The organism is Nocardioides glacieisoli (assembly GCF_004137245.1).
Classification (GTDB): domain Bacteria; phylum Actinomycetota; class Actinomycetes; order Propionibacteriales; family Nocardioidaceae; genus Nocardioides; species Nocardioides glacieisoli.
Genome location: NZ_SDWS01000001.1, coordinates 674,352 through 784,640, shown reverse-complemented (window position 1 = coordinate 784,640; position 110,289 = coordinate 674,352). Strand labels below are relative to the sequence as shown.

At 71.0% G+C, this 110,289-nt stretch carries 113 protein-coding genes, 1 tRNA gene and 1 riboswitch (2 of these 115 running past the window's edge); of the genes, 42 read left to right on the top strand and 72 right to left on the bottom strand.

Going from position 1 to position 110,289, the window contains the following annotated elements; translation table 11 throughout:
• The 5 genes from EUA06_RS03910 to EUA06_RS03890 form a co-directional block, all read right to left on the bottom strand.
• A protein-coding gene (locus tag EUA06_RS03910; protein WP_129473660.1) for a bifunctional 3,4-dihydroxy-2-butanone-4-phosphate synthase/GTP cyclohydrolase II crosses the window boundary here: on the bottom strand, positions 1 to 332 show its beginning. 901 nt of this gene lie to the left of the window's left edge; only the first 332 of its 1,233 coding nucleotides appear in the window; the start codon lies at positions 330 to 332; the stop codon falls past the left edge of the window.
• Positions 329 to 1,024, bottom strand: a complete 696-nt coding sequence (pnuC, locus tag EUA06_RS03905) for a nicotinamide riboside transporter PnuC (RefSeq protein WP_129473659.1) — start codon at positions 1,022 to 1,024, stop codon at positions 329 to 331. Before pnuC ends, EUA06_RS03910 begins: the two co-directional genes overlap by 4 nt.
• Positions 1,021 to 1,665 carry a riboflavin synthase gene (locus EUA06_RS03900; protein WP_129473658.1) on the bottom strand — a complete coding sequence of 215 codons (645 nt, stop codon included), beginning with the start codon at positions 1,663 to 1,665 and terminating at the stop codon, positions 1,021 to 1,023. The genes pnuC and EUA06_RS03900 overlap by 4 nt, the downstream gene beginning before the upstream one ends.
• Entirely contained in the window at positions 1,665 to 2,717 is a 1,053-nt protein-coding gene (gene ribD, locus EUA06_RS03895; RefSeq protein WP_242497945.1) for a bifunctional diaminohydroxyphosphoribosylaminopyrimidine deaminase/5-amino-6-(5-phosphoribosylamino)uracil reductase RibD, read from the bottom strand. The genes EUA06_RS03900 and ribD overlap by 1 nt, the downstream gene beginning before the upstream one ends.
• Before the next feature lie 82 nt (positions 2,718 to 2,799).
• Positions 2,800 to 2,929, bottom strand: a riboswitch (FMN riboswitch).
• An 88-nt stretch (positions 2,930 to 3,017) separates the two neighbouring features.
• Complete coding sequence (locus EUA06_RS03890) at positions 3,018 to 4,349, bottom strand: M20/M25/M40 family metallo-hydrolase (protein ID WP_207208181.1); 1,332 nt, start codon at positions 4,347 to 4,349, stop codon at positions 3,018 to 3,020.
• 81 nt (positions 4,350 to 4,430) lie between these two features.
• On the opposite strand from EUA06_RS03890, the gene EUA06_RS03885 reads away from it, so the two are divergent.
• Positions 4,431 to 4,516 (top strand) — tRNA-Leu (locus tag EUA06_RS03885).
• Between the two features lie 51 nt (positions 4,517 to 4,567).
• On the opposite strand, the gene EUA06_RS22885 is transcribed toward EUA06_RS03885, so the two are convergent.
• The 3 genes from EUA06_RS22885 to EUA06_RS03875 are packed head-to-tail and all read right to left on the bottom strand — an operon-like array spanning position 4,568 to position 7,106.
• Positions 4,568 to 4,693, bottom strand: a complete 126-nt coding sequence (locus EUA06_RS22885; protein ID WP_242497944.1) for a helix-turn-helix domain-containing protein — start codon at positions 4,691 to 4,693, stop codon at positions 4,568 to 4,570.
• Entirely contained in the window at positions 4,690 to 5,208 is a 519-nt protein-coding gene (locus EUA06_RS03880) for a response regulator (RefSeq protein ID WP_242497943.1), read from the bottom strand. Before EUA06_RS03880 ends, EUA06_RS22885 begins: the two co-directional genes overlap by 4 nt.
• The gene (locus EUA06_RS03875) at positions 5,196 to 7,106 is read right to left on the bottom strand and encodes an ATP-binding protein (protein WP_165354240.1); all 1,911 of its coding nucleotides are present in this window, start codon (positions 7,104 to 7,106) and stop codon (positions 5,196 to 5,198) included. Before EUA06_RS03875 ends, EUA06_RS03880 begins: the two co-directional genes overlap by 13 nt.
• Positions 7,107 to 7,223: 117 nt before the next feature.
• Between EUA06_RS03875 and EUA06_RS03870 the strand changes: the two genes are divergently transcribed.
• Positions 7,224 to 7,889: a hypothetical protein gene (locus EUA06_RS03870; protein ID WP_129473655.1), complete on the top strand. Its 666-nt coding sequence runs from the start codon at positions 7,224 to 7,226 to the stop codon at positions 7,887 to 7,889.
• 61 nt (positions 7,890 to 7,950) lie between these two features.
• On the opposite strand, the gene EUA06_RS03865 is transcribed toward EUA06_RS03870, so the two are convergent.
• Complete coding sequence (locus EUA06_RS03865) at positions 7,951 to 9,534, bottom strand: amino acid permease (protein ID WP_129473654.1); 1,584 nt, start codon at positions 9,532 to 9,534, stop codon at positions 7,951 to 7,953.
• Between the two features lie 146 nt (positions 9,535 to 9,680).
• Here EUA06_RS03865 and EUA06_RS03860 point away from each other — a divergent pair, with 146 nt between their 5' ends.
• From EUA06_RS03860 to EUA06_RS03840, 5 genes are read left to right on the top strand one after another with little or no spacing between them, the layout of a single operon-like run.
• Positions 9,681 to 10,415: a FadR/GntR family transcriptional regulator gene (locus EUA06_RS03860; protein WP_129473653.1), complete on the top strand. Its 735-nt coding sequence runs from the start codon at positions 9,681 to 9,683 to the stop codon at positions 10,413 to 10,415.
• Positions 10,416 to 10,471: 56 nt separating this feature from the next.
• Positions 10,472 to 11,839, top strand: a complete 1,368-nt coding sequence (locus EUA06_RS03855; RefSeq protein WP_277985648.1) for a glutamine synthetase family protein — start codon at positions 10,472 to 10,474, stop codon at positions 11,837 to 11,839.
• A gap of 12 nt (positions 11,840 to 11,851) precedes the next feature.
• Positions 11,852 to 13,204 carry an aldehyde dehydrogenase family protein gene (locus tag EUA06_RS03850; protein WP_129473652.1) on the top strand — a complete coding sequence of 451 codons (1,353 nt, stop codon included), beginning with the start codon at positions 11,852 to 11,854 and terminating at the stop codon, positions 13,202 to 13,204.
• A 31-nt stretch (positions 13,205 to 13,235) separates the two neighbouring features.
• Positions 13,236 to 14,015, top strand: coding sequence for a 3-oxoacyl-ACP reductase (locus EUA06_RS03845; protein WP_129473651.1), 780 nt, complete (start codon positions 13,236 to 13,238; stop codon positions 14,013 to 14,015).
• A 7-nt stretch (positions 14,016 to 14,022) separates the two neighbouring features.
• The gene (locus EUA06_RS03840) at positions 14,023 to 14,736 is read left to right on the top strand and encodes a gamma-glutamyl-gamma-aminobutyrate hydrolase family protein (protein ID WP_129473650.1); all 714 of its coding nucleotides are present in this window, start codon (positions 14,023 to 14,025) and stop codon (positions 14,734 to 14,736) included.
• Here EUA06_RS03840 and EUA06_RS03835 read toward each other — a convergent pair.
• From EUA06_RS03835 to EUA06_RS03825, 3 genes are all read right to left on the bottom strand, one after another.
• Positions 14,733 to 15,182 carry a VanZ family protein gene (locus EUA06_RS03835; RefSeq protein ID WP_165354239.1) on the bottom strand — a complete coding sequence of 150 codons (450 nt, stop codon included), beginning with the start codon at positions 15,180 to 15,182 and terminating at the stop codon, positions 14,733 to 14,735. The two genes, EUA06_RS03840 and EUA06_RS03835, sit on opposite strands and share 4 nt — an antisense overlap.
• 129 nt (positions 15,183 to 15,311) lie before the next feature.
• Positions 15,312 to 16,733, bottom strand: a complete 1,422-nt coding sequence (locus EUA06_RS03830) for an aminotransferase class I/II-fold pyridoxal phosphate-dependent enzyme (RefSeq protein ID WP_129473648.1) — start codon at positions 16,731 to 16,733, stop codon at positions 15,312 to 15,314.
• A gap of 41 nt (positions 16,734 to 16,774) precedes the next feature.
• On the bottom strand, positions 16,775 to 18,214 hold the full coding sequence (locus EUA06_RS03825) for a phospholipase D-like domain-containing protein (RefSeq protein WP_129473647.1): 1,440 nt from the start codon (positions 18,212 to 18,214) through the stop codon (positions 16,775 to 16,777).
• 149 nt (positions 18,215 to 18,363) lie between these two features.
• On the opposite strand from EUA06_RS03825, the gene EUA06_RS03820 reads away from it, so the two are divergent.
• From EUA06_RS03820 to EUA06_RS03805, 4 genes are all read left to right on the top strand, one after another.
• Positions 18,364 to 20,037, top strand: a complete 1,674-nt coding sequence (locus EUA06_RS03820; protein ID WP_129473646.1) for a bifunctional 3'-5' exonuclease/DNA polymerase — start codon at positions 18,364 to 18,366, stop codon at positions 20,035 to 20,037.
• Positions 20,038 to 20,110: 73 nt separating this feature from the next.
• Positions 20,111 to 21,805: a BCCT family transporter gene (locus tag EUA06_RS03815; RefSeq protein ID WP_129473645.1), complete on the top strand. Its 1,695-nt coding sequence runs from the start codon at positions 20,111 to 20,113 to the stop codon at positions 21,803 to 21,805.
• 10 nt (positions 21,806 to 21,815) lie between these two features.
• A complete protein-coding gene (locus EUA06_RS03810; RefSeq protein WP_129473644.1) occupies positions 21,816 to 22,397 on the top strand; it encodes a LysR family substrate-binding domain-containing protein in 582 nt (193 codons plus the stop codon).
• 48 nt (positions 22,398 to 22,445) lie between these two features.
• On the top strand, positions 22,446 to 23,507 hold the full coding sequence (locus tag EUA06_RS03805) for an NAD-dependent epimerase/dehydratase family protein (RefSeq protein WP_129473643.1): 1,062 nt from the start codon (positions 22,446 to 22,448) through the stop codon (positions 23,505 to 23,507).
• 41 nt (positions 23,508 to 23,548) lie between these two features.
• On the opposite strand, the gene EUA06_RS03800 is transcribed toward EUA06_RS03805, so the two are convergent.
• The 3 genes from EUA06_RS03800 to EUA06_RS03790 are packed head-to-tail and all read right to left on the bottom strand — an operon-like array spanning position 23,549 to position 27,144.
• Positions 23,549 to 24,223, bottom strand: coding sequence for a sulfotransferase (locus EUA06_RS03800; protein WP_129473642.1), 675 nt, complete (start codon positions 24,221 to 24,223; stop codon positions 23,549 to 23,551).
• A complete protein-coding gene (locus tag EUA06_RS03795) occupies positions 24,220 to 25,659 on the bottom strand; it encodes a GuaB1 family IMP dehydrogenase-related protein (protein ID WP_129473641.1) in 1,440 nt (479 codons plus the stop codon). Before EUA06_RS03795 ends, EUA06_RS03800 begins: the two co-directional genes overlap by 4 nt.
• 33 nt (positions 25,660 to 25,692) lie before the next feature.
• The gene (locus EUA06_RS03790) at positions 25,693 to 27,144 is read right to left on the bottom strand and encodes a pyridoxal phosphate-dependent decarboxylase family protein (protein WP_207208180.1); all 1,452 of its coding nucleotides are present in this window, start codon (positions 27,142 to 27,144) and stop codon (positions 25,693 to 25,695) included.
• A 96-nt stretch (positions 27,145 to 27,240) separates the two neighbouring features.
• Here EUA06_RS03790 and EUA06_RS03785 point away from each other — a divergent pair, with 96 nt between their 5' ends.
• A complete protein-coding gene (locus EUA06_RS03785; RefSeq protein ID WP_129473640.1) occupies positions 27,241 to 27,534 on the top strand; it encodes a YiaA/YiaB family inner membrane protein in 294 nt (97 codons plus the stop codon).
• Between the two features lie 74 nt (positions 27,535 to 27,608).
• Here the strand turns inward: EUA06_RS03785 and EUA06_RS03780 are convergent, their stop codons facing one another.
• Both EUA06_RS03780 and EUA06_RS03775 read right to left on the bottom strand, forming a co-directional pair.
• On the bottom strand, positions 27,609 to 28,826 hold the full coding sequence (locus EUA06_RS03780; RefSeq protein WP_129473639.1) for an acyl-CoA dehydrogenase family protein: 1,218 nt from the start codon (positions 28,824 to 28,826) through the stop codon (positions 27,609 to 27,611).
• A gap of 52 nt (positions 28,827 to 28,878) precedes the next feature.
• On the bottom strand, positions 28,879 to 30,240 hold the full coding sequence (locus EUA06_RS03775) for an acyl-CoA dehydrogenase family protein (protein ID WP_129473638.1): 1,362 nt from the start codon (positions 30,238 to 30,240) through the stop codon (positions 28,879 to 28,881).
• Positions 30,241 to 30,328: 88 nt separating this feature from the next.
• Between EUA06_RS03775 and def the strand changes: the two genes are divergently transcribed.
• From def to EUA06_RS03760, 3 genes are read left to right on the top strand one after another with little or no spacing between them, the layout of a single operon-like run.
• A complete protein-coding gene (gene def / locus EUA06_RS03770) occupies positions 30,329 to 30,925 on the top strand; it encodes a peptide deformylase (protein WP_129473637.1) in 597 nt (198 codons plus the stop codon).
• On the top strand, positions 30,922 to 31,731 hold the full coding sequence (locus tag EUA06_RS03765) for a TrmH family RNA methyltransferase (protein WP_129473636.1): 810 nt from the start codon (positions 30,922 to 30,924) through the stop codon (positions 31,729 to 31,731). The genes def and EUA06_RS03765 overlap by 4 nt, the downstream gene beginning before the upstream one ends.
• Positions 31,732 to 31,734: 3 nt before the next feature.
• The gene (locus tag EUA06_RS03760; RefSeq protein ID WP_129473635.1) at positions 31,735 to 32,352 is read left to right on the top strand and encodes a DedA family protein; all 618 of its coding nucleotides are present in this window, start codon (positions 31,735 to 31,737) and stop codon (positions 32,350 to 32,352) included.
• A gap of 7 nt (positions 32,353 to 32,359) precedes the next feature.
• Here the strand turns inward: EUA06_RS03760 and EUA06_RS03755 are convergent, their stop codons facing one another.
• Both EUA06_RS03755 and cobA read right to left on the bottom strand, forming a co-directional pair.
• Positions 32,360 to 33,181, bottom strand: a complete 822-nt coding sequence (locus EUA06_RS03755) for a TrmH family RNA methyltransferase (RefSeq protein ID WP_242497942.1) — start codon at positions 33,179 to 33,181, stop codon at positions 32,360 to 32,362.
• Entirely contained in the window at positions 33,174 to 34,397 is a 1,224-nt protein-coding gene (gene cobA / locus EUA06_RS03750) for a uroporphyrinogen-III C-methyltransferase (RefSeq protein WP_129473634.1), read from the bottom strand. The genes EUA06_RS03755 and cobA overlap by 8 nt, the downstream gene beginning before the upstream one ends.
• Positions 34,398 to 34,447: 50 nt before the next feature.
• Here cobA and EUA06_RS03745 point away from each other — a divergent pair, with 50 nt between their 5' ends.
• From EUA06_RS03745 to EUA06_RS03725, 5 genes are all read left to right on the top strand, one after another.
• The gene (locus tag EUA06_RS03745) at positions 34,448 to 34,969 is read left to right on the top strand and encodes a YbhB/YbcL family Raf kinase inhibitor-like protein (RefSeq protein WP_129473633.1); all 522 of its coding nucleotides are present in this window, start codon (positions 34,448 to 34,450) and stop codon (positions 34,967 to 34,969) included.
• Positions 34,970 to 35,196: 227 nt separating this feature from the next.
• The gene (locus tag EUA06_RS03740; RefSeq protein WP_129473632.1) at positions 35,197 to 35,775 is read left to right on the top strand and encodes a CAP domain-containing protein; all 579 of its coding nucleotides are present in this window, start codon (positions 35,197 to 35,199) and stop codon (positions 35,773 to 35,775) included.
• 100 nt (positions 35,776 to 35,875) lie between these two features.
• Positions 35,876 to 36,673 carry an ABC transporter permease gene (locus tag EUA06_RS03735; RefSeq protein WP_129473631.1) on the top strand — a complete coding sequence of 266 codons (798 nt, stop codon included), beginning with the start codon at positions 35,876 to 35,878 and terminating at the stop codon, positions 36,671 to 36,673.
• Complete coding sequence (locus tag EUA06_RS03730; RefSeq protein ID WP_129473630.1) at positions 36,666 to 37,478, top strand: ABC transporter permease; 813 nt, start codon at positions 36,666 to 36,668, stop codon at positions 37,476 to 37,478. Before EUA06_RS03735 ends, EUA06_RS03730 begins: the two co-directional genes overlap by 8 nt.
• A gap of 2 nt (positions 37,479 to 37,480) precedes the next feature.
• A complete protein-coding gene (locus EUA06_RS03725; RefSeq protein ID WP_129473629.1) occupies positions 37,481 to 38,458 on the top strand; it encodes an ABC transporter ATP-binding protein in 978 nt (325 codons plus the stop codon).
• Between the two features lie 416 nt (positions 38,459 to 38,874).
• Here EUA06_RS03725 and EUA06_RS22295 read toward each other — a convergent pair whose 3' ends face one another.
• Positions 38,875 to 39,036 (bottom strand): hypothetical protein, encoded by a 162-nt coding sequence (locus EUA06_RS22295; RefSeq protein ID WP_165354238.1) that lies wholly within the window; start codon positions 39,034 to 39,036, stop codon positions 38,875 to 38,877.
• Positions 39,037 to 39,113: 77 nt separating this feature from the next.
• Between EUA06_RS22295 and EUA06_RS03720 the strand changes: the two genes are divergently transcribed.
• Positions 39,114 to 39,362 carry a hypothetical protein gene (locus EUA06_RS03720; RefSeq protein WP_129473628.1) on the top strand — a complete coding sequence of 83 codons (249 nt, stop codon included), beginning with the start codon at positions 39,114 to 39,116 and terminating at the stop codon, positions 39,360 to 39,362.
• Here EUA06_RS03720 and EUA06_RS03715 read toward each other — a convergent pair.
• Complete coding sequence (locus EUA06_RS03715) at positions 39,355 to 40,503, bottom strand: PP2C family protein-serine/threonine phosphatase (protein WP_129473627.1); 1,149 nt, start codon at positions 40,501 to 40,503, stop codon at positions 39,355 to 39,357. The two genes, EUA06_RS03720 and EUA06_RS03715, sit on opposite strands and share 8 nt — an antisense overlap.
• Before the next feature lie 81 nt (positions 40,504 to 40,584).
• Here EUA06_RS03715 and EUA06_RS03710 point away from each other — a divergent pair, with 81 nt between their 5' ends.
• The 6 genes from EUA06_RS03710 (at position 40,585) to EUA06_RS03685 (ending at position 45,240) form a co-directional block, all read left to right on the top strand.
• Positions 40,585 to 41,568: an alpha/beta hydrolase gene (locus tag EUA06_RS03710; RefSeq protein WP_129473626.1), complete on the top strand. Its 984-nt coding sequence runs from the start codon at positions 40,585 to 40,587 to the stop codon at positions 41,566 to 41,568.
• A 198-nt stretch (positions 41,569 to 41,766) separates the two neighbouring features.
• Positions 41,767 to 42,837 (top strand): carboxypeptidase-like regulatory domain-containing protein, encoded by a 1,071-nt coding sequence (locus EUA06_RS03705; RefSeq protein ID WP_129473625.1) that lies wholly within the window; start codon positions 41,767 to 41,769, stop codon positions 42,835 to 42,837.
• Between the two features lie 76 nt (positions 42,838 to 42,913).
• Positions 42,914 to 43,726, top strand: coding sequence for a DNA/RNA non-specific endonuclease (locus tag EUA06_RS03700; RefSeq protein WP_129473624.1), 813 nt, complete (start codon positions 42,914 to 42,916; stop codon positions 43,724 to 43,726).
• A 106-nt stretch (positions 43,727 to 43,832) separates the two neighbouring features.
• On the top strand, positions 43,833 to 44,141 hold the full coding sequence (locus tag EUA06_RS03695) for a hypothetical protein (protein WP_129473623.1): 309 nt from the start codon (positions 43,833 to 43,835) through the stop codon (positions 44,139 to 44,141).
• A 17-nt stretch (positions 44,142 to 44,158) separates the two neighbouring features.
• Positions 44,159 to 44,596 (top strand): hypothetical protein, encoded by a 438-nt coding sequence (locus EUA06_RS03690; RefSeq protein WP_129473622.1) that lies wholly within the window; start codon positions 44,159 to 44,161, stop codon positions 44,594 to 44,596.
• 119 nt (positions 44,597 to 44,715) lie between these two features.
• On the top strand, positions 44,716 to 45,240 hold the full coding sequence (locus EUA06_RS03685) for a hypothetical protein (RefSeq protein WP_129473621.1): 525 nt from the start codon (positions 44,716 to 44,718) through the stop codon (positions 45,238 to 45,240).
• 265 nt (positions 45,241 to 45,505) lie between these two features.
• Here EUA06_RS03685 and EUA06_RS03680 read toward each other — a convergent pair whose 3' ends face one another.
• The 6 genes from EUA06_RS03680 to EUA06_RS03655 all read right to left on the bottom strand — a co-directional run bounded on the left by EUA06_RS03680 (position 45,506) and on the right by EUA06_RS03655 (position 51,486).
• Positions 45,506 to 46,963, bottom strand: a complete 1,458-nt coding sequence (locus EUA06_RS03680; protein ID WP_129473620.1) for an HNH endonuclease signature motif containing protein — start codon at positions 46,961 to 46,963, stop codon at positions 45,506 to 45,508.
• Between the two features lie 46 nt (positions 46,964 to 47,009).
• Positions 47,010 to 48,056, bottom strand: coding sequence for an IS30 family transposase (locus tag EUA06_RS03675; protein WP_129473619.1), 1,047 nt, complete (start codon positions 48,054 to 48,056; stop codon positions 47,010 to 47,012).
• A gap of 191 nt (positions 48,057 to 48,247) precedes the next feature.
• On the bottom strand, positions 48,248 to 49,009 hold the full coding sequence (locus EUA06_RS03670) for a sulfite exporter TauE/SafE family protein (RefSeq protein WP_129473618.1): 762 nt from the start codon (positions 49,007 to 49,009) through the stop codon (positions 48,248 to 48,250).
• A complete protein-coding gene (locus EUA06_RS03665; RefSeq protein ID WP_129473617.1) occupies positions 49,006 to 50,145 on the bottom strand; it encodes an SPFH domain-containing protein in 1,140 nt (379 codons plus the stop codon). Before EUA06_RS03665 ends, EUA06_RS03670 begins: the two co-directional genes overlap by 4 nt.
• Positions 50,146 to 50,180: 35 nt before the next feature.
• Positions 50,181 to 50,642, bottom strand: a complete 462-nt coding sequence (locus EUA06_RS03660; RefSeq protein ID WP_129473616.1) for an NfeD family protein — start codon at positions 50,640 to 50,642, stop codon at positions 50,181 to 50,183.
• Between the two features lie 40 nt (positions 50,643 to 50,682).
• Positions 50,683 to 51,486: an ABC transporter ATP-binding protein gene (locus EUA06_RS03655; protein ID WP_129473615.1), complete on the bottom strand. Its 804-nt coding sequence runs from the start codon at positions 51,484 to 51,486 to the stop codon at positions 50,683 to 50,685.
• Between the two features lie 79 nt (positions 51,487 to 51,565).
• On the opposite strand from EUA06_RS03655, the gene EUA06_RS03650 reads away from it, so the two are divergent.
• On the top strand, positions 51,566 to 52,264 hold the full coding sequence (locus EUA06_RS03650; protein WP_129473614.1) for a hypothetical protein: 699 nt from the start codon (positions 51,566 to 51,568) through the stop codon (positions 52,262 to 52,264).
• 11 nt (positions 52,265 to 52,275) lie between these two features.
• Here EUA06_RS03650 and EUA06_RS03645 read toward each other — a convergent pair whose 3' ends face one another.
• Positions 52,276 to 52,632 (bottom strand): VOC family protein, encoded by a 357-nt coding sequence (locus EUA06_RS03645; RefSeq protein ID WP_129473613.1) that lies wholly within the window; start codon positions 52,630 to 52,632, stop codon positions 52,276 to 52,278.
• Between the two features lie 116 nt (positions 52,633 to 52,748).
• Entirely contained in the window at positions 52,749 to 53,186 is a 438-nt protein-coding gene (locus EUA06_RS03640; RefSeq protein ID WP_129473612.1) for a DUF805 domain-containing protein, read from the bottom strand.
• Positions 53,187 to 53,347: 161 nt separating this feature from the next.
• Between EUA06_RS03640 and serB the strand changes: the two genes are divergently transcribed.
• Positions 53,348 to 54,577, top strand: a complete 1,230-nt coding sequence (gene serB / locus EUA06_RS03635; RefSeq protein ID WP_129473611.1) for a phosphoserine phosphatase SerB — start codon at positions 53,348 to 53,350, stop codon at positions 54,575 to 54,577.
• Here the strand turns inward: serB and EUA06_RS03630 are convergent.
• The gene (locus EUA06_RS03630) at positions 54,549 to 55,325 is read right to left on the bottom strand and encodes a putative protein N(5)-glutamine methyltransferase (RefSeq protein ID WP_129473610.1); all 777 of its coding nucleotides are present in this window, start codon (positions 55,323 to 55,325) and stop codon (positions 54,549 to 54,551) included. The genes serB and EUA06_RS03630 overlap by 29 nt on opposite strands.
• The gene (locus EUA06_RS03625) at positions 55,322 to 55,867 is read right to left on the bottom strand and encodes a SixA phosphatase family protein (protein WP_129473609.1); all 546 of its coding nucleotides are present in this window, start codon (positions 55,865 to 55,867) and stop codon (positions 55,322 to 55,324) included. Before EUA06_RS03625 ends, EUA06_RS03630 begins: the two co-directional genes overlap by 4 nt.
• A gap of 33 nt (positions 55,868 to 55,900) precedes the next feature.
• On the opposite strand from EUA06_RS03625, the gene EUA06_RS03620 reads away from it, so the two are divergent.
• Genes EUA06_RS03620 through EUA06_RS03610 form a run of 3 tightly spaced genes read left to right on the top strand, consistent with a single transcriptional unit; the run spans position 55,901 to position 60,023 of the window.
• Entirely contained in the window at positions 55,901 to 56,887 is a 987-nt protein-coding gene (locus tag EUA06_RS03620) for a cyanophycinase (RefSeq protein WP_129473608.1), read from the top strand.
• On the top strand, positions 56,884 to 59,661 hold the full coding sequence (cphA, locus tag EUA06_RS03615; protein ID WP_129473607.1) for a cyanophycin synthetase: 2,778 nt from the start codon (positions 56,884 to 56,886) through the stop codon (positions 59,659 to 59,661). Before EUA06_RS03620 ends, cphA begins: the two co-directional genes overlap by 4 nt.
• The gene (locus EUA06_RS03610) at positions 59,658 to 60,023 is read left to right on the top strand and encodes a cupin domain-containing protein (protein ID WP_129473606.1); all 366 of its coding nucleotides are present in this window, start codon (positions 59,658 to 59,660) and stop codon (positions 60,021 to 60,023) included. The genes cphA and EUA06_RS03610 overlap by 4 nt, the downstream gene beginning before the upstream one ends.
• A gap of 17 nt (positions 60,024 to 60,040) precedes the next feature.
• Here the strand turns inward: EUA06_RS03610 and EUA06_RS03605 are convergent, their stop codons facing one another.
• The 4 genes from EUA06_RS03605 to EUA06_RS03590 all read right to left on the bottom strand — a co-directional run bounded on the left by EUA06_RS03605 (position 60,041) and on the right by EUA06_RS03590 (position 63,580).
• The gene (locus EUA06_RS03605; protein WP_242497941.1) at positions 60,041 to 61,732 is read right to left on the bottom strand and encodes a Mur ligase family protein; all 1,692 of its coding nucleotides are present in this window, start codon (positions 61,730 to 61,732) and stop codon (positions 60,041 to 60,043) included.
• A gap of 31 nt (positions 61,733 to 61,763) precedes the next feature.
• Positions 61,764 to 62,534, bottom strand: coding sequence for an enoyl-ACP reductase FabI (gene fabI, locus EUA06_RS03600; protein WP_129473605.1), 771 nt, complete (start codon positions 62,532 to 62,534; stop codon positions 61,764 to 61,766).
• A 38-nt stretch (positions 62,535 to 62,572) separates the two neighbouring features.
• Entirely contained in the window at positions 62,573 to 63,301 is a 729-nt protein-coding gene (gene fabG, locus EUA06_RS03595) for a 3-oxoacyl-[acyl-carrier-protein] reductase (RefSeq protein ID WP_422879743.1), read from the bottom strand.
• A 66-nt stretch (positions 63,302 to 63,367) separates the two neighbouring features.
• Positions 63,368 to 63,580: a dodecin gene (locus EUA06_RS03590; protein WP_129473603.1), complete on the bottom strand. Its 213-nt coding sequence runs from the start codon at positions 63,578 to 63,580 to the stop codon at positions 63,368 to 63,370.
• Positions 63,581 to 63,665: 85 nt separating this feature from the next.
• On the opposite strand from EUA06_RS03590, the gene EUA06_RS03585 reads away from it, so the two are divergent.
• Together EUA06_RS03585 and EUA06_RS03580 are read left to right on the top strand one after the other, a co-directional pair.
• Positions 63,666 to 63,956 carry a DUF3099 domain-containing protein gene (locus tag EUA06_RS03585; RefSeq protein ID WP_129473602.1) on the top strand — a complete coding sequence of 97 codons (291 nt, stop codon included), beginning with the start codon at positions 63,666 to 63,668 and terminating at the stop codon, positions 63,954 to 63,956.
• A gap of 205 nt (positions 63,957 to 64,161) precedes the next feature.
• A complete protein-coding gene (locus EUA06_RS03580) occupies positions 64,162 to 64,365 on the top strand; it encodes an acetone carboxylase (protein ID WP_129473601.1) in 204 nt (67 codons plus the stop codon).
• 3 nt (positions 64,366 to 64,368) lie between these two features.
• On the opposite strand, the gene EUA06_RS03575 is transcribed toward EUA06_RS03580, so the two are convergent.
• Positions 64,369 to 64,800, bottom strand: a complete 432-nt coding sequence (locus EUA06_RS03575; RefSeq protein WP_129473600.1) for a hypothetical protein — start codon at positions 64,798 to 64,800, stop codon at positions 64,369 to 64,371.
• Positions 64,797 to 65,786, bottom strand: a complete 990-nt coding sequence (gene moaA, locus EUA06_RS03570) for a GTP 3',8-cyclase MoaA (RefSeq protein ID WP_129473599.1) — start codon at positions 65,784 to 65,786, stop codon at positions 64,797 to 64,799. Before moaA ends, EUA06_RS03575 begins: the two co-directional genes overlap by 4 nt.
• Positions 65,787 to 65,846: 60 nt before the next feature.
• Between moaA and EUA06_RS03565 the strand changes: the two genes are divergently transcribed.
• Positions 65,847 to 66,740: an SURF1 family cytochrome oxidase biogenesis protein gene (locus tag EUA06_RS03565; protein WP_129473598.1), complete on the top strand. Its 894-nt coding sequence runs from the start codon at positions 65,847 to 65,849 to the stop codon at positions 66,738 to 66,740.
• Here the strand turns inward: EUA06_RS03565 and EUA06_RS03560 are convergent.
• The 13 genes from EUA06_RS03560 to EUA06_RS03500 form a co-directional block, all read right to left on the bottom strand.
• Positions 66,684 to 67,454 (bottom strand): SDR family oxidoreductase, encoded by a 771-nt coding sequence (locus EUA06_RS03560; protein WP_129473597.1) that lies wholly within the window; start codon positions 67,452 to 67,454, stop codon positions 66,684 to 66,686. The genes EUA06_RS03565 and EUA06_RS03560 overlap by 57 nt on opposite strands.
• A 31-nt stretch (positions 67,455 to 67,485) precedes the next feature.
• On the bottom strand, positions 67,486 to 68,346 hold the full coding sequence (locus EUA06_RS03555; protein WP_129473596.1) for a spermidine synthase: 861 nt from the start codon (positions 68,344 to 68,346) through the stop codon (positions 67,486 to 67,488).
• A 47-nt stretch (positions 68,347 to 68,393) separates the two neighbouring features.
• Positions 68,394 to 70,037: a periplasmic substrate-binding domain-containing protein gene (locus tag EUA06_RS03550; protein ID WP_129473595.1), complete on the bottom strand. Its 1,644-nt coding sequence runs from the start codon at positions 70,035 to 70,037 to the stop codon at positions 68,394 to 68,396.
• 83 nt (positions 70,038 to 70,120) lie between these two features.
• On the bottom strand, positions 70,121 to 70,453 hold the full coding sequence (locus tag EUA06_RS03545) for a hypothetical protein (RefSeq protein ID WP_129473594.1): 333 nt from the start codon (positions 70,451 to 70,453) through the stop codon (positions 70,121 to 70,123).
• Between the two features lie 3 nt (positions 70,454 to 70,456).
• Positions 70,457 to 71,290, bottom strand: a complete 834-nt coding sequence (locus EUA06_RS03540; RefSeq protein WP_129473593.1) for a hypothetical protein — start codon at positions 71,288 to 71,290, stop codon at positions 70,457 to 70,459.
• Positions 71,291 to 71,362: 72 nt separating this feature from the next.
• Positions 71,363 to 71,983 (bottom strand): protein TPRXL, encoded by a 621-nt coding sequence (locus EUA06_RS03535; RefSeq protein WP_129473592.1) that lies wholly within the window; start codon positions 71,981 to 71,983, stop codon positions 71,363 to 71,365.
• Entirely contained in the window at positions 71,980 to 72,642 is a 663-nt protein-coding gene (locus EUA06_RS03530) for a hypothetical protein (RefSeq protein WP_129473591.1), read from the bottom strand. The genes EUA06_RS03535 and EUA06_RS03530 overlap by 4 nt, the downstream gene beginning before the upstream one ends.
• Positions 72,642 to 73,889, bottom strand: a complete 1,248-nt coding sequence (locus EUA06_RS03525) for a hypothetical protein (RefSeq protein ID WP_129473590.1) — start codon at positions 73,887 to 73,889, stop codon at positions 72,642 to 72,644. Before EUA06_RS03525 ends, EUA06_RS03530 begins: the two co-directional genes overlap by 1 nt.
• Positions 73,890 to 73,999: 110 nt before the next feature.
• Entirely contained in the window at positions 74,000 to 74,296 is a 297-nt protein-coding gene (locus tag EUA06_RS03520) for a flagellar protein FlgN (protein WP_129473589.1), read from the bottom strand.
• Between the two features lie 70 nt (positions 74,297 to 74,366).
• Positions 74,367 to 74,654, bottom strand: coding sequence for a WXG100 family type VII secretion target (locus EUA06_RS03515; protein WP_207208178.1), 288 nt, complete (start codon positions 74,652 to 74,654; stop codon positions 74,367 to 74,369).
• 85 nt (positions 74,655 to 74,739) lie between these two features.
• Complete coding sequence (locus EUA06_RS03510) at positions 74,740 to 79,236, bottom strand: FtsK/SpoIIIE domain-containing protein (RefSeq protein ID WP_129473588.1); 4,497 nt, start codon at positions 79,234 to 79,236, stop codon at positions 74,740 to 74,742.
• A gap of 48 nt (positions 79,237 to 79,284) precedes the next feature.
• Positions 79,285 to 80,625, bottom strand: a complete 1,341-nt coding sequence (locus EUA06_RS03505) for an RDD family protein (RefSeq protein ID WP_129473587.1) — start codon at positions 80,623 to 80,625, stop codon at positions 79,285 to 79,287.
• A gap of 63 nt (positions 80,626 to 80,688) precedes the next feature.
• Positions 80,689 to 82,563 (bottom strand): ABC transporter ATP-binding protein, encoded by a 1,875-nt coding sequence (locus EUA06_RS03500; RefSeq protein WP_129473586.1) that lies wholly within the window; start codon positions 82,561 to 82,563, stop codon positions 80,689 to 80,691.
• A gap of 152 nt (positions 82,564 to 82,715) precedes the next feature.
• Between EUA06_RS03500 and EUA06_RS03495 the strand changes: the two genes are divergently transcribed.
• Together EUA06_RS03495 and EUA06_RS03490 are read left to right on the top strand one after the other, a co-directional pair.
• Positions 82,716 to 83,219, top strand: coding sequence for an RNA polymerase sigma factor (locus tag EUA06_RS03495; RefSeq protein ID WP_129473585.1), 504 nt, complete (start codon positions 82,716 to 82,718; stop codon positions 83,217 to 83,219).
• Positions 83,206 to 83,862 carry a hypothetical protein gene (locus tag EUA06_RS03490; RefSeq protein WP_129473584.1) on the top strand — a complete coding sequence of 219 codons (657 nt, stop codon included), beginning with the start codon at positions 83,206 to 83,208 and terminating at the stop codon, positions 83,860 to 83,862. Before EUA06_RS03495 ends, EUA06_RS03490 begins: the two co-directional genes overlap by 14 nt.
• Before the next feature lie 4 nt (positions 83,863 to 83,866).
• Here the strand turns inward: EUA06_RS03490 and EUA06_RS03485 are convergent, their stop codons facing one another.
• From EUA06_RS03485 to EUA06_RS03475, 3 genes are all read right to left on the bottom strand, one after another.
• Positions 83,867 to 84,883: a TolB family protein gene (locus EUA06_RS03485; RefSeq protein ID WP_129473583.1), complete on the bottom strand. Its 1,017-nt coding sequence runs from the start codon at positions 84,881 to 84,883 to the stop codon at positions 83,867 to 83,869.
• A gap of 65 nt (positions 84,884 to 84,948) precedes the next feature.
• Positions 84,949 to 85,731: an enoyl-CoA hydratase/isomerase family protein gene (locus tag EUA06_RS03480; protein WP_129473582.1), complete on the bottom strand. Its 783-nt coding sequence runs from the start codon at positions 85,729 to 85,731 to the stop codon at positions 84,949 to 84,951.
• Between the two features lie 28 nt (positions 85,732 to 85,759).
• Positions 85,760 to 87,358, bottom strand: coding sequence for an ABC-F family ATP-binding cassette domain-containing protein (locus EUA06_RS03475; protein WP_129473581.1), 1,599 nt, complete (start codon positions 87,356 to 87,358; stop codon positions 85,760 to 85,762).
• A gap of 119 nt (positions 87,359 to 87,477) precedes the next feature.
• On the opposite strand from EUA06_RS03475, the gene ypfJ reads away from it, so the two are divergent.
• The gene (gene ypfJ, locus EUA06_RS03470; protein ID WP_129473580.1) at positions 87,478 to 88,401 is read left to right on the top strand and encodes a KPN_02809 family neutral zinc metallopeptidase; all 924 of its coding nucleotides are present in this window, start codon (positions 87,478 to 87,480) and stop codon (positions 88,399 to 88,401) included.
• Positions 88,402 to 88,411: 10 nt separating this feature from the next.
• Here ypfJ and EUA06_RS03465 read toward each other — a convergent pair whose 3' ends face one another.
• The 10 genes from EUA06_RS03465 to EUA06_RS03420 form a co-directional block, all read right to left on the bottom strand.
• On the bottom strand, positions 88,412 to 89,338 hold the full coding sequence (locus EUA06_RS03465) for a phosphotransferase (protein WP_129473579.1): 927 nt from the start codon (positions 89,336 to 89,338) through the stop codon (positions 88,412 to 88,414).
• Between the two features lie 10 nt (positions 89,339 to 89,348).
• Entirely contained in the window at positions 89,349 to 90,926 is a 1,578-nt protein-coding gene (locus EUA06_RS03460) for an ABC transporter permease (RefSeq protein WP_129473578.1), read from the bottom strand.
• Positions 90,923 to 91,846 carry an ABC transporter ATP-binding protein gene (locus tag EUA06_RS03455; protein ID WP_129473577.1) on the bottom strand — a complete coding sequence of 308 codons (924 nt, stop codon included), beginning with the start codon at positions 91,844 to 91,846 and terminating at the stop codon, positions 90,923 to 90,925. The genes EUA06_RS03460 and EUA06_RS03455 overlap by 4 nt, the downstream gene beginning before the upstream one ends.
• Positions 91,847 to 91,922: 76 nt before the next feature.
• Positions 91,923 to 92,528, bottom strand: a complete 606-nt coding sequence (locus EUA06_RS03450; protein WP_129473576.1) for an acVLRF1 family peptidyl-tRNA hydrolase — start codon at positions 92,526 to 92,528, stop codon at positions 91,923 to 91,925.
• Positions 92,529 to 92,547: 19 nt separating this feature from the next.
• Positions 92,548 to 92,790 carry a helix-turn-helix transcriptional regulator gene (locus EUA06_RS03445; protein WP_129473575.1) on the bottom strand — a complete coding sequence of 81 codons (243 nt, stop codon included), beginning with the start codon at positions 92,788 to 92,790 and terminating at the stop codon, positions 92,548 to 92,550.
• A complete protein-coding gene (locus EUA06_RS03440) occupies positions 92,787 to 93,659 on the bottom strand; it encodes an ABC transporter permease (protein ID WP_129473574.1) in 873 nt (290 codons plus the stop codon). The genes EUA06_RS03445 and EUA06_RS03440 overlap by 4 nt, the downstream gene beginning before the upstream one ends.
• Positions 93,659 to 94,582 carry an ABC transporter ATP-binding protein gene (locus tag EUA06_RS03435; protein ID WP_242497940.1) on the bottom strand — a complete coding sequence of 308 codons (924 nt, stop codon included), beginning with the start codon at positions 94,580 to 94,582 and terminating at the stop codon, positions 93,659 to 93,661. The genes EUA06_RS03440 and EUA06_RS03435 overlap by 1 nt, the downstream gene beginning before the upstream one ends.
• A gap of 70 nt (positions 94,583 to 94,652) precedes the next feature.
• Positions 94,653 to 95,198: an NYN domain-containing protein gene (locus EUA06_RS03430; protein WP_129473573.1), complete on the bottom strand. Its 546-nt coding sequence runs from the start codon at positions 95,196 to 95,198 to the stop codon at positions 94,653 to 94,655.
• Positions 95,199 to 95,292: 94 nt separating this feature from the next.
• On the bottom strand, positions 95,293 to 95,694 hold the full coding sequence (locus EUA06_RS03425; RefSeq protein WP_129473572.1) for a hypothetical protein: 402 nt from the start codon (positions 95,692 to 95,694) through the stop codon (positions 95,293 to 95,295).
• A gap of 17 nt (positions 95,695 to 95,711) precedes the next feature.
• Positions 95,712 to 96,494, bottom strand: a complete 783-nt coding sequence (locus EUA06_RS03420; protein WP_207208177.1) for an aminoglycoside adenylyltransferase domain-containing protein — start codon at positions 96,492 to 96,494, stop codon at positions 95,712 to 95,714.
• Positions 96,495 to 96,609: 115 nt separating this feature from the next.
• Here EUA06_RS03420 and EUA06_RS03415 point away from each other — a divergent pair, with 115 nt between their 5' ends.
• Positions 96,610 to 97,584, top strand: a complete 975-nt coding sequence (locus tag EUA06_RS03415; protein WP_129473570.1) for an SMP-30/gluconolactonase/LRE family protein — start codon at positions 96,610 to 96,612, stop codon at positions 97,582 to 97,584.
• 105 nt (positions 97,585 to 97,689) lie between these two features.
• On the opposite strand, the gene EUA06_RS03410 is transcribed toward EUA06_RS03415, so the two are convergent.
• The 9 genes from EUA06_RS03410 to EUA06_RS03370 all read right to left on the bottom strand — a co-directional run bounded on the left by EUA06_RS03410 (position 97,690) and on the right by EUA06_RS03370 (position 107,523).
• A complete protein-coding gene (locus EUA06_RS03410; protein ID WP_129473569.1) occupies positions 97,690 to 98,079 on the bottom strand; it encodes a metal-sulfur cluster assembly factor in 390 nt (129 codons plus the stop codon).
• A complete protein-coding gene (sufU, locus tag EUA06_RS03405) occupies positions 98,076 to 98,531 on the bottom strand; it encodes a Fe-S cluster assembly sulfur transfer protein SufU (protein WP_207208176.1) in 456 nt (151 codons plus the stop codon). Before sufU ends, EUA06_RS03410 begins: the two co-directional genes overlap by 4 nt.
• Before the next feature lie 2 nt (positions 98,532 to 98,533).
• Entirely contained in the window at positions 98,534 to 99,769 is a 1,236-nt protein-coding gene (locus tag EUA06_RS03400) for a cysteine desulfurase (RefSeq protein WP_129473567.1), read from the bottom strand.
• Positions 99,770 to 99,833: 64 nt separating this feature from the next.
• Complete coding sequence (gene sufC, locus EUA06_RS03395; protein ID WP_129473566.1) at positions 99,834 to 100,592, bottom strand: Fe-S cluster assembly ATPase SufC; 759 nt, start codon at positions 100,590 to 100,592, stop codon at positions 99,834 to 99,836.
• Positions 100,589 to 100,936: a non-heme iron oxygenase ferredoxin subunit gene (locus EUA06_RS03390; protein WP_129473565.1), complete on the bottom strand. Its 348-nt coding sequence runs from the start codon at positions 100,934 to 100,936 to the stop codon at positions 100,589 to 100,591. The genes sufC and EUA06_RS03390 overlap by 4 nt, the downstream gene beginning before the upstream one ends.
• Positions 100,936 to 102,150, bottom strand: a complete 1,215-nt coding sequence (sufD, locus tag EUA06_RS03385; RefSeq protein ID WP_129473564.1) for a Fe-S cluster assembly protein SufD — start codon at positions 102,148 to 102,150, stop codon at positions 100,936 to 100,938. The genes EUA06_RS03390 and sufD overlap by 1 nt, the downstream gene beginning before the upstream one ends.
• 43 nt (positions 102,151 to 102,193) lie before the next feature.
• A complete protein-coding gene (gene sufB / locus EUA06_RS03380) occupies positions 102,194 to 103,612 on the bottom strand; it encodes a Fe-S cluster assembly protein SufB (RefSeq protein WP_129473563.1) in 1,419 nt (472 codons plus the stop codon).
• Positions 103,609 to 104,283: a helix-turn-helix transcriptional regulator gene (locus tag EUA06_RS03375; RefSeq protein ID WP_207208174.1), complete on the bottom strand. Its 675-nt coding sequence runs from the start codon at positions 104,281 to 104,283 to the stop codon at positions 103,609 to 103,611. Before EUA06_RS03375 ends, sufB begins: the two co-directional genes overlap by 4 nt.
• Positions 104,284 to 104,457: 174 nt before the next feature.
• Positions 104,458 to 107,523: a S8 family serine peptidase gene (locus EUA06_RS03370; protein ID WP_129473561.1), complete on the bottom strand. Its 3,066-nt coding sequence runs from the start codon at positions 107,521 to 107,523 to the stop codon at positions 104,458 to 104,460.
• Positions 107,524 to 107,755: 232 nt separating this feature from the next.
• Between EUA06_RS03370 and EUA06_RS03365 the strand changes: the two genes are divergently transcribed.
• The 3 genes in view from EUA06_RS03365 to EUA06_RS03355 are tightly spaced (at most 2 nt apart) and all read left to right on the top strand, a layout consistent with a single transcriptional unit that may run on beyond the window.
• Positions 107,756 to 108,694: an ABC transporter ATP-binding protein gene (locus EUA06_RS03365; protein ID WP_242497939.1), complete on the top strand. Its 939-nt coding sequence runs from the start codon at positions 107,756 to 107,758 to the stop codon at positions 108,692 to 108,694.
• The gene (locus EUA06_RS03360) at positions 108,691 to 109,473 is read left to right on the top strand and encodes an ABC transporter permease (RefSeq protein ID WP_129473560.1); all 783 of its coding nucleotides are present in this window, start codon (positions 108,691 to 108,693) and stop codon (positions 109,471 to 109,473) included. The genes EUA06_RS03365 and EUA06_RS03360 overlap by 4 nt, the downstream gene beginning before the upstream one ends.
• A gap of 2 nt (positions 109,474 to 109,475) precedes the next feature.
• Positions 109,476 to 110,289, top strand: the 5' portion of a protein-coding gene (locus EUA06_RS03355; protein WP_129473559.1) for a COX15/CtaA family protein. Its footprint extends 116 nt past the window's final position; only the first 814 of its 930 coding nucleotides appear in the window; its start codon is at positions 109,476 to 109,478; the stop codon falls past the right edge of the window.

The following is a 110,289-nucleotide window of genomic DNA, read 5'->3' as shown; positions in this document are numbered from 1 at the left end:
GTGTGGGCGCGGTCGGCCGCGCTGATGCCGGTGCTCACGCCGTCGCGGGCGTCCACCGAGATCGTGTACGCCGTGCGCAGCTTGTCCTTGTTGTGCGGGGTCATCAGCGGGATCTCGAGGCGCTCGAGCATGTCGCCCGGCATCGGCACGCAGATCACGCCGCTGGAGTGGCGGATCGTGAAGGCCATCAGCTCCGGCGTCGCCCTGGCGGCGGCGAAGATGATGTCGCCCTCGTTCTCGCGGTCCTCGTCGTCGACGACCACGACGGCCTTGCCGGCGGCGATGTCCTCGATGGCCCGCTCGACGGAGTCCAGTCGCACTGTCCCGCTCATGCCGGGATCGACTCCTTCTCGTCGACGGTGCTCGTGTCGGTCACGGTGCGTGCGTCACGCAGCCACACCACGAAGCCGATGACGACGAACACGGCGTAGAAGAGGTACATCCCGGCCGTGGGGTAGTAGCCCGCCTGCACCAGCGTGGTCACGCCGACGACGTCGACGAGGATCCAGACCAGCCAGAACTCCACCCAGCCGCGCGCCATCCCGTAGGTCGCCAGCATCGAGCCGGCCAGGATCCACGCCTCGGTGGTGGGACCGTAGGAGCCGATCTGCAGGAGCAGCACGTACGCCGCCCCGTATCCGACGCCGCCGAGCGCGACCAGCTGCAGCCGCTCGGCGGTGGTGGCCCAGCGGGGAGCGAGGGCGCCGCCGTCCGAAGCTCCCCCGGCCTTGCGGATCTGGGACCAGCGCCACCAGCCGTAGATCGAGACCACGATGAAGAAGACCTGGCGACCGGCCTGGCCCCACAGCGGGTCGTCGATCTGGCCGGAGAGCTCACCGGTCGCGAAAACGGTGAAGAGGAGCACGTTGCCGACGAGGCCGACGGGCCACGCCCAGACGAAGCGCTTCATGCCGAGGATCGCGCTGGCGAGGCCGAAGAGGTTGCCGATCACCTCGCGGGCGCCGAGCTCGCCGCCGGGCACAGGGATGGTGCCGTGGACGAGCCATTCGAGCAGGTCGTTCATGAGGGGTCCTCGTTCCGGGGGTCGTGCGCGGGGGTGGATGCGGGGGTGGGGAGGTATCCGCCGAGGAGCTTCTCGACGTGCTTGGCGATGACGTCGGCCTCCAGGTTGACGAGGTCGCCGACGCGGCGGGAGCCGAGCGTCGTGCGAGCGAGGGTCTCGGGGATGAGGCTGACGGTGAAGCTGGTATCACGGGCCTCGACCACGGTGAGGCTGACGCCGTCGACGGTGATCGAGCCCTTGTCGACGAGGTAGCGCGCGAGGTGGGCGGGCAGGGAGATCTCGACGACGTCCCAGTGCTCGCTGGGTGAGCGGGAGACGATCTCGCCGACGCCGTCGACGTGGCCCTGGACGATGTGGCCGCCGAGCCGCTTGTCGACGGTGACGGCGCGCTCGAGGTTGACGCGGTCGCCCGGGGTGACGCCGCGCAGCGAGGTCTTGTCGAGCGTCTCCTGCATCAGGTCGGCGGTCCAGTGGCCGTCGCCGAGCTCGGAGACGGTGAGGCAGCAGCCGTTGACGGAGATCGAGTCCCCGAGGCCGGTGCCCTCGAGCACGGTGGTCGCCTCGACGGTCAGGCGGATGGCGTCGCCCTGGTCGGTGACCTCGGCGATGGTGCCGAGCTCCTCGACGATGCCGGTGAACATCAGCTGCTCCTCTGGGTCTGGGTGGGGGTCATGGTCAGTCGCACGTTGGTGTCCTCGCCGTCGTGGCCCTGGAGCACCGTCACGTCGGACACGTGGAGGTGGAGGGCGTCGGCGATGGTGGTGACCCCGAGGTCGGCGACCGCGCTGCTGCCGGCGCCGAGCAGCATCGGCGCGACGTAGGCGACGACCTCGTCGACGAGCCCGGCCTCGAGGAACGCACGGGCGATGGTCGGACCGCCCTCGAGGAAGACGTGCTGGCGGTCGCGGGCGAAGAGCGTCGCGAGCGCCTCGTGCGGGTCGCGGGTGCGCAGGTGCACCGTCTCCGCACGGTCGTTGAGGATCCGCCGGTCCGGCGCGAGGTCGCGCAGCCCCATCACGGCACGCAGCGGCTGGTGCGCGACCGGCTCGTCGACCTCGTCGCGGACGGTCAGCTCGGGGTCGTCGACCTCGACCGTGTGCGTGCCGACGAGCATCGTGTCGCACAGCCCGCGGAGCCGGTGGGTGTCGAGGCGCGCGGCGCGGCTGGAGACCCAGCGGCTGGTGCCGTCAGCGGCGGCGCTGCGACCGTCGAGTGTGGTGGCGAACTTCCAGGTGACGAACGGTCGCCCGTGCTCGAGCGCGAAGGTCCACGTGCGGTTGACCGCACGCGCCTCGTCGGCCATCAGGCCGGCCTCCACGTCGATCCCGACCTCGCGCAGCCGGGTGGCACCGCCCTCGGCGACCGGGTTGGTGTCGGTCTGGGCGAAGACGACACGACGTACGCCGGCGGCGATGAGGGCCTCCGAGCAGGGACCGGTCCGGCCGGTGTGGTTGCAGGGCTCGAGGGTGACCACGGCGGTCGTGCCGCGCGCGGCATCGCCGGCCGCGCGTAGGGCCTCGACCTCGGCGTGGGGGTGGCCGGCACCCCGGTGGAAGCCCTCGGCGACCGTGGCTCCGGCGTCGTCGAGGAGCACGCAGCCGACGCGCGGGTTCGGACCGAGCGGGACGCCCGGCGTGGCAGCGAGCACCAGGGCGCGCCGCATGGCGCTGCGCTCTGCCTCGCTGGTCGTCATCTCCGCCTCGGGTCCTCTGGTCGGGACTCCGGGGGGCGGGCGACGGTGGGCGCAGCCCCGACAGGGGCGTGCGCGGAGCCGTCAGCGTGCACTTCTCATCCGGACTGTGACCGTCGGTCCAGGATTTCCACCTGGTCAACCGGCCACTGGCTGTGGTCGGGTCGCGGACTGTGACCGCCGGTGCGGAGTTCCACCGCCCCCAGAGCACGCAAGCTCTTGTGGACGGAACTCTGCCACAGCGCGACGCATTCCCTCGCGGGTGTCCGGCCGTGACGTGGATCACCGGGTCCGGCCCGGGACTCAGATGTCGTCGAGGAACCGGTCGAAGACGCGCGCGCCGAACTCCAGCGCGTCGACCGGCACCCGCTCGTCGACACCGTGGAAGAGCGCGGTGAAGTCGAGGTCCGCGGGCAGGCGCAGCGGTGCGAAGCCGTAGGACCTCATGTCGAGCTTGCGGAAGTGCTTGGCGTCGGTGCCGCCGCTCATCAGGAAGGGCGCGACGAGGGCATCCGGGTCCTCGGCCATCAGGCTGCGCGTCATCGCGTCGACCAGGTCACCGTCGTACGGCGTCTCCCACGGCTGCTGGTGCGACTCGAACTCGATGTCGATGCCGTCGCCGGCGAGCTCGTGGAGGGTCGCGAAGAACTCGTCCTCGTAGCCGGGGAGGAAGCGTCCGTCGACGGTGGCGTGGGCGTCGGTGGGGATGACGTTGGTCTTGTAGCCGGCGCGCAGCGTGGTCGGGTTGGCGGTGTTGCGGATGACGGCGCCGAGCATCTTGGCGGCGTCGCCGAACTCCTCGACCAGGGCCTCGGCGTTCTCCGGGGTGGCCTCGGTGCCGGCGAGGTCGCCGATCGTCGCGAGCAGCACCTCCATCGCCGGCGTGAGGCGGACCGGCCACTGGTGGGCCCCGATGCGGTGGACGGCGCCGGCGAGCCGCGTCACCGCGTTGTCCTGGTTGATCATCGAGCCGTGGCCCGCGCGGCCACGGGCGGTGAGGCGCATCCACGCCATCCCCTTCTCCGCGGCCTCGATCAGGTACACGCGGCGGCCACGCACGGTGGCGGAGAAGCCACCGACCTCGCCGACGGCCTCCGTGCAGTCGGCGAGCAGGTCGGCGTGCTCCTCGACGAGGATCTCGGCACCGTCGTGACCACCGGCCTCCTCGTCGGCGGTGAAGCAGAGCACGACCTCGCGCTCGGGCGCCGCACCCGCGTTGGCCCGGGCCCGGACGACGCTGAGCAGCATCGCGTCGAAGTCCTTCATGTCGACGGCGCCGCGGCCCCAGACGTACCCGTCCTTGATCTCGCCGCTGAAGGGGTCGACCTGCCAGTCCGACGCCTCGGCGGGTACGACGTCGAGGTGCCCGTGCAGCAGCAGCGGAGCCCGGCCGTCACCGCCACCCCATCGGGCGACGACGTTGGCCCGGCCCGGGCTGCCCTCGATGACCCGGCTCTCGATCCCGACCTCGTCGAGCAGCGTCGCGACGTGCTCTGCGGCCTTGCGCTCGCCGGGGCCGTCATCGGTCCCGTAGTTGGACGTGTCGATGCGGATGAGCTCCTGGCAGAGCTGCACGACCTCCGCCGCGGGGTCGTAGGAGAGGTCCCGGGAAGGCTGTGCGGAGGCGGCATCCATGCCGTCCATCCTGCACCAGTTGTGCACGTCTTCCCCGATGCGATGTGCAGCGAATCCCTTTGCTACTGTTCTCCAGCACTCGTCCGGGTGGCGGAATTGGCAGACGCGCTAGCTTGAGGTGCTAGTGCCCGTATTAGGGCGTGGGGGTTCAAGTCCCCCCTCGGACACTGAGAAGGCTCCGGCTCCACGGAGCCTTTTCTTCATTTCGGCCCGGAGGGTCAACCTGGTCCGCCGATCCAGTTGAGCACCGCAAGCACGCGCTGGTTGCCGTCCGGGTCCGACTCGAGGCCGAGCTTGGCGAAGATCGAGCGCAGGTGTGCGTCGACCGTGCGGCGGCTGATCACGAGGTCGGCCGCGATGCCGGGGTTGCTGCGGCCGGACGCGACCGGCCCAGCACCTCGATCTCGCGATGGGTGAGGCACTTCAGCCGGCCCGATCCGCGCAACGCGTCGGGCAGCACTCCGGGATCGATGACGGTCGCGCCGCTGGCGACCTCCTCGATCTGGCGCAGGAACGTGTCGGGGTCGAGCACCCGGTCCTTGAGCAGGTAGCCGAAGCCGGCGGAGCGGCCGCGGGTGGCGCGTGCGACGACCAACGGGTCGACGGCCTGCGACAGGAGCATCACCGCCAGCTCCGGGTACCTCTCGCGCAGGAGCACGACCGCGCGGCTGCCCTCGTCGGCATAGGTCGGTGGCATCCGGATGTCGGCGACCACGAGGTCGGGGCGCAGGCGAGCCGTCTCGGAGACCAGGCTGCGGCCATCGCCCACCTCGGCCACCACGTCGTGCCCGGCGGATCGCAGCAGTCGCGCCAGACCGTCGCGCAGCAGCACCTGGTCCTCGGCGATCACCAGCCGCACGGGAGCACCGCCTCGACGAGCGTGCCGCTGTCCTCGCCGTTCGACACGACGAGCAGCCCGCCGTGGGCCTCCACGCGCTCGGCGAGCCCGCGGAGGCCGGAGCCGAGGCGCGCGTCCGCGCCCCCGTCGCCGTCGTCGCGCACCCGCACCACCACCGAGCCGTCGCGCATCCCGAGGCTGACGTCGATCCGGTCGCACGCCGCGTGCTTGATCGCATTGCCGACCGCCTCACCGACGACGTAGTAGGCACAGGCCTCGACCGTGGGCAGCGGGCGGCGGCCGGACGGGTCGGCAGCGAGCTCGAGAATGCCGATGCGGGCTCGCACGGGCTGGAGCAGGGCGCGCACGGCGGCCTCGAGCCCGTCGTCGACGAGGATCTGCGGCAGTCGGCCGTCCGCCATCGCCCGGACGTCCTGCACGGCGCTGCGGAGCCCGGTCACCGTCTCCTCGATGGCCAGCCGGGCCACCGGGTCCTCGGTGCCGGACTGGCTCAGCTGCAGGTTGAGGGCGAGCCCGATCAGGCGTCCTTGCAGCCCGTCGTGGAGGTCCTGCTGGAGGCGGCTGCGTTCGTCGTCAGCCGCGAGAGCGGCGCGTCCGGCCTGCCACGCCTCGCGGGCCTCCATCAGGGCCGGCTGGAAGACGGTGCTGCAGTCCCCCCACGCCCGGGCGTGCCTGCGCGCCACGGGGTCGTCGGTGAGGAGCACGACGACGCCGCGGCCCTCCTCACTGCCCAGCACCACCGGGTCCGACGGGCTCGCCACCCTGCCCGAGGAGCCGACCCACGTGTGGCGGTCGACGGCGTACGCCAGCTCGAGCGCACCGTCCTCCGCGAGCCTGCGCACCACGCTCTCGGCGACCTGCCGGTGCCGCCCATCCACCAGCTCGGCGGCCCGCTCGAGCTCGAGCCGGAGCTCGACCGCCGGGTCGACCACCATGGCTGCCCATCCGAGCAGGCGCGTGGCGCCCCAGCCCAGCAGGACCGTGAGGCCCACCGCGACGAGGACGGCGGCTTCGCGGGTCGGCAGCAGCGTGGCACTGGCCAGGGCCACACCTGAGGCGACGAGCACGACCACACCGACCACCATCGCCCGCAGCAGCAGCACGACCGCGGACCGGCGAAGCACGGACGAGCTCCCGTCGCCGAGCGCGGCGACCGCGAGCAGGGCGCACCCGGCCGTTGCCCCGGAGAAGCCGAGGAACAGCGCCTGCGTCGTGGGATCGTCCGCCAGGCCGAGGGCCGAGCCGAGGCCACCGAGCGTCACGCACCACACGATGACCAGCACCGGCACGAGCGCGGCGAGCCCGGCCACGATGCCGCGACGACGGGCCTGGCCGATGGTCCGGCGCACGGCCGTCCAGCACGCGATCGGCGGGAACGCGAACGAGACGAACCACAGGATGGTGCCCACCGCGGCCAACGGCAGACCACGATCGCCGAGCGCCAGCCCGAGACCCGTGACGAGCGCACCGACCGCCGCCACGGCGAGGATCGTGGTGGCCCAGCCGCGTCGCGACCTGCCCGTCACCCGCCCGCTGACCAGCACCGGCACCAGCTGCACCATCGTCAGCGGCACGACGTGACCGGCAGCGCCGAGCGTGGCGACGACGGGGCCGCCGACGTCGGCAGCCGCCAGCGTCAGGAGGGTCGGGTAGGCGAGCACGCTGCCACCGAGGACGAGCAGCGCGGCCGCCACGCCCCCCGAGGTGCCTGCACGCGCGGCCGCGACGAGAACGAGCAGCCCGGCCACGACCATCGTCCAGCGCACACCCGGGCCCACCCGGAACTCGGTCTCGAGCCACGGCAGGTGCTGCACCGCCGCGAGTGCCACGACACCCGCGGCCGCGGTGACTGCGTACGTCACCCGCCAGGGTGTCGCAGCGGTCGTGGCGGCGCTCATGCCGACCATGCTCCCGCCCGCGAGCCGCTCGGGGAATAGGCGAGAACGCCGATGTGTGGCGGCATCCGCGCTCCTAGCGTCGAGGCAACCCGCCGATCGACTCCGGAGGAATCCACCATGACCACAGAGACACTCGCCCCGGCACCGGTCGCCGCTCGCGACACGGTGCCCTTCGGCGCATCGGCTGCCATCGGGGGTGCCCTGGCGCTCGCTGCCTGCAACGCCCTCACCAACTGGGTGCTGAGCCAGCAGACGTACGAGACCACTGACGACATGCTCGAGATGATCGCTGCGAACCGCACCGTGATGCTGGTCGCCGACGGGCTCGGGTTCCTGGCCGCGCTCCTGCTCGTGCCCGGCATCTGGGCCGTCACCCAGGTGCTGCGCGAGCGCACCCCCGTCCTAGCCGGCATCGGCGGGTGGCTGGCCGCGTCCGGCTACGTCGGCTTCATGGTGCTGGTCATCGAGGGACAGGTCGCGCTGGCCGTCGTCGAGGCCGGCGGGGACCCCGGCACGTACGTCGACGCGATGGACAACCACGGCAGCCTGGTCCAGCTCGCGATCTACGTCGTCTTCGGGATCGGCGGGCTCCTCGGTCCCCTCGTCCTGGGCATCGCGATGCTGCGCCAGCGCGACCACTACCCGGCGTGGGCCGGCATCGCGCTCGTCCTGAGCCCGGTCGTGCGGATGGGCGGCCTCGCGCTCGGCATCCACGTCATGCCCGCGGTCGCCTCGCTGCTGATGGCGCTGGCATTCGCCGTCGTGATGCTGCGACGGCGCTGATCCGGGAGACGAAGGACCCCCGGTCGTCGACCAGGGGTCCTCCGCTTGGGGGTTTCGTGGATCAGTTCTCGAAGGCCCGGACGACGTCCTCGTCGATCGTCTTGACCGGTCCGGTGAACCACTTCTTCGCCGAGGTCGTCCACCACAGCGCGAGGAGGAGCAGGACGGCGAGCACCATGATCGGCGCGTAGTTGACCGCCGCCCAGTCGAACTCGTCACGCCACGGCGCACCGAACGGCGACGTGGGCATCATCAGCATGAAGCTGACGACGACGATCTCGATCACGGCGACGAGGTTCATCCACTTGTACTTGCTGCCGTTGTTCCAGCTGCCGACCTCGAACGAGTCGCCGGCCCGCCAGCGCAGGTAGATCGGGATCGCGAACGAGACGTAGAGGCCGATCACCGAGACCGAGGTGACCGCGTAGAACGCGGTCGGGATGCCGTTGACCGACTTCAGGGCGGGGAGCGTGATGATCGCGCCGAGGACGGCCGCGAAGATCACCGCGTTGGCCGGCGTGCGACTGGCGTTGACCTTCGACCAGTAGCGCGAGCCGGGGACGGCCCGGTCGCGGCTGAAGGCGAACATCATCCGCGACGTCGACGTCAGGCAGGCCGTCGCGCAGAACAGCTGGGCGCACGAGGAGACGAAGAGCAGCAGGCCACCCCACGTCGACCCGAGGGCCGTGTCGAAGATGTAGGCCACACCACCCGCCGGGATGCTCGCGTAGTCCGGCACACCGTCGACCTGCGGGATCGCGAAGGTCACCGCGAGCAGCAGGATGTAGCCACCGACGGCCGAGTAGAAGATCGACTGCCAGATGGCCCTGGCTGCCGTCTTCGCGGCGCCCTGGGTCTCCTCGGAGAGGTGCACCGAGGCGTCGAACCCGGTGATCGTGTACTGCGTGAGGATGAAGCCGAACGGGATGATCGCGAAGAAGTAGACGAGGCTGCTCGTCGACCCGTCGGCCCACCCGGAGCCGTTGAACTTGTCGGTGAAGACCTGGGAGACGCTGAGGTGCTGGTCCGGGACGATGATCAGCACGCCCACCAGGAACGCGGCGCCGGCGACGTGCCACCACACCGAGATGTTGTTGATCACGGCGAGCAGGTGGCTCGAGAAGATGTTCACGACAGTGATGAAGGTCAGGATCACCAGGAAGAACACGAACACGACGTTGAGCGAGAACTCGTCCTGCCAGCCCCACGCCAGGAACGTCAGGTGGAAGAAGGTCGCGCACCCGTAGGCCACCGACGCCGTGACTGCGATGAGGCCGATGAGGTTGAGCCAGCCGGTGAAGAACCCGGCCGCGGGACCGCCGAGCTTGGACGCCCAGTAGTAGATGCCGCCCGAGGTCGGCATCGCCGAAACCAGCTCGGACATCGTGAAGCCGATGATCAGGATGAAGATCGAGATGATCGGCCACGACCACGAGATCGAGACTGGGCCGCCGTTCGCGATGCCTGCCCCGTAGGTGGTCAGGCAGCCGGCGAGGATCGAGATGATGGAGAACGAGATCGCGAAGTTCGAGAAGCCGGACCAGGAGCGGGAGAGCTCCTGCTTGTAGCCGAGCCTGGCGAGGTGCTCCTCGTCCTCGGTCAGGCTGCGCTGGGCAGGTGTCTCGGAAGCGGACTCAGCAGACATGTGCACACCTCTCGGGCGTCAAGTGGGTCGTCGGCAACCTAGACCCGCGCTTGCCCGCTTGTGAATACCCCGGACCAGAACTCCGAGAAATTGGTATGAACTCCGACCATTGACGTGTGCAGGTCGTCACGCCGAGACTGGCGCGCATGACTGCCCAGCCGCACGAGCACCTCACCGCTGCGGTGCTCCGGCCCGTGCGTGGCCATCATGCGTTCGAGGGGTGCGTCGAGCAGCTCGCGACCGCGATCCGGCTGGGGGTCTACCCCGTCGGGACCCTGCTGCCGCCCGAGCGCGAGCTGGCCGAGCGGCTGGCGGTCAGCCGGGCCACGCTGCGCGAGGCGATCGCCGCGCTGCGCCAGGCCGGGCTGGTCGAGACCCGCCGCGGTCGCGGCGGCGGGTCGACCGTGACGTCCCAGGCGCGGGGCCGCCTCCCCGGCGGTCTCACCAAGATCTCGTCCGCGACGAAGTCGGAGTGGCTCGACGCGCTCGAGTTCCGGCGCGTGGTCGAACCGGGAGCCGCCCACATGGCGGCCAGCCACGACCTCACCGGTCCAGACCGCGAGCGCCTCACCGCGTCGGAAGCGGCCGTCCACGACGCCACCGGGAAGCGTGCCCACCGGCAGGCCGACTCCCGGCTGCACCTCACCATCGCCTCGCTGAGCGGGTCGGCGCTGCTCCAGCAGGCGGTGACATCGGTCCAGTCGACCCTCGACTCGATGCTCGGTGCCATCCCCTCGCTCGAGCCCAACATCGGCCACTCGCACCGCCAGCACCGACAGATCTGCCGAGCCATCGTCGACGGTCACGCCGACCGCGCCCGCAAGGTGATGGAGGACCACTGCGACGACACCGCCGCACTCCTCCGAGGCTTGCTGGGATGAGGCTGGGATGAGGCTGGGATGAAGTCCACACACCGCACCGCCGACAGGGAGATCTCGTGACCACACGCAATGACCGGCACCTGACCATGGAGGGGCTGCGCCAACGCATCGAGACGGGCGACGTCGACACCGTCGTGCTCGCCTTCACCGACATGCAGGGGCGCCTCCAGGGCAAGCGGCTCCACGGGCGCTACTTCCTCGACCACGTGGTCGGCCACGGCACCGAGGGCTGCAACTACCTCCTCGCCGTCGACGTCGACATGAACACCGTCGACGGCTACGCCATGACGTCGTGGGAGCAGGGCTACGGCGACATGGAGTTCGTGATGGACGAGCGCACCATCCGGCTGCTGCCGTGGCTGCCCGCGACCGCGATGGTCCAGTGCGACCTCGAGTGGGCCGACCACCGCCCCGTGACCGCCAGCCCGCGCGCAATCCTCAAGGCCCAGCTCGAGCGGCTCGAGGAGCGCGGGATGGTCGCCCTCGCCGGCACCGAGCTCGAGCTGGTGATCTACGACGACACCTACGAGGAGGCGGCGCTGAAGGGCTACACGGGCCTCACGCCTGCCAACCAGTACAACATCGACTACTCGATCCTCGGCACGACCCGCGTCGAGCCACTGCTGCGCGACATCCGCAACCACATGTACGCCGCGGGGCTCGACGTCGAGGGCGCCAAGGGCGAGTGCAACTTCGGCCAGCACGAGATCGGCTTCCTCTTCAGCGACGCCCTCACCACCGCCGACAACCACGCCGTCTACAAGAACGCCGCCAAGGAGATCGCCGCCCAGCACGGCAAGTCGGTCACCTTCATGGCCAAGCCCAACCAGCGCGAGGGCAACTCGTGCCACATCCACATGTCGTTCCGAGGCGCGGACGGCGAGCTGGTCTTCTGGGACGAGGACAAGGACGCGCGTACGCCGCTCTACGACAGGTTCATCGCCGGCGTGCTGGCGACCGCGGCGGACTTCACGCTGTTCTTCGCGCCCAACATCAACTCCTACAAGCGGTTCGCCGACGGCTCCTTCGCCCCGACCACGCTCGGCTGGGGCCTGGACAACCGCACCTGCGCGATGCGCCTGGTCGGCCGCGGCGCCGGCGCCCGGATGGAGAACCGGATCCCCGGCGCCGACGCCAACCCCTACCTCGCGCTGGCCGCGATGATCGCCGGTGGCCTGCACGGCATCGACGAGGAGCTCGAGCTCGAACCCGAGCTCACGGGCAACGCGTACGCCTCCGACAAGCCGCGGGTCCCGAGCACGATGGGAGCGGCGCGCGAGAGGTTCCACACGTCCGCGCTGGTGCGCGCCGCCCTGGGTGACGATGTCGTCGAGCACTACGCCAACATGGCCGACGTCGAGCTGGCGGCGTACAACTCGACGGTCACCGACTGGGAGCTGCGACGCGGCTTCGAGAGGCTCTGAGGAAGGGCAAGCATGAGCATCCTGATCAACCCGACCACCGGCGAGGAGCTCGACCACTCCCCCGCCTCAGCGACGCTGGAGGAGGCCGACGCCGCCATCGCGCGGGCCCACGACGCGTTCCCTGCGTGGCGTGACGTGGCCCCCGGCGAGCGCGCCCGCCTGCTGCGGGCGTTCGCGGCGATCGTGGACGACCACCTCGAGGAGCTCGCGCAGCTGGAGGTGCTCAACGCCGGCCACACGATCGGCAACGCCCGCTGGGAGGCCGGCAACGTCCGCGACTGCCTGAACTACTACTCGGCGGCACCCGAGCGGCTCTTCGGACGGCAGATCCCGGTGGCCGGCGGCACCGACGTGACGTTCCACGAGCCGCTCGGCGTGGTGGGGATCATCGTCCCCTGGAACTTCCCGATGCCGATCGCCGCGTGGGGCTTTGCCCCGGCGCTCGCGGCCGGCAACACCGTCGTCCTCAAGCCCGCCGAGCTCACTCCCCTCACGGCGATCCGGATCGGCGAGCTCGCGGTCGAGGCCGGGCTGCCCGAGGGCGTCCTCACGATCATCCCCGGCAAGGGGTCCGTCGTCGGCGAGCGCTTCGTCACCCACCCACTGGTCCGCAAGGTCTGCTTCACCGGCTCCACCGGCGTGGGCAAGCGGATCATGGCCGGCTGCGCCGACCAGGTGAAGCGGGTGACCCTCGAGCTCGGCGGCAAGAGCGCCAACATCGTCTTCGCCGACACCGACGTCGCCGCGGCGGCCGCCAGCGCGCCCGGCGCCGTCTTCGACAACGCCGGCCAGGACTGCTGCGCGCGGTCGCGGATCCTCGTGCAGCGATCGGCGTACGACGAGTTCGTGGGGCGGCTCGAGACCGCGGTCCGGTCGTTCAGGGTCATCGACCCCGCCGACGAGCAGAGCCAGATGGGCCCGATGGTGTCGTCGGGACAGCGCGACGCGGTGCAGGCCTACCTCGACGACGCGAGCATCGCCTTCACCGGCAGCGCCCCCGACGGCCCGGGCTGGTGGTTGCCGCCGACCGTCGTCGAGTCGCGCGACACCAGCGAGGCGGTGTGGCGCGAGGAGGTCTTCGGCCCCGTCGTGGCCGTGATGGCCTTCGACGACGAGGACGAGGCCGTGGCGCTCGCCAACGACTCCGACTACGGCCTGTCCGGCTCGATCTTCACCTCCGACGTGGGCCGTGCGCTGCGGGTCGCGCGCCGCGTCGAGGCCGGCAACCTGTCGGTCAACAGCCACTCCTCGGTGCGCTACTGGACGCCCTTCGGCGGCTACAAGCAGTCCGGCCTCGGCCGCGAGCTCGGCCCCGACGCGCCGAACGCGTTCACCGAGGAGAAGAACGTCTTCATCGCCCACTGATCACTGAGCACGAGAGTCGAGGAACAGACCCATGGCAGGACGCATCGAGGGCCGGACGGCCGTCGTCACCGGTGGTTGCAGCGGCATCGGCCTCGCAACCGTACGCCGCTTCGTCGAGGAGGGCGCGCGGGTCGTGATCGGCGACATCGACGACGCCGGTGGCGAGGCGCTGGTCGCCGAGCTCGGCGGCCCCGAGGTGGCGACGTACGTCCACGTCGACGTCACCTCCAAGGACGAGGTCGACGCGCTCTTCAGGACCGCGAAGGACACCTACGGCTCGGTCGACATCGCCTTCAACAACGCCGGCATCTCGCCGCCGGAGGACGACTCGATCCTCGACACCGACCTCGACGCGTGGCGCAAGGTGCAGGAGGTCAACCTCACCAGCGTCTACCTGTGCTGCAAGGCGGCCCTGCCCTACATGCTCGAGCAGAAGCGCGGCTCGATCATCAACACCGCGTCGTTCGTCGCCGTGATGGGCGCCGCGACGTCGCAGATCTCCTACTCCGCCTCCAAGGGCGGCGTGCTGTCGATGTCGCGCGAGCTCGGCGTGCAGTTCGCCCGCGAGGGCGTGCGGGTCAACGCGCTGTGCCCCGGCCCGGTCAACACCCCGCTGCTGAAGGAGCTGTTCGCAAGCGACGCCGAACGGGCCGCACGTCGGCTCGTGCACGTCCCGATGGGTCGTTTCGCCGAGCCCGAGGAGATGGCCAACGCCGTGCTGTTCCTGGCCTCGGACGAGTCCAGCTTCATGACGGCCAACACGTTCCTCGTCGACGGCGGCATCTCGGGCGCCTACGTGACGCCCCTCTGAGCACGCGATGACGGACGCACCCGTCGTCGGCCTGACGACGTACCGCCAGGAGGCTGCGTGGGGTGTCTGGAACACCCGCGCCGACCTCTTGCCCACGGAGTACGCCGTCGCGGTGGAGACCGCGGGCGGCGTACCGCTGCTCCTGCCACCGGTCGCGGCGCCGGGCGCCGCCGCGCGGATCGTCTCGCGGATCGACGCACTGGTGATCTCCGGAGGCGCGGACGTCGACCCGGCGCGCTACGGCGCCGAGCCGCACGAGCGGACCGCGGGCTGGCGGCCTGACCGCGACGCCTGGGAGCTCGCGCTCCTCACGGCTGCCGACGAGGCAGGACTCCCGGTGCTGGGCATCTGCCGCGGCATGCAGCTGATGGCGGTGCACGCCGGCGGGACGCTCGACCAGCACACGCCCGACCTGGTCGGCCACGACGAGCACTCCCCCGGGGGTGACGCCTATGGCGACGTGGAGGTCGAGACCGCGACCGGCTCCCGGCTGGCGACGCTCGTCGGCGCTCGGGTCGAGGTGGGCTGCCACCACCACCAGTCCGTGGCCACCCACCCCGGGTTCACGGCGGTGGCCCGCGCCACCGACGGGACGGTGGAGGCGATGGAGGCCGCCGGCGACCGCTTCCGGCTGGCCGTGCAGTGGCACCCGGAGACGCGCGTCGAGATCGGCCTGATGGCGGGGCTCGTCGCAGCGGCCCGGGAGCACGCCGCCCGTTAGCCCTGTCGCTGCCGGTTGCGGCGCAGCGTCGTCGGCAGGGTCAGCACGATCGCGAGGAAGATCCCGAGGAACATCCCGATGGCATTCGCCGCGACGTCGCGCGGGTCCGACACCCGGCCCGGGATCTCCTTCTGGACGGCCTCGATCATCGACGTGAGCACGATCCCGCCGGCCAGCGCCACCCACCACAGCCGCGTCCCGACGAGGAGCAGCACGAACATCCCGAGCGGCACGAAGAGGCCGATGTTGGCGAGGAACTCGATCCGCTCGATCGAGAGCCGGCTGGTCAGCGGGTCGAGCTCGGGGTAACGCTGGAGGCGCGCGAGGACGCGGGTGGCGAGGTTGTAGTAGTCCGGCGTGTCCGACCCGGGTGTCAGGGTGACGAGGCCGACGAAGCCCGCGTAGAGCAGGGTCAGCAGGCCCAGGAACGGATGTCGGTGCAGCACCCCACCCATCATCCGGGTCGGACCAACGACTCAGTGGTACGCCACTCCCGTCAGCCGCTCGGAGACGTCCCACAGCCGCGTCGCGTCGTCGGCTGCACGCCGCGGGCAAGACGCCGGTGACCTGACCCGTCAGTCGACGACGACCCGGAGCGTGGCGAGCGTCGGGTCGGCGGCGTAGGCGATCCGGACACCGGCGTCACGCGCATGCTCGAGCGCCCGCAGGGTGCCGGCGGTGATTCGCTCGCCGGGCGCGAGGACCGGGATGCCGGGCGGGTAGGGCGCGACGAGCTCGGCGCTGGTGCGGCCGACCGCGTGCTCGATCGGCACGCTCTCCGCGCGGGCGAAGAACGCCTGTCGCGGGGGCACCACGGCCTGCGGCTCGACGCCGTACGCCGCGGGGCCGACGACGGCGCGCGCCGGGCCGCGGTGCCGCTCGACCGCACCGACGATCGCCTCGGTGAGCGCGCCGAGCGTCTCGCCGGTGTCGGCGAGCGAGACGACCGCCACGAGGACGTCGCGGTCCGCCGACTCGACGGGCAGCCCCCGCGCGAGCAGGTCCTGCTCGACCGCGTTGCCGTCGACCCCGGCGGCGGACAGCACGACGGTGAGCTTGAGCGGGTCGACGCCCGGGCCGTCGAGCACGGTGAGGCCGTCCACTGCGTGCAGCCGCTCGCGGGCCCCGCGCGTCGCTGCGATCGCCGAGCCCAGCAGGTCGGCGCCGTCACGCTCGAGCAGGGCACGAGCGGCGTCCGTGCTGGCGAGGATCGCGCCGGCCGGGCTCGTGGTCGCGGTCGCCTCGACGCCGGCCTCGAGCCGGGCGGGGTCGACCCGCTCGGTGCGGGCCAGCACGATCGCGGCCTGGCTCCAGGCCGGCAGGGTCTTGTGCGCGCTGGTCACCATCACGTCCGCGCCGAGCTGGAGCGCGTGCTGCGGCAGGTCGGGGTGGAAGCCGAAGTGCGCGGCCCACGCGGCGTCGACGACCAAGGGTACGTCGTGCTCGTGGGCGGCCTCGGCGAGACCAGCCACGTCGCCGACGGTGCCGACGTAGGACGGATCGCCCACGAAGACGGCCCGGGCGTGCGGGTGGGCGTCGAGCGCACGTCGTACGACGTCCGGGGCGACGCCGAGCGGCAGCCCGGTCGCGGGGTCGACCTCGGGCCGCACCCACACCGGCGTGAGGCCGGCAAGCACCAGGCCGAGCAGCATCGAGCGGTGGAGCGTACGGCTCACGACGACCGTGTCGCCGTCGTCGGCGACCGCGAGCGCGACGGCCTGGTTGGCGTGGGTGGCGCCACCGGTCGAGAACCGGCAGACGTCCGCGCCCCACAGCCGCGCGGCCCGCGACTCCGCCTCGGCGAGCAGGCCCGCACTCAGCTTCATCGTGTCGAGACCGGCGTAGAGCGGGACGTCACCGGCGATCACGTCGCCGACGAGGTCGTGCCGCTGCTTGTGGCCCGGGATGGTGAACGGGGTCGGTGCCGCCTCCTGGAACCGCAGCCACGCGTCGAGCAGCGGCGCGTCAGCGCGCAGCCCGCGCGGGTCGGTCGGCATGGCCGCAGCCTAGGACCCGCCCTCGCGGGCCGGCGTGCCGATCAGTCGGACTCCCAGTAGGGACCCTTGCGGTAGTTGTCGCGCTCGATCGTGGTGACGGGGCGGCGCTCGGTGACCCAGCGACCATCGTCGCCCTTCACCCGGAAGGTGGAGTACGTCGTGGTGTAGGCGTCACGCGAGTTGCGCTCGTTGTCCCACTGGTAGTTGAAGTTCCGGATGTACTTCTTGGCGACGCGGGCGCCACGAACGGTCAGCCAGAGCTCGTCGTTGGCCGTGCTGAGGCTTGCCCAGTTCGACGACCCGGTGAGCACCATCTCGGTGCCGGGGACCCCGTTGTACTGGCCCTGGATGACGAAGTACTTCTGGTGGCTGTAGTAGTCGAGGATCAGGTCGTCCTCGCCGTCCTTGTTGAGGTCGAAGTCGTCCTCGGTGTTGTAGTCCAGGCCGGTCGAGCGGAGCGGGATCCGACCGCGGGCGGTGGGCGCGCCGAGGATCTGCTTCGTGCGGTAGCCGATGAGCCCGTAGCTGACCCGGAAGTCGCACCCCTCGGCGAACTTGTTGCGGATCGCGGCAGCGAGGTAGTCGCCGCGACGGCCGCGCATGGTGTGCATCGACAGCGCGAGCCTGGTGCGGGCAGGGTTGCCCGCGGCGTCCGTCGTCACGCACTGGATGCGGTTGAGCATGTCGAGCACGAGGTCGTTCTTCGGGCCGGACAGCTTGGGCAGCGCCCACACGGTGGACTTGTCGATCGAGTCGTCGCACGTGGCGCCGGTCGGCGTCCCGCAGAAGAACCGGGGCGGGCGACGCTTGTCCCAGTCCTTCTTCATGTTGTTGAAGAGGGACACGAACTGGCGGAACAGCTCGTGGTCGCCCGAGGTGAAGTAGAGGTCGTTCCACTGGTGCAGCGCGGCGTTCAGCATCATGTTGGCGGAGCCGATCGCCATCACGTCCTTGGACCGGCCGGACTGGCTGAACGAGTAGAACTTCGTGTGCATGTTGTTGTACTCGTTCTGCGTGCTCCGGCAGCTGGCCACGCACTTGTAGATGAAGCTGTTCTTGTTGCGGTTCGTGCCGATCTCCGCCCGGATCGCCTGCATGGCCCGGGTGTCCTGGTGGTCGTTGAGCAGCATCTGCACCTTGACGCCACGCTTGTGCGCGGCGATCAGCGCGTTGGCCACCGGCATCCGGTCGAAGGAGTAGACCGCGATCCGGATGACCCCCTTGCGCGGGGTGTGGCGGATGGTCTTGATGACCTCCCGCTCGATGGTGAAGTAGCCCTTCTTGCGGCGCGGGTCGTTGAAGAAGGGCCCGTTGGGAGCCTTCCACCTGCGCTTGAGCGCAGCCTTCCTGCCGTCCGTGCCGGCCGCCGCGGGCGCGACGGTGCCGGGCAGCTGGCTCGTGGCGACCTGGGCCGTGAGCGACGCCGAGGCGGGCACCCCGGCCAGCACCGAGACGCCGAGCACCAGGGACAGAGCCACCACCAAGGGCGAGAACCTAGACACGAGCACACACCTTCCCGGAACGTGCGCCGGCCGCACCCCGTAGTACTAGAGGACGACATGAAGGGCACGCAGGTCAAAACCTCGACCTCGCCCGGCGCGTCGTCGGTGGCCTGCGCGAGGGTGTTCCCATGGCACGCGTCCACCTCTCCCGGCTGCCGGGTGACCGCGTGCAGGTGGTCGAGGGCGAGCACTACGACGTGCTCGACATCACCGCGCTGCCGTCGTACGTCTCGGGGCGGGAGGCGGTCGACCCACCGCGCTGGGTGTGGGACGACACGGCCCGGTGGTACGCCCCGCTGCTCGCCGCCGGCGTCCGGGTCGAGCGGTGCCACGACCTGCGGCTGTGCCACCGCGTGCTGCGGCGCGCCCCGGCCGCCGCGGCGTCCCTGCTCGACGGCGAGCAGTCGGACCTGTGGGACCGGCTGCGCCCGGCCGAGCCGACCGACCCGGCGCTCTTCAGTGCCGACGACGCCACCGAGCACCTGCGCGCAGACCTCGAGGACGCGCGTCAGCTCGCGTCGGTGGCGGCCTCGCCCGAGTCCGCGCGGCTCGGTCTCCTGCTCGCGGCCGAGTCCGCGAGCGCCCTCGTCGCCGCTGAGATGACCCACGCCGGCGTGCCGTGGCGGGTCGACGTCCACGACCGGCTGCTCACCGACCTGCTCGGGCCGCGGCCGCCGCGCGGTGCCCGGCCGCGACTGCTGGAGGAGCTGGCCGCCGAGGTCCGTCGGATCCTCGGCGCGCCCGACCTCAACCCCGACTCACACCCGCACCTGATGTCCGCGCTACGGCGCGCCGGCATCGAGGTCGCCGACACCCGTCGCTCGACCCTGCAGCGGATCGAGCACCCCGTCGTCGAGCCGCTCGTGCGCTACAAGCAGCTCGGCCACCTCTTCTCGACCAACGGCTGGGCCTGGATCGACCAGTGGGTCGGCGACGGCCGGTTCCGCCCGGTCTACCAGCCGGCCGGCTCGGCCACCGGTCGCTGGTCGTCCAACGGCGGAGGAGCGCTCTCCTTCCCCGCGCAGGTGCGCTCGGCCGCAGTCGCCGACGACGACTGGGTGCTCGTCGTCGCCGACGTCGCCCAGCTCGAGCCGCGGGTGCTCGCCGGGATGAGCGGCGACCGCGCGCTGGCCCGGGCCGCTCGTGGCGCCGACCTCTACCAGGGCATGGTCGACGACGGGGCGGTCGCCACCCGGCAGGACGCCAAGCTCGGCCTCCTCGGTGCGATGTACGGCGCCACCAGCGGCGAGAGCGGCCGGATGGTCGCCGGGCTCACCCGGCGCTACCCCGCTGCGTTCGGGCTGGTCGAGGAGGCGGCCCGAGCCGGAGAGCGCGGCCAGGTCGTGCGGACCCTGCTGGGCCGGGGGTGTCCGGCCCTGGGCGGCACCTCATGGGACGAGTCGCCCGACGCCCCGCCGGCCGACCTCGACGACCAGGACCGCCGCCGCCGTGCCTACGGCCGCTTCACCCGCAACTTCGTCGTCCAGGGCACCGCGGCCGAGTGGGCGGCCTGCTGGCTGGCCGACCTGCGCAACCGCCTCTGGCGGATGGGGGGCGACGGTGCGGCTGGGCCCCGGATCGACGTCCGGCCCCACCTCGTGCTCTTCCTGCACGACGAGGTGGTGGTGCACGCGCCCGCCTCCCTGGCCGACCAAGTGGTCGCAGAGATCACCGCGGCGGCCTCCGCCGCCGGGTGGCTGCTGTTCCGCGAGCTGCCCGTGGACTTCCCGCTCAACGTCTCGGTGGTCCGGTCCTACGCCGATGCGGGCAAGCCGGGCGGAACGGCACCGGTCGACGTGTGAGCCTTCTCTCTGCCTGAGCGTGGCCACATACCGCCGGTTTGCCTGACCTCGTGATTCTTGGTCTCGTCGCCGGATGGCCACTCGCATCGCAGCGCCCCCGACCATGCCACCCACCGACCCGTCCGACGACACGCATCCCGCGCTCGACGCCTCGATCGAGCCCCTGGAGCCCCGCGGCTCGGGCCTCGACAAGGCCGTCTTCGGCGTCACCGCCCTGATCGCGGTCGGCTTCCTCGTCTGGGGCCTGGTCAGCACCGCGTCCCTCAGCAGTGCCTCCGAGCGGGGGTTGGCCTGGACCATCACCAACACCGGCTGGCTGTTCGTGCTGACCGCGTCGGCCTTCGTGGTGTTCGTGATCTGGCTGGCGGTGGGCCGCTTCGGCAACATCCCGCTGGGCCGCGACGACGAGCAGCCGGAGTTCCGGACCGTCTCGTGGATCGCGATGATGTTCAGCGCCGGGATGGGCATCGGCCTGATGTTCTACGGCGTCAGCGAGCCCGTGAGCCACTTCGCCACACCCCCGCCCGGGACCGGTGCGACCGGGAGCGCGGAGACGGCGATGGCCACCACGCTCTTCCACTGGACCCTGCACCCGTGGGCGATCTACGCCGTCGTCGGCCTCGCGATCGCCTACGGCACCTACCGCAAGGGCCGCGTCCAGCTCATCAGCGCCGCCTTCGAGCCGCTCCTCGGCACGCGTGCCCACGGACCGGCCGGCAAGGTGATCGACATGCTCGCGATCTTCGCGACGCTCTTCGGCTCCGCTGCCTCGCTCGGGCTCGGCGCGCTGCAGATCAGGAGCGGCCTCGAGATCGTCGGCGGCATCGGCGTGACCGGCAACCGCCTCCTCGTCGGCATCATCGCCGTCCTCACGGCGGCGTTCGTGCTCTCCGCCGTGTCCGGCGTCGCGAAGGGCATCCAGTGGCTGTCCAACATCAACATGGTGCTGGCGCTCGCGCTGGCCCTCTTCGTCTTCGTCGTCGGCCCGACCGTCTTCATGCTCAACCTGCTGCCGACCGCCCTCGGCAGCTACGTCGGCCAGCTCCCCGAGATGGCGGCGCGCACCGGCGCCGAAGGGTCCGACGTCAGCGAGTGGCTCGCCGGCTGGACCGTCTTCTACTGGGCCTGGTGGCTCTCGTGGACGCCGTTCGTCGGCATGTTCATCGCGCGCATCTCGCGCGGTCGCACGATCCGCCAGTTCGTCACCGGCGTGCTGCTCGTCCCGAGCCTGGTGAGCCTGGTCTGGTTCGCGATCTTCGGTGGCGCCGCGATCAGGCTCCAGCAGGACGGGGTCGACATCGCCGGCGCGGGCGGCATCGAGACGCAGCTCTTCACGGTGCTCGACCAGTTCCCCCTGGCCACCGTGTCCAGCATCCTGGTGATGGTGCTCGTCGCGATCTTCTTCGTGTCCGGCGCCGACGCCGCCTCGATCGTGATGGGTTCGCTCTCCGAGCACGGCACGCTCGAGCCGCGGAAGCCGACCGTCGTGTTCTGGGGCGTCGCCACCGGCCTCGTCGCGATGGTGATGCTGCTCGCCGGCGGGTCGGACGCGCTGAGCGGCCTCCAGACGATCACGATCATCGCCGCGCTCCCCTTCGTGCTCGTGATGGTCGCCCTGGCCGTGGCGCTGGTGAAGGACCTGTCCGCCGACCCCCTCGTCGTACGCCGCCAGTACGCCATCGACGCGGTCGAGGCGGCGGTCGTCACCGGCGTGACCGAGCACGGGGACGACTTCGTCCTGGCGGTCGAGAAGGACCCCAGCGCCTAGGCTCGGGCCCATGATCGCCCCCCTCCGCGTCGGCTTCGTCACTGGCGCGACCCCCGACAAGTGGGCGCGGAGCTGGCGAGCCGGCCGCCGCGAGAGCCTCCACCTCGTCCCGGTGACCGAGGCCGACCAGCTCGACGGCGTGCGCGACGGCAGCCTCGACATGGCGATCGTCCGGCTGCCCGTCGACCGCGACGGCCTGCACTGCGTCCGGCTCTACGACGAGGTGCAGGTCGCGGTCGCCTCCCGCGAGCACCTGCTGGCGGCCGCCGACGAGGAGGTCACGACGGCCGACCTGGTGGACGAGCAGCTCGTACGCCCCCACAGCAGCGGGTGGCGACCGACGGCCGAGCAGCTCGAGTGGCCGCCGATGAGCGAGCAGGACGCGATCGAGACGGTCGCCGCCGGGACGGGCGTGGTGATCCTCCCGATGTCGGTCGCGCGGCTCCACCAGCGCAAGGACGTCGTCAGGCGGGTCGTGTCCGACCTCGACCCCACGACGATCGCGCTGGTGTGGAGGACCGAGCGCGACGACGACGTCACGCAGGCCTTCGTCGGCGTCACCAAGGGTCGGACGCCCAACACCTCGCGCTGACGGTGGGCGAGGCCGTCTGGGACGGGACGGACGGGGTACGGGTCCGGCATGCGAATCGTGATCACCGGAGCAAGCGGCAACGTCGGCTCGGCCGTCCTGCGCAGGCTGGCGGCCGACGGCTCCCACGACCTGGTCGGGGTCGTCCGGCGTCCTCCGGCACCCTCGGCCGCACCCGAGGAAGTGGAGTGGAGGAGCGTCGACCTCAGCCGCGACGATCCGGCGCTGAGCGCCGCCTTCCGCGGTGCCGACGCTGTCGTGCACCTCGCCTGGGGCTTCCAGCCGTCGCACCGCGAGGGCTACCTCCGCGAGCTCGGCGTCGGTGGCACCAGCCGCGTCGTCGAGGCGGCGACCGCCACCGGCGTCTCGCACCTCGTGCACATGTCGTCCGTGGGCGCCTACTCCCCCAAGCAGGACGACGAGCCCGTCGACGAGACCTGGCCCACGGGTGGCGTGCGCACCTCGATGTACAGCCGTCACAAGTCGGCCGCCGAGCAGCTCCTCGACCAGGACCTCGGACGCGGACCTGACCTGGTGGTCACCCGGATGCGGCCGGGCATCGTCGGGCAGCGCAGCGCGGCCAGCGCCCTGCTGCGCTACGGGCTGCCGGCTCTCGTCCCGCGCGCGGCCCTGGCCCACGTGCCGGTGCTGCCCCTCGATCGCGGGCTCGCCATCCCGATGGTGCACGCCGACGACGTCGCCGAGGCGGTGGCGCGTGCGCTCGAGGCCCGCGTGCCCGGCGCCTTCAACCTCGCTGCCGACCCCGCTGTCACGGCCGACCTGATCGCCGTCGCCCTCGGCGCCCGGCTCGTCCACGTGCCGTCCGCAGCCCTCCGGGCCGCGGTGTCGGCGAGCTGGCACGCCCGGCTGCAGCCGCTCGACCCCGGATGGATCGACATGGCCTTCGCCGTGCCCCTGCTCGACTGCTCACGGGCCGAGGCAGAGCTCGGCTGGGCACCGTCGCACGACGCCGTCGCGGTGCTGGACGAGACCATCGGGGGCATGCAGGACGGCGCCTCCGGGCGTTCGCCGGTCCTGCGTCCGCGGACGGTGGGCGCGTCGCTGGCAAGGGCACTCCGCCAGGGTCCCGTCAGCAGTCGGCGGGCATCGTGACACGCGTGCGCGCGGACCGGACCCGCTCCTAGCTCGGCTCGTCAGCCGCGGTGCTTGCCCCGGCTCGAGTGCGGCGTGGCCATGACCTCGCGGATGCGCTGCTCGTCGAAGTCCTCGCCCAGCCAGTCGAAGAGCCCGCGCAGCACACCGGGATCGGCGACGTAGTCGTCGTAGTGGACCCGGTAGGCCGCGTCACCCAGCCCGTCGACGGCGCCGAGGATCTTCGCCTCGATCGCCGTCACCTGGGCCAGCGGGTCGTCCTTGTGCGTCCAGTAGTTGCTGGCCGCGACGTCCTCGAGCCGCCGGGTGTTGACCACGAACCGCGCGCCGGGGAACACCTGGCGGAGGAAGTCGACGTAGTCCGGGAGGTCGGCGTCGTACCACCGGATCTCCTTGAATCCGGTGACCCGCGTGCCCGGCTCGGGCCGCAGCAGGGTCGCCTCGGCGAGGGCGCGGATGTGCTGGAGCGAGGCCTGCTCGGGGTAGGACTCGATGCCGAACCACGGGTGCGTCGGCTCGGCGGCCCGGTCGGGGTCCACGCGCGCCTTCTCCTTCAGCCCGCTGCGGTGGAAGTCGTAGAGGTGGCGCATCGCGTGGCGGTTCTCCCCACGCAGCAGCCAGCCGGGGATCGAGTTGAGGATGCCCATCAGCAGCGTCGAGCCCGACCTGCCGTAGGTCATCACGAAGACGTGCTGGACGTCGCGCGCCGTGCTCACCACGACCGGTCCAGCGGACGGCCCTCGTGGAAGCCGGCGGCGGACTGCACGCCGACCAGCGCCCGCTCGTGGAACTCGGTCAGGTCCGCCGCGCCGGCGTAGGTGCACGACGACCGCACTCCCGAGCAGATCTGGTCGATCAGGTCCTCCACGCCGGGACGCTGCGGGTCGAGGTACATCCGCGACGACGAGATGCCCTCCTCGTAGAGGCCCTTGCGCGCCCGGTCGTACGACGACTCCCCCGAGGTGCGGTTCGCCACCGCGCGGGCCGAGGCCATCCCGAAGGACACCTTGAAGGGTCGTCCGTCGACGTCGTGGACGAGGTCGCCGGGCGACTCGTGGGTGCCGGCGAACCACGACCCGATCATCACCGACGAGGCACCCGCGGCGAGGGCGAGCGCTACGTCGCGCGGGTGGCGTACTCCCCCGTCGGCCCACACGTGCTTGCCGTGCGATCGGGCCTCGGTCGCGCACTCGAGGACGGCGGAGAACTGCGGGCGGCCCACTCCGGTCATCATCCGGGTCGTGCACATCGCACCGGGCCCGACGCCCACCTTGACGATGTCGGCGCCCGCCTCGATGAGGGCGCGGGTGCCCTCGGCCGAGACGACGTTGCCGGCGGCGACCGGGACCTGCGGCGAGAGCGCGCGGACGGACCGGAGCGCCTGCACCATCCGGTCCTGGTGGCCATGGGCGGTGTCGACGACGAGGCAGTCGATGCCTGCGTCGAGCAGCGCGGCCGCGCGGTCGGCGACGTCGCCGTTGACGCCGACGGCAGCAGCGATCCGCAGCCCACCGTCGGCGTCGACCGCCGGGGTGTAGAGCGTCGCGCGCAGGGCGCCGAGCCGGGTGAGCACGCCGACGAGCTCGCCGGACTCGGAGACCGCGACCGCCAGCGGCGCCTTGGCGCGCTCGATGGCGTCGTAGACCTCGCGCGGGTCGGTGCCGACGGACACGGTGACCACGTGGGTGCTCATGACCGTCGAGACCTGGGCGAAGCGGTCCACCTCCGCGCAGTCGGCCTCGGAGACGACGCCCACGGGACGGCCGTCCTGGACGACGACGGCGGCCTTGTGCGCGCGCTTGGGGATCAGCGCCAGCGCCTCGGCGACCGTTTGGTCGGGGCGCAGCTCGATCGGGGTGTCGAAGACGTGGTGGCGCTGCTTGACCCACGCGACGACGTCCGCGACGACAGGGATCGGGATGTCCTGGGGGATGACGGTGAGGCCGCCTCGGCGGGCGACCGTCTCGGCCATCCGCTTGCCGGCGATGGCCGTCATGTTGGCCACCACGAGCGGCAGCGTGGCCCCGGTGCCGTCGGAGGTGCTCAGGTCGACGTCGTAGCGACTGGCGACGGAGGACGAGCGCGGCACCATGAAGACGTCGTCGTAGGTGTACTGGTGGCCGTGCGTGGGCGCGGTGTCGAGGAACTGCACGTGTGCGGACTCTACGCGGCCCGACCCGGCCGCTCAGCCCTGAACCGCGGCCGCCTCCTGCAGCGCGGCCCACGTGCGGTCGACGTCGGCCTCGGTCGTACGCCAGCTGCCGACGGCGAGCCGGATCGCGGCGCGGCCGTTGACGGTGGTGTGGCTGAGGTAGGCCTCGCCCGAGGCGTTGACCGCCTCCATCGCCGCGAGCGTCTGCTCGTCCCCCGACGTCAGCCGGAACACCACGAGCGACAGCGCCGGGTCGGTGACCATCTCGAAGCGGTCGTCGGCGGCCACGAGGTCCGCGACGCGCTCCGCGAGGGCCACCCCGCTGCGGACGTGCGCGCGCACGCCCTCGAGGCCGTACGTGCGCAGCACCGTCCAGAGCTTGATCGCCCGGAAGCGCCGGCCGAGCTGGGGGTGCCAGTCGCGGTAGTCGACCACCTCGCCGGACTCGGTGGCTGCGTTGCGGAGGTACTCCGGGAGGATCGAGAGGGCGCCGGTCAGCGCGGCCCGGTCACGCACCCAGAACGTGCTGCAGTCGAAGGTCGTCAGCAGCCACTTGTGCGGGTTGGTGACGAACGAGTCGGCGGCCTCGACACCGGCGAGGTGCTCGCGGTGCTCGGGGCAGACGGCGGCGACGCCGGCCCACGCGGCATCCACGTGCAGCCACACGCCCCACTCGCGGACCACCTCGGCCGCGGCGGCGATGTCGTCCATCGCGCCCGTCGACGTGCTGCCCGCCGCGACGTGCACCATCACCGGACGCAGGCCCGCCTCGACGTCCTCGACGATCGCGTCGCGCAGGGCGTCGACGTCCATCGCCTGCGTCTCCGGGTCGATGGCGACGGCGTGCACGGCCTCCTCGCCGAGACCGGCCATCATCGCGGCCTTCACCAGCGACGAGTGCGCCTGCGTGGAGCCGTAGACCCGCCACCCGACGTCGCCGACGCCCGAGACGCGGGCCTCTCCCCCGCTCGCACGGTGGAGCGCGGCCAGAAGTGCCGTGAAGGTCGCGGTCGAGGCGGTGTCCTGGATGACGCCACCGCCGGGACCGTCGCTGCGGAACGCCTCCGGCAGCCCGAGTGCCTCGGCGAACCAGTCGAGCACCACCTGCTCGACCTCCGTGACGGCCGGGCTGGTCGCCCAGATCATCCCCTGCGCGCCGATGCCGCTGGAGATGAGGTCGCCGAGGATGGCGGCCGGCGAGGAGTTGGCCGGGAAGTAGGCGAAGAAGCGCGGGTGCTGCCAGTGCGTGAGGCCCGGCACCACGATGCGGTCGAGGTCCGCGAGCACGGCGTCGAACGGCTCGGGGGTCTCGGGTGCCGACGCCGGAAGCTGTCGTCGTACGTCGCCGGGCGCGACCTGGGCGCGCACCGGCAGCTCGTCGAGGGAGGCCCAGTAGTCGGCGATCCAGTCGATGGCAGCGTGCCCGTGGCGGCGGAACTCCTCGGGCGACATGTGCTCGCCCGACGGTGGCGTGTGATCCGGCATGGCCCGAACGTACCGGGGCGGTTGAGCCGGAGTACTCAGCAGGGATCGGGTAGTTCGACAGGTCCGGTCGGTCCTGTGGGAGAGCAGGCTCCTGCCATGACCTCCAAGACCGATTCCACCGCCAAGAACACCACCGCCTTCGCCGCCCAGGCCGCGATCTCCTTCGGCGCCTCGCTCTTCGCGATGCTCGTCGCCGTCTACTTCATGGAGGCCGACCCCTGGATCAAGGGGTTCCTCGCCCTCGGCACCCTCTACCTCACGACCTCGGCCTTCACTCTCGCCAAGGTCATCCGCGACCAGCAGGAGGACCAGCGGGTCTTCCACCGCATCGACCAGGCCCGCGTCGACAAGATCCTCGCCGAGCACGACCCCTTCAAGGCCGTCTCCTGAGCCGCAGAAGAAGCCCCTCCCGGATCGTCCGGGAGGGGCTTCTTCTGCGTGCGGGGACTCGGGGTCGTGCGGTGCTACTTGAGCTCGGAGCTGGTCAGCCCCAGGATCCGGCGGGCCACGATCAGCTGCTGGATCTGCTGGGTGCCCTCGAAGATGTCGAGGATCTTCGAGTCGCGCGACCACTTCTCCAGCAGCTCGCCCTCGCTGTAGCCGAGGGTGCCGCAGAGCTGGACGCACGACAGCGTCACGTCGGAGCCGACCCGGCCCGCCTTCGCCTTGGCCATCGATGCCTCGAGCGAGTTCGGCCTGCGGTTGTCGGCCATCCACGCCGCCTGCATCATCAGCAGCTTGGCGCCCTCCCAGTCGGCCTCGAGCTGCAGGAACTTCGCGGCCGCCGCGCTCTGCCGCTCGGCCGGCCGGTCGTAGTCGATGGTGACGCCAGCCTGCTCCAGCAGGTCGCGGGTCAGGTCGAGCGACGCGCGGGCGCAGCCGATCGCCATCGCCGCCACCAGCGGGCGGGTGTTGTCGAAGGTCGCCATGGCGCCGGCGAAGCCGGACTTGGTGTCGATCTCCGGCGAGCCGAGCAGGTCCTCGGCCGGCACCCGGCAGCCGGTGAAGGTGATCGCCGCCGTGTCGGAGGCGCGGATGCCGAGCTTGTGCTCGAGCCGCTCGACCTTGAGGCCCGGGTTGTCCTTGCGGACCAGGAACGACTTGATCGCCGCCCGGCCGAGCTCCTTGTCGAGCGTCGCCCACACGACGACGCTGTCCGCCCGGTCGCCCGAGGTGACGTAGATCTTCTCGCCGTTGATGACGTACTCGTCGCCGTCCTTGACCGCCGTGGTCGTGAGGTTGGCCGAGTCCGAGCCGATGCCGGGCTCGGTGATCGCCATCGCGGCCCACGTGCCCTGGTAGCGCTCGAGCTGCTCCTCGTTGGCGACCGACGCGATCGCGGAGTTGCCCAGGCCCTGCCGCGGCATCGACAGCAGCAGCGCGGTGTCGCCCCAGCACATCTCGGCGACGGACAGCACCGAGGCGAGGTTGGCGCCGTTGCGCACCTTGCCGGGGTCCTTGTCGGGCTTCTCGTCACGTCGTACGCCGCCCGCGCCGGCGCCGCCGGTGGCGCCGGTCTCGCTCACGCCGTCGATCAGCGCGGCGAGCATGTCGAGCTCCTTGGGGTACTCGTGCTCGGCGCGGTCGTACTTGCGCGAGATCGGGCGCAGCATGTTCATCGCCAGCTGGTGGGCCTGGTCGATCAGGGCCGCCTGCTTCTTGGGGGTCTCGAGGTTGATCATCGCCGGGGTCCCTGTTCGAAGCGGAACGAAGTGAGCATTCGAATGGGGTGGTTCATACCATCACCACGCCTTCCATCAGACCGACGGCCCGCAGGTCGCGGTACCACCGTTCGACCGGGTGCTCCTTGACGAAGCCGTGCCCACCGAGCAGCTGCACGCCGTCGAGGCCGATCCTCATGCCCTTCTCGGCGCAGAGCTGGCGAGCCAGCCCGACCTCCCGGGCGAAGTCCTGCCCGCGCGTCGCACGCGAGGCGGCCTTCCACGTCAGCAGCCGCATGGCCTGCAGCTCGATCGCGATGTCGGCGACCATGAACGCCACCGACTGGCGGTGGCTGATCGGCTCACCGAAGGCCTGCCGCTCGTTGACGTAGTCCTTGACGTAGTCGAGGACCGCCTGGCCGGTGCCCACCGCGAGGGCGCACCACGCGAGGCGCGAGAGGCGTACGCACTCGCGGTAGGCCTCGCCGTCGGTGTCGCCGAGCAGCGCGTCCACCCCGACGCGTACGCCGGTGAGGTGCAGCCGCGAGAGAGCGGCCGCGCGGAGGCCCATCGACGGGTCGGCCTCCACCTCGAGGCCGGCGGCGCCGGACTCGACGAGGAAGAGGGCCGGGGTGCCGTCGAGCTGCGCGGCGACGACGAACAGCTCGGCGTCGGCGCCGCGGACGACGGCCGACTTCACGCCGTCGAGCACGAAGCCGTCACCGTCGCGCAGCGCGGTGGTGGAGAGCTCGAACGGGTCGAAGAGCACCGTCGGCTCGGCGATCGTCAGGGCCGCGGCCGGGACGTCGGCGCCGGTGAAGGCCGGCAGGTAGGTCTGCTGCTGCTCCTCGGTGCCCCAGAGGCCGAGCGCGGTGGCGACGGCGCCGGGTGCGAGCGCCGCGACGGCGAGCCCCATGTCGCCCTTCGCGAGGGCCTCGGCGACGAGGGCGCCAGCCATCGCCGAGCGCTCCTCCATGATGCCGCCGAGCGACTCGGGCACCCCGAGCCCGGGCAGGCCGAGCTCCTGGACCGCCGCGAGGACCTCGTCCGGGGCGGCGCAGGCGTCGTCGGCCGCGGCAGCACTCGGCCGCAGCAGGTCGGCGGCGAGCTCCTCCACGACGGCGACGAGCATCGCCTCGTCCTCGGTGGGGTTCAGGTCGAAGACCCCGCGGGACTCGGCGCGTGCGGGCCGCTCCCCGCTGGTCCGTCGACCGGCGCGGGCGAAGGTGCGGCCGGCGGCGGTGGCGACCCGGAAGCCGTTGCGGGTCGTGGAGTAGACGACCTGCTCGCTCTGCTTGCGCAGGCCGACGCGGTCGATCAGGTCGCTCTGGGCCAGCCGGTTGACGGCCGCGACGGCGAGCCCGATGGGGTCGCGCACCTCGCGGGACGACAACCCGTGGCGACCTCCGGGCCGGAGGCTGTTGAGAAGGGACATGACCCAAATGTAACTGCGAGTTACACCTCTGACCAGAGGTCCGCCCGTGGTGCCGGTCACCTGTCCCATGGTCGTTAGGATCCTCCGCATGCCCGACGACGACACGACCGAGCCCCGCGCGCCGCACGGGCCACTCCCGACGGGCGGGACGCCCCGCGCGATCACCCGCTGGGGCACGCCGGTGATGCACCGCGCCCAGCAGCAGGTGACGTCGTACGACGACGCGCTCGCGACGCTGGCCGCCGACATGGTGGCGACGATGTACGCCGCCGACGGGGTGGGCCTCGCTGCCTGCCAGGTCGGCGAGGACGTGGCGATGTTCGTCTTCGACTGCCCCGACGACGAGGGCGAGCGCACGGTCGGCGTGGTCTGCAACCCGGTGCTGACGCTGCCCGAGGGCAAGGACCGCCAGCTCGACTCCGACGAGGAGGGCTGCCTGTCCTACCCCGGCTCCTTCGAGCCGTGCGCGCGCCCCGACTGGGCCAGGGTCGACGGCACCGGCCTCGACGGGGAGCCGGTGAGCTTCGAGGGCGACGGCCTGCTCGCCCGCTGCCTCCAGCACGAGACCGACCACACCCTCGGCACCGTCTTCGGCGACCGGCTCTCGGCCAAGTCGCGCAAGAAGCTCGGCAAGAAGCACGACGCCGCGGCCGAGGACTACCCGCCCACCTGGCCCGCCCTGTGAGCGCCGAGCTCCGGGTCACTCGCGAGAACGCCCGCTTCCAGCAGTGGGAGGCCCTGCTGACGAACCGCTCCAAGCGCCATCGGAGCCGTGAGTTCCTGGTGCAGGGTGTCCGGCCGATCACGCGGGCCGTCGAGGAGGGCTGGACCGTGCGGGCCCTGCTCCGCGCAGACGACACGTCGTCCGCCTGGGCCGACGACCTCTGGTCGACCCCCGACGGCGAGCGCGTCTGGGTCTCCCCCGAGCTGCACGCCCGCCTCAGCGGCCGGGAGGAGGGAGCCGAGCTCGTCGCGGTCGTCGAGATGCCCGACGACGGCGTCGCGCGGCTCGAGGAGACGTCTCGACCGCACGGTCCGATCGTCGTCCTCGACCGACCGACCAGCCCCGGCAACATCGGCACGCTCGCCCGGTCCGCCGACGCCTTCGGCGCCTCCGCGCTCGTGGTCACCGGTCACGCGGCCGACCCCTACGACCCGCAGGCCGTCCGCGCCAGCACCGGCTCGCTCTTCGCGCTGACCGTGCTGCGCGTGCCCGGACCCGGACCGGTCGTCGAGCACGCCCACGCCCACGGCTACCGGATCGTCGGCACGGACGAGGACGGCAGCGTGCTCGCGGACGTCGACCTCGGCGGACGGGTGGTGGTCGTCGTCGGCAACGAGACCCACGGGCTGTCCTCGCAGTGGCGCGCGGTGTGCGACGACGTCGCGAGCATCCCGATGGTGGGCACGGCGTCCTCGCTCAACGCGGCCGTCGCCGGGTCGATCGTGCTCCACGAGGCGCTGCGGCAGTCGACCCGCGCTCACGGCTGACCGATGGAGGCACTCCTCGACTGGGTCGTCCTCGTCATGCGCACCGTGGGCTCGCCGGGCGTCGGCCTGGCCACCGCCCTGGAGACCGTCTTCCCGCCGGTGCCGAGCGAGCTGGTGCTGCCGCTGGCGGGCTACACCGCCAGCCAGGGCTACTACGGCCTCACCGCCGCGATCGCCTGGGCGACCGTCGGTTCTCTGCTCGGCGCGCTGCTGCTCTACTGGCTGGGAGCGGCGTGGGGGCTGGAGCGGATCTGCGCGCTCGCCGACCGGATCCCGCTGATGCACGCCTCCGACGTGCGCCGCGCGGTCGCGTGGTTCGGCCGCCACGGGCGCACCGCGGTGTTCGTCGGCAGGCTCGTGCCCGGCGTGCGCAGCCTGATCTCGATCCCGGCCGGGATCGACCGGATGCCGCTCGTGCGCTTCTGCGTCTTCACCACGGCAGGCAGCCTCGTCTGGAACTCGGCCCTCATCCTCGCCGGCTACGAGCTCGGCGCGCAGTGGCACGTCGTGGAGGGCTACGTCGGCCCGGCGAGCAACGTCGTCTACGTCCTCCTCGCCGTGGTGCTCGTCGTCGTCGCAGCACGGCGGCTGCGGCACCGGCTGCGATCCGACGGGACGTAGTGGCGGCCTAGCGCCGGGTCGCGACGTAGCAGGCGACCGCGGTGGCCGCGGCGACGTTGAGGGAGTCAATGCCGGCGCGCATGGGAATGATGGCGCGACGCTCGGAGGAGGCCTCCCAGCGCGAGGAGAGGCCGTGGCCCTCCGAGCCGAGCACCAGGGCGAGCCGGTCGACGCCGTCGACGGCCTCCTCGATGGGCACCGAGTCCGCGGAGAGGGTCAGGGCGACGGTCGTGAAGCCGCGGCGGGCGAGGTCCGGCAGGGCGTCGTACCAGTCCGGCAGGCGGGTCCAGGGCGTGGTGAACACGGCGCCCATGCCGACCTTGATCGAGCGCCGGTAGAGCGGATCGGCGCAGCGCGGCGCCAGCAGGACGGCATCGAACCCCAGGGCCGCGCCCGAGCGGAAGATCGCGCCGACGTTGGTGTGGTCGACCAGGTCCTCGAGCACGAGCACCGAGCGCGCACCGGCCAGCACCTCCTCGACCGAGGCCAGCGGGCGCCGGTGCAGCGACGCGAGTGCACCGCGGTGCACGTGGAAGCCGGTGACCTGCTCGATCAGCGCCTCGGAGAGGACGTAGCAGGGGGCGTCGGTGGTGGCGAGGAGGTCGCCGAGGCCGTCGAGCCAGCGCGGCGCCATCAGGAACGACCGCGGCGCGTAGCCCGCCTCCACCGAGCGGCGCACGACCTTCTCCCCCTCGGCGAGGAAGAGGCCGTGCTCGGCCTCGAGGCTCTTGCGGAGCTCGACGTCGCGCAGGTCGCGGTAGTCGGCCAGGCGCGGGTCGCCGGGGTCGGAGATCTCGACGATCTGGCCAGAGGGGTCTGCGTCAGCCACGGGGGAAGTGTGCCGGACGCGCCACCGCGACCACCTCACCGATCACGATGATCGCCGGAGGGCGTACGCCGTTCGCGACGAGGTCGTCCGCCAGCGAGCCGAGCGTGGTGAGCACGGTGCGCTCGGTCGGCATCGTGCCGTCCACGATGACCGCCACCGGCGTGGACGCCGACCGGCCGCCGTCGACCAGCGCGGTCGCGATCGCCGGGGCGTTGTCGACCGCCATCAGGAGGACGACGGTCCCGCGCATCCGCGCCACGGCGTCCCACGCGACCAGCGAGCCCGGGTGGCCGGGCGGGAGGTGGCCGGAGATCACGGTGAACTCGTGGGCCACCCCGCGGTGGGTCACCGGGATGCCGAGGCGGGCCGGGACCGAGATCGCGGAGGTGAGCCCTGGCACGACGGTCACCGGCACGTCCGCGGCGGCGCAGGCGAGCAGCTCCTCGAAGCCGCGGCCGAAGACGAAGTTGTCGCCGCCCTTGAAGCGGACCACCCGCTTGCCGGCGCGTGCCCGGTCGACGATCACCTGGTTGATCGCCTCCTGGGTCGCCGAGCGCCCGCGCGGCAGCTTGGCGACGTCGATCAGCTCGACGTGGGGGCCGAGCTCGTCGAGCAGCTCGCGGGGCGCGAGGCGGTCGGCGACGACCACGTCGGCCGAGGCGAGCGCGTGCCGGGCGGCGACGGTGACGAAGTCGGGATCGCCCGGTCCGCCGCCGACCAGCACGACGCCTGGGGTGCGGTCGTGGGCGTCGGCCGCGCTCAGGTGGCCGTCGCGCAGCGCCGTGACGATGTCGTCGCGCAGCGCCGCGGACTTGCGGGGCTCGCGGTTGCCGAGCACGCCGACCGTCACGCTCCCGTGGTGGCCGACCGCGGGCGTCCACGCCGACCCGCCGAGGGCGTCGTCCGCGCGCACGCAGAACGTGTGGCGCGCCTCGGCGGCGGCGGCGACGCGGGCATTGACCTCGGGGTCGTCGGTGACCGCGACGACGTACCACGCGCCGTCGAGGTCCGACTCGGTGAAGTCGCGGAGGTGGAGCGTCAGCTCGCCCGCGAGACCCTCGAGCGCGGGAGTCACCTCGGGGCTGACGAGGGTGACCTCGGCGCCCGCGGCGAGGAAGGTCGGCACCCGGCGCTGGGCGACGTGACCGCCACCGACGACGACCACCTTGCGACCGGCCAGCACGAGGCCGGCCAGGTAGGGATGGGGGTCGGGCATGGCCCCATTGTCCCTTTCCGGCGCGTGGACCACGTGACTAGGTTCGAGGAATGAGCATCGAGCGACCCGTGTCCCCCGACCCCTACGACCTCCTCCCGGCGACCGCGTCCTTCACGGTCACCAGCGACGACGTCACCGACGGCGCACCGCTGAAGGACGACCAGGTGGCCGACCTCGGCAACACCTCGCCCCAGCTGAGCTGGTCGGGGGCGCCCGAGGGCACCAAGTCCTACGTCGTCACCTGCTTCGACCCGGACGCGCCGACCCCGAGCGGCTTCTGGCACTGGGTCCTGGTCGACCTGCCCGCCGACGTGACGTCCCTCGACACCGGCGCAGCCGCTGGAGACCTGCCCGGCGCGTCGTTCCACGTGCGCAACGACGGGGGCGAGGCGGGCTTCATGGGGGCCGCACCCCCGCAGGGCGACCAGGTGCACCGCTACTACTTCGTCGTCCACGCGGTGGGCGAGGAGACGCTCGGGGTCGACGCCGACGCGTCCCCGGCCGTGGTGTCGTTCAACCTGGCCTTCAAGACCCTGGGCCGCGCGATCCTCCACGGCACCTACCAGCACTGAGCCCCACCCTCCGGCCCGCAGGGGCCCGGCGGTCGAGGACCTGATGGTCCAGACCACCGGGCCCCTTTTGCGCGTTCGGACCCTGGGACAAGGCCCGGTTGCTTTGATCTGGACCGAGGTATTTCTCACCTCTACATAGCGCGAAACTTGACGTAGAGCCCGTTATTACCAGATTCTCTCAAGATCCACTCCCCCCGCTTTCGTGGATCCGCCCCGGAGGAACGACCGTGCCGCACCCCACCCGCACCCTCGCCAGGCTCGCGACGCTCGTCGTCGCGTCGGCCGCGCTGTGCGCCGTCCCGTCGGCTGCCGACGCGAAGGACTGGTCGGGCCCGCGGAGCACGGCGAACTGGTCCGGCCCGCGCACCTCGGCCCACGCGGTCGGTGCCGGCGCCCAGCTCGGCGAGGAGCTCGACGAGGAGACCGTGGCGAGCGACGTCCTCGAGGACGCGCTGATGGCGGAGATCAACGCAGCGCGCGCGGCCAACGGCCTGCGCAAGATCTGGAGCTTCGACCCGTGCACCGACCAGCTCGCCGAGGAGTGGGGCCAGCGCATCGCCCGCACCGGCCTCTTCGAGCACCGCGACCAGAACGACGTCATCCGCAGGTGCGACAACTCGTGGGCCGGCGAGACGCTCGTCCGCGGCGTCGGTCTCACCCCTGAGGTGATGGTCGACCTCTGGCTCGACTCCCCCGGCCACCGGGACATCCTCCTCAGCCCGCGCGCCCGTCGCGCCGGCGTCTCCGTCGAGCAGGACGCCCAGGGTCGCGTGATCGGCGTCGTGAACCTGGTCCGCCGCTACTGAGGTGCGGCGCACCCCACAGGTGTGAGACGATCCCCGACCCCCTCGTGGGTGGGCCGGGGGTCGTCTTGTGTGAGCGCCCCTGTCGATGAGAGGTGGGGGCATGCTGCACGTCGCCGTCGCGACCCGCACGTTCCGCCGCTACGCCACCTACCGGGCGGCCACGCTCTCCGGCATCTTCACCAACTCGGTCTTCGGCATCATCTACTCCTACGCCTACCTCGCCCTCTGGGACGCCAACCCGTCGGCCGGTGGCTACGACTCCCAGGATGCGGTGACGTACGTCTGGCTCGGGCAGGCGCTGCTGATGACGATCGCGCTGTGGGGCGGCGGCACCACAGACGATCTCGCCGAGCGGATCCGCTCGGGCGACGTGGCGATCGACCTCTACCGTCCCGTCGGCCTGGTCGGGTGGTACCTCGCGAGTGACCTGGGCCGAGCGGCGTACCACCTCCTCACCCGTGGTTTCGGGCCCACGCTCATCGGCCTGGTCGTCTTCGACATCTCGCTCCCGGGGTCGGTGCTCGATGCCGGGGCGTTCGCGGTCTCGCTGGTGCTCGCGGTCATCGTGAGCTTTGCGATCCGCTTCCTCGTGGCGAGCACCGCCTTCTGGCTGCTCGACCAGTCCGGCGTCAAGGTGATGAGCGGTGCGTTCGCGATCTTCATCAGCGGCATGATGCTGCCGCTCGTGCTGTTCCCGGGCTGGCTCGGGACGCTCGCCAACGCCTTGCCGTGGGCGTCCTACGTCCAGGTGCCGGCCGACATCTGGCTCGGCAAGCGCCAGGGCACCGACCTGCTCGCGGCCCTCGGCTTCCAGGTGATGTGGGCCGTCGTGCTGATCGCCGCCTGCCACGGGGTGCTGCGGCTGGCGACGCGCAAGGTGGTGGTGCAGGGTGGCTAGCCCAGGGCCGGCACAGCACCTGCGCACCTACGGCCAGATCGCCTGGCTGTGGATCCGGGCCGCCTGGCAGTACCCGACGTCGTTCGTCCTGCTCGCCGTCGGGAACGGGCTGATCACGGGTCTCGACTTCGTCGGCCTCTGGATCATGTTCTCCCACCTGAGCCGCCTCGACGGGTTCACGCTGCACGAGGTCGCGCTGCTCTACGGCAGCGCGTCGCTGGCCCTCGCCGTCGCCGACACCGCGATCGGGAGCGTCGAGCGGATCGGCACCTACATCCGCACCGGCCGGCTCGACCAGATGATGACGAAGCCGGTGCCGCTGCTCGTGCAGGTCTGCGCCGACCAGTTCACGCTGCGCCGGCTCGGCCGGCTGACCCAGGCGGCCGTGGTCTTCGGCTGGGCCTGCACCTATGTCGACTGGACCCCGCTGCGGGTCCTCGTCGCCGTGTCGATGCTCGTCAGCGGGGCGCTCGTCTTCTTCGGCCTCTTCGTCGGCTTCTCCTGCATCCAGTTCTGGACGACGGACGCCACCGAGTTCGCCAACGCCTTCACCTACGGCGGCGCGACCGTCACGCAGTACCCGCTGAGCATCTTCCCGAGGGAGGTGATGGTCGGCCTGACCTTCGTCATCCCCGTCGCCTTCGTGAACTGGTACCCCTGCCTCTACCTCCTGGGCCGCTCGGACCCGTTCGGCACGCCCGACGCGTTCCAGTTCGCCTCCCCCGTCGCCGGGATCCTCACGATGGCCGCTGCCCTGCTGGTGTGGCGCACCGGCGTCCGCCACTACACCTCCACCGGGAGCTGACGATGACCGCAGACCACACATCTGGTCCGTTGATCGACGTGCGCGACCTCGAGCGCACCTTCGACGTACGCCGTCGCGTCGAGGGGCGTCGCCGACGCACGCGCGAGCAGGTGGTCGCGGTCCACGACCTCACGTTCTCCGTCGACGGCGGCGAGATGGTCGGCTACATCGGCCCCAACGGCGCCGGGAAGTCGACGACCATCAAGATGCTCACCGGCATCCTGGTCCCGACCGGTGGCGAGGTGCGCGTGCGCGGGCTCGACCCCAGCCGGCAGCGGGTCGAGCTCGCGCGGCGGATCGGCGTCGTCTTCGGCCAGCGCTCGACGCTGTGGTGGGACCTGCCGCTGCGCGACTCGTTCGACCTGCTGCAGAAGATGTACCGGATCTCTCCGGCCCGCTACCGCGAGAACCTCGACCGGTTCGTCGACCTCCTCGACCTCGGGGCCCAGCTCGACACGCCCGTGCGCCAGCTCAGCCTCGGACAGCGGATGCGCGGCGACATCACCGCCGCGCTGCTGCACGACCCCGAGGTGATCTACCTCGACGAGCCCACCATCGGGCTCGACGTGGTCAGCAAGGGCCGGCTGCGCGAGTTCCTCCGGGCGCTCAACCGCGAGCGCGGCACGACGCTGCTGCTCACCACTCACGACCTCCAGGACATCGAGGCGCTCTGCGACCGGGTGATCGTGATCGACCACGGCACCTCGGTGTACGACGGCACCCTGGCCGGGCTGCACGCCCAGGGCGGCTCGACGCGGACACTGGTCGTCGACCTGGTCGACGAGGCCCCGCCCATCGACGTACCCGGTGCCGAGGTGCGCAAGGTCGAGGGTCCGCGCCAGTGGCTGTCCTTCCCCTCCGACGCGAGCGCTGCGCCGATCGTGGCCGCGGTCGCCGCGTCCTACGCCGTCGCGGACCTCTCGATCCAGGAGCCCGACATCGAGGACGTCATCCGCGACCTCTACTCGCGCGGCGCCTAGCCTGCGGGGGTGAGAGCGAGAGTCGTCGTGGCCTGCCTCGGCCTGGCCCTGGGCGCGTCGGCCTGCACCGGCCGACCGGCGCCGGACACCGACACACCCGCCTCTCGTCCGCTGGCCTCCGTGGCCACCACTCCGTCTGCTGTGCCGCTCGCACCCGTCCCGGACCGACTGCGTCGCACCCTCCCGCCAGGCGGGACCACGAGCCGGGGCGGGTTCGAGATCGATCTCACGGAGGCCCTCACGGCCCCCACTGTCGAGCAGGCGCCGGTCTCACGAGGAATGTTGCTGGCCCAGCAGAACCTGTTCGCGCCGCGAGGGACGGACGGGGCGATCCGGCCCGGCCAGCCCTACCTGATGACACAGTCAGGCGCATGGCGGCAGCTCGACCTCGAGCGCTACGGGTTCGGCGCCGTCGCCTACAGCGAGCTGTCGATGGCGATCTCGCCTGATGGCGTGATGGTGGCGTTGGCGGACCCGTCCGGAGTGGTGACGATCGACCTGTCCGACACCACCTTCCAGCGCTTCGACCTGCCCGTGCAGCACGCCGTCGCCATGGAGCGGTCTGCGGACGGAGCCACGCTCGTGTTCAGGGACAGGAACGGGACCAGCGTTCGCCCAGTGCCCGAGCGCCCGGAGGTCACGCGACACCGACGGCGTGGTGGTCGTGGACCCGTCCGACGGTGCGGTGCTCGCGATGCTCGCCGCTCCACGGCGCGGAGGTCAGTGCGTCCTGGGAGCTCAGACCTGGCTGACGGAGCGGAACCTCCTCGTCAGCGACTGGGTCGAGGGCGACCTCTGGTCGTGGGACGTCGCGAGCGGACGCGTGCTGCGCGTGGCGACGTCCCCGGTCAACGGCCTCAACGTGTCGGTCTCCGGTGAGGTTCTGGTCCGACGGGTCAGCTGAGGCCGCGGTGCCCCTCGGAGTGCCGCTCGGGCGAGGTGAGGGGCTGACGCTCGAGGACCAGCATCGCGCGGTCGTCGTCACCGCGCTTCACCTGCTTGAGCACGCGTCGCGGCAGGCCGGTGAAGCCGCGGGCGTCGACCGCCTGCAGCGCCACCCCGCGCAGCCAGTCGATCCCGGCGTCGAGGTCGCGGTCGGTCGTCTCGATGACGCCGTCGGTGTAGAAGAGGAGCGCCTCGCCCGCCCGCAGCCGGCCGCGGCTCGGGGTGAAGTCGGCCTCCGGGATCACGCCGAGCGCCATCCCGCGAGCGTTGTCGATCGACCAGCCGCGCTCGCCGAGGTGCCAGTGCAGCGCAGGCGGGTGGCCGGCGCTGGTGATCGTGTAGTCGCCGGTGACCAGGTCGACCTTGATGTGCACCGCCGTGGCGAGTGACTCGTCGGACTCCTGTCGCAGGAGGAACTGGTTCGCCGCGGACATCAGCTCGGCCGGCGGGAGCGCCCCGATCAGGCCGCCGAGTGCGCCGGCGAACTGCAGCGCCTGCGGACCGACCGACGTGCCCTTGCCGCACACGTCGACGAGCGCCATCTCCAGCCAGCGGCCCTCGCGGAGGTCGGCGACGAGGAAGTCACCGGCATAGCTCGGCCCGTTGGCGGTGATGGTCGCCGACTGCGAGCGCCACCCGTCGGGGAGCTCCGGCACGACGCCCTGCCGTTGGAGCCGGTCGCGCAGCTGGCTCAGCACGGCCTCGCTCAGCGCCATCGGAAGGCCCGAGCGCTGCTTGCTCACCTGGTAGAGCGCCAGGAGCAGGCCGATCCCGAAGATCACCAGGGCCGACGTCCGGCTCGCCGTGGCGAAGCTGGTCTGCACCGAGGTCCACCACGCGACGCCCATCATCACGACGCCGAGCACCAGCAGCGGGACGAACCGCAGCAGCACCGTGCCGAGCATGAGGAGGAGGAACCACAGCGAGATCGGGACGACCTTCTCGGCGAGCGCCCCGACGGCCACGGCGGCGGCCACGAGGGCGAGCAGGACGATGAGCAGGAACGCCTGGCTGCCGCGAGACCCCGTGCGCCAGCCGGCGACGCGCTGGCGGACGTACGTCGAGATCCCGCGCACCAGGGATCCCCACGCGTTCGACACCGCTGAAGGGTAGAGCCGCCCCACCGGCGCGGGAGGCCGAACAACGAAACCCACGTCGCCCCTGCTCGATAGGCTCGGCACATGCCTGCAGTGCCGTTCCGGGACGACGTCCTGGGCCCCGACTACCGGGTCGAGACGATCTCGCTCCCGCCCGACGACGAGGGTCCCGTCGTCGCCACCCTCGTCACCCTCGAGCCGGCCGAGCCCACCGGTCGCGCGGTCCTGCACGTGCACGGGTTCGCCGACTACTTCTTCCACACCGAGTACGCCCGCTGGTGGGCGGACCGCGGCTACACGTTCTACGCGCTCGACCTCCGCAAGTACGGCCGGTCGCTGCGCGAGCACCAGACACCCCACTACGTGTCGGACCTCCACGAGTACTTCGCCGAGATCGACCTCGCGTGGTGGCGGATCACCGAGCGCGACGGGCACCGCGAGGTCATCGTGTCCGCACACTCGACCGGCGGGCTCACCGCGCCGCTGTGGGCGCACGAGCGCCGCCACCCCGAGCTCGTCGCGATGGTGCTCAACTCGCCGTGGTTCGACATGCAGGGCGCCGCCTGGCTGCGCAGCCCCGCGACCCGCGTCGCGATCGAGCGGCTCGGCACCACCCGCCCGATGCGCGAGATCCCGCGGAAGGTCAGCGAGGTCTACGGCCGCTCGCTCCACGTCGAGCACGGCGGCGAGTGGGCCTACGACCTGGCCCTGAAGCCGCTCGAGTCGCGCCCGGTCTACGTCGGCTGGCTGCGCGCCGTCCGCCGCGGGCACGCGCAGCTGCACGCGGGGCTCGACGTGCCGTGCCCGACCCTCGTGCTGTCGTCGGCACGTTCCTTCTTCGGTGAGCAGACCGAGGAGACGGCCTCGACCCACGACATCGTCCTCGACGTCGAGCAGATCCGCCGCTGGGCGTCGTCGGTCGGCCGGCACGTGACCTCGATCGCCATCGAGGGCGCGATGCACGACGTGGTGCTGTCGCGACCCGAGGTCCGCGCGCACGCGTACGCCGCCATCGACACCTGGCTGGGTGCCTGGGTGCAGGAGCACGCGCCGGAGCTCGGTCGATAGCCGTACTCCCGGGCATCTGTCCCCCGAGTCCACAACTCTCGGGACTTGGTCTGGACCAGACGCGATCTTGAGGACCTTGACGGTAACCAGAACGAACGGGACGTCAACAACACGCCTGTTCACCCATCTGGGAAACTCCCCGCTCCCACTGTGGGCAACGCGCCGCGACCGCGGCACCAGACTCTGTGGGGAGTTTCAATGAACGTGTACAGCAAGCTGGGGGGCGCCGCGCTCGCGGTCGCCGTGGCCATCAGTTCCACCCTGCTCGTCGCCGGCCCCGCCGGCGCCGCCAAGCCCACCCGGATCAAGGGTTCCGTCACGTCCGAGAGCGGCACTCCGCTCGTCGGCATCAAGGTGACCACCCTGGCCGACCCGACCGGCACCGGCCAGTGGGTCGAGGTGGACGACGCCCTCACCGGCCTGTCGGGCGGCTACAACGTCGGCAAGCTCGACGACGGCATCTACCGCGTGCGGTTCGACGATCCCGCGGGCACCTACGCCAGCGAGTTCTACGACGATGCCGCCACCATCGAGGCGGCCACGCCCGTCGACCTCACCAACGGCGGCATGCCGACGCTGGCCGTGGCCAGGCTCGCGGGTGCCGCCCACCTGGTCGGCACCGTCACCGGCAGCGACGGCGCGGCCATCGCGGGTGCCGAGGTGACGGCGTACGTCCGTGAGGACACCGCGTGGACTGCCGTCACCACGGTGACCGCCGGCGCCGACGGCACCTACGACGTGGGTGGCCTCTCCGGTGGCGCCCACACGCTCGGGTTCCACGACCCCGTCACCGGTGCCAGCGAGTTCTGGAGCGACCGCGTGGCGATCGCCGACGCCGACACGGTGACGGTGCCGAGCGCCGAGCGCTACGACGCGGTCCTGGCCACGCCGCTCCCGCCGACCACGCCGGTCACGCCGGTGACGCCGACGACCCCGACGCCCGTGGCGCCGGTGGCGCCCGTCGTCACGCCGACGGCTCCCACGGCGCCTGCCGCTGCAGTGGTCGCCATCAAGCGGCCTCGCATCAAGGGCGTCGCCGCCGTCGGCGAGCGCCTGAAGGTGACCGTGGGGACCTGGAACCCCACGTCGGTCACGCGCACGGTGCAGTGGCTGGCCAACGGCAAGAAGATCAAGAACGCGACGAAGAACCGGCTGCGCCTCACCGACAAGCTGGTCGGCAAGCGGATCTCGGTGAAGGTGGTCGCCTCGGCCGCGGGCCGCACGCCCGTCACCGTGACGACGCGAAGGACCAAGCGCGTCGTCGACTGACGCAGCAGGACTCGCCACCCGCCGCCCCTCCCCCGCGTGGGGAGGGGCGGTCACGTACCTGCGGGACACTCGACGCATGGATGCCCTCGGGTACGACCCCACCTTCCTGGCCACTACCGACGTACCGGTTCTCGACCCACCTGACGACCCGGGCACGGTCGCGCAGCCGCTCCACTACGAGCACTTCACCGTCAGGATGCACCCCGCGCGCAGGCTCGCGTGGTGGGTGGGATGGAACATCGACGGCCTCCGCCTGTTTCCCAGCGAGTCCATCAGCCGCTCCGGGGAACGGTTCAAGCTCGACCCCCGCATCCCCGCCGACGCGCAGACCGGAGAGGTCGCGTATGCCGACAACGACCTGGACCGCGGCCACATCGCCCGGCGATCCGACCTGCTGTGGGGAGGCCTGGAGGAGGCGCAGCAGGCGAACAGCGACTCGTTCCACTTCACGAACATCACCCCGCAGCACCAGGACTTCAACCAGTCCGGCCGGGGCGGCACCTGGGGGCTGCTGGAGAACGCCGTCCTCGCCCTCGACGGTCTGCAGGACCGCAGGCTCACCTTGTTCGCGGGTCCCGTCCTCGCCGCTGACGATCCCCCCTATCGCGGTGTCGTCCAGCTGCCGGTCGAGCACTGGAAGGTTGTCGTCTACCGGCTCGACGGGCGACTGCAGTTCAAGGCGTTCCTGCTGTCGCAGAACCTCGACGACCTCGGCGAGCGCGCCGCCATCGACTTCCTCGACGACTTCGACACCTACCTCGTGGGACTCGACCTCCTCGAGGAACGCACCGGCCTGACGTTCAGCAGCCTTGCCGCCGCCGCTCCCGTGGAGGAGCGCCGGACGACCACATCCGTGATGGTCACCGACCCCCTGCAGGTCCCCTGGTAGCGCGAGACCCGCAGCACCAAGGACCCAGGTGTGGCCCTCATGAGGTCGTGGGCGCCTCGACGTCCGGATCTGCCGATGAGCTGACGAGTCGGTGAGACCATCTCGCATGGGGATCAGCATGAGTGTGCGGCAGCAACTGCTCGAACTCGGGCCGCCGATGGACGAAGGAGCTGTCGCGTGGGAGATCCCTCGGGACGCCGTGAGCATCCAGGACACGCCGTTGTTGGCTGGCGTGGACCCCTACGGCTACACCGTCTTCAACCGAGTTCAGATCGAAGATCAGCTACCCCGCGAGATCGCGTTCTTGCGTCATGAGCTCGATCCCACGTTCCACCAGGCGTTGGACGAACTCACGCGTCTCATTGCCGTGGCGAAGCAGCGAGTGCACCGGTACGTATGGTTCGAGGGCGACTGACGTGTCCGAATCTGCTGATGACCCGGCGCATCAGTCATCCTTGTGATGTGGACCCTGCGAAGTACTACAACCGACTCGTGCGTGACCTCGACGGGTGGACCTCGGCATCGGAAGTGGCGCCGGGGCGCATTCGGGTGTTGTCGGTCCCGCAAGCCGGTCGCGGACGCCGAACGGTGGTGATCGTGATGACACCGGTTGAATGGGAGAACACGTTCACCGTCGCGCACGGGAGTTTCGACTCGGCCTTCGACCGGGTGAAGCAGACCCTGCTTTCGATGAAGCCGCATGAGCGCTTTGCTGTCTACGCCGACTACGGCTTGGAGCCGTCTACGACCGAGACTCTGCCCGAGCCCAACTTGCCTGAACCTGGAAGCGGTAGATGGGTGGCCCTCCGACCGACACAGGGACGAGGCAAGCAAGTTCCGCGACCGGTGAGAGGGTCCTCCTGGCGCTGACGTCTGGCATCGCAGCGACGTCCCCATCTGCCGATGTGCGGACTGAGGTCTGAGCGGACTGAGGTCAGATTGTCCAGCAGCGAGTGCCAGCCCGAGCTCCGCCGGTACGGTCCTTGGTCGTGGACTGGTACGTGCTGGCTCCGGCCGCTGCGACAAGAGATTTGTGGGTGTCGTTGGCAGGGCCCACGGCGCCCGAGTACGGCGTGTGGACCGCGCCGTCGGGAAAGGCCCTTCACGAGGCGCTCGCCACCGAGGGACCTCCGGGAGTCCACGACGTCGAGTGGTACTTCATGCCGCAGCGCGAGCACTACGGCAAGCGCTTGGTGGACGCGCTGTGGCAGGGCGGGGACGGGCTGAAGGTCTACAGCGAACGCATGTGTGCGGTGCTCGAGTCGTGCAGCGCTCGTCTGCAGACATGGCCGGCTGACATCCGCCATAGAAACGGATCGCCCGTCGATGGGTACCTCTCGGTCTTGGAGGAGGTGGATTCGCCAGGTCCGGTGCACAGCGTTTTTAGGGGACGCCGAGTGGGACGAGTAACGATCAGCGGAGAGGTGCGCACGGCCCTTCTTCATGCTGGCATGACCGGCCTGGACATCAGAGAAGCCCCGTCAGCCTTTCCACGGGACAACCACTGGGTGTGACGATGATGGGCATTCCCCGCGTCGCGGAGTCCCTTTGTTGCGACCCGAGCGGTTCCAAGGCGGGAGTGCACGTCCGGATCTGCCGCGATGAGGGCGGCTACGCCTTCTGTCGAAGGACGTCCGGATCTGCCGACGAGCGAGCGTCAGGGCGCCATCCTGCCCCGAGACCCGCACTCACATGCCGCGATCCGGCCGATCGCACCTTGTCTCGGACGTGCCACAGCCCCCGCCGGGTGGTGCTACGGCGGGGTGTGGGGCGGGGTCATCATCGGCGGGGACGTGGGATGCCGGGTGGGTCCGGGTCGCCCTCGTTGATCGCGGTGGTTCCGCTGCGGTCGCGTCGGAACTGGTGGCCGTGGGGGCTGGTCCACTCGAAGCAGCCTGGTCCGGTGACGCGGTAGCGCCAGGCGGTGTGGGTCTTGAGTCGGTGGTGGAACCGGCACAGGCACGCGAGGTTGTCCGAGGTCGTGGGTCCGGGTTGTGGTCGGCCTTCGGCGTCGTGGTCATAGGCGATGACGTGGTCGATGTCGCAGCCGCGGGCCGGGCGGGTGCACCACGGGAACACGCAGGTGCGGTCGCGGAGGATGACTTGTTCGCGGATGCGGTCGGGGATGTCGTACCCGGGTGCGGCCAGGTGGGTGTTGAGGTCGATCACGGGCTTGATGGTGACCTTGGTCCGCGAATCGCCGCACCAGGACGTGAGCTGGTCGAGCAGGATAAGCCGCTGGCGCTCTTCCATCCGGCCGGTCGGCCCGAACACGGTCTGCTCGCCGACAGACTCTGCGGAGAAGTGGGCGTGGAGGACGACCTCGCGGGCGGTCGGGAGGTCTGGTCTCGATACGCCGGCTCGTCCCTCACCGGCTACTCGACCGCCGGGTGCTGGGTCACCGGCTACGCGACCACCGGCGGGGTTGAGCAGGTCGAGGGCGGTCTGGGTGCGGGCGAGGTCGCCGAGGGCCTTGGCCCGGCGTACGTCCAGGGACTCGGCCGAGCCGAGGGCCTTCTGCTCCGCTGCCTTCTGAGCCACTGCGTGGTTGAGATCGAGGGCGTCTGCGATGTCGAGCTCGGCCTCGAACCGCATGGTGCCCGCGAAGTGAACGTCCTCGTCATGAAGGGTCGCGTGGCGCGGGTCGACCGACAGGTAGCCGTCCTCCGGATCCGTGGCCGGGTCCGCAGTGGCGAGGTCGTAGCGCTTGATGGTCTCCGCGACGAGCCGGTCGAGCTGGGCGGGACCGATGCGTCCGGCAACCGCAGCGACCTGCGCGTCCAAGAACGCAGCAGCCTCGCGTGTCAGCGAAGGAGTCGAGTGGATGGTCGTCTCGGCGACGGTGCGTGCCCGCCACGCGGGCACGTGCCCGGACTGGACCTGGGTCCACAGCCTTGGGAGGCGGTGGCGCAGCTCGAGGGCGTGGCCGATGAGCTTCTTCGCCGACGTCGACGAGATCCCGAGAACCGTGCCGAGCTCGGCGATGGCGAACTCCGCGATGAGCGGGCAGCCGTCACCCGCGAGGGGTTCTTCGTGGTCGGTGCCCGGGACGGTGAAGGTGGCGGCGGAGTGGATGGACTCGGGTGGGTGGAGGTCGGCCCAGCGGGCAGCGAGGTCGAGCTGGCGGGCGGCTTCGGCGTTCTCGAGGTCGCGGGAGGCGCGGATCGAGGCGAGCAGGTCGGAGGCGGTGAGGGCGTCTGCCTCACCGGTTCCGGGTCCTGCCAGCGTGTCGATCATGTGTTCGATTATAAGACAACCCACCGACAACGGGTCGGTGGCGAACTCAAACAGTTGTTGCAACGAGCCTCTTGTTGAGGGCCTGGCCCGGAGTCTGCCACTCGAGGGTCTTGCGGGGTCTGGTGTTCAGGTTGAGTGCGACGGCGTCACAGTCGGTGTCGGTGAGGTCGCGCAGGTCGGCGCCCTTGGGCCAGTACTGACGCAGCAGCCCGTTGGTGTTCTCGTTCGTACCGCGCTGCCACGGCGACTGCGGGTCGCAGAAGTAGATCGGGACACCGGTCTCGGTCTTGAACCGGGCGTGCTGGGCCATCTCCGTGCCGCGGTCCCAGGTGATCGACTTGCGCAGCTCCAACGGCAACGTCGCGATCATCTCGCTCAGCTTCATCCGCGCGATCTCGGCGGTGTGACGTCCCGGCAGGGGTGCGAGCAGCACGAACCGCGACGAGCGCTCGACCAGCGTGAGCACCGCGCCCTTGCCCGTCCCGCCGAGGAGCAGGTCGCCCTCCCAATGACCAGGCACAGCTCGGTCCTCGACCTCAGCCGGCCGCGCGGAGATCCGGATGTCGTCGGTGATCCCGAGCGTGGAGCGCTTCGCGCCGCCGGTCTGGGCCTTGCGGCGCTGCCGCTGGGTGCGTAGGTGCGCGGTCAGCTCGCGCTTGAGCTCGCCCTTGGTCTGGACGAACAGCGACTGGTAGATCGTCTCGTGCGACACCCGCATCCTCAGATCGCGTGGGAACAACACCGGCAGCATCGCCGCGATCTGCTCCGGCGACCAGTTCGCCCGCAACAACTCCCACACCTTGGCCCGCAGTGGTGCGTGATCCAGCCGCCTGGCCTTGGGGCGGCGAGCCTTGCGCGCAGCCTCACGCTGCGACCACTTCGCGCTGTACTTGCGCCGATAGCCGCACCCACCGGCCCTCGCCGTGCGCCTCCGTGGCGAGGCAGTCCCGAACGACCCCGCCCGTCGCAACTCCCGCGAGATCGTCGAAGGATGCTTGTCCACCAACGCCGCGATCGTGACCTGGTCCAGCCCCGCCAAATACGCCCGCTCAATCACCAACCGCTGATTCGCGGTCAACCTCACTCCCGGCATGCGCCGCAACCTCTCACTCACGATCGAGTTGCAACAACCGTTTGAGTTCACCGGTCGTCAACAGGGCGGTTTCGAGGGTCTCGATACGTCCGCTCGTTCCTCGCGGACTACTCGACCAACTGGGGTGGACCGGGTCTCGACACGTTCGCTCGTTCCTCGCGGACTACTCGATCAGCGGCGACGCTGCTGAATCAGACCAGCAGGACCACCAACGCGGTGAGGCCGACGACGGCGATCACGGCGCGCAGCAGGTTCGGGGAGAGCCGTCGACCGACCGTCGCGCCGAGCTGGCCCCCGACGACCGAGCCGAGGGCGATCAGGCCCGCCACCAGCCAGTCGACGTCGGCGACGGCGATGAAGACGACCGCGGCGACGCCGTTGACGAGGAGCGCGAGGACGTTCTTCGTGGCCGTGTGGCGCTGCATCGAGTCGGCCACGCCGATGCCGAGGATCGCCATCAGCAGGACTCCCTGCGCAGCGCCGAAGTAGCCGCCGTACACCCCGGCGACGGCGACGGCCGGCCACACCCACCACACGCCGTGGTCGGGGATGCCTCCGCGCGCCTCGGCGCGTGCTGCCACGACGCGCTGGATCCGCGGGCCGACGATCACGAGCAGCACACCGAGGCCGATCAGCACCGGCACGATCGCGTCGAACGCCGCCGACGGCAGCACGAGCAGGAGCACGGCACCGACCACTCCCCCGATGAAAGAGGCGGAGCCGAGGCGCAGCACGCGGGAGCGCTGCCCGGCGAGCTCGCGGCGGTAGCCGACGACGCCCGAGAGGCTGCCGGGCACCAGGCCGACGGTGTTGCTCACGTTGGCCGTGACCGGAGGTACGCCGAACGCCAGCAGGGTCGGGAACGTGATCAACGTTCCCGACCCCACCACGGTGTTGATGGTGCCGGCAGCCACTCCTGCGAGCGTGACCAGCACGGCCTCGAGCGGGCTCACGCCGTCGGAGGCTCCTGACCCTCGTCTGGCACCGACGTGCCGGTCGGCGTGGGCTCGACGGCCGCGCCGCCGCCGCGCGTGACCTTGCTCGCCGACTCGGCCGCCGCGATGGCGTCCTGGACGGCCTTGTTGGTCGCGGAGATCTCGGCGTCCGGGCGCTGCGTCGACGGCAGCTGCGGCTCCGAGGGACCCATGTCCACGCGGGTGCGCGGGGTGGCGTCCTTGGGGATGCCGGCGATCTCGTGGATCGAGGAGCCGAGGCCCTCCAGCGCCTTAGTGATCTCCGAGGGGATGACCCACACCTTGTTGGCACTGCCCTCGGCGATCTTCGGCATCATCTGGAGGTACTGGTAGGCCAGCAGCGACTGGTCGGGCTGGCCGTCGTGGATCGCCTGGAACACGGTCTGGATGGCCTGGCCCTCACCCTGGGCCCGGAGGATCGAGGCCTCCCGGTCGGCCTGCGCGCGCAGGATCTGCGACTCCCGGTCACCCTCGGCGTTGAGGATCTGCGACTGCTTCGAGCCCTCGGCGGTGAGGATCGCGGCCTGTCGCTGGCCCTCGGCGGTGAGGATGACGGCGCGCTTCTCGCGGTCGGCGCGCATCTGCTTCTCCATCGAGTCCTTGATGGACGGCGGCGGGTCGATGCCCTTGAGCTCGACGCGGTTCACGCGGATCCCCCACTTGCCGGTCGCCTCGTCGAGGACACCGCGCAGGCCCGAGTTGATCGAGTCGCGGCTGGTCAGCGTCTCCTCGAGGTCCATGCCGCCGACGATGTTGCGCAGCGTGGTCATCGTGAGCTGCTCGATGGCCTGGATGTAGTTGGCGATCTCGTAGGTCGCGGCGACCGGGTCGGTGACCTGGAAGTAGATGACGGTGTCGATGGAGACGACGAGGTTGTCCTCGGTGATCACCGGCTGCGGTGGGAAGCTCACGACCTGCTCGCGCAGGTCGATGAGGTAGCGCAGCTTGTCGATGAACGGCACGAGGATGTTGAGGCCGGCGGGCAGCGTGGCCTTGTACTTGCCGAAGCGCTCGACGACCGCAGCGCGCGCCTGGGGCACGATCTTCACCGTCTTCGCGAGCATGACGACGACGAAGACGATGATGAGCAGGAACAGGACCAGCAGGGCTGTCATTTCGGTTCTCCCCCGGTGTAGTGGTGTGCGGCTTCTCAGGACTCGAGCGAGGCCACGGGGTGGACGTAGGCCGTCGCACCCTTGATCTGCAGGATCTCGACGGTCTCGCCCGCCTGGATCCTCAGGTTCTCGTCGTAGGGCAGGGCGGTCCACGTCTCGCCGCCGGCCTTGATGCGTCCGGCGTTGAGGCCGCTGATCTCGTCGGTGACCAGGCAGCGGGTGCCCACGAGCTTGCCGTGTCCCAGCTGGAGGTCGGGCCCGCCGTGCAGACGCTTCACGAACGCCGGACGAACCAGCGACAGTGCGGCGACCGAGGCGCCGAGCGCGAGCAGGATCTGCAGGAACACCGGCAGGCCGAGCAGTGCGGCGACCATGCCGATCACGGCGCCCGCCGCGAGCATGGCCAGGATCAGGTCGAGGCTGAACATCTCGGCCACGCCGAGGGCGATCGACAGCGCCAGCCAGGTCTCCCAGAGGTGGTCGCGGATCCAGTCCATGCGTAGACCCTATCCAGTCGCGCACAGCGACGGAGGGAGGTCAGGACCCCATTCGCCTCGGCGGGCGACGCCGAGCCGCGAAGCGATCGTCGGCGCGGCTCAGCAGCAGCGGCATGCGGAAGGTCTCCGACAGCGTCTCGGCGGTCACCACGTCCTCGACCGGACCCGCGTCGACCACCCGGCCCTCGCGCAGCAGCAGGGCGTGGGTGAAGCCCGGAGGGATCTCCTCGACGTGGTGGGAGACCAGCACGGTCGCGGGCGAGTCGGGATCGAGTGCGAGCTCCGACAGGGTCGCGACCAGGTCCTCGCGACCACCGAGGTCGAGACCGGCCGCCGGCTCGTCGAGCAGCAGCAGCTCAGGATCGGTCATCAGTGCACGAGCGATCTGGACGCGCTTGCGCTCGCCCTCGCTGAGGGTCCCGAAGGTGCGCTCCGCGAGGTGGCTCGCGCCGACCTCGACGAGCAGCTCGCCGGCCCGGTCGTGGTCGAGGTCGGCGTACTCCTCGCGCCACCGGCCGACCACGCCGTAGGACGCGGACACGACCACGTCCTTGACGAGCTCGTCGCGCGGGATGCGGTCGGCCAGTGCGGCGCTGGTGAGGCCGATGCGCGGGCGGAGCTCGAAGACGTCGGTGGTGCCGAGCACCTCGTCGAGGATGCCGGCGACGCCGGAGGTCGGGTGGAGCTGGGCGGCCGCGACCTGGAGCAGGGTCGTCTTGCCGGCGCCGTTGGGCCCGAGGACCACCCAGCGCTCGTCCTCCTCGACCTCCCACGTGACGTCGTCGAGCAGCAGGGACCGGCCACGGCGCACGGTGACCCCTGCGAACTCGATGACCGCGACCATGGTCCGCACCCTATCCAGCAGGCGGGTCGCCAGCGGGCCTGACACGGCGCCGTATCGCGGGCGAGTAACCTCGCCCGCGATGCTCGCGCTCCCCCACTCCGCGGTCCTGGCCTGGTGGCTCACGGCATGGCTGCGCGGCCACGAGCAGACCGACCACGTGCTCGACGCCCTGGCTGCCGACACCCAGCTCCTGGCGGGTGGATCGGCGCTCGACCTGCTGACGATCGCGCGTGCCTCCGGAGCGTCGTACGCCGGTCTCGCACTGCCGGTCGACGGGGATCCACTCGGCCTGGGTGGGCCCCGCGACTTCAACACCGCCGCGATGGACGCCGGTCAGGCGGTCGTGGCGGGCACCCTCGGCCTGGTGCCCGAGGAGCAGGGCGAGACCGTGCAGTGGCGACCGCACGACGCGGCGCCCCGCCAGCTGCCCGACGTCGGCGAGGCCGACCGGACCCTGCGCGAGACGCTGCTCGGCGCCGCCGGCGACCTCGCGGACCTCGAGGTCGCGCGCTGGCGGCCCGAGGCTGCCGACGCCCTGATGAACCTGCACCACCGCCCGCAGGTCGAGGCACCGCTCGGCACCCCGCCGAGGTGCGTGGACCTCGCGGCCCGCGGGCTGCAGGCGTGGGCCATCGTCGACCTCGCGCTGGCCGACGACGGCGGCGCGCTGTCGTCGTACGAGGTCGAGCAGCGCCGCGGACTGCTCCAGCCGCTGGGTCGGGCCGCACGCCGGGCGATCGTCGCGGCCTGCTCGCCCGAGGTGTGGCCGGACCGCTGAGCAGGATGGGCTCAGCCAGTGGCCCACACCCCGAGCACGTTGCCGACGGGGTCGGAGAACTCGAAGCGGCGACCGCCGGGGAACTCGTAGGGCGCCGCGGTGATCGTGCCGCCTGCCGACTCGACCGCGGTCACGGTCGCGTCGAGGTCGTCTGAGAAGAGCAGGACCAGCGGACCGCCGGGTCCGGGCGTCCCGGTGCCGTTGAGGCCGCCGACGTCGCCGTCGCCGGAGGCGGCGCGGATCCCCGCGTAGGTGGGGCCGTAGTCGTTGAACGCCCAGCCGAACGCCTGCTCGTAGAACGCGCGCGAGGCGGCCAGGTCGCTCGTGTTGATCTCGATGTAGTCGATGGTGTGGTGGACGGGGCTCATGGCCACGACGCTAGGGGCCGCCACCGACAGACCGCCCGGGCCGGGGACCGCGGAGGCGGTCCCGACCCGGGCGGATCGGTCGTGCAGGTCGTGCAGGTCTTCAGCTGCCGGGCGAGTCAGCCGCCGTACTGGCCGCTGCCGTAGGCCGGCGGGGGCGGCGGCGGGTAGCCGCCTTCGTGGCCGGCGCCGGCGCCCTTCGGGTTGGGGCCGTACTTGTTGTCCGGCTTGGAGTCGGTGCAGTACCAGACGATCAGGAGGATCCAGCCGATGATCGGGATGAGCCCGATCAGGATCCACCAGCCGCTGCGGTCGGTGTCGTGCAGGCGTCGGATGCCGACGGCGAGGCCCGGCAGGAACAGCGCCAGGCTGGCGACGGTGCTCAGGATGCCGCCCGATCCCTCGAAGTCCGTGCCGAGCACGTTGTCGAGGATGGTCGTCACGATGTTGACGACCAGGTTGAAGAGCACGAAGTACCAGTACTCCGAGCGGCGTGCGCGACCCGAGAAGTCGACGTACTTGGACAAGCACGTGCGGACCGCGGTCATGAAGTCCATCTGTTCCCCCTGTGGCTGGGGCGGTGCCACGGTGGACCGCCGTTGCGAGCAACGTAGGGCAGGAACGGCCGGACTGCCAGCACCGCCGCGCGCGTGGGCACGCCCGCAGCGCGGACCTCGGCCGGACCCGATGCGAGATCGGGACTAGCCTTCGTCGCACCATGAGCAACCAGGTGGACGACCAGCCGAAGACCCTGCTGGTCACCCTCACGGGCAAGGACCGCCCCGGTGTCACCTCCAGGATCTTCACGGCCCTCGCGGCGGCCGGCGTCGAGGTCGTCGACATCGAGCAGATCGTGCTGCGCCGACGGCTCGTGCTCGGCATCCTGGTGACGGCCCCGCGTGACTGGAAGAAGCTGCGCGACGTCATCGAGCGCACCGCCGCGGACCTCGGCATGCAGGTCGAGGTCGACCGCGGCGCCGGTGACAACCGGAGCCGCGCCGGCGACCGCTCCCACATCACCATCATCGGCAAGCCGCTGCTCGCGTCCGCGATGGCCGCGATCGCCGGGCGGATCGCCGACTCGGGCGCCAACATCGACAAGATCGAGCGGATGGCCCGCTACCCGGTCACCGCGATCGAGCTCCACGTGTCCGGTGCTCCGGCCGACCGGCTGCGGCCACTGCTCGCCGCCGAGGCGGTCAAGCAGGGCATCGACCTCGCGGTGCAGCGCGACTCCCTGCACCGCCGAGGCATCCGCCTGATCGTGATGGACGTCGACTCCACCCTGATCCAGGGCGAGGTGATCGAGATGATCGCCGCCCATGCCGGGCAGGAGGCCGAGGTCGCCCGGGTGACCGAGGCAGCGATGCGCGGCGAGCTCGACTTCGAGGACTCGCTCCGCGAGCGGGTCGCCCTGCTGAAGGGGGTGCCCGCCTCCGCGCTGGACGAGGTGTACGACTCGATCGAGCTCGCACCGGGCGCCCGCACGATGGTGCGCACGCTCCGCCGCCTGGGATACCGGTTCGCGATCGTGTCGGGCGGCTTCAGCCAGATCACGGACCGTCTCGCCGAAGACCTCGGGATCCACTTCGCCCGTGCCAACGAGCTCGAGATCATCGACGGACTGCTCACCGGCCGGATCATCGGCGACGTCGTCGACCGGGCGGGCAAGGCGGTCGCGCTGCGCGAGTTCGCCGACGAGGTCGGCGTACCCCTCGACGCGGTGATCGCGATCGGCGACGGCGCCAACGACCTCGACATGATCAACGCCGCCGGCCTCGGCATCGCCTACAACGCCAAGCCGATGGTGCGCGACGCCGCGGACACCGCCGTCAATGTTCCCTACCTCGACGCGATCCTCTACCTGCTCGGCATCTCCCGCGAGCAGATCGAGGACGCGGACGCGGCGGTCGGCATCGTCACGCCCGCTCCCCCGCTGTTCGAGTGAGCCTGCCGACTACCACGCAGCCGCCGATGTCCTGATCGACCTCGACGCCGGCGGTGAGTCCCGCGGCCTCCAACGCCGCGATCGTGAGGCCCGCCTGGCCGGGGCTGGTCTCGACGAGCAGCACCCCACCGGGCACCAGCCAGCCGGCCGCCCCGGCGGCGATCCGCCGGTGGAGGTCGACGCCGTCCGCTCCCCCGTCCAGCGCGGTCCGCGGCTCGTGGTCGCGCGCCTCCGGCGGCATGTCGGCGATCCGGTCGGTCGGCACGTACGGCGCATTCGCCGCGAGCACGTCGATGCGCCCACGCAGCCGACTCGGGAGCGCGTCGTAGAGGTCGCCCAGGTGTGCGGCCGCAGCGGGCACGTTGGTCCGCGCGCAGGCGAGCGCCACCTCGCTCACGTCGGCGACGTGCAGCTCGGCGTCCGTGTCGAGGCTGGCGGCCACCGGACCGACCCCGCAGCACAGCTCGACCACGACCGGGCGCCCGTTCCGGGCCGCGACCTCGCGCCGGGTCATACGCGCGAGCAGCTCGGTGCGGCGGCGCGGCACGAAGACGCCGGGCACCACGACCAGCCGGCGGCCGAGGAACTCGACCCACCCGAGCACTGTCTCCAGCGGCTCGCCGGCCACCCGGCGCACGACGAGCACCTCCAGCTCCGCAGCGTCAGCAGCCGCGGACTCCAGCAGCGCCGCCTCGTCCTCGGCCCAGACGCACCCGGCGGCGCGCAGCCGGGCGACGGGGTCGGTCACGCGCCGCCGACGTGGAAGGCCTCGAGGCGACCGGTGCCTGGGCCGAGGTCGGACCACGGGCCGTCGACGGCGAACACCGCGAGCGCCGACGTCGGGAAGCCACGGGTGACCAGGTCGGTGATGGCGTCCCCATCACCCTCACCGTCGTCGATCAGCTCCGCGACGAAGGCCATGGTCGGGTTGTGGCCGATGACGACGAGCGTGGTCGCGTCGGCGTCGGTCTCGCGGAGCAGGTCGAAGGCGGAGTCGGAGCCGGCGGCGTAGAGCAGCTCGGAGAACTCGGCGACGTCCTCGTCCCACCCGGCCCCTCCGGCGACCTGCGCCCAGGTCTGGCGCGTGCGCAGCGCGTCGGACACCAGGACGACGTCGGGCGTGATCCCCTGCTCGGCCAGCCACCGCCCGGCGGCCGCGGCGTCGTCCACGCCGCGTGCCGCGAGGGCCCGCTCGTGGTCGGACGGCGCGGTCGACTGGGCCTTCGAATGGCGCATCACCACCAGGCGCCGGGTCGCCCCGTTCACCGCGTCCGCTCCTGACTGCTGCATCCGCCCACCCTTGCAGCCGCTAGCCTGCCTGTCATGCCGAACGGACCACTCATGATCATCGGTGGTGCCGAGGACAAGGTGCGCAAGCCGACCATCCTCAAGCACTTCGTCGCGCTCAGCGGGGGTCGCGACGCCCGCATCGCGGTGATCCCGACGGCCTCCTCGCTCGGGCGCGAGGTGGTCGACGTCTACGACGCCCTGTTCACCAAGTTCGGAGCCTCACGCGTCGACTCCGTGCGTCCGGAGAGCCGCGAGCAGGCCCACGACCCGGTGCTGGTGAAGACCCTCGACGAGGCCACCGGCATCTTCATGACCGGCGGCAACCAGCTCAAGCTGTCGTCGATCGTGTGCGGTACGCCGGTGGGCGACGCGATCCTCCGCGCCCACGAACGCGGCGCGGTCGTCGCCGGCACGTCCGCCGGCGCCAGCATCCAGTCGTCCCACATGGTCGCCTTCGGCGTCGGCGGGGCGACGCCCAAGCAGCGGATGACCCAGGTCGCTGCCGGGCTGGGCCTGGTGAACCACGCCGTCATCGACCAGCACTTCGACCAGCGCAACCGCTACGGCCGGCTCCTGATGATCGTGTCCCAGAGCCCGCAGCTGCTGGGCATCGGCGTCGACGAGGACACGTGCGGACTCGTCGAGGACGTCGACGGCGACCTGGTGATGCGGGTCCTGGGCAAGGGCGCGGTCACCGTCTTCGACGGCTCGCGGATGGTGTCGAACGCGTACGAGGCCACGCGCTCGTCGCCGCTGCTCGCCAGCGGCGTCGTCTTCCACTCGCTGCCCGAGGGGACGGTGTTCAACCTGACCACCCGCGAGCTGCTGCCGCAGGAGCAGGCCGTCGACCCCGAGGACGCCGACGAGCTCGCCGAGGCCACCCGCGACCTGCGCCAGCTGGTGCGCGACATCGCCGCGGCCGACGCGACCCCCGCGGCGATCCGCCGCCGCCTCGCGCTGCGCCGCAACCGCACGACCCCGACGTCCGACTCCGCCCCGACCGATGGAGAGAACGCATGACTGAGCGGCCCACCCCGGACCTGGAGATCATCGAGACGCGCGTCTACCGCGGCGCCAACGTCTGGTCCTACGACAAGTCGATCCACCTCGTCGTCGACCTGGGCTCGCTCGAGCAGTTCCCCACCAACACCATCCCCGGGTTCAGCGAGGACCTCGTCTCGATGCTCCCCGGCCTGCGGGAGCACTCCTGCTCGCGCGGACGCCGTGGCGGGTTCCTCGAGCGGCTCAACGAGGGCACGTGGCTCGGCCACGTGGCCGAGCACGTCGCGCTCGCCCTGCAGCAGCTCGTCGGCCACGACATCCGTCGCGGCAAGACCCGGCAGGTCAAGGGCGAGCCGGGCCGCTACAACATCATCTACGGCTACATCGACGAGAACGTCGGCCTCTCCGCGGGTCGCCTCGCCGTGAAGCTCGTCAACCACCTCGTCGAGGGCGACCCGGACTTCGACTGGGAGACGCAGCGCGACGAGTTCATCCGCCGCGCCGAGCGCACCGCCTTCGGTCCCTCGACGCAGGCGATCGTCGACGAGGCGGTGTCCCGTGACATCCCGTGGATCCGGCTCAACCAGTACTCCCTCGTCCAGCTCGGCCAGGGCGTCCACGCCAAGCGAATCCGCGCGACGATGACCTCCGAGACGTCGTCGATCGCCGTCGACATCGCCTCAGACAAGGACCTCACCACCAAGCTGCTCGGCGCGGCCGGCCTCCCGGTGCCCAAGCAGGAGTCGGTGCGCTCGGCCGACGCCGCGGTCGCCGCCGCCCGCCGGATCGGCTACCCCGTCGTGCTCAAGCCGCTCGACGGCAACCACGGTCGCGGGGTCTGCCTCGACCTGCAGGACGAGGACGACGTACGCGCCGCGTTCCCGATCGCGGAGGGGCAGTCGCGGCGCGGCAACGTCATCGTCGAGTCGTTCGTGACCGGCAAGGACTACCGCTGCCTGATCATCGACGGCCGGATGGTCGCCATCGCCGAGCGCGTGCCCGCGTCGGTGACCGGTGACGGCAGGGCGACCGTGGAGGAGCTCGTCGAGCTGACCAACGCCGACCCGCGCCGAGGCGTCGGCCACGAGAAGGTGCTGACCCGGATCAAGGTCGACGAGGCCGCCCTCGAGGTGCTCGCCGATCAGGGCCACACGCTCGAGTCGGTGCCCGCCGAGGGCGAGATGGTGAAGCTGGCGCTCACCGGCAACATGTCGACCGGCGGCATCTCGATCGACCGCACCTTCGAGGCGCACCCGGAGAACGTCGAGATCGCCGAGGAGGCGGCCCGCATGGTCGGCCTCGACATCGCCGGCATCGACTTCATCTGCCCCGACATCACCGAGCCCGTGCGCGAGGCCGGCGGCGCGATCTGCGAGGTCAACGCGGCCCCCGGCTTCCGCATGCACACGCACCCGACGATCGGCGAGCCGCAGTTCATCGCCAAGCCCGTCGTCGACATGCTGTTCCCGCCCGGTGCGACCTCGCGGATCCCGATCGTCGCCGTGACCGGCACCAACGGCAAGACCACCACCAGCCGGATGATCGCCCACATCTTCAAGGGCCTCGGCCGCAAGGTCGGCATGACCTCCACCGATGGTGTCGTCATCGACGAGCGCCTGGTGATCCGTGCCGACGCCTCCGGCCCCCGCTCGGCCCGGATGGTGCTGCAGAACCCGCGCGTCGACTTCGCCGTCTTCGAGGTCGCCCGCGGCGGCATCCTGCGCGAGGGCCTCGGCTACGAGCGCAACGACGTCGCCGTCGTGCTCAACGTGCAGCCCGACCACCTCGGCCTCCGCGGCATCGACACCGTCGAGCAGCTCGCCGACGTCAAGGCCGTCATCGTCGAGGCGGTGCCGCGCGACGGGCACGCCGTCCTCAACGCTGACGACCCGCTGGTGCGCGAGATGCGCCGCAAGTGCTCGGGCCAGGTCGTCTGGTTCTCGATGGAGGAGCCGGGCAGCGAGGTGCGCGACATGATCGACGCGCACTGCCGCCGCGGCGGCAAGGCCATCGTGCTCAACCCGACCGAGCGCGGCGAGATGATCGTCGTGCAGCACGGCCGCCGCGAGATGCAGCTCGCCTGGACCCACCTCCTTCCGGCGACCTTCAACGGCCGCGCGCGGATGAACGTCCAGAACGCGCTCGGCGCGGCTGCGGCTGCGTTCGCCGCCGGCGCCCCGCTGCACGACATCCGCCAGGGCCTGCGGACCTTCTCGACCAACTACTACCTCTCCCCCGGCCGCCTCAACGAGGTCGACGTCAACGGCGTCAACGTCATCGTCGACTACTGCCACAACGCCCCCGGCATGAGGATGCTCGGCGACTTCGTGGACCGCGTCGGCGACTCGCTGGCGTCCTCGCACGACCTGGCCCGGCCGTCGCGGATCGGCATCATCGCCACCGCGGGCGACCGCCGCGACCAGGACATGATCGACCTCGGCATGGTCGCGGCCCAGCACTTCGACGTCTGCATCGTCCGCGAGGACGTCGCGCTGCGCGGTCGCGAGCGCGGGGCCACCGCTCAGCTCGTGCTGGACGGCGTGCACGCCGCGATGGCCGACGGTGCGCGCTGCAAGCAGGCCGAGCTCGTCGTCGAGGAGATCGAGGCCGTACGCCACGCGATGAGCCGCGCCAACCGCGGCGACCTGGTCGTGGTGTGCGTCGACAAGCACGCCGAGGTGATGTCGGAGCTGGAGAACTGGTCCGACACGGCACAGGCCGGATCGACCTCGAACCCGGACGCGCCCTCGGCCGACCCCGACTACACCCCGCCCGCAGCGGACGCTGAGTGAAGGTCCTCGACCTCGCGGACCTGCCGCACCGCCCGATCGACGCCCACGGGAGCCGCGGGTTCGCGGTGGGTGCCTTCGGCATCAGCGCCGATGCCCACCTGATCGCGGTGTCACTCGCACCCGGCGGCACCATCGGGCGGCACCCTGCCGCCGGGCGACAGCTGCTCCTCGTGCTGTCGGGCGAGGCCGAGGTCGCCGGTGCGGAGGGCGACGTACGCCACCTCACGGCGGGTCAGGCCGCGGTGTGGGAGCCGGGCGAGGTGCACGAGACGCGGTCACCGCGCGGGATGTCGGGGATGATCGTCGAGGGCGACCTCGACATCGGCGCACCCGGCGAGCAGGTCGACCCGGGCGACACCTGATCGGCGCCGCCCACGACTCACGCGCCTGCGGCCCGCACCTTCTGCGACAGCGTCTCCGGGCTGTCCGGAGTGCCGCCGTGGGCGGCGATCCAGTCGTACGCCTCCTGCCGCTCCGCGTGGCACATCAGGCCGACGACGTCGCCCGGCTCCGCGCGCTCGACGAGGGCGGCCAGGCACTGGACCTCGGTCCGGTAGGTGTCGATGTCGGTGACCCCGACCCGCTCGGCGCCGGCGCGCAGGAGCTGGTCGATCTCGTCCATCGTCCGGCCGCGGAGGTACCACTCCTTGTGGCCGATCGCGACCACGTCGCTGCCCTTCGCGCCGATCTCGCCGAGCGCGTCGATCAGCTCGTCGGTGCGGTCGCCGACGGCGCCGAGGCCCAGGAGCAGGCGCGCGCCGGGTCGGCGTACGCCCGCCATGATCTCGAGCAGCGCCTCGAGCCCGGCCTCGTTGTGGGCGAGGTCCATCACCACGGACACGTCGCCGGGCATCGAGAAGAAGTTCATCCGGCCCGGGTTGTGCTCCGCGTCGGGCCGGAACGACGTCAGGCCCGCGACGACGTCCTCGCGCGACAGCCCGATGGCGAGCGACGCCGACGCGGCGGCGAGGGCGTTCTCGATGTTGAAGCGCGAGAGTCCGGCCAGCGTCATCGGGACGTCGACGAGCTCCACCAGCGGGTCGGGGTCGGCGCCGGGTCGCAGCACCGTGATCCAGCCGTCGATGACGGTCGTGGCCCGCCCGCCGCCGTGGCCGAGCACCTCGCGGACGGCCGGCGAGTCGGGGTCGCGGCTGAAGATCCACGGCTGCGCCGCGATCACGGACTGCATCGCGAGCACGCGGGGGTCGTCGCCGTTGAGCACCGCCCAGCCGTCCTTGCGGGTGATCCGCGGCACGACCGACTTCACCTCGGCGAGCTGGTCGACGGTGTCGATGCCCTGGAGGCCGAGGTGGTCGGCCGTCACGTTGGTCACCACGGAGACGTCGTTGCGGGTGATGCCGATGCCCTTGAGCAGGATGCCGCCGCGGGCGGTCTCGGTGACGGCGAGCTGTACGCCGTCGAGCCCGAGCGCGCGGGCCGCACCGGACGGGCCGGAGTAGTCGCCGCCCTCCACCAGGACGCCGTCGCGGTAGATGCCGTCGGTGTTGGACCACCCGACCACGAGCCCGCTCGTCCTCGCGACGTGCGCGATCATCCGACTCGTCGTGGTCTTGCCGTTGGTCCCGGTCACGGCGACCACGGGGATCTTCGGCGTGATCGTCGTGGGACGCGAGCCCCGCTCAGCCGTACGCACCTCCTCCGCGGCCGCGCTGACCGCGGACTCCACGTCGGGGGTCGGCAGCGCGTCGAGGGCGTGCGCCACCGCGTTGCCGAGCGCGGTGGCGCGGCCGCGGTTGCGCCACGGGAACGCGACCACGAGGACGTCGGGGTCGGAGATGGGACGCACCCGGACGGCGAGGCGCCTGGTGCCCGCCTCCCCCGCGATGGCACGCACCAACCGCTCGACCGCCCGCAGCGCGAACCGCTGGCGGAACCCCGACCCGGCGGCACCGGGCCGCGTGGTGCGCAGTCCGATGCGGCGCGCGAAGCGCAGCACCGCCTCGTCGGACGCCTCGGTGATCGTCGAGACATCGAGGGTCAGCTTCACCGCCGCTCGCGGGAAGTAGAGGTTGGGGCCTTCGAGGATGCGCAGCTCGACGAGGGAGGTCACGCGAGGAAACTACCGAAGGGCCGCGATGGGACTAGAGCCCCATGGCGTGGAAGCCACCGTCGACGTGCACGATCTCCCCCGTGGTGGCCGGGAAGAAGTCGCTCAGCAGGGCGCACACGGCCTGTGCGGTCGGCGTGTGGTCGGTCTCGTCCCACCCCAGCGGGGCGCGGTCCTTCCACGCCGACTCGAGGTCCTCGAAGCCCGGGATCGCCTTGGCGGCCAGCGTCTTCAGCGGGCCTGCCGACACCAGGTTGCAGCGGATGCCTTCGGGACCGAGGTCGCGAGCGACGTAGCGGCTCGTGTTCTCGAGCGCCGCCTTCGCCACGCCCATCCAGTCGTACGCCGGCCACGCGGTGGTCGCGTCGAACGTCAGCCCCACGATCGATCCGCCGCGCTGCATCAGCGGGCGGGTGGCGACGGCGAGCGACTTGAGGGAGTACGCCGAGACCTGCACGGCCTGCGCCACGTCCTCCCACGGGCCGGTCATGAACTTGCCGCCGAGCAGCGTCTCCGGGTTGCCGTACGCGATGGAGTGGACGACGCCATCGAGGCCGTCGACGTGCTCGCGCACCTGGTCGGCGAGGCCGGCGAGGTGGTCGTCGTCGGTGACGTCGAGCTCGAGCACCGGCGCCTCCTGCGGCAGCCGCTTGGCTATCCGCTTCGTGATGTTGAGCGCGCGGCCGAAGTTGGAGATCAGCACCGTGGCGCCCTGCTCCTGCGCGACCCGCGCCGTGGCGAAGCCGATCGAGCTGTCCATCGTGACGCCGGCGACGAGGATGCGCTTGCCGTCGAGGATTCCCATGTGCGTGTTCTCCTGCTTCGTGGTCAGCGGGTGGGTGGTCAGTGGCCCATGCCGAGGCCGCCGTCGACCGGGATCACGGCCCCGGTGACGTAGGCGGCGCCGTCGGAGGCGAGCCAGGTGACGGCCGAGGCGACCTCGGCCGGTGAGGCGTAGCGACCGAGCGGCACCTGCGTCTTGATGAGGGCCTTCTGGTCGTCGGTGAGCACATCGGTCATGTCGGTCTCGACGAAGCCGGGCGCGACCACGTTGGTCGTGATCGAACGGCTGCCGAGCTCGCGCGCGAGCGATCGCGCGACACCCACGAGACCGGCCTTGGAGGCGGCGTAGTTGACCTGGCCGGCCGAGCCGAGCAGGCCGACGACCGAGGAGATCAGGATGATCCGGCCGCGGCGCAGGCGCAGCATGCCCTTGGCGGCGCGCTTGGCGAGCCGGAAGGTGCCGGTGAGGTTGGTGTCGATGACCGACGACCAGTCGTCCTCGCTCATCCTGAGCAGGAGCGTGTCCTTGGTGATCCCGGCGTTGGCGACGAGCACCTCGACCGGACCGTGGGCCTCCTCGACCTGCTTGAAGGCGGCTTCGACGGCGTCGGGGTCGGTGATGTCGCAGCGCACGTCGAGGGCGCCCTCGGGCGCGCCGCCGTTGCGGGTGGTGACCGCGACCTTGTCGCCCTGGGCGATGAAGGCCTCGGCGATCGCGCGGCCGATGCCGCGGTTGCCGCCGGTGACCAGGACGGAACGGGGCTCGGACCGGGACTCAGTGCTGGGGATCTCGCTCACGCTCCACGACGCTAGTGATTACCGGGGGGTATCCTGAAATGGCCTGATTCCGAGTGATCACTCGTCCTCGAGGCGGAAGCCGACCTTCATCCCGACCTGGAAGTGCTCGACGGCGCCGTCCTTCGCCTGGCCGCGGACCTGGGTCACCTCGAACCAGTCGATGTGGCGCAGCGTCTGGCCGGCGCGCTCGATGCCGTTGCGGATGGCCTGGTCGATTCCGTCGGGCGAGGTGCCGACGATCTCGGTGACCCGGTAGGTGCGATTCGTCATGGGGTTCTCCTCCGTGTGCAGGAACACTGCGCGGTGCCGCTTCCGGCCCGTGTCCTCGGGAGCCTAGCGACGTACTGTGGAGGGCATGGCCAAGGCGGACGCAGTACGCATCACGACGGCACGCAGCAGCGCGGCCGACGACATGAGGTCGCGACAGGTGCGCTACGCCGTGTCGATGAGCATCCGCTTTGTCTGCTTCTTCGCCGCGGTCCTCGTCGGACCGGGGGTCTTTCGATGGATCCTCGTCGCGGCGGCGGTCTTCCTGCCTTTCTTCGCGGTGGTCATTGCGAACGCCGGAGACCAGCGCGACGACGGATTCCGTCTGCCCGACGGCCCCGGCGCCAAGGAACTGACGGCCGGCGATCCTGAACGTTGAGGAAAATTTGAAGAAACGCGCTCATCCGAAAGTTTGGTTTTCACCAACCCCCGTGGAATGATCTGGCTCGCGAGCACAGCATCCCCCGTCTGTGTTTCGCATCTGAGGTGCCGGACAGCTTCCCCCCGTGGCTGTCCGGCACCTCTTCTTTTCGCCCGCTGACACCCTGCTCGCCCCTGACCCGTGCCGCCCCGGGAGGCCCTCGATGGACGACCTCGACCGCGCGATCTGCTCCGCCAAGGGCTGTCAGGCCGACGCCGCGTGGGACCTGCAGTGGAACAACCCGAAGATCCACACCCCGGACCGCCGCAAGTCGTGGCTGGCGTGCGAGGAGCACCGGGCCTCGCTGTCCGACTTCCTCGGCGCCCGCGGGTTCCTGCGGGACGTCGTCCCGCACGAGCAAGGCTGAGCCTCAGGTCCTCGACGCCTCGGACGCCAAGAGCCGGTCGCGCGACCACTCGCCCGTGACCCCGGACACCCCCAGGACCACCAGCAACAGCGGGGCGTAGAGGTACGCGGACTCGGCCAGGGTCAGGGTGAAGGGGAGCCCGATGGCCAGGACGACGAACGCCACGAGGCCGGGCCAGACGAGGCGACCGTTGCGGCCCGGCCGGGGACCCATCGTGCCCCTGGCGTCCTGGCGGCCCATGGGGACACCCAGCAGCGCGCCGACGGCCACCGCACCGACCAGCCACCAGGGACTCGGGCGGGCATGGTCAACGACCTGCGGCAGGAGGACGTACGCCGCTGCCCCGACGTCGGCGAGGATCGCGAGCCGCCAAGCAGGGATCGGCCCGAACCACGAGCTGTAGGGGACGAGCTCTGGCTGGGAGCCCCGGCTCATCCGCCGATGGCGGACATCGGACGGTCGGGCTGGAGGAAGGTCACGTCGTCGATGCCGTGCCCGGCGCGCTTGCCGCGCATCGCGACCACCCAGCGCCCGGCGATCTCCTCGTCGGTCGCACCCGAGCGCAGGGCACCGCGCAGGTCGGACTCCTCGCGCGCGAAGAGGCAGTTGCGGACCTGGCCGTCGGCGGTGAGCCGGACGCGGTCGCAGTCTCCGCAGAAGGGGCGCGTGACGGAGGCGATGATGCCGACCGTGGCGGGACCGCCGTCGACGTCGAACAGCTCGGCCGGCGCGCTCCCCCGCGGCTCCCCGTGCGGGGTGAGCGTGAACTCGGGGGTGAGCTGGTCGAAGATCTCGTCGGCCGTCACCATCTCGGCCCGGCTCCAGTCGTGCTGGGCGTCGAGCGGCATCTGCTCGATGAAGCGCAGCTCGTAGCCGTGCTCGATGCTCCACCGCAGCAGCTCGGCCGCCTGGTCGTCGTTGGTGCCGCGCAGCAGCACGGCGTTGAGCTTGATCGGGCCGAGGCCGGCAGCCTTGGCCGCCTCGAGGCCCGCGATCACGTCCTGGAGCCGGTCGCGGCGGGTGATGGTGGCGAAGGTCTCCGGGCGGACCGTGTCGATGCTGGCGTTGATCCGGTCGAGCCCGGCATCGGCCAGGGCCTGCGCGGTGCGCGACAGCCCGAGCGCGTTGGTGGTGAGCGAGGTCTCGACGCCCAGCGCGTGGGTGCGACCGACGATGTCGACCAGGCCGCGCCGCAGGAGCGGCTCTCCCCCGGTGAAGCGCACCTCGCGGACCCCGAGCCGCTCGACCCCGATCGTGATCAGCCGGACGATCTCGTCGTCGGTCAGCGTCTGCTCGGTCGGCAGCCAGTCGAGGCCCTCGGCGGGCATGCAGTAGTTGCACCGCAGGTTGCATCGATCGGTCAGGGACACGCGCAGGTCCGTGGCCACGCGGCCGAAGCGGTCTGCCAGAGGTGTCGTCACACACCCCAGCCTACGGGGCACCCTGCACGGGTGCTGGGGCGTCCCGGATAACCTCGCTGCGTGCCTTCGCTGCGGTTCCTGGTCTCGCGTCGCTGGATCGCCTTCGCACTCGTGGTCGTCTTCCTCGCCTGGGTCGCCTGGCGCCTCGGCGAGTGGCAGTTCAACCGGCTCGAGGACCGCCGCGATCGCAACGCGATCATCGAGCGTAACGAGGAGGCGGGGCCCGCGCCCGTCTCCGAGGTGATGGCCCCCGGCGAGCCCGTCGCCGAGGAGTCTGAGTGGCGCATCGTCGAGGCGACCGGGACCTATGCGGTCGAGGACACCGTGATCGTGCGCTACCGGACCCGCGAGGGTGAGGCCGGCGTCGACGTCGTGGTCCCGCTGGTGCTGGCGGACGGGTCGAGCCTGCTGGTGGACCGCGGCTGGTACGCCACCACCAACCGCGGCGCGACCACCGCCGACGTACCTGCGCCGCCGCCCGGCGAGGTCGACGTGACGGCATGGGTACGCCGCGACGCCGAGGGCGACAGCACGCGGGTCAGCGCCCAGTCGACGCGCGCCGTCGACAGCGAGGAGATCGGCAAGGCGCTCGGCCGCGAGGTGCTGGGTGGCTGGGTCGACCTCCGCTCGGAGTCGCCCGAGCCCGCCGAGGCACTCGTCCCGGTCGAGCTGCCCGAGCTCGACAGCGGACCACACTTCTTCTACGGCCTGCAGTGGTGGTTCTTCGGCGTCCTGGCCGTCTTCGGCTTCATGTTCCTCGTGTACGACGAGGTGCGCGGCGGGCGCGGCCCGGCCAGACCGGCTACCAGGACGGTCGCGAAGGCGCCCGCGGCGCGGCGCAAGACCTGGCGCGACCGCCTGGACTCGGCGCGCGAGGACGACCTCGACGAGGACCCGTCACAGGCTGCGGAGCAGCCCGCCGTCGACCGGGAGCATCACGCCCGTCAGGAATGACGCCGCGGGCGACAGCAGGAAGGCCGCCACCGCGCCGAACTCCTCCGGCGCGCCGTAGCGACCGAGAGGGATGCTCGCCTCCGCCGCGCGCCGCGCCGCTTCGGCGTCGCCGGTCGACGCGTCGAGCTCGGCCACCCGGTCGGTGGCGATCCGGCCCGGCAGGAGCCCGTTGACCCGCACTCCCTTCGGTCCGAGCTCGTCGGCGAGGGTCTTGGCGACCATCGCCAGGCCCGGACGCAGCCCGTTGGAGATCGCCATCTCGGGCAGCGGCGCACGCACGCTGGAGGAGAGCACCAGGCCGAGCGAGCCGCCCGACGGCAGCGCGGAGCCGATCTCGCGCGCGAGGCGTACGGCTCCCAGGAACACCGACTCGAAGGCCGCGCTCCACTGGCCGTCGGTGATCGTGGTGACGGGACCCTTCGGCGGACCACCGACGCTGATCAGTGCTCCGTCGACACGACCCCACGCCTCGTCGGCCGCCGCGAGCAGGCGGGTCGGCGTCCCCGGGTCGGCGTTGTCGGCGACCACGCCCAGGGCCGCGGCGCGACCGGCGTCCTCGTCGAGCGCCGCCGTTGCCTCGTCGAGCGAGTCCTGCGAGCGCCCCGAGATGACGACCCGCGCCCCCTCCGCGACCAGCGCGTGGGCGCTGGCCCGGCCGAGGCCGCGGGCTCCCCCGCTGACGAGGTAGACACGGTCGGTGAGCTGGAGGTCCATGTCCCGACCGTAGGCCACGCCGACCAGGCGGTCAGCGCTCGGTGACCCCACGCAGGGCCGACCCGAGCGAGCGGGTCTGGTTCAGCAGCCGGAGGGCGGGACCTGTGTCAGGGAGGTCCGGGACGGGCGACCAGAGCTCGTCGGCGTCCCGCACCACCTCGGCGTCACCGACGAGCTCCTCGAGGTCGGTCACGAGCGCCCCGCGCGACGCGTCGCCCTTCAGCGCGGCCCGGATCCGGTCCTCCTCGACCGGCTCGTCGGAGGCGATCAGTACGGCGTTGCCGAACCGCAGCCCGTGCAGCGAGGACCCCTGCACGATCATCGCGACCTGCGCGAACTCGGCGCGCAGCGTCGCGAGCTCACGCCGCGTGAAGCCCAGGTCGCCGCCGGCCACCGAGTTGACCAGCAGGACACCACTGGGCTTCAGGAGGGCCCGGGCGGCCGCGAAGCACTCGGCCGAGGTGAAGGACGCCGGGATACGTCCACCGGCGAAGACGTCGATGACGACGGCGTCGCAGGCGCCGCGGGTCCACTCATCCCGACCACCCCCGTCGAGCCACGCGCGCGCGTCGGCGACGTCCACGACGATGCCCTCGGGCAAGGGGAAACGGTCGCGCACCAGCGCGGCGAGGGCCGCGTCGAGCTCGACCGCGACCTGGCGAGCGTGCGGACTCCCGCTCGCCACCGCCCGCGGGAGGGTCATCAGTCCGCCGCCGAGGTGCACGAGGCTCCGCCGGTCCTCGCCGAGCGCGGCGAGCAGCCACCGCGTGGTCGCGAGCGGCGGCGGCTCACCGGCTGCGACCACGTGGGACTGACGGATGCCGTCGATCTGAAGGATCCACCCACCGTCACGCGCGATCAGCTCGGCTTCCCTCCCGTCCGAGAGGACCACCGTCTCCCTCTCGGAGACCTGATCGCCTTCGCCTACGGTGGGCCTGCTCACTTCGCCGGCTCCCAGTTCCCCGCATCGCCGAGCAAAGTGGCCGAGGCGCCCGTGTCCGGGAGCACTGCGTTCATGCTGCGCGAGCTCAGCGTGACGACGGGATCGAGGGCGAGCGGCAGCGCGACGGCTTCCTCGATGAGCTGGGCCTCGATGGCGACCTGGAGGTCCCGCGCGTCGTAGACGTCCACCGTCTGGTCGAGCTGCTCCACCAGCCGCTCCCGCTCCGGGCTCCGGTCGCCCGTCAGCGGCGAGCGACGCTTGCCGCCCCACACGGCCGTGATGTCGGTGGGTGCCTCCGGAAGAGGGATCGCCACGAGCACTGCCTGCCACGTCGCGCGCCCCTTCGGCGATGCCGAGATGTCGGGCTCACCGCAGTCGGTCACGACCCAGCCGGCCTCGGCCACGGACTGCGCGAGCCCGCGTAGGGCTCCGGCAGCGAACGGGTCGTCGGAGTCGTGGCGTACGCACACCTCGGCGCCACCCGGCACGCCTGCCCGGGTGCGTTCGAGCGCCGAGTCGGTCACATCTGCCTCGAAGGCAGCTCGGTAGCCGGCGTCCTCGAGGGCGATCTCGTAGCCGTCCGACTCCGGCGCGAAGAGGAGTGACTGGGTGCTGGAGTAGGCGTCCTCCCAGTCCCCCGCACCCGCCGACCGGACGTCGGCGGGCGTCGTGGCCCGCAGGAAGGCGCGGCGAGCCTCGACCGAGGCGAACACGCCGTGGGTGCGCAGTGCCAGCGTCCAGACCTGTCCGGCGTGCGTGTAGGCCACGTGGTGGTCGCGCCGGACGAGGCCGCGCACCGTCGCGAAGCTGTCGACCGCCGGGTCGAGCTGCACCACGTCGAGGTCCTCGGGGAAGCCGACGAGCGGCTCTGCGCCGGCTACCACCTCGATCCGCTCGTAGGACGGCGGAACCCCACCGTCGTAGGCGCGGTTGACCTCGAGCGCAACGGTGGTCGTTGCGCCCTCCGCCTCGATCGCCTTCACCAGGTAGGGCCCGCTTCCGACCCTGAGCTCGTCAGGGACGTCTCCAGATCCATTGACGTCGAACCCGGTGCTCCACACCTCGGCGACATCGGCGAGGGCGTCCTCGTCGTCGGCGAGGATCGCGTCGACGACAGCCTGCTTGGCCTCCATCGGGTCCTCGATCCCGAAGGCGGCCTGACCCACCACGTGCGCCGGGACGGCGACGTCCAGCGCTGTCTGCCACGAGCGGACCGGGCGGGTGAAGGTCACGTCGATCCGCCGCCCGAAGTCGTCCACGTCGGGCACGTCCGCGGTGTTCTGCAGCGCACTCGGTACGGCGTCGAACTCACCGTTGGTCGCACCCGAGCCAGCGGCCCAGGCGAGAAGGAGGTCGGCGGAGTCGATGGGGATCCCGTCGGACCACGTGCGTTCCGCCAGGTCGTATCGCACCGAGAACGCTCCGGGCGACGCATCGAGCACCTCGACGGTCCCGAAGTCCTCGTCGAGGACGACCTCGCCACCGGCGACCCGGGCGAAGCCGTCGTGGGTCACCGCGGCGACCTCCCGGTTGCCCTGGGTGTCACCGTCCACGCTGGCCGTGTTGAGGCTCGTGAGGCTCTGCGACCAGCCGACCCTGACGGACGAGCCCTCGACGACCGACGGGGGAAGGTCAGCCATGCATGCCGTCAGCAGGAGTGCGGCAACCGCCGCGGCGCTTGCTGTGCCGCTCGTACGCGCCCGCAGCCGGCGACGTGAGGCCGTCACGCCCTTCCGACTCGTGCCTCGACCTGTTCGGCCATCTCCTTCAGGGTTGCGCGGTTGCGCCTGCCGTCCAGGAGCGTCTTGGACTCGCCGGGTGCCACGTCGAGCCATAGCTCGATGAGCGACCCGGACCCGGTGTCGGTGATGCGCGCGGAGCCCTGCATGGCGTTGCGGAACGCCTTGCGACCGACCGCGAACAGCAGCTCCGCCGCCCCCGGTGACGCCCCCTCCACGAGTGAGAACCCGTGATCGGCCAGGACCGGGACGAGCGCCTCGCTCGCCTGCATCATGGGAAGCGGGACCTCCACCTGCGTCTGCGCCAAGCTGGCCATGCGTCACACCTTTCGCTTCGGTTGCCGTTCGGGCGGTGACCAGACGCGCTGGTCACTCGGGGTGAACTCGCGCCATCCGATCACGGCGTACTCGAGGATCCGTCGGCGCTCTCGTTCGTCAACTCGGTCGAGCTCTTCCCAATAGCCGAGGGGCATCGCATTGATGCGCCCCTGCTCGACCTCGTCGACCTTGAGCAGACCGCGGCGCACGACGATGTCCAGCACACGTGCACGGGTCCTGAGGTAGCGGTCGCGATCGGCGGTGTCCACAGGTCCGCGAAGGGGCGGCTGCGTCCTCTCGCGCTTCGACGGACGGGGGGTCGACAGCAGCGACGCCACAGCAAGGGCAGCACCCAGGGCGCCCATCGCGACCACAGCGATCGACAGCCAGGACGGTGCCACGTCGGACGGCAGCGTACGGAGCAGGATGAACGCCACGGCACTGGCGACGACCGTCACGATGCCGAACACGAGGTCACGCGTGTGTCGGCGCCGCGCCCGCACCACCTCGACGAGGTAGAGGGCGTATGCCAGGGAACCCACGCCGAATGCCAGCCCGCTGACGGTGATCCACGGATCCGTGCCTCCGGGCGGTGCTTCCTGCCCGGCCAGCCAGATCGCCAGCAGTCCCACCAGGGCCACTCCGGGACCGAGCAGGAAGAACACGCCCATGCTCAGCCAGCCGACAGCCCCGATCGCACCCACCCACCACGCCGTGCCGGTGCCGGCGAGCGGTGCGCGGGCGAGGACCCCGGCTTCCACCTCGCCGAGGCGCAGCGGCTGGCTGAAGGGGTGCGTGCGCGCCCACTCCTCCACTGACTGGTCGTTCACGCTCACCGAGACCTCCTCGTGGATCGGCTCAGGATCCTACAGACGCGCATGACGGGCCTCGCGGCTCGCCACGCAGCGTCACCTCCCGACGGGGTCCGGCGCCCGCCACGTCAGGCTGGCGGCGATCGCGTCGAAGAGGAAGCGGTGCGCATTCATGGAGTCCGAATCGACGGACACATCCAACGGCCGGGCGAAACCGGCCACGAGCACGAGCGCGCGCCGGCGCTTGCTGCCGGGGACCGGGGTCATGTACACCACCGAGTGGTTGACGATCGTGTCCGTGCCGACCCTGACGTTGCGCTCGGTCTCGAAACGGAGCGTGCCCTTGTCCCCGAGCAAGGGCTCGGCCCCCTGGTCGCGGATCAGCGACCGCACGAGGTCGTCCAGGTTGGTGCCCGGCTCGGCATGCTTGATCGAGGCGTTGATGGACGCCGGGATCGCCAGCGTGTCGGGGCCGGGTTCGGTCGCCGTGAAGTAGGCGATCACGCCCGCCTTGCGCATGTCAGCGAACGACTGCTCGAGGTGGGCCTTCATCTCGGCGTAGACCTGTGGCTGGTGGTTCTCGAAGCATCGCCTCTTGAGCTGCGCGAGGAGGGTGTCGTAGGAGCCGTCCTCGAGACCGTGCCTGGCCCAACCGGGTGGCAGCACCAGGTCGAACTCCGGGTCTGGTCGAACCCCGATCTCGTCGCGCAAGGTCACGACACTCCTTCTTCGTTCGACGGCCACTCGTCGCCGGTGATGATCGGAGCCGTGGAGGGCTGTGCCGTGAAGGCACGGCCGTCCGGCCGGCTGACAGCAAGGGCGTTCACGAACATCCCGATCCCCACCATCGCGGGGCCGACGAGCTGCGGGAGGGAGGGCTCGAGGTTGACCAGGATCGCCGCCTCGTCGTCCGCGAAGACGTAGACGACCGTCACGAGCTCTTCCGGACCGTCGTCGGATTCGACGGTGACCTCGGTGGTGATCTGCACCCCCGGTCCGAGGTTGCGCGCCTCGACGGCGTGCATCCGGCCTTGGATGTCGCCCCAGGCGGGAAGGTCCTCGATGCGAGCGAGGTTCACGTGGCACATCACTGCGGCCGGTGCGCGCACCGGCCACACCATGTACATCGCGTAGGACTCCGCGTCCGCGCGTGCATCCAGTCCGGACTCGATCAACCCACGGATCTCGGCCTCGGAGACCGGCTCCCCGCCGCCCTCCGGGGCGGACACCAGCTCGAGCACCGTCGGGGTGACCTCGTCGACCCAGCCACGTCGCTGAGCGGCATCCATGTCCTCGGGCAGCCAGACCCAGCCCGGCAGATCGACGTCCTCCGCGAGATCCAGGGACCAAGCGCCGGCAGAAGCAGCTTCGCCCATCAGATGAAGCTCATCCACTTCGGGGGCTTCATCTCAGAGTTGCCGGTGACGGTGCCGATCTTGCCGATGTGGCCGCTGAAGGTCGTGAACTTCGACGCCAGGACGTCGACGCCGATCGCGAAGTTGCGCAGCCCGCTGTTGCTCGTGAAGGCCTGCCGCAGCGCCTGAGCCTGGGCATAGTTGCTGCCCGTGAAGTACATCTTGTAGTGGCCCTTCTTCACGCTCTGTACGGACGCACCGAAGATGTTGTCGGTGATCTGGGACTTCTTCAGGAACGTGAAGGCCTTGCCGCCCTTGGCAGTCATGAACTTGCTGATGGGCCCCTTGGACAGGGCGCCCCACACCCGCTTGATCGCTCCGCCCTTGCCGAGGGCGGAGGCGAGCTTGGGGAACTGGGCAAGCTTCGTCAGGTGCGTGATCTTCCCGACCGGGACGATGGCGAGCCCGGCGAAGATGAGGTCGGTCAGCGACTTCTCCCCGTGCGCGTACTGAGCAGCGGTCAGTGCGAACACCAGGACACCGAGCCCGAGTGCGATGAGCGCCAGCACCCAGCCACCGGCGAAGAAGGCGACGACGGCGATGATCAGGGCGGCCCAGCTCAAGATGGTGACCAGCACGTCGACGAAGGAGCTGATGTTGTCCCAGAAGCTGTCCTTGATGGAGCCGGCCATCGCGTCACCGATGTTGTTGCACGCGGTGTCGAAGGCGTTCTCCCAGGTGTCGTAGCCACCGTCGAACGCCTCCGCCGACTCCAGCCAGTCCTCGTAGGCGGCGGCCTTGGCTGCATTGTTCTCAGCCTTCTCCTTCGCCTCGGGGCTGTCCTTGTCGTAGCCGCCTACGCCCAGGATCCCGCCACCGGCTTCGGGAGTCGTGCTGCCCTCCCGGTCACCGGGCAGGCTCTCGTAGGTCGCCCACTTGGTCTCGCAGTCGTCGGCGCTGTTGTTGATGACCGGCTGGCAGCCGTCGAGCTCGTTGCCGTAGGTGGTGATGACCGGCCCGACGGGCTTGTAGAGGTCGCCGGCCTCGCGCAGCTTCTCGTAGGAGTCGCCGATCGCTTCCTTGAGCTTCTCGATCGCCTTGCCCTTCTGGCTCCCGTCGCCGACCGCCTCGTTCTTGATCGTCTCGAGCGTGTCCGCGCAGTCGAGCATCTTGTCGCCGAGGTCGGTGATCGCCTCGCCCCGAGTGATGATGTCGCCCGGGCGGCCCTCGACGTGCTCGATCTCCCGACCCTTCGGTGATCGATCCATCGGTAGTTCTCCTTGGTGTCTGGTGGGGCGGCAGTGTGTCGGTGGCAAGCAGGGGAACGCCGCCACCTGTCGGTGTCGGACGTTCTCGATGTCGAACGAGCGAGGAGGGCCTATCCGCCAGTGAGCTGGATGGCCGTCTCGGAGTCCCAGTCCTCGACGCCCTTGATGACGGCATCGACGTGGTCCTTGACTCCCTTGAGGCCGTCCTTCAGGTCGCCCCGCTTGTCATCCCACCGCTCTTCGAACTCCTGGGCCTCTTCCCTCAGCTTGGACTCGCCGAACGGGTCGCCGATGTCCTTCTCGAGCTCCTCCGACAACGACGTCGCGTTGTCGAACTCGGTGATGATCGCCTCGAGCTGGGTGACGACCTGCTCGAGCTCGGAGAGCTTGATGTAGACGTCTGTCATGGTGTGATTCCTTCCGAGCCACCGCGTCGATGGAGCCGCACCGCTAGCGGCGCGGCTCCATCACGGGCGGTCAGCCGCCGGCGAGCTGGTCGTCGAGGTCGCGGATCGCCTGGGCCATGTCGCGCAGGGCCTGAGCCATCTCCGTGACGCCCTCGGACGCGTCCTTGAGGCCGGTGGTCAGCTCCTCGTAGCCCTCCTGGAACTTGCCGGAGGCCTTCTCGGTCTTGAAGCCATCCTGCACCAGCTCGTCGACGTAGCCCTGGCACTCGGTGAGAGCCGACTCGATGGACTCCTTGCCGTCGTCCAGCTTGGTGGCGGTGCTCTCCATCTCGTCGTACGTTGCGCCGAAGTCGCTCATCGTTCAGTCCGTCCTTTTTCCTGTGGGTGCGGGATTTCGGATGTCCCGTCCGTGGTCAACCATTGAATGCCCACGGCCGCGCAATCTAAACATCCGCGATCGGAAGATGCATGACATTCGCCCGGCCCGCCTGGACGAAGATGCCCCGGCCGTCCGGGAAGTCGGTGCGCTTGATGCGGCCGAAGGGCACCTTGAACAGCGTGTCGCCGTCGTGGGTGTCCGGCTTGAGGGCGATCCCCTGCCGGTCGGCCTTCCATGCTCCCAGCACGCCGGCGCTGCTCCCGGCGCGCGAGATGTCCGCGTCGCCGATGAGCAGGTGCTCGCTGTTGGAGATGGCCTGCATCATGGCCCGGATCGCTCGGTCCGCCGCCCCGTCGACCAGGTGCGGGACGTCCTCCACCACGACCATGATGCGGCCCACCGTCGACTCCTCGGAGATGATGTCCGCCAGCTCGGTGGCGAGATCCTTCTCGTCCTCGGGACGGGTCGCACTGCGTACCCAGTCGCGATAGCCCGCGAGGTCCGAGCGTCGGCCCCCGAAGTGGAAGAGCCGCACGTCTGGGTCCCACCGCTCCACTGCGGTGATCAACGCACGCATCGCGTTGGTCTTCCCGGACTGCGGCGGGCCGGTGACGACGAACAGGCCGACGGGATCGAACCCGCGGGGACCGAGGATGTCCTCAGCGATGCCGAACACCGGCTGGCCGTCGACCTGGGCAGGCATCTCCGAGCAGTCGACGCGCGTCGGCAGGGCGCCGATCTCCCGCACCTCCGGCACGCCCCGCTCGCGCAGGTCGGCCGTCAGCACGTCGAGGGCCTTGGTCTGCTCGGCGACGTTGGCCGTGCCACCGAGGACAGCCATCTGCACCTCGGCCTTGTCGACGACGGCCCTTCCGGGCACCGACGCGTCGCTCAGCACGTCCTTCGGGGCGCCGAGCAGCGTGTACTGGTTCGGGTCAGCCAGGCGGAGCACGACGCGACGGGAGATGTTGGCCGCCACAGCGGTCGGGACAGCGCCACCACGGTCGGCCGTGATGGCGGCATGGACGCCCAAGGGTCGCCCTTCACCGAGGATGCGCATGAAGATCTGGTAGTACGGCGACCGGGCCGAGCTGATCTCCCACTCGCTCTTGAACTCCGGGTAGTTGTCGACCAGCAGGACGATCCGAGGCAGCGACGGGTCGACGATGTCGCGGTACTCGGTGAGGTTCGCAGCGTGGGCCCCGGCGAACAGCTCGGAGCGCCTGTCCAGCTCCTGCCCGAGCGTGCGCAGCAGCCGCTGCACGCGCTCGGCGTCGTCGCCGTCGATGATGGACCCGACGTGCGGGAGTCGCTCGATCGCTCCGAGCGCACCGGATGCGAAGTCGAGCCCGTACACCTCGCAGGTCCCGAGGTCGGGCCGCATCCCGGCAGCTGTGGCAATGGTCTTCAGCACGGTGGTCTTGCCGGAGCCGGACGTGCCGTAGACCAGGATCGAGCCATCGCGGTCGGGCACGAAGTACGACGCGTTCTGCTGCTGTCGCTCCGGCAGGTCGGCGAGTCCGAGCAGGATCTGGCCGTCACCCTGGGCCGGGAGGTCGCGCAGGTCCACGACGCTGGCGAGGTCGTCGAGCCACGGCCGCCGCGGCGTCGGCAGGCCCGCGACGTCGGCCGCCCTGATGAGGGTGGTGACGACGCGCTTCTGGTCGTTGGGACCCACGTCGCCGTCGTGGACGTCCGACTCCGGCGCCTTGTCGGCCTCCCACTCCACGATCGACCCGAAGCGGAGCTCGGCGACCTTGACGTCGGCGGTGGGGGCCTCCTCCGTGCTCGTCCAGCCACCGACGTAGGCGGACTGGAACGGTGTGAGCCGTCCCGGTCCGGTCTTGGCGATCCCCCGACCGGGCAGGCTGGCCGGGAACGACGCGGCCACCGGGTCGTCCACCACGTCCTTGGAGTCCGACTCGTCGGCCATGCGCAGCGCCACCCGCAGGTTCGTGTTGGCGCGCAGGTTGTCCTTGATGACACCGGCCGGTCGCTGGGTTGCCAGGATCAGGTGGATGCCGAGCGATCGGCCGCGTTGAGCGATGTCGACGACCCCGTCCACGAACTCGGGGACCTCGCCGGCCAGGGCGGCGAACTCGTCGATGACCAGCACCAGGGCGGGCGGGCACTCCGGGTCCTGGCGCCGCTCCAGCTCGAGCAGGTCCTTGGCCTTCTTGCGGTTGAAGAGGTGCTCACGGTGGTGCAGCTCGGCGCGCAGGCTGGTGAGGGCGCGCCGGACCAGGTGGGGACTGAGGTCGGTGACCAGGCCCACGCAGTGCGGGAGGTCGACACAGTCCGCGAAGGCGGACCCCCCCTTGTAGTCCACGAAGAGGAACGTCACCCGATCGGGACTGTGCGCCGAGGCCAGCCCCAGCACCCACGCCTGCAGGAACTCGGACTTGCCCGCGCCCGTGGTGCCACCGACGAGGGCGTGCGGGCCCTGGCTGCGCAGGTCCAGCGTCATCGCGTCGCTCGCACCCTGGCCGATGATGGCGCGCAGGTTGCCCGCCTGCTTGAGCCGGGGGCGCTCCCGGGGGCTCCGGTCGATGATCGTGTTGTTCTGGCGCCACCGCTCGATCACGGTGTCGGGGTCGTGCGCCGTGTCCGGACCCACCAGGGACAGGAACATCACCGAGTTGGGGATGTCGGAGGCATCGAGGATGACCGTGCTGGCGTCGATGACCGGGGCCATCCGCTTGGCGAAGATGCTCATGTACTCGTTGGACACCCCCTCGACCTTCACCCGCTCGTGGAGGCTGCCGTTGCGCACGAGCCCCACCGTGGCGTTGTCGAGACCCGCGGTGACGTCGATGAAGCTGCGGCACGTCGCCGGGAGCGACTCCACGGTCGGTGAGCAGAACACTGCGTGCACGCCGACGTCCGCGCCCCGCTCGAGCACCTGCACCAGTCGTGGCCGGTCGACAGGGGCGTCGTCGGTCACGACGACGATCACCGAGACCCGCGTGCGGATCGCATCCTCGTCGGCGGCGCGGTGGACGTCGGTGCCGTAGAGCATCGGGTTCCACTTCTCCGCGAACGGGCCGCGCGGCTGCGGGTCGGCGCCGGCCCGCATGACGTACTCCTCGAGGGCGCTCAGCACAGCATTGGCCGTCGGCGGCGAGTCGGCGAGAGGCAGGTCCTTGAAGGGGCTGGTCTCGCTGGTGGTGTGGGGCAACCACTTCATCCACTCCAGCTCCGGCATCCAGTCGCTCCCGGCGAGGGCGACCGCGACGACCTCGTTGGGCGCGTGCAGGCCGAAGAGCTGGACGCCAAGGCCGCGGAGCACGTCGGAGGCCGGACCCGCCGGCCCGGCGACACCGATCGATCCGACCGCACGCAGCGACTCGAGGATCGGCACGTCGTCGACGTACCGGTAGCGGTCACGCAGTCGGTCCAGCCGCTCGATGTACTCGGGCAGGCCGTCCTGCGTGTCCTGCTCGGCGATGGAGTTGCGCGACGGAGCGCGGGTCGTGCCGAGTCGCATCGCCAGGAAGTTCCAGTGCTCGGGGCGGCGGGTCCAGAGCAGCGGGCCGAGGCGTACGGCGTGCTCGAACACCTCGGCGACCGGCGGCACCTCCTGGTTGCGCGCGCTCTCCTCCTCGGGCTTGGCCCGGTAGAGCGTCTCCTCGAGCTTCTCGAACTGTCGCTCGAAGAGCTCCACCTCGTACTTCTTCTTGTTCGACGTCTGGGTGCGCTGGTTCATGAAGTTGCCCATCGCCATCAGCGGGGTCATGAAGATCAGCAGCAGTGCGCGCTCGCGCCCGGTGATCGCGTAGATCGCCAGCGCCATGACGACCGGGGCGACCAGGATCGTCCACGGGAAGATGCGCCCCGCCTGCTCGGTCGGCATCCGCGGCGGTGGGTGCGCGATCCCCGGGTAGCGCACGTCGACGCGCGGGCTGCGGTTGAAGTGCAGGCCGCCGCCGTGCTCCAGGATTCCCTCCTCGGCCTCCTGCCGGTCGGGGGCGGGCTCGAGCACGAGGGTCGTGGAGCCGATCACGACTGGCCTGCCCGGCACGAGACGGACCCGCTGGACGGGTACGTCGTCGACGACGACGCCGTTGGCGGAGTTGAGGTCGATCAGCTCGATGCGGCTGCCGACCTCGATCCGGGCGTGCAGCTTCGACACCATCGGATCGGCCAGCGCGATGTGGTTCGTCGGTGCTCGTCCGATCGTCGCGTGACCCATCCTCAGCGGGAACTCCTGACCGCGGACGGGCCCTGCCGTGGCGACCAGGGTGCCCACAGACGCGCGGGCGTCGTAGGGCTGGGCGGCAGCGGAGCCCTGGGCGCCCTGGTTGACCACCGCCGCCGTGAACCCGGAGCCGATGGCCGCCTCGCCGATGTGGAGGGACGGTTCGAGGGGCTCCAGGGCCGACCCACCCGGCGGGGCCACGGCAAGGGTCAGCACATCACCCGGTCCGGCCACGACGGACCGAGCGGGGTCGGACTCCGCGATCTGCCGAGCAACGTCGGCCGCCGTCGCTGTCGAGTCGGCGGTGATGACGATGTCCGTGGGATCCGCTCCCGTGCGAACGAGCGTCAGCTTGACCTTCATCCATCCCCCAGTTGTGACTGCGACCCAAGCCGCGCCGTGATGATCTCGTCAGGCACTCAGCACCCGAGCACTCCGGTCGCCGATCCGGATCGTGTCCCCGGACCGCGCGAGGGCGACCACGCCGGCCGCCAGCAGCTGCTCGCGTCCGTCGCGGACCAGCAGGGTCCCGTTGGTGGACCCCTGGTCGATGACCTCGATCCCGGCGACCACGGGCCGGAGCACGACGTGCGTCTTGGAGATCGAGGAACCCGGGTCGGCGATCGCGAGCGGGCGTGCGTCCCCGACGGGCGCGGGAGCCCGGCCGACGACGACCGGGCCCGAGAGCTGGAGGCGCTGACCGTCGTCGAGGAGCAGCGTGCACCGATCGTCCGGTTGCTCGGTGGTCCTCGGCTGCTGCGGCGGCGCGAACGTGGCCGGTTCGTTCGCCGGAGCTGTGGCCGCGCGCTTCCCGGCGACGCGCTTGCCGGCGGCGCGCTTCCCGGTCGGGTGCTGCTCGACACGTCGGTCCTGGGTGCCGCCGGGCGGTCCCGCGACGTCGCCGGTCCGGTCGACCGGAGTGCTGCCCACGAGCGCCGGCTCCGCGGGCTCCAGACCTGCGAGGCCGATGGTGACACGACCGAAGGGGGCGTGGGGCCGGGCGACGCCGAGCACCCCGGCGCTGCTGCGAGCACCCGGTCGGTAGCCGCCCGACACCTCCTCGCCGGCACCGGTGGCGAGCGAAGGGAGGTCTCGCGAGCGGAGCGCGACGCTGGACGACACGGTCTTGCGCGCGATGCGCATCCGCTTCCGGTCGAAGGGATTCAGCCCGTTGCGCGCATCGACGAGCCAGGTGTGACCGGCGCGGTCGTGCCAGCCACGGAGGCGGTCGCCCTTCGCCGACAGCGGCGAGGCCAGCACCGCGATCGTGCCGACCACCGTCACGACCGGCGCCCACACCACGAGAGCACGCCACGCCACGCGCCAGAAGCCAGCATGCTCGAGCGTGCGGACGTTGACGACGCGCAGGCCGAGCGCGAGCTTCCCGAGGGTGAATCCCCAGCGCCATTGCGCCACGAGCTGGGTGACCAGCAGCAGGATCGTGAGCAGCACAGTGACGCCCGCGACGATCACGGCGATGAGGAAGTCCGGGTGGTTGACGAAGCCGTACCACGTGATGCGGTCGGTCAGCAGTCGCCAGAACAGCGGCAGGGACCACACCACGAACGGCACCTGGAGGAGCAGGAAGACGCCGATGTCGATCGCTGCCGCGGCAGCGCGCCGACCGGGCGACGCGCTCACCAACCCGAGCGCCGCGGCGTACTCCGGGACCGGCTGGCCGAGACTGTCGAGGCCCTCGATGGGCTGCTCGCGATCGGGCAGCTCCCAGATCGGGGCCTGGGGAGACGACATGCGCGCGATGCTAACCCGAGTCGCTCGGTGACGGTGCGCGGGCCGGCGACGACACGCGTCGTGTCACGAAACGGTCGCGCCCTCCCGGAACTGCGTGGCGTGGAGGGTGGCGTAGAGCCCGCCGGCGGCCAGCAGGTCGGCGTGCGTGCCCTGCTGGACCACCCGACCGTCGTCGAGGACGAGGATCAGGTCGGCGTTGCGGACCGTCGACAGACGGTGGGCGATGACGAGCGACGTGCGGCCCTCGAGCGCCGCGTCGAGCGCCTGCTGGACCGCAGCCTCGGACTCGCTGTCGAGGTGGGCGGTCGCCTCGTCGAGGACCACGATCGACGGAGCCTTGAGCAGCAGCCGGGCGATCGCGAGCCGCTGGCGCTCGCCACCGGAGAGCCGGTAGCCCCGGTCCCCCACGACTGTGTCGAGCCCGTCGGGAAGCGCCCGGACGAGGGTCGCGATCTGCGCGGCCTCGAGGGCCGCCCAGACGTCGGCCTCGACCGCGCCGGGCCGGGCGTAGAGCAGGTTGGCCCGGATGGTGTCGTGGAACATGTGCGCGTCCTGGGTGACGTAGCCGACGACGTCCTCCAGCGACTGGAGCGTCACGTCGCGTACGTCGTGCCCGCCGACCCGGACCGTGCCGGACTCGACGTCGTAGAGCCGGGCGACGAGGTGGGTGACCGTGGTCTTGCCGGCGCCGGACGGCCCGACGAGGGCGACCATCGAGCCGGGCTCGGCGACGAACGAGACGTCGTGCAGCACCTGGCCGCTGTCGCGGGACTCCGTGCGCGCGACCGTCTCGAGGGAGGCCAGCGAGATCTCGTCGGCGCGCGGGTAGGTGAAGGCGACGTGGTCGAACTCGAGGCGGGATGCTGTCGCGGGCAGCTCGACGGCTCCCGGCTTCTCCTGGATCAGCGACGGCAGGTCGAGCACCTCGAAGACCCGGTCGAAGCTCACCAATGCGGTCATCACGTCGATGCGCACGTTGGAGAGCCCCTGGAGCGGTCCGAGCAGGCGGGTGAGCAGGACGCCGAGCGCCACGATCGTGCCGACGGAGAGGTCCCCGCGGATCGCGAGCCAGCCGCCGATGCCGTAGACGAGGGCGGTCGCGAGCGACGGCACGAGCGTCATGGCGGCGAAGAAGATCCGGGTGAGCAGCGAGATGCGGATGCCGAGGTCGCGCACGACGGCGGCCTTCTGCGCGTAGACGACGTCCTCGGCCTCGCGGCGGCCGAAGAGCTTGAGCAGCATTGCGCCGCCGACGTTGAACCGCTCCGTCATCGCGTTGCCGAGGTCGGCGTTGCCGTCCATCTGGGCGCGCGACAGGTCGGCCAAGCGGGCGCCCACGAGGCGGGAGGCGATCAGCAGGATGGGGAACAGCGCGAGGCACAGCAGCGTCACCGGCCAGCTCAGGAACAGCATCGTCACGCCGACGACGATCGCGGCGATGATGTTGGAGACGGTGCCCTGCAGCGTGGACGTGAACGCCCGCTGGGCGCCGATGACGTCGTTGTTGAGCCGGCTCACCAGCGCGCCGGTCTGGGTGCGCGTGAAGAACGCCAGGGACTGCCGCTGCACGTGGGCGAAGACCTGGGTGCGGAGGTCGTAGATCAGGCCCTCACCGATGCGGCTGGACAGCCAGCCGGTGATCAGGCCGAAGCCGGCGTCGACGACCGCGACGACCGCCACCAGGGCGGCGAGCCAGACCACGAGCGAGGTGTCGCCGGAGCTGACGCCGTCGTCGATGATCGCCTTGAGCAACAGGGGCGGGACCACCACGAGTGCCGCGTCGACGACCGTGACCGCGAGGAACGCGCCGATCAGCCTGCGGTGCGGCCCGGCGAAGGACAGCACGCGGCGGACGGTGCGGCGCTCGATCTTGTTGTCGACGGCGCTGCGGTCGCTGCGCAGGTGCCGCCACGGCGGTCCACCCATTCCCATCGACATGCCTGCTCCTCTGTTGTTCCCTCCATCGAACCACCCGGATCCGACAGTTGTTCCATCCGCTGGCACACGAGGTGACCGGGGACGAAACTGGTGTGGCCGGCGAGTGGAAGTCCGGGCCGCCTCGGGACTGTGTCAGGTCGGGAGGTGGTGCCATGACGCCGGACGGGAGCCACGTCGACTTCGACACGTTCTTCCTGCACGAGTTCCCGCGGGTCGCGCGCACGGTCCACCACATCGTGGGCGACCGGGCCCGCGCCGAGGAGCTGACCCAGGACGCCTTCATCGAGCTGCTCCGCCGGTGGCGTACGGTCGCGGAGTACGACCGCCCGGACCTCTGGCTGCGCCGCGTGGCGATCCGCAAGGCCCAGCGCGAGCGCCACAGAGGTTGGCGCCGTCGCGAGCTGGAGATCCTCACTGCGCCCGTCGAGGTCGTCGACGGCCCACCCACTCCCGCACCCGAGGTACTGGCGGCCGTACGACGACTCGCGCCGGGCCAGCGGACGGTCGTGGTGCTCTTCTACTTCGAGGACCGGCCGATGTCGGAGATCGCCGAGATCCTCGGCATCAAGGAGTCCACGGGGTGGAGCCAGCTGCACACCGCGCGCAGGCACCTGGGCCAGGCGCTGGAGGAAGAGGTGTCCGATGTCATCGGTTGACGACCGGTTGCGGGAGGCCTTCGCGACCCCCGACGACGAGTGGGTGAGGCGCGCCCCGGTGGCACACCGTGAGCTGCGCGCGCGGCACCGCCGGCACCAGCTCGTACGCCTCGGCGTCGTGAGCGGTCTGGCCGCGGCGGCCGTCGTGGTCGCCGTGGCCGTGGTCGGCGGCGACCCCGGCACCCGCACGATCGAGCCTGCCGACCCGACCCCCACGAGCACCGCGCCGGCAGGCGCCGCTCCGCTGGAGGGGACCTGGATCTCCGGTCCCCTGGGCCGACCCGAGGTGCGAGCAGCCGCCCGGGCCGCGGGTGCACCGGATGCGGCAGGGGCCATGCTCGAGGACCTGCCCGACGGCACGTTCCGGGTGGTCATGGTGGTGCGCGGCTCGAGCCTGCAGACACGCATCAGGAGCACAGGCGCTGAGGACGCGATCATGGACGAGGAGATCATCTCGACGTCCGGGGCGGAGCTCCGGCTGCGGACGCTGTTTGGTGACCCTGGCGCCAGCGTGCACGGCTGGAGGGTGCGGGGAGACGAGCTCACGATGACGTTCCGGTCGACGACGGAGGGCGCGTCAGCGGGTGTACCGGGTGAGGCGTGGCACCGACTTCTGTACGACTCGGCGCCCTTCACCCGGTGACTGCTCAGGCCCCCGGCTCGACGCGCGGGTGCCGGCCGGTGATCGTGGTGTCCCCCAGCTCGACCGGCTCGGCGCCCCCGTCCGCGGACACCGTCAGCAGCACCCCCGAGAGGAACGAGTCCGGTAGCTGACCGCTGAAGACGACGCGGTTGCTGTCGGCGCGCCACGCCGGCTCGGCGGCGTACCCTCCGTTGTCCCCCAGCGTCGTCAGCCGCAGCGGGTCGCCGCCCCCAGGGGAGATCACGAAGAGGTCCGGCGCCTCCGAGTCCGGGGTCGCCAGCGCGGAGTAGACGATGCTCGCCCCGTCCGGGCTCCAGTCCGCTGTGGCGGCGAAGAGATCGGCCTGCGTCAGCGCCTTTCCCGGCTTCCTCGAGTCAGCTGCCACGATCTTCAGCGCAACACCGTCCACCTCGGCACCGATTCCGGGCCCGCCCTTGTGGACGCTCTCGAAGACGATCTGCGAGCCGTCCGGGGCCCACCGGGCGCCCGCAGTGAACGTACGCACGCGCGCCTCGAGGATCACCGACACCTGCCCGGTGTCGACGTCGACGGTCTCCAGGGACCCCCAACCTGCGGTGCCGCGCGACTCGGTTCGGCTGTAGACGACGCTCGACCCGTCGGGCGACCAGTCCGGGTCGTCGAGCCAGGCGCACGCCCGCCTGCAGGGCACGAGCTCACGTGCGTGGCCACCATCCGCGTCGGCGACCCAGAGCGACTCACGGCTCCCGTCATCGAGGACGAAGACGAGCCGGCTGCCGTCCGGCGACCAATCCGGGTTGGTCTGGTTGCCGCCGGGCAGGTCGTCCAGCGGGTACGTCACGTGTGACCCGTCGAGTTCGGCCAGGGCGACCACGCTGTGCTCGCCCTGTGCCTGGAAGAGCACCCGCAGCTCGTGCGACTCCGCGCTGGCACCTCCAGCTCCACCGACGCCCTGTGACGAGCAGCCGGCCAGGACGAGGACCGCGGCGGCGGTCGTGAATGCGTACGTGCGCCAGGTCGGCGATCCGGATGAGTAAGTCATACCCCTTCACAGTCACCGGGTCGGCGTTCCTGCCACTCCGACCGGTCGGCCTCAGGACCGCCTGGTCAGGCGAGGGCGGCCGCGACGGCCCGGAAGCGGCGTACCTGCGACTCCCGCTCGAGGCGCCGCTGCTCGTCGAGGTCGCGGTCGGCCGCGCCCTGCAGCAGTGCCTTGGTCTCCGGGACGACGCCGGGCATCGGCGCGACGAGCGTGGCGGCGAGGTCGGCGACGGCCGCATCCAGCTGGTCACCCGGCACCGACGCCGTCGCGAGCCCGATCCGCACGGCCTCGTCGGCCGTCACGACCCGTGCCGTGGCGCAGATCTCCAGTGCCCGGGCGTAGCCGACGTGCTCGACCAGCGGCTTCGTGCCGGTGAGGTCGGGCACGAGGCCGAGGGCCGACTCCTTCATCGAGAACTTCGCGTCGTCGGCCACGACCCGCAGGTCGCACGACAGCGCGAGCTGGAAGCCCGCGCCGATGGCGTACCCCCGGACCTTGGCGATCGAGACGAAGCGGGGGTCGCGCAGCCAGGTGAAGCCGCGCTGGAACTCCTCGATGCGTGCCGACGCCTCCTCGTCGCTGAGGGAGAGCAGACCGATGACGCTCTCCTCACCGGAGGTCGAGGGGTCGAGCATCGCCCGGTCGAGGCCGGCGGAGAACGTCTCCCCCTCCCCCGTCACCACCACGACGCGTACGTCGTCGGGCAGGGTGCGGCCGATCTCCCCGAGCGCCAGCCACATCGCCGGTGTCTGCGCGTTCCGTACGTCGGGCCGGTCCAGCGTGACGGTCGCAACGGGACCGTCGAGGTCGAGGCGGAGGCCGACGGCGGCCAGCTCTTCGGGAGTCATGGTCGCACGTTACTACCCGCGGGTAACCTCAGGCGAGGGAGACCAGGTCGGCGTACTCGTCCGACCACAGGTCCTCGTCGCCGTCGGGCAGCAGCAGCACCCGATCCGGGGACAGCGCCCGCACGGCGCCCTCGTCGTGGGTGACCAGGATGATCGCGCCGGTGTAGCTGCGGATCGCGTGCAGCACCTCCTCGCGGGAGGCCGGGTCGAGGTTGTTGGTGGGCTCGTCGAGCAGCAGCACGTTGGCGCTCGAGACGACGAGGATCGCCAGCGCGAGCCGAGTCTTCTCGCCGCCGGACAGCACGCCGGCCGGCTTGTGGGCGTCGTCGCCGGAGAAGAGGAACGACCCGAGCACCGAGCGGGCCTGGGTGTCGGTGAGCTCGGGCGCGGCGGAGTGCATGTTCTCCAGCACGGTCCGGTTGACGTCGAGCGTCTCGTGCTCCTGGGCGTAGTAGCCCATCTTGAGCCCGTAGCCCGGGACGACCTCGCCGGTGTCGGGCTGGTCGACGCCGGCCAGGATCCGCAGCATCGTGGTCTTGCCGGCACCGTTGAGGCCGAGGATCACCACGCGGCTCCCACGGTCGATCGCCAGGTCGACGGCGGTGAAGACCTCGAGCGAGCCGTAGGACTTGGACAGCTCGGAGCCCATGAGCGGTGTCTTGCCGCACGGCGCGGGATCGGGGAACGCGATCCGCGCGACCTTGTCGGCTGCACGCTCGCCCTCGATGCCGGCCATCATCTTCTCGGCGCGCTTGAGCATCGACTGCGCGGCCTGGGCCTTGGTGGCCTTGGCGCGCATCTTGTTGGCCTGGTCGGTGAGCACCTTGGCCTTGTTCTCGGCGTTCGACCGCTCGCGCTTGCGGCGCTTCTCGTCGTCCTCACGCTGGGTGAGGTAGTTGTGCCAGCCCATGTTGTAGACGTCGATGACGGCGCGGTTGGCGTCGAGGTGGAACACCTTGTTGACGGTGGCCTCGAGCAAGGCGTTGTCGTGGCTGATCACCACGAACCCGCCCCGGTGCGCCTTGAGGAAGTCGCGCAGCCAGATGATCGAGTCGGCGTCGAGGTGGTTGGTCGGCTCGTCGAGCAGCATGATCTCGGCGCCGGAGAAGAGGATGCGGGCGAGCTCGACGCGGCGGCGCTGGCCGCCCGACAGGGTGCCGATCGGCTGGGCGAGGATCCGCTCCTCGATCCCGAGGGCGGCCGCCATCTGCGCGGCCTCCGACTCGGCGGCATACCCGCCACCGGCGTGCAGCTCGGCGTCGGCGCGCGCCCACCGCTTCATCCCGCGCTCGTGGACCTTCGGGTCGGGGTCGGCCATCTCGACCTCGGCGTCGCGCAGGCGGCGTACGACCTCGTCGAGGCCGCGGGCCGACAGGATCCGGTCGCGCGCGATCACCTCGGGGTCGCCGACCCGCGGGTCCTGCGGCAGGTAGCCGACGTCGCCGCTGCGGAGCACCTGCCCGTCGGCAGGGGTCCCCTCGCCGGCGAGGATGCGGGTGAGGGTCGTCTTGCCGGCTCCGTTGCGCCCCACGAGGCCGACCTTGTCGCCTGCGGCGATCCGGAAGGTGACGTCCTCCATGAGGAGCCGCGCACCGGCTCTGACCTCGAGCTTCTGGGCGGTGATCATCTTGGCTGCATCCTACGAAGGGGTGGCTCCGGGAGCCCCATCCGCGGCCCAGGCACTACTGTGCGATCAGGCACACCGCCTGCTCAGAGCACCGCGTGCACGATGCGAAAGGCACTCCCATGCGCTTCAACCCGAAGGCCCGGCTCGACACCTCGCGCGTCGGCGACGGCGGCGGTGGTGGCGGCGGTGGCGGCGGGATGCGCATCCCGATCCCGGGCGGCACCAAGGCCGGCGGCGGCATCGGCGGACTCATCATCATCATCCTGTTCGTCGTCGTCAGCTCGTGCATGGGCGGCGGCCTGCCGAGCCCCGGCGGCGGCACCGACACGACCTCGTCCGGCACCGATGCGAGCCGGATGGAGGACACCGGGCGCTACGCCAACTGCAAGACCGGCGCCGACGCCAACACGGACGAGGACTGTGCGCGCGTCGCGGTCGAGAACTCCCTGGTGGACTACTGGAGCACGACGTTGCCGGAGCAGGCTGACATGGAGCTCCAGCCCGCGACACTGCGCACCTTCAGCGGCGGCGTGAACACCGCCTGCGGCGAGGCGACGTCGCAGGTCGGGCCGTTCTACTGCCCGGGAGACTCGCAGATCTACCTCGACACGACCTTCTTCCAGGACGTGCTCGAGGGCCAGCTCGGCGGCCAGGGTGGGGACTTCGTCGAGCCCTACGTCATCGGTCACGAGTACGGCCACCACATCCAGAACCTGATGGGCACCATGGGGCAGGTCCGCACGCAGCAGGGTGCCGACTCCGACGCCGTACGCCTCGAGCTGCAGGCCGACTGCTACGCCGGCATGTGGACCTCCTACGCCGAGGACAGCGAGCTCATCACGCTCGACGATGCCGACATCGCCGAGGCGCTCGACTCGGCCAAGGCCGTCGGCGACGACCGGATCCAGCAGAAGTCTGGCCAGGGCGTCGACAAGGAGGGCTGGACCCACGGCTCGTCGGAGCAGCGGATGGCGTGGTTCACCACGGGCTACGAGGAGGGCACGCTCGAGGCGTGCGACACCTTCTCGGCCTCCGAGCTCTGACTCGGCGAGGTCAGGCGAGCAGCGCCTCGATCTGGTCCACCTGGCGTTGCATCGCGCGGATGTAGGGCGCGACGCTCGGGTGGCGGAACTTCCCGGCGAGAGCACCGTCTCCGTCCGCGACGCGTGCCAGCGCCCAGTCGAGGCGTGTGAGCGCGGTGTAGACCGCCATCACGCGGGCGCCGGTGCGTACGTCGTCGGTGCTGGCGAGGCCGGGCGGCAGCGCGGCGACGTACGCCTCGACGAGGGGCTCCACGTCCTCGCGGGTCGCCAGCGAGAGGTAGCCGAGGTCGGCGCCGACCGGGCCCCGGCCGAGGTGTGCCCAGTCGATCGCGACGGCCCCTCCCCCTGCTTCCTGGTCGCTCCTGCCGGGGATGTTGGCGGCAGACGGGTCGCCGTGCTGCGCGACCTGCGGGAGGGCGTCGCACACGTCGAGCCACTGCGTGCGGTGGGTCCAGAGGTGGTCGGCGACGTCGGCCATGGGTGTGCGGGCAAGGGTCCGCCACCCGCCGCGGTGCGCGACCAGGGCGAGCCGGCTGCGCAGCTGGTCGCGGGCCAGCCAGGCGTGGTCTCCGAGGTCGGTCGGGGCGAACCTGCCCAGGCAGGCCGCCAGCCACAGCCCCGGCGCGTCCACGTGCTCGACGCGGGCGTGGACGAGCGTGATGCCCTCGTCGTCCTCCTCGACGCGCACCACTGGCGCCTCGCGCAGCCCGGGTGACCCGGCGACGACGCCGCTGAGGGCGACCTCGGCGGCACGGCGCCAGTAGTTCACGTCGGCCGGGACCATGGCCCCGCGGGCGTCGACCGGGTCGGGACACTGCAGTCGCTTGACCACGACGTCGCGACCGCCGATGGTGGCCGACCAGACACCGGCCGTCGCCGGTCCCGCACCCGGGATCGGCTGCCATCCCGGCTCGGGTTGCCACCGGGGCAGGTCCATGGCGGGGAACCTAGCGCACCTCGATGTCGCGTCGACGGAAGAGCAGCTGCCCCGCGCCGCTCAGCACTGCGGCGACCGCCAGCAGAGCGAGGAACGGCGCCCACCCGAAGTCCTCGGCGGGCACGAGCGCGAGGTGGTCGAAGGGCGAGACGGCCTGCAGCCACTCCGGGATCTGCAGCACCTGTCCGAAGAGGAGCACGACGACGGCGAACAGCAGTCCGACCCAGGCCAGCAGGGCCGCCCGGGCATGCACCCCGAAGAGCAGTCGGGCCACCGCACTGAGCACCAGCACCGGTGCCAGGTAGGGAAGCATCGCGAGCAGGTAGGTCCCGACGGCACTCCCGTCACCGGTCGTCAGTGCGTAGCCGACGCCCAGGCCCAGCCCTGCGGCGCCGACCACGACCGCGGACCCGGTCACGGTGAGGACGACCTGCGCGAGCAGGTACCGACGCCGCGACAGCCCGGTGGCCAGCAGGATCTCGGCCAGCCCCGACGACTCGTCATGACGTGGACGCAGCGCAGCCGAGACGGCGTACCCGCAGCTCATCAGGGCCAGCATCACGATCGAGGTGGCGTAGAACCCCTCGACGAGATCGGTGCCTCCACGGACGAACATGTCCTGCGTGGTCTCCGAGTCGCCGAGCAGGTCACCGATGTCGGTGCCCAGCGAGCCGTAGGACAGACCCGTGAGCAGCAGGCCCAGGCTCCAGCCGATCAGCGAGCCCCGCTGCAGCCGCCACGCCAGCCCCAGCGGCGTACCGAGGAACGCATCTGCCCGGACGGGGCCCGGCCGCGCAGTCAGCACGCCGGCACCGTGGTCGCGCCCGCCGAACGTCCAGCCTGCCGCGGCGATCACGGACGACGCCGCGAGGACCAGCAGTGCGAGGGGCCACCACCTCACCCCGGAGAAGGCGTGCATGCCCTGGTACCACCCGATCGGGGACATCCAGGTGAGGGCCGGTGACCCGACGTCGCCGACGGCACGCAACACGTAGGCCGCGCCGATGACGGCGCCGGTCAGGCCGTACGCGGCGCGGGGGCTCGACGTGAGCTGGGCCGCGAGCAGCGCGACACCGGCGAAGACCATCCCGACGGCGGCCAGACCGACCCCCAACGCGAGCGAGTCGGGAACGGCGAGGGGGAAGGTGACCAGGCTCAGCGTGACCAGCGTCCCGGTGAGCACGTTGGCGACGAGCGCGACCAGGACCGTGGCGGCCGTGGTCGCCCGGCGGCCTACGGCGGCGGAGCGGAGCATCTCGTCGCGACCGGACTCCTCCTCGGCGCGCGTGTGGCGCACGACCAGGAACATCGACATCAGGCCGATCGTGATCGCGCCGAAGGCGGTCGCCTGCCAGGTGACCTGCCCGCCGACGGTGTTGAGCGCGCGGGCCGGACCGGTCATGGCGATGAAGGCGGTGTTGGCCTCCATGGCCACAGCGGCCCGGTCGAACTCCTCCTGGGTGGCGTAGAGGCCCTTCACGCTGACGGCTTGCGACCAGTAGAGGACCGTGATGCCGACCGACCACGCCAGCAGCATCCAGCGGTCGCGTCGCAGGAAGTGGCGCAACAGCATCCCGGCACCGGTCACGAGGCGCCTCCCGATGCCCCGGACGCCGTGTCCGACACGTCGTCGCCGTAGTGCCGCATGAAGAGCTCCTCGAGCGTCGGCGGCGTGGCGGTGAGGGTGCCGATCCCGGCGTCTTGGAGCGCGGCCAGCGCGCTGGGCAGGGCGCTGGTGTCGACCTCGAAGGCCACCCGGCGGCCCTCGAGCAGCAGGTCGTGGACGCCGACCAGGTCGCCGAGCCCCTCGGGGGGACGCGTGGTCTCGGCGCGCACCGTCGTACGCGTGAGGTGTCGCAGCTCGGTCAGCGTCCCCGACTCGACGCACCGGCCGGAGCGGATGATGCTGACGCGGTCGCACAGCCGCTCGACCTCGGCGAGGATGTGGCTGGAGAGCAGCACCGTGCCGCCGCCGGCGCGGAAGTCCTCCACGCACTGCTGGAAGACCGCTTCCATGAGCGGGTCGAGCCCGCTGGTGGGCTCGTCGAGGAGCAGGAGCTCCACGTCGCTGGCGAGCGCCGCGACCAGCGCGACCTTCTGCCTGTTGCCCTTCGAGTAGGTGCGGCCCTTCTTGGACGGGTCGAGCTCGAAGCGCTCGACCAGGTCGGCGCGCCGGCGTTCGTCGAGCCCGCCGCGCAGGCGACCGAGGAGGTCAATCACTTCGCCCCCCGTGAGGTTGGGCCACAGGGTCACGTCACCGGGCACGTAGGCGAGCCTGCGGTGCAGCGCCGCTGCGTCGGCCCACGGGTCGCCGCCGAGGAGGCGGACCGAGCCGGCGCTCGCACGCAGCAGCCCGAGCAGGACCCGGATGGTGGTGGACTTGCCGGCACCGTGGGGCCCGAGGAAGCCGTGCACCTCACCTTGCTCGACGCTGAGGTCCAGGTCGTCGAGGGCCCGTACGCTGCCGAACGCCTTCACCAGTCCCTGGATCTCGATCGGGTTGCTCACCCCGCCACGGTACGACGTCACGGCCGGCACGGTGCGTCATGAGAACTCGCGGTCAGCACCGGGAATTCTCATGAAGTCAGGCGTTGGTGACGTCGACCTGGATCGCCTGGGTGTCGGCGATGGCGGCGTCCAGGACCGCTCGGCGCGGGTCGGGGACCGCCAGCCAGGGCTTCACCACGGTGACCGAGGACAGCCGGGTGTCGCCGAGCACTGCGTCGACCGCCACGTGGTCGCCACCGGTCGAGGCGAGGCGTACGCCGGTCAGGATCCGCGCGGCGTGGTCGGCCGCCGCTTCGTAGGCCTGACGCGCCTGGTTGTCGCGGCGGCGGGCGAAGCGCTGCTGGCTCTGGCCGCCGGCCTTAGTGCGGCCCTGCACGTGGCGCTGTCCGATCTTGTGCTCGACCATCGCGGCGCCGGCCATCCGCGCGACGGCGAAGCCGCCCTTGCGGACGAGCAGCACGCCCCACGTCCCGGGCACGACGGCGGCGTGTGCGAAGGCACCCGCCTCCGCCGGTCCGTCGTACGCCGTGTCGAAGGGAAGTCGCGCAGTGAAGTGCGAGCCGTCCTCGGCCACTCCACGGAGGGCTCCGTCCGCAACGCTCAGGTCAGTGCCGCCGTGGCCGGTCGCGAAGTTGTCGACCCAGCGCGGCCAACGGCTGGCGGGGACGAGGACTTCGGGCACGCCGTGACGCTACCGCGCGTCAGGCGGGGCGCCCCGCCTGGTCGCTGACCCGCGGGAACGGGGTGAGCGAGAACACCGCCTCGACCGGGACGTCGAAGAAGGCGGCGATGCGCAGGGCGAGGTCCAGGCTGGGGCTGTTCTCCCCGCGTTCGAGGTACCCCACGGTCTGGTAGTGCACGCCCAGGGCGGTCGCGAGGTCGCGGCGGGTCACGCCCTGCTCGGCGCGCAGCAGAGCGATCCGGTTGTGCACGGTCTCGCTCACCTGACCCACTGTGTCGCGGCTTCCTTGGCAGCCGCGACCTGGGAGCCGGACTGGCGACGGGCCATCCGGCGGAGCAGTGCCGGGGCGACCAGCGCACCTACGACCGCCCAGGCGCTCAGCACGGCAACGGTCTCGAGCGTGCGCCAGGAGCCGCCGATCTCCGCGGCGGCGTAGGAGTCCGGCAGGAAGGCCGAGCGCATGCCGAGTCCGAGCCAGTACATCGGGAAGACCTGGGCGACGACCTGGACCCAGCCCCACAGCGCCTGCACGGGGTAGAAGATCCCCGAGACTCCGGCCAGCACCATCACGGGCAGCATCCCCCACATGCCGATCTTCTGCACGCCGGGGACGAGGGCGCCGATCATCATGCCGATCGGGAGCGTGGCGAGCAGGCCGAGGGCGAGCACCCAGACGATGGTGAACCAACCACCCGGGTGCGCCATCAGGTCGTCGAAGAGCAGGAAGCTCGGGACGAGCACGGCGACGGTCTGTGGGATGATGCTCGCCGAGTGGAGGACCAGCTGCCCGGCGAAGTAGCCGACGAGGCCGTTCGGCACCGCCTTGGCGCGCAGCAGGGTGCCGTCCTCCTTCTCCATCGCCAGGGCGTAGGCCGGGCCGATGACGAGGCCGAAGGCCACCATGGCCCCGAGGATGCTCGGCAGCGCGACCGACGGCAGCATCAGGTCGGTGCCCTCGACGGGTGTGTCGCGGCGGAGGTAGAGGTAGCCCACCGCGAGGAGGGCCGTGAACAGGTAGAACCACTGGTCCTGGGAGCTGCGCAGGCTCTGGACGAACTCGCTCCAGCCGCGTCGCACGCCGAGCCGGACGGCGTGGGGAACGGAACCCCGGGGTGATGTCGTGCCGCCCATCAGACGACCTCCCTGAACGCACGGACGGCCTCGTCGGACTCGCCCGCCTCGTGCTGCTGCACCAGGTCCAGGTAGGCGTCCTCGAGGCTCGCGCGGCGGACCTCGAGGTCGACCACCGGCTCGCCGGGCTCGGCGAGCAGGCGACGTACGAAGTCGGTCGCGTCGCCGGTCGAGTGCACGAAGCGCTCGCCGCCGCGCGACCACTTCACCTCCACCTCCAGCGCGGCTCGCAGCGCGAGGTGCTCGGCGGTGTCGTCGGCGACGATCCGCCCACCGGCCAGGATCATCACCCGATCGGCGAGCTTCTCGGCCTCGTCGAGGTCGTGGGTCGTCAGCAGGATCGTGGTGTGCTCGAGGTCGGCGAGCCGGTGCACGACGTGGTGGAACTCGCGGCGGGCCTGCGGGTCGAAACCGGCGGTGGGCTCGTCGAGGAAGAGCAGCTCGGGCCGTCCGATGATCCCCATGGCCACGTCCAGCCGACGCCGCTGTCCGCCCGAGAAGGTGGCGATCTTCTGGTCGGCGAGGTCGACGAGGCCCACGACGTCGAGCAGCTCGTCGGTCGGGACCGGCCTGGGCCGGTCGGGAGTCGCGTACGGGGCGTAGTAGCCGCCCACCTGGTCCAGCAACGTCCGCGGCGTCCACCGGGGGTGGTCGCGCCACGACTGCAGGACGACTCCGGTGCGGGCGCGCCAGGCCTCGCTCGCCCGGCGGGGGTCCTCGCCGAGCACGGTCACCTCGCCTGCCGAGCGCTCGCGGAAGCCCTCGAGGATCTCGATGGTGGTCGTCTTGCCCGCACCGTTGGGGCCGAGCAGGCACACCACCTCGCCCTGCTCGATCGAGAACTCGACGCCGGTCAGCACGTCCTTGTCGCCGTAGCGCATGCGGAGGTCACGGACCTCGACGACAGGTGCTCCTGGACTCACCCGACGAATGTAGTGGACGTGCTATCGCTGTAGCAAGAGTGCTACATCCGGATCGTGCTGGTCCTTGGCGTCAGAGGAACTCGAGCGGGTCGAACTGGTCGATCGGGATGATCCGGACCCGCGGCAGCGGGGTGTTGAACGCGCCGAGGTCGTACTCGAGGTCGAAGATCCGCAGCCCCGGGAGGTTGCGGAACTGTGCGTTGACGAACTCGGTGAAGCCGATGACGCCGACCTGGCGGCTGCCGTCGCACAGGGCGGAGACCTGGTCGACGAAGTCGCCGTCGTGGCTGACCAGCACGACGTCGGCGTCGCGGTCGACCAGCGCCTCGGCTGTGCGCTGGATGGCGATGTCGACGATCTTGCCCTCACCGCTGAGCGGGATCGGCTTGAAGCCGATCGCCAGCAGGGCCTGGACGAAGCTGGTCGGCAGCTCGGTGCTGGCGGCGAGGAAGAAGAGGCCGGTCACGTCCTGGTCGAAGGCCCGCTCGGCCCACTCCAGCAGGCGGTCCCAGCGCGGGCGCTCCTCCGGCCGCGGCCGACGACCGAGGATCGAGGTGCCCAGGGTGGCGTCGATGTTCTCCCCGTCGACGAGGAGGTAGGTCATCCGCTCGGCCATGCGAGGACTCTCCCACACGGCTCGCGGGTTCAACGGGGTCCCCGCGGGGTTGCTCGGGGGGACGAAGCGGAGGAGAAGAACCCCGTGGGGTGTCTCAGGGCTGGTAGACGACCTTGAACGACTCGACGACCTCGTCGCCGGACACGGTCACGTCGCTGACCTCGACGAGTGCGCGCGGGACGCCCGACCCGTCGCACAGGATCGACAGGGTGCCGGTCGCCGGGTACTCACCGGCGTAGTCCTCCCCCGGCGCGGTCGTGCTGCCCCTGTCGTCGGCCAGCACCTGCGCGACGAATGCGTCGGACTCCTCGACTGATTCGCCGTAGGCCCACGCAGGCGGCGGCACCGACTCCAGCGTGGTGGGACCGAAGTACGTTGGCGCGGCGTTGAGCTTGGCGTGGAAGCGAGCGAGGTCCCAGAAGACCCGCAGCTCCTCGTGGTCGAACTCGATCTCGCTGAGATCAACGGCGGCGGGGTCGACCTCGGGCTGCTCCATGCCGGAACAGTAGCCAGTCAGGCCACAGCGGCGACGTACGCCGCGAACGCGCGCGCCTCGTCGACCGAGCCCGGCCTCGGCTCGTCGTGCGGGTCGAAGCCGCGATCGCGATCGGCCTGCACCTGCTGGAGCAGCGGGCGCCAGCGCGGGTCGCCGTGCATCATCGACCAGCGCAGCGCGTCGCGCTTGCTCGCCACCTGCGCAGTGCGCACGGTGTAGAGGCTGCGGCAGGCCTGGACGACGAGGTAGCGCTGGCACCACCCGATGCTCGGCGGGCACCAGCCGAGGACGTCGTCGGTGAGCGTCGCGAGACCCGCGCGTGCCCGGTCGCGCAGCACGTCGTCGGGCACGGGGTCGACGAGGTCGACCGGGCACGGACCGACCAGCGTGATGCCGTGCTCACGGAGGATCCAGCGCGCCCACGGCTGGTTGCAGTGGGTGCTCCACTCCATCTCGTCGTGGCCGTGGTCGACGTAGAGCCACTCGCGGTCGAGGCCGTCGGTGGTGCGCAGGTCGGCAGCGACGGCGTACGAGCCCTCGAGGTGCGTGTTCCAGAAGCCCTCGCGGTGGGGCAGGTCGCGGTGCAGCTCCCGCAGCGCCGCCTCCTGCTCGGCGTCGGGTCGCTCGCGCACCACCACGAGGAAGTCGCAGTCGCTGTGCAGGTCACCCGCGCCGAGGGCGAAGGAGCCCTGGACGTACGCGCCGACGAACGACCCACCGAGCGCCGTCTGGACGCCGGTGACGAGGTCGTGCAGCACGCCGTTGAGCTCGGCGTAGCGCGTCGGGTGGGGGTTGAGCACGCGAGGAGTGTGCGCTTCCGCCGGGTGCGGTGCCACGGAATATCCACCGCTGACGCGCCGACGCGGTTGTCGCACGCGGCTAACGTCGAAGGCCCACCCCTGCTCGGAGGTCACCATGTCCCGCCTGCTCACCGCCAGCGCCGTCGCCGTCCTCAGCCTCGCCCTCGTCTCCGGCGCCCAGCCGGCGGGAGCGGTGAGCGCCCCGCCGGACGGCACGTTCCCGGCGCGCATCGAGCTGCCGGACGGATTCCAGCCCGAGGGCATCGCCATCGGCCCCGGACCCACCGCCTGGTTCGGATCCCGGGCCGACGGCGACATCTACGAGCTGTCGCTGCGCACCGGCGAGGGTCGGGTCATCAGCCAGGGACCCGGCACGCCGTCCCTCGGACTGAAGTCGGACCGCGACGACCGGTTGTACGTCGCCGGCGGCACGTCGGGCACGGCCCGCGTGGTCGACAGCGAGACCGGCGCCGTGCTCCGCGACATCCCGCTCGCGGAGGCGCCCACCGCAACTCCCACGTTCGTCAACGACGTCGTCCTGACCAAGGACGCGGCCTGGTTCACCGACTCCAACCGCCCGCAGCTCTACCGCGTTGCCCGCGGTGCCGACGGCGAGCCCGCGGCCACCGCGACCACGTTGCCGCTGACGGGTGAGTGGGTCCAGAGCTCGGGGCTCAGCGCCAACGGCATCAGCACCACCCCCACCGGACGTGCGCTCCTGGTGGTGAACTCCACCAGCGGCCTGCTCTACCGCGTCGACCCTGCCACCGGCGTCGCCACCGAGGTGGACCTGGGTGGCGCGTCACTCACGAGCGGCGACGGCATGCTGCGCCACGGGCGCACCCTCTACGTCGTGCGCAACCGGCTCAACGAGATCGCCGTCCTCCGGCTCTCGCGGTCCGGTCTGACAGGCCGGCTCGTGCGCACGATCGACTCCGGTGACCTCGCGTCGACGACGAGCTTCGACGTGCCGACCACGGTCGCCCGCTTCGGCTCGCGGCTCTACCTCCCCAACGCGCGCTTCACCACTCCTGCGACGCCGTCGACCGACTACTGGGTGACCAAGGTGCCGGCGCGCGCCGGCGAGTGAGCGACCTCACCAGGTTTCGAGCCGCCCGTCCCGGGCTCGCAAGCTCGCCCGCGGGGCTCCCTCAACCTCTTCGGGTTCGGGCACGCGCTGCGCGCGTGCTCGACCTCAGACGTTGAAGCCGAGGGCGCGCAGCTGCTCGCGGCCGTCGTCGGTGATCTTGTCGGGGCCCCACGGCGGCATCCAGACCCAGTTGATGGCCACGTCGTTGACGAGGCCCTCGAGGGCCTGGTTGGTCTGGTCCATGATCACGTCGGTCAGCGGGCAGGCCGCCGAGGTGAGCGTCATGTCGAGGACGGCGTTGGAACCCTCGTCGATGTGGACTCCGTAGACGAGGCCGAGGTCGACGACGTTGATGCCGAGCTCGGGGTCGACGACGTCCTTCATCGCCTCGGTGACGTCGTCGATGGTGACGGTCGAGGTTCCGCCCCCGCCGCTCTGGGTGGCCTCGGGCACCTCGGGGAGGTCGCCGTGGTCGACGTGCTGGGACTCGGTCATGGGGTGACTCCTTCAGTCTGGGCCTGGGTGGTCGCGTCCTTCCACGCCATCCAGGAGAGCAGTGCGCACTTCACGCGCGCGGGGAACTTGGCGACGCCGGCGAAGGCGATCCCGTCCTCGAGGACGTCCTCGTCGGGCTCGACCGTCCCCTTGCCCTGCATGAGCTCGAGGAAGGTCTGGTGGATCGACATCGCCTCGTCGACCGGCTTGCCGATCACGAGGTCGGTCAGCACGGACGCCGACGCCTGCGAGATGGAGCAGCCGACGCTGTCGTACGACACGTCCTGCACCACACCTTCTGCGAGGTGCACCCGAAGAGTGACCTCGTCACCGCAGGTGGGGTTGACGTGGTGCACCTCGGACTCGAACGGGTCGCGGAGTCCCTTGTGGTGCGGGTTCTTGTAGTGGTCCAGGATGATCTCCTGGTAGAGGTTGTCCAGCTCGGCACTCATCGTCATCCCACCTTGAAGTAGCTGCGGGTGTGGTGGAGGCCCTCCACGAGCGCGTCGATCTCGGCGGGCGTCGTGTAGAGGTACGACGACATCCGCGTCGTGCTCTGCACGCCGAACCGCGCGTGGGCGGGCTTCGCGCAGTGGTGCCCGGCCCGCACGGCGACGCCGCGCGAGTCCAGCACCTGCGCGATGTCGTGGGGGTGCACGCCATCAAGCTCGAAGGAGATCGCGCCGCCGCGCCCGGCCGCGTCGAGCGGACCGAGGACGGTCATGCCGGGGACGGACTGCAGGCCCTCGAGGGCGTACGCCGTGATCGCCTGCTCGTGGCGGTGGATCGCGTCGAGACCGATGTGGCCGAGGTAGTCGACGGCGCAGCCCAGGCCGATGGCCTCGACGATCGGCGGGGTGCCGGCCTCGAAGCGGTGCGGCGCCTTGGCGTACGTCGACCGCGCCATGGTGACCGTCTCGATCATCTCGCCGCCACCGTGGAAGGGCGGCAGCTCGTTGAGCAGCTCCTCGCGACCCCACAGCACGCCGATGCCCGTCGGGCCGCAGACCTTGTGCCCGGTGAAGACCAGGAAGTCGCAACCGACGGCCTGGACGTCGACCGTGAGCTGCGGCGCGGCCTGGGAGGCGTCGATCACCGAGAGGGCACCGACCGCCTTCGCCCGCGCGACCAGGTCGGTGACAGGGTTGATCGTGCCGAGCATGTTGCTGACCCACGTGAAGGCGAGCACCTTGGTGTGCTCGTCGACCAGCTGGTCCGCGTTGCCGAGGTCGAGCCGGCCGTCGTCGGTCAGCCCGAACCAGCGCAGCTCCGCGCCCGAGCGCTCGCACGCCAGCTGCCACGACACGATGTTGGAGTGGTGCTCCATCTCGGTGATGACGACGTTGTCGCCGGGACCGAGGTCGATCGTGCGGGCCAGCAGGTTGAGCGCCTCGGTGGCGTTCTTGGTGAAGATCACCTCGTTGCGCGAGGGCGCGTTGAGGAAGCCCGCCACCTTGTCGCGAGCGCCCTCGTAGGCCTCGGTCGACTCCGCGCCGAGCTGGTGCATGGCGCGCGCGATGTTGGCGTTGTGCCGCTCGAGGTGGTCGACCATCGTGTCGATGACGACCTGCGGCTTCTGCGAGGTGTTGGCGCTGTCGAGGTAGACCAGCGGCTGCCCGCCCGCGAGCATGCGCTCGAGGATGGGGAAGTCCTTGCGGATCACGTCGAGATCCGGGAGCAGTCCTTCCATCGGTCTTCCTTTCGTGCCTGCCGTCATCGGTGGTTGAGGTGCGAGCGCAGCGAGCCTCGAAACCTCAGGCGTTGGCCTTGAGGTAGCGGTCGTAGCCCTCTGCCTCGAGCTGGTCGGCGAGCTCCTTGCCGCCGGACTCGGCGACCTTGCCGTCGACGAACACGTGGACGTAGTCGGGCTCGATGTAGCGCAGGATGCGGGTGTAGTGGGTGATCAGCAGGACACCCTTGCCCTCACGCGCGCGGAACCGGTTGACGCCCTCCGACACGGTCTTCAGCGCGTCGATGTCGAGGCCGGAGTCGGTCTCGTCGAGGATCGCGACCGTCGGGTCGAGCAGCTCGAGCTGCGCGATCTCGTGGCGCTTCTTCTCGCCACCGGAGAAGCCCTCGTTGACGTTGCGGGTGCCGAACGACGGGTCGAGGTTGAGCTGCTCGAGGGCGGCGTTGACGTCCTTGACCCAGGTGCGCAGCTTGGGGGCCTCGCCGTCGATGGCGGTCTTGGCCGTGCGCAGGAAGTTCGACACCGAGACGCCGGGGACCTCGACGGGGTACTGCATCGCGAGGAAGAGGCCGGCGCGGGCGCGCTCGTCGACGGAGAGGGACAGGACGTCCTGGCCGTCGAGGGTCACGGTGCCGCCGGTGATCGTGTACTTCGGGTGGCCGGCGATCGAGTAGGCCAGCGTCGACTTGCCGGAGCCGTTGGGCCCCATGATCGCGTGGGTCTCGCCGTCCTTGATCGACAGCGTGACGCCCTTGAGGATCTCCTTGGGGCCGTCCTCGGTGTCGACGGTGACGTGCAGGTCGTTGATCTCGAGCTTGCTCATGCGGGGGTGACTCCGTTCAGGGTGGTCTCGGTGTCGACGAAGACATCGGTGCCGCGTACGTCGACGGGGAAGGTGGCGACCGGCTCGGTCGCCGGGAAGTTGGTGGGCTTGCCGGTGCGCAGGTCGAACATCGACCCGTGCAGCCAGCACTCGATCTGGCAGCCGCCGTCGGTCTGCTCGACCTCGCCCTCGCTGAGGGCGACCTCGGCGTGGCTGCAGGTGTCCTCGATCGCGAAGACCTCGTCGCCGTCACGGGCGATCGCGAGGTCGTAGCGCCCGAGGGTGACAGCCAGGGCCTTGTCGGCCTGGATCTCGTCCAGCGCGCACGCGCGCTCGAACGCCATCAGTCGACCGTCCCGAACATCGTGTCCTTGAGGACGTTCTTGGCCAGCTCGGCCTCGACCGTGCCGAGCAGCCGCTCCTCGATCGAGGGCACGCCCACCTGGCGGATCAGGTCGTTGAAGAAGCCGTGCACGACCAGGCGCTGCGCCTCCTTCTCGGAGATGCCGCGTGCCTGGAGGTAGAACAGCTGCTCGTCGTCGAAGCGGGCGGTGGCGGACGCGTGCCCGGCACCGGCGATCTCGCCGGTCTCGATCTCGAGGTTGGGGACCGAGTCGGCACGGCAGCCGTCGGTGAGGACGAGGTTGCGGTTCTCCTCGTAGGTCTCGATGCCCTCGGCGACCTTGCGGATCAGCACGTTGCCGATCCAGACCGTGTGGGCGCCCTCGCCCTGCAGCGCGCCCTTGTAGAGCACGTTGCTCTTGGTCTGCGGCGCGTTGTGGTCGGCGAAGAGCCGGTGCTCGATGTGCTGGCCGGCGTCGGCGAAGTAGAGGCCGAGCAGCTCGGCGGAGCCGCCGGGACCGTCGTAGGTGACGTTGGCGTCCATCCGCACGACGTCGCCGCCGAACGAGATCGCCGCGTGCTTGTAGGTCGCGTCGCGGCCGACCCGCGCCTGGTGGTGCGCGAGGTGCACCGCGTCGTCGGCCCAGTCCTGGATCGACACCACGGTCACGTCGGCGCCGTCACCGACGGCGATCTCGACGACCGCGGCCATGGCCGACGAGCCCTCGTGGTTGATCACGACGATCGCCTTGCTGTGGGCGCCGAAGCGCATCGCGACGTGGCCGGCCTCGGTGTTGGAGGCGTCCTCGCCGTCGAGCGAGACGACGATCGGCTCCGCGACCTCGAGGTCGGCCGGCACGTCGACCAGCAGCGAGTCCGGCACCTCGGCCAGCACCCGCGCGGCGAAGCGCGTGTTGGGCACGAGGCCGCTCATCCCGCGCAGGGACCTGGCCTCCTCGCCGCTGACGCCCTCGATGCGCACGCCCTCGGGGGTGTTCCAGGTGCACGAGGTGGTGCTGGGGTTGAACGGCGCCTCGGCGTGCAGGCCCTTCAGCCGCTTGAGCGGCGAGAAGCGCCAGATCTCCTCGCGCCCGGTCGGCACGGGGTGGTCGGCGACGTCGAAGGAGCCCACCGGGTTGAGGTGGCTCTCGATCTTGTTCCGCTCGGGCGAGTCCTGCTCCAGAGCGGAGCGGACGGATTCGGTGGTGACGGTCAAAGCTCTACTTTCTACGTACGGGTGTGGGGCGACGGGTCGGCGATCAGCCGACCGCGCCCTCCATCTGCAGCTCGATCAGGCGGTTGAGCTCGAGGGCGTACTCCATCGGCAGCTCCTTGGCGATCGGCTCGACGAAGCCGCGCACGATCATCGCCATCGCCTCGTCCTGCTCCATGCCGCGCGACATGAGGTAGAAGAGCTGGTCGTCGGAGACCTTGGAGACGCTCGCCTCGTGGCCCATGGACACGTCGTCCTCGCGGATGTCGACGTAGGGGTAGGTGTCGCTCCGGCTGATCTGGTCGACCAGCAGAGCGTCGCACAGCACGTTGGACTTCGATCCGTAGGCACCCTCGTTGACCTGGATCAGCCCGCGGTACGACGTACGACCGCCGCCGCGCGCGACCGACTTGCTCAGGATCGAGGACGACGTGTGCGGTGCGGCGTGCACCATCTTGGCGCCCGCGTCCTGGTGCTGGCCCTCGCCCGCGAAGGCGATCGACAGCGTCTCGCCCTTGGCGTGCTCGCCCATCAGGTAGATGGCGGGGTACTTCATCGTCACCTTGGAGCCGATGTTGCCGTCGACCCACTCCATCGTCGCGCCGGCCTCGCAGGTCGCGCGCTTGGTGACGAGGTTGTAGACGTTGTTGGACCAGTTCTGGATGGTCGTGTAGCGGCAGCGACCACCCTTCTTGACGATGATCTCGACGACCGCGGAGTGCAGCGAGTCCGACGAGTAGATCGGCGCGGTGCAGCCCTCGACGTAGTGCACGTAGGCGTCCTCGTCGACGATGATCAGCGTGCGCTCGAACTGGCCCATGTTCTCGGTGTTGATCCGGAAGTAGGCCTGCAGCGGGATGTCGACGTGGACACCCTTCGGCACGTAGATGAACGAGCCACCCGACCACACCGAGGTGTTGAGCGCGGCGAACTTGTTGTCCCCGACCGGGATGACGGTGCCGAAGTACTCCTTGAAGAGCTCCTCGTGCTCCTTCAGCGCGGTGTCGGTGTCGACGAAGATGACGCCCTGCTCCTCGAGGTCCTCGCGGATCGAGTGGTAGACGACCTCGGACTCGTACTGCGCGGCCACGCCCGAGACGAGGCGCTGCTTCTCCGCCTCCGGGATGCCGAGCTTGTCGTAGGTGTTCTTGATGTCCTCGGGGAGGTCGTCCCACGTGGCCGCCTGCTTCTCGCTGGAGCGCACGAAGTACTTGATGTTGTCGAAGTCGATGCCGCCCAGGTCCGAGCCCCAGGTGGGCATGGGCTTGCGGTGGAAGAGCTTGAGGCCCTTCAGGCGCAGGTCGAGCATCCACTGCGGCTCGCTCTTGAGTCCGGAGATGTTGCGGACGACGTCCTCGCTGAGACCGCGCTTGGCGATCGAGCCGGCGGCGTCGGAGTCCGACCAGCCGAACTCGTAGTTGCCGATGCCCTTGAGCGACGGGTTGAGCTCTTCGATGGAGGTCATGCCTGCTCCTTCTTCGGTTCTGGCTTGAGGTTCTGGGGGATGCACGTGGTGCAGACGCCGTCGCCGTGGGCGATGGTCGCCAGCCGCTGGACGTGGGTGCCGAGCACGGCGGCGATCGCCTCGGTCTCGGCCTCGCACAGCTGCGGGAACTCGTGGGCGACGTGGGAGACCGGGCAGTGCTGCTGGCACAGCTGCTCCCCCACGACCGGCATGTCGCGCACCGAGGCGGCGTAGCCGTTCTGGGTGAAGACCTTGGCGAGGGCCTCGGCCGGGCTGAGGTCGGGGTCGAGGGCCGTCACGGCGTTGTAGTCGCGCTCCACGAAGGCGACTCGGCGCCGGGCGAACTCGACCACGGCGTCCTCGCCCTGGGTCTCGGCGAGGAAGCGCATCGCCTGCACGGCCAGGTCGTCGTACTGCTGGTCGAAGCTGTCGCGGCCCGCCTCGGTCAGCGCGAACACCCTGGCCGGGCGACCGCGACCGCGGGTGCCGTAGACCTTCTGCTCGCGCGACTCGACGATGCCCTCGGCCGCGAGGTGGTCGAGATGACGACGTACGGCGGCGGGCGTGAGGTCGAGCGCGACCGCGAGGTCGGCGGCGGTGGAGGGCCCGTTCTCGAGGATCGTGCGCGCCACGCGGTCACGCGTGGGGGCATCGCCCTCACGCTGTGCCACCGGTGTCCTCACGAATTCCACAACGACAGTGTGTCGTTAATACTTCCCGCCGTTCAAGCAAGGGTCACCTAAGTGGGGCGGACGTCCCCCCTCCGTGTGGTGCCCGGACGCGCCGGCGGGCGTGACACCTGGAGGAGTCACGCCCGCCGAACGGGTTGGTGCGGCTTTCTCAGGTCAGGGCACGGTCACCGTGACGAACGTCGGGGCGAGGGCCCCGTCGTACTCGAACGCGCCCAGGTAGCGGCCCGTGGTGAGCCCGGACCACGTCGCCTGGAACGTGGTCTCCTGACCCTGGACGACGTCGACCGGGTCCGGTGAAGCAGCGAACCCACCGAAGTTGTCCGCCGCCACCGGGGTGACCAGGTAGCGGTCGTAGCGGTAGGCGACACCGCTCTCACCGGTCGCCGCTGCATAGCCGTCGACCTCGACCAGATAGTTCCCGGCCTCCGGGTTGGTGAGGGTGACCCGCTCGTCCGCGGATCCGGTGGCCGACTGGCCGACCAGCTCGACCGGGACGCCCGCGTCGTCGAGGCGGTAGACGTAGAGGTCCAGGTCCGCCCCGTTGTTGGTCGCGTCCACGTCGAAGCGGGCGAACTTGGTGTCCGCCGCGATCGTGACCGGGTCGCTGTACACCGCGCCAACTGCGAGGGTGCCCGCGTTCGTGGTCGCCCGGGCGAGCCCGCTCGGCTTGACGTCGAGCTGACCGGAGAAGCCGGCCGTGATGGCGACGTCGGCGCTACCGGTGGCACCAGCGCCCGTGACCTCGGCCGGGGCCGAGACCGACACCGGTCGCAGGGCGATCGGGAGCCGGACCGACGTGGTCCCGGTGAGCGTCGCGAAACCGGTCGAGAACTGACCCAGCGTCGCCGTCGTCGTGGTGAAGGTGAAGGTCACCGTCTCCTTCGCCCCGGCAGCGAGCTCGAAGCTCGCGTCGCCGCTCGAGTCGGCGATCGCCACGTCGAAGCCGGGCACGGATGCCGCGACGTTCCACGTGCCGGCCCTGACCGCGGTGAACGTGCGCTTGATCGTGACGCTGGACGTGACCTGGCCCTTGGCCATCGACGGGATGTTGAGATCCGTCGCAGCCACCGCCGGGATCGAGTCGAGGTCCGGGTCGTCGAAGAAGGCGCCCTGACCCCTCAGGAACCCGATCCAGTCGATCGCGCCCGAAGTGACGACGAGGCCCGGGTCGAAGAACTTCGTCGGGTCGACGTGACCGGCACCCTCGTTGAACGGGTTGGTGTCGGGCGAACCGTCGGACTTCTTGAGGTCGTAGGCCGTCGTCATCATCGCCGACTTGACCGCCATCGGGCTCCAGGTGGGGTTCTTGCTCAGGATGAAGGCGGCGAGGCCTGCGATGTGCGGGCTCGACATCGAGGTGCCCGAGTAGAGGTCGAAGTTGCGACCCCCACCGGACGGGGGCGCCACTGCGGCCAGCACGCTGACACCAGGAGCCGAGATGTCCGGCTTGATGACGTCGGCGCTGTTGGCGATGGCCGGGCCGCGCGAGGAGAAGCCGGCAACCTGCGGGAGCGGGGTCTCGACACCGGTCGTGTTGGTGAGCACGAACGAGGCCTTGGCCCCGGCCGTCGCGGCGTACGTCTTGATCGCGTCACCGGCCACGTTGTCGACGTGGATCGTCGGCACGGAGTGGAAGTCGGCGTCGAGGCTCTGTCCCGCTGAGGGGTTGGCGAGCACCATCGCGATGCCGCCAGCCCGCTTGACCTCGGCGCTCTTGGCGACGCGGTCGTAGGTGCCACGAGTGCAGATCACGATCTTGCCGGCCGCAGCCGCGGTCAGGCTGCCCGGCCCACACAGGGTGGCGTCAGCGACACCGGCTGTGGTCGTGACGGCCGGGATGCTCGTGGAGTTGACCAGGGCGGTCGACGGCACGCTGGCGTCGGTGATCGACGCACCCTTGTACTTCGACCCCGCCGCGTCACCCAGGACGACGGTGTTCTCGTAGTTCACGTGCGTCGAAGCTGCGACCGTGGTCAGCCACGGGCTGTTGTGCGCGACCGTCGAGGGGGTCGGACCACTGTTTCCCGCGGACGCGGCCACGAAGATCCCGGAGGCCGCGGCGCCCAGGAAGGCGAACTCCACTGCGTCGACGACCGTGTCGGTCGCGCCGGAGATCGAGTAGTTGATGACGTCCACACCGTCGGCGATGGCGTCGTCGACCGCGGACAGGGTCGAGGAGGTGTAGCAGCCACCCGAGTCGGGATCGGTGTCGCTGAAGCAGACCTTGTAGGCCGCGATCTTGGCTGCCGGTGCCATTCCGCTGACGTTGCCGAACTTCCGGCCCTCCACCGACGCGGGGACGCCGAAGTTGCCGGCGGCGGTGCTGGCGGTGTGCGAGCCGTGGCCGTCACCGTCACGGGTGGAGATGAACTCGGCGCCGAACCGCTCCTGCGGCGGCACGCTGTCGAGGAAGGCGTCGGGGTAGTAGCGGGCGCCGACGATCTTGCTGTTGCAGTCGTCGACGTTCCACTTCTGGCCCGGCTGGCAGACGCCGCGGAAGACGCCGCCGTCCGCCTTCTGCATGTAGATGGTGTTGCCCTTGCGGTAGAGGCCGAACGGACCCGTCGGGTTGCGGTCGATCTTCGAGCCGGCGAAGGAGGCGGACTCGGGCCAGATGCCGGAGTCGAAGATGCCGACCACGGTGCCTGCACCGGCCGTGGCGACGCCACCCTTGGCGGCCCACACGCCCGGCGAGCCGCTTGGGCCGACGAGGCCGAGGAACTCGGGGGACTTGTAGGTGTCGAGGCTGAAGGCCGAGTCCTTGACGACCATCAGGACGTCGCGCGACTGGGACAGGTCGGTGGCCTGCTTGCTGGTGAGGCGTGCGGTGAACGAGCTGGCGGAGAGCGTCGACCGACTCATCACCTCGGCGCCCACTGCGGCGGCGACACCGTTCTGACGCTTGGTCAGGTAGGACTGGTAGTCGGCGACCTTGGCCGTCTGGGCGTCGAAGGACCGGCCGTTGGGTGAGGCGGTGGCCTTGAGTCCGGCAACCCCTCCGTCGTAGCGGGTGGCACCCGGGTCGTTGAGCAGCACGACGTAGCGACCGGCGCTGAGCGTCGAGGCCTTGGGGGCGATCGAGGTGGCGATCGCCCGGTCCTTCTTCTTCGTGGCAGCGGTGGCGCTGGGCACGCCCGCTGCCAGGCCGCACACCACTGCGGCTGTCGTCAGGACGGCGAGGCCGCGTCGTGCGCCTCGCCCGGTGAAGTGGATCGACACGTGATTCCTCCGGGGGATGACGCTGGCGACCAGCTCGCCAGCTCGCCCAGTCGCCGGATCAGGCGCGCGTGGGCCAACTCACAGAAGGCCATCGGGGCCGACCAGTCAAGGGTCAGGTCGACAACTTCGGGCAAAAGAGTGTGAAAGCGCCGGTTCGGGGTCTAAGCCCGGGTGACCACCATCTCGTCGACGCGGACGTGGGACGACGACCAGGCGTCCCTAGACTGGCGAGGTGTCCACCGCTGCGCCCGCCGTCACGGTCGACGGGCTGGTGATGCGCTACGGCGAGAAGGTGGCGGTCGACGGGCTGTCGCTCGAGGTCCCCCGCGGGTCGATCACCGCCGTACTCGGGCCCAACGGCGCCGGGAAGACCACCACGCTCGAGACGTGCGAGGGCTACCGCGTCCCACAGCAGGGCACCGTCCGCGTGCTCGGCCTCGACCCGCAGCGCGACCGGGCGGACCTCCTCCCCCGGATCGGCGTGATGCTGCAGTCAGGCGGCGCCTGGAGCGGCGTACGCGCACACGAGATGCTCGACCACATGGCGTCGTTGCACGCCCGCCCGCTCGACCCGGCGATGCTCAGTGAGCGGCTCGGACTGGCGGACTGCGGCCGTACGCCCTACCGCAGGCTGTCCGGCGGCCAGCAGCAGCGGCTCGGCCTCGCGATCGCGCTGGTCGGCCGACCCGAGCTGGTCTTCGTCGACGAGCCCACCGCAGGGATGGACCCGCAGGCACGGCGCACGACGTGGGAGCTGCTCGAGGAGGTGCGCGCCGACGGCGTCACGGTCGTGCTCACGACGCACCACATGGACGAGGCCGAGCACCTCGCCGACCGGATCCACATCATCGACCACGGCCGGGTCATCGCCAGCGGCTCCCCGGGCGAGCTGACCCGCGAGGGCCGCTCCGCGACCATCCGCCTCGTCGTCAACCGCCCCTTCCCCGACGGTGCTCCCGAGTCGCTGCGCGCCGAGCTCGGCCCCGACACCGAGGTCCGCCAGCTCGACGTGGTGAGCATGCTGATCCACGGTCCGGCGGACTCGATGACCCTGGGACGGGTGTCGCGGTGGTGCGAGGAGCACGACGTGCTGCCCGAGACCCTCAACCTCGGCCAGCGCAACCTCGAGGACGTCTTCCTCGAGCTCACCGGACGGGAGCTGGCCACATGACCGGCACGTTCACCGCGGCACCCGGCGGCGCGTCGCTGTCGCGGATGGTCCTGTCCCAGGCCCGGATGGAGGCGCGGCTGATGCTGCGCAACGGTGAGCAGCTGCTGCTCGCCATCGTCATCCCGGTCATCGTGCTCGTCGGCGGCGTGGCCGCCGCGGGCCGGCTCGGTCTCGACCTCGACGGGCACCGGGCCGTCGACGTGCTGACCCCGGGCGTGCTGGCGCTCGCGGTGATGTCGACCGCGTTCACCTCTGTCGCCATCGCGACCGGTTTCGAGCGCCGCTACGGCGTGATCAAGCTCCTCGGTTCCTCACCCCTCCCCCGGCACGGCCTCCTGCTGGGCAAGGTCGTCGCGCTCCTCAACGTCGTCGCCCTGCAGCTCGTCGTGCTGGTGGTCGTCGGGCTCGCGCTGGGCTGGCGACCGACGCTCGACCACCCGCCCACGTCGGTCGTCGCGCTGGTCCTCGCCGTGGGACTCGGCACCGCCGCCTTCGCCGCGCTCGGCCTCTTCGTGGCCGGGGTGCTCCGGGCCGAGGCCACCCTCGCCCTCGCCAACCTCGTCTACCTGCTGCTGATGGCGGGCGGTGGCGTCGTGCTGCCGACGTCGACCTACGGCTCCGCGGGGACGGTCGTCCAGTGGCTCCCGTCGGGGGCGCTCGGCGAGGCGATGCGCGCGGCGACCATCGACGCCGTCGTCGACGGTCGGTCGCTGGCCGTGCTGGTCGCGTGGGCCGCCGTCGGCACGGTGCTGACGGCCCGGACGTTCAGGTGGGAGTGAGCATGCTCGACGCAGTCCTCGGACGACTCGCCCGCCACCTCTGGCCGCTGGCGCTCGCCAACCTGGTGGCCAACATCGGCATCGTGGTCACCGGTGCCGCGGTGCGCCTCACCGGCTCCGGCCTCGGCTGCCCGACGTGGCCGCGCTGCACCGACGCGTCCTACGTCGCCCACGGCGAGCTCGGGATCAACGGCGCCATCGAGTTCGGCAACCGGTTGCTGACCTTCGTCCTGGCCGCCGTCGCGGTGCTCTGCTTCCTCGCCGCGCTCGGTGCCGCCCACCGGCGCGCCACGCGACTCTCCCTCGTGATCGGGCTCGGCATCCCCCTGCAGGCCGTGCTCGGCGGCATCACGGTGCTGACCGACCTCAACCCGTGGATCGTCGCCGGCCACTTCCTGCTGTCGATGGCGATGATCATGGTCTGCGTCGCTCTGGTCGACGAGCTGCGGAGCCCCGAGCGACAGGCGGCACCGCCCCTGCCGCGGTCACTGGCCTGGGCCACGTGGGCGAGCGGTTGGGTCGTGCTCTACCTCGGAACGGTCGTGACCGGTGCCGGACCGCACGCCGGCGACGCCGAGTCCCCCCGCAACGGCCTCGACCCGGCGATGGTGTCGCACCTCCATGCGTACGCCGTCTACGTCCTGGTGGCGCTGACGGTCGCGCTGCTCGTGGTGGCGCTGCGCGGCGGCCACCGGTGGCTCGCCACCGTGACGGCACTCGTCCTGCTCATCGAAGTGCTGCAGGGCGTGCTCGGGTGGGTGCAGTACTGGCTGGACCTGCCGGTCGGACTGGTTGCCCTGCACATGCTGGGAGCAG

What these genes read in the sequence shown, in the direction of transcription:
- EUA06_RS03890 (WP_207208181.1), bottom strand. Translation starts at nt 4,349, where the DNA reads ATGGATGCCGCCTCCGCACAGCCTTCCCGGGACCTCTCCTACGACCCC.
- EUA06_RS03875 (WP_165354240.1), bottom strand. Translation starts at nt 7,106, where the DNA reads ATGAGCGCCGCCACGACCGCTGCGACACCCTGGCGGGTGACGTACGCA.
- EUA06_RS03865 (WP_129473654.1), bottom strand. Translation starts at nt 9,534, where the DNA reads ATGTCTGCTGAGTCCGCTTCCGAGACACCTGCCCAGCGCAGCCTGACC.
- EUA06_RS03620 (WP_129473608.1), top strand. Translation starts at nt 55,901, where the DNA reads ATGCCGAACGGACCACTCATGATCATCGGTGGTGCCGAGGACAAGGTG.
- EUA06_RS03505 (WP_129473587.1), bottom strand. Translation starts at nt 80,625, where the DNA reads ATGTCGTCTCCCCAGGCCCCGATCTGGGAGCTGCCCGATCGCGAGCAG.
- EUA06_RS03780 (WP_129473639.1), bottom strand. Translation starts at nt 28,826, where the DNA reads ATGATCAACCTCGAGACCCCCAAGAAGCAGGCGGCCCTGATCGACCAG.
- EUA06_RS03710 (WP_129473626.1), top strand. Translation starts at nt 40,585, where the DNA reads ATGCCTGCAGTGCCGTTCCGGGACGACGTCCTGGGCCCCGACTACCGG.
- EUA06_RS03745 (WP_129473633.1), top strand. Translation starts at nt 34,448, where the DNA reads ATGAGCATCGAGCGACCCGTGTCCCCCGACCCCTACGACCTCCTCCCG.
- EUA06_RS03495 (WP_129473585.1), top strand. Translation starts at nt 82,716, where the DNA reads ATGACGCCGGACGGGAGCCACGTCGACTTCGACACGTTCTTCCTGCAC.
- EUA06_RS03805 (WP_129473643.1), top strand. Translation starts at nt 22,446, where the DNA reads ATGCGAATCGTGATCACCGGAGCAAGCGGCAACGTCGGCTCGGCCGTC.
- EUA06_RS03680 (WP_129473620.1), bottom strand. Translation starts at nt 46,963, where the DNA reads ATGATCGACACGCTGGCAGGACCCGGAACCGGTGAGGCAGACGCCCTC.
- EUA06_RS03830 (WP_129473648.1), bottom strand. Translation starts at nt 16,733, where the DNA reads ATGCCGACCGACCCGCGCGGGCTGCGCGCTGACGCGCCGCTGCTCGAC.
- ypfJ (WP_129473580.1), top strand. Translation starts at nt 87,478, where the DNA reads ATGCGCTTCAACCCGAAGGCCCGGCTCGACACCTCGCGCGTCGGCGAC.
- EUA06_RS03515 (WP_207208178.1), bottom strand. Translation starts at nt 74,654, where the DNA reads ATGAGCGACTTCGGCGCAACGTACGACGAGATGGAGAGCACCGCCACC.
- sufU (WP_207208176.1), bottom strand. Translation starts at nt 98,531, where the DNA reads ATGAGTGCCGAGCTGGACAACCTCTACCAGGAGATCATCCTGGACCAC.
- EUA06_RS03790 (WP_207208180.1), bottom strand. Translation starts at nt 27,144, where the DNA reads ATGCCGGATCACACGCCACCGTCGGGCGAGCACATGTCGCCCGAGGAG.
- EUA06_RS03650 (WP_129473614.1), top strand. Translation starts at nt 51,566, where the DNA reads ATGCTCGCGCTCCCCCACTCCGCGGTCCTGGCCTGGTGGCTCACGGCA.
- sufC (WP_129473566.1), bottom strand. Translation starts at nt 100,592, where the DNA reads ATGAGCAAGCTCGAGATCAACGACCTGCACGTCACCGTCGACACCGAG.
- EUA06_RS03580 (WP_129473601.1), top strand. Translation starts at nt 64,162, where the DNA reads ATGGACGACCTCGACCGCGCGATCTGCTCCGCCAAGGGCTGTCAGGCC.
- EUA06_RS03525 (WP_129473590.1), bottom strand. Translation starts at nt 73,889, where the DNA reads ATGGATCGATCACCGAAGGGTCGGGAGATCGAGCACGTCGAGGGCCGC.
- ribD (WP_242497945.1), bottom strand. Translation starts at nt 2,717, where the DNA reads ATGACGACCAGCGAGGCAGAGCGCAGCGCCATGCGGCGCGCCCTGGTG.
- EUA06_RS03840 (WP_129473650.1), top strand. Translation starts at nt 14,023, where the DNA reads ATGACGGACGCACCCGTCGTCGGCCTGACGACGTACCGCCAGGAGGCT.
- EUA06_RS03400 (WP_129473567.1), bottom strand. Translation starts at nt 99,769, where the DNA reads ATGGAAGGACTGCTCCCGGATCTCGACGTGATCCGCAAGGACTTCCCC.
- EUA06_RS03655 (WP_129473615.1), bottom strand. Translation starts at nt 51,486, where the DNA reads ATGGTCGCGGTCATCGAGTTCGCAGGGGTCACCGTGCGCCGTGGCCGG.
- EUA06_RS03575 (WP_129473600.1), bottom strand. Translation starts at nt 64,800, where the DNA reads ATGAGCCGGGGCTCCCAGCCAGAGCTCGTCCCCTACAGCTCGTGGTTC.
- EUA06_RS03860 (WP_129473653.1), top strand. Translation starts at nt 9,681, where the DNA reads ATGACTGCCCAGCCGCACGAGCACCTCACCGCTGCGGTGCTCCGGCCC.
- EUA06_RS03520 (WP_129473589.1), bottom strand. Translation starts at nt 74,296, where the DNA reads ATGACAGACGTCTACATCAAGCTCTCCGAGCTCGAGCAGGTCGTCACC.
- EUA06_RS03640 (WP_129473612.1), bottom strand. Translation starts at nt 53,186, where the DNA reads ATGGACTTCATGACCGCGGTCCGCACGTGCTTGTCCAAGTACGTCGAC.
- EUA06_RS03690 (WP_129473622.1), top strand. Translation starts at nt 44,159, where the DNA reads ATGACCCGGCGCATCAGTCATCCTTGTGATGTGGACCCTGCGAAGTAC.
- EUA06_RS03465 (WP_129473579.1), bottom strand. Translation starts at nt 89,338, where the DNA reads ATGGACCTGCCCCGGTGGCAACCCGAGCCGGGATGGCAGCCGATCCCG.
- EUA06_RS03425 (WP_129473572.1), bottom strand. Translation starts at nt 95,694, where the DNA reads ATGGAGCAGCCCGAGGTCGACCCCGCCGCCGTTGATCTCAGCGAGATC.
- EUA06_RS03360 (WP_129473560.1), top strand. Translation starts at nt 108,691, where the DNA reads ATGACCGGCACGTTCACCGCGGCACCCGGCGGCGCGTCGCTGTCGCGG.
- EUA06_RS03665 (WP_129473617.1), bottom strand. Translation starts at nt 50,145, where the DNA reads ATGACAGCCCTGCTGGTCCTGTTCCTGCTCATCATCGTCTTCGTCGTC.
- EUA06_RS03390 (WP_129473565.1), bottom strand. Translation starts at nt 100,936, where the DNA reads ATGGCGTTCGAGCGCGCGTGCGCGCTGGACGAGATCCAGGCCGACAAG.
- EUA06_RS03785 (WP_129473640.1), top strand. Translation starts at nt 27,241, where the DNA reads ATGACCTCCAAGACCGATTCCACCGCCAAGAACACCACCGCCTTCGCC.
- EUA06_RS03810 (WP_129473644.1), top strand. Translation starts at nt 21,816, where the DNA reads ATGATCGCCCCCCTCCGCGTCGGCTTCGTCACTGGCGCGACCCCCGAC.
- EUA06_RS03585 (WP_129473602.1), top strand. Translation starts at nt 63,666, where the DNA reads ATGGCCAAGGCGGACGCAGTACGCATCACGACGGCACGCAGCAGCGCG.
- EUA06_RS03410 (WP_129473569.1), bottom strand. Translation starts at nt 98,079, where the DNA reads ATGACCGAGTCCCAGCACGTCGACCACGGCGACCTCCCCGAGGTGCCC.
- fabI (WP_129473605.1), bottom strand. Translation starts at nt 62,534, where the DNA reads ATGGGAATCCTCGACGGCAAGCGCATCCTCGTCGCCGGCGTCACGATG.
- sufB (WP_129473563.1), bottom strand. Translation starts at nt 103,612, where the DNA reads ATGACCTCCATCGAAGAGCTCAACCCGTCGCTCAAGGGCATCGGCAAC.
- EUA06_RS03510 (WP_129473588.1), bottom strand. Translation starts at nt 79,236, where the DNA reads ATGAAGGTCAAGCTGACGCTCGTTCGCACGGGAGCGGATCCCACGGAC.
- EUA06_RS03645 (WP_129473613.1), bottom strand. Translation starts at nt 52,632, where the DNA reads ATGAGCCCCGTCCACCACACCATCGACTACATCGAGATCAACACGAGC.
- EUA06_RS03560 (WP_129473597.1), bottom strand. Translation starts at nt 67,454, where the DNA reads ATGGACCTCCAGCTCACCGACCGTGTCTACCTCGTCAGCGGGGGAGCC.
- pnuC (WP_129473659.1), bottom strand. Translation starts at nt 1,024, where the DNA reads ATGAACGACCTGCTCGAATGGCTCGTCCACGGCACCATCCCTGTGCCC.
- EUA06_RS03490 (WP_129473584.1), top strand. Translation starts at nt 83,206, where the DNA reads ATGTCATCGGTTGACGACCGGTTGCGGGAGGCCTTCGCGACCCCCGAC.
- EUA06_RS03590 (WP_129473603.1), bottom strand. Translation starts at nt 63,580, where the DNA reads ATGACGAATCGCACCTACCGGGTCACCGAGATCGTCGGCACCTCGCCC.
- EUA06_RS03845 (WP_129473651.1), top strand. Translation starts at nt 13,236, where the DNA reads ATGGCAGGACGCATCGAGGGCCGGACGGCCGTCGTCACCGGTGGTTGC.
- EUA06_RS03735 (WP_129473631.1), top strand. Translation starts at nt 35,876, where the DNA reads ATGCTGCACGTCGCCGTCGCGACCCGCACGTTCCGCCGCTACGCCACC.
- EUA06_RS03900 (WP_129473658.1), bottom strand. Translation starts at nt 1,665, where the DNA reads ATGTTCACCGGCATCGTCGAGGAGCTCGGCACCATCGCCGAGGTCACC.
- EUA06_RS03480 (WP_129473582.1), bottom strand. Translation starts at nt 85,731, where the DNA reads ATGACTCCCGAAGAGCTGGCCGCCGTCGGCCTCCGCCTCGACCTCGAC.
- EUA06_RS03870 (WP_129473655.1), top strand. Translation starts at nt 7,224, where the DNA reads ATGACCACAGAGACACTCGCCCCGGCACCGGTCGCCGCTCGCGACACG.
- EUA06_RS03695 (WP_129473623.1), top strand. Translation starts at nt 43,833, where the DNA reads ATGGGGATCAGCATGAGTGTGCGGCAGCAACTGCTCGAACTCGGGCCG.
- EUA06_RS03545 (WP_129473594.1), bottom strand. Translation starts at nt 70,453, where the DNA reads ATGGCCAGCTTGGCGCAGACGCAGGTGGAGGTCCCGCTTCCCATGATG.
- EUA06_RS03415 (WP_129473570.1), top strand. Translation starts at nt 96,610, where the DNA reads ATGTCCCGCCTGCTCACCGCCAGCGCCGTCGCCGTCCTCAGCCTCGCC.
- EUA06_RS03485 (WP_129473583.1), bottom strand. Translation starts at nt 84,883, where the DNA reads ATGACTTACTCATCCGGATCGCCGACCTGGCGCACGTACGCATTCACG.
- EUA06_RS03550 (WP_129473595.1), bottom strand. Translation starts at nt 70,037, where the DNA reads ATGGCTGACCTTCCCCCGTCGGTCGTCGAGGGCTCGTCCGTCAGGGTC.
- cobA (WP_129473634.1), bottom strand. Translation starts at nt 34,397, where the DNA reads ATGCCCGACCCCCATCCCTACCTGGCCGGCCTCGTGCTGGCCGGTCGC.
- EUA06_RS03475 (WP_129473581.1), bottom strand. Translation starts at nt 87,358, where the DNA reads ATGATCACCGCCCAGAAGCTCGAGGTCAGAGCCGGTGCGCGGCTCCTC.
- EUA06_RS03815 (WP_129473645.1), top strand. Translation starts at nt 20,111, where the DNA reads ATGGCCACTCGCATCGCAGCGCCCCCGACCATGCCACCCACCGACCCG.
- def (WP_129473637.1), top strand. Translation starts at nt 30,329, where the DNA reads ATGCCCGACGACGACACGACCGAGCCCCGCGCGCCGCACGGGCCACTC.
- EUA06_RS03775 (WP_129473638.1), bottom strand. Translation starts at nt 30,240, where the DNA reads ATGTCCCTTCTCAACAGCCTCCGGCCCGGAGGTCGCCACGGGTTGTCG.
- cphA (WP_129473607.1), top strand. Translation starts at nt 56,884, where the DNA reads ATGACTGAGCGGCCCACCCCGGACCTGGAGATCATCGAGACGCGCGTC.
- EUA06_RS03760 (WP_129473635.1), top strand. Translation starts at nt 31,735, where the DNA reads ATGGAGGCACTCCTCGACTGGGTCGTCCTCGTCATGCGCACCGTGGGC.
- EUA06_RS03660 (WP_129473616.1), bottom strand. Translation starts at nt 50,642, where the DNA reads ATGGACTGGATCCGCGACCACCTCTGGGAGACCTGGCTGGCGCTGTCG.
- EUA06_RS03500 (WP_129473586.1), bottom strand. Translation starts at nt 82,563, where the DNA reads ATGTCGATGGGAATGGGTGGACCGCCGTGGCGGCACCTGCGCAGCGAC.
- EUA06_RS03700 (WP_129473624.1), top strand. Translation starts at nt 42,914, where the DNA reads ATGGATGCCCTCGGGTACGACCCCACCTTCCTGGCCACTACCGACGTA.
- EUA06_RS03675 (WP_129473619.1), bottom strand. Translation starts at nt 48,056, where the DNA reads ATGCCGGGAGTGAGGTTGACCGCGAATCAGCGGTTGGTGATTGAGCGG.
- EUA06_RS03820 (WP_129473646.1), top strand. Translation starts at nt 18,364, where the DNA reads ATGGCACGCGTCCACCTCTCCCGGCTGCCGGGTGACCGCGTGCAGGTG.
- EUA06_RS03530 (WP_129473591.1), bottom strand. Translation starts at nt 72,642, where the DNA reads ATGGGCGAAGCTGCTTCTGCCGGCGCTTGGTCCCTGGATCTCGCGGAG.
- serB (WP_129473611.1), top strand. Translation starts at nt 53,348, where the DNA reads ATGAGCAACCAGGTGGACGACCAGCCGAAGACCCTGCTGGTCACCCTC.
- EUA06_RS03705 (WP_129473625.1), top strand. Translation starts at nt 41,767, where the DNA reads ATGAACGTGTACAGCAAGCTGGGGGGCGCCGCGCTCGCGGTCGCCGTG.
- EUA06_RS03625 (WP_129473609.1), bottom strand. Translation starts at nt 55,867, where the DNA reads ATGCAGCAGTCAGGAGCGGACGCGGTGAACGGGGCGACCCGGCGCCTG.
- EUA06_RS03850 (WP_129473652.1), top strand. Translation starts at nt 11,852, where the DNA reads ATGAGCATCCTGATCAACCCGACCACCGGCGAGGAGCTCGACCACTCC.
- EUA06_RS03440 (WP_129473574.1), bottom strand. Translation starts at nt 93,659, where the DNA reads ATGGGCGGCACGACATCACCCCGGGGTTCCGTTCCCCACGCCGTCCGG.
- EUA06_RS03725 (WP_129473629.1), top strand. Translation starts at nt 37,481, where the DNA reads ATGACCGCAGACCACACATCTGGTCCGTTGATCGACGTGCGCGACCTC.
- EUA06_RS03430 (WP_129473573.1), bottom strand. Translation starts at nt 95,198, where the DNA reads ATGGCCGAGCGGATGACCTACCTCCTCGTCGACGGGGAGAACATCGAC.